94 protein-coding genes, 2 tRNA genes and 3 pseudogenes are annotated in these 105,020 nt (G+C 70.5%); 58 read left to right on the top strand and 41 right to left on the bottom strand.

What is annotated here, in order from left to right:
* Positions 1–2,497, bottom strand: a 2,497-nt coding sequence (locus tag ABD366_RS41150) for a DEAD/DEAH box helicase (protein ID WP_344443503.1), incomplete at its 3' end; no start/stop codon positions are given.
* 82 nt (positions 2,498–2,579) lie between these two features.
* On the opposite strand from ABD366_RS41150, the gene bldG reads away from it, so the two are divergent.
* The 6 genes from bldG to ABD366_RS41120 all read left to right on the top strand — a co-directional run bounded on the left by bldG (position 2,580) and on the right by ABD366_RS41120 (position 9,144).
* Positions 2,580–2,921, top strand: a complete 342-nt coding sequence (gene bldG, locus ABD366_RS41145; RefSeq protein WP_003975386.1) for an anti-sigma factor antagonist BldG — start codon at positions 2,580–2,582, stop codon at positions 2,919–2,921.
* 101 nt (positions 2,922–3,022) lie between these two features.
* On the top strand, positions 3,023–3,454 hold the full coding sequence (locus ABD366_RS41140) for an ATP-binding protein (RefSeq protein ID WP_324775368.1): 432 nt from the start codon (positions 3,023–3,025) through the stop codon (positions 3,452–3,454).
* Positions 3,455–3,829: 375 nt separating this feature from the next.
* A complete protein-coding gene (locus ABD366_RS41135) occupies positions 3,830–6,229 on the top strand; it encodes a sodium-translocating pyrophosphatase (RefSeq protein ID WP_324775366.1) in 2,400 nt (799 codons plus the stop codon).
* Positions 6,230–6,527: 298 nt separating this feature from the next.
* Positions 6,528–7,109 (top strand): small secreted protein, encoded by a 582-nt coding sequence (locus ABD366_RS41130; protein ID WP_324775364.1) that lies wholly within the window; start codon positions 6,528–6,530, stop codon positions 7,107–7,109.
* A gap of 151 nt (positions 7,110–7,260) precedes the next feature.
* A complete protein-coding gene (locus tag ABD366_RS41125; RefSeq protein WP_324775362.1) occupies positions 7,261–8,790 on the top strand; it encodes a DUF7059 domain-containing protein in 1,530 nt (509 codons plus the stop codon).
* 156 nt (positions 8,791–8,946) lie between these two features.
* Positions 8,947–9,144 carry a hypothetical protein gene (locus tag ABD366_RS41120; protein WP_324775360.1) on the top strand — a complete coding sequence of 66 codons (198 nt, stop codon included), beginning with the start codon at positions 8,947–8,949 and terminating at the stop codon, positions 9,142–9,144.
* A gap of 161 nt (positions 9,145–9,305) precedes the next feature.
* Here the strand turns inward: ABD366_RS41120 and ABD366_RS41115 are convergent, their stop codons facing one another.
* The 3 genes from ABD366_RS41115 to ABD366_RS41105 all read right to left on the bottom strand — a co-directional run bounded on the left by ABD366_RS41115 (position 9,306) and on the right by ABD366_RS41105 (position 10,677).
* Positions 9,306–9,590, bottom strand: coding sequence for a TM2 domain-containing protein (locus tag ABD366_RS41115; RefSeq protein WP_324775358.1), 285 nt, complete (start codon positions 9,588–9,590; stop codon positions 9,306–9,308).
* 197 nt (positions 9,591–9,787) lie between these two features.
* Positions 9,788–10,135: a DUF2752 domain-containing protein gene (locus tag ABD366_RS41110; protein WP_324775382.1), complete on the bottom strand. Its 348-nt coding sequence runs from the start codon at positions 10,133–10,135 to the stop codon at positions 9,788–9,790.
* Positions 10,136–10,185: 50 nt separating this feature from the next.
* Positions 10,186–10,677 carry a TM2 domain-containing protein gene (locus ABD366_RS41105; RefSeq protein WP_324775356.1) on the bottom strand — a complete coding sequence of 164 codons (492 nt, stop codon included), beginning with the start codon at positions 10,675–10,677 and terminating at the stop codon, positions 10,186–10,188.
* 428 nt (positions 10,678–11,105) lie between these two features.
* On the opposite strand from ABD366_RS41105, the gene topA reads away from it, so the two are divergent.
* Both topA and tmk read left to right on the top strand, forming a co-directional pair.
* Positions 11,106–13,919 (top strand): type I DNA topoisomerase, encoded by a 2,814-nt coding sequence (gene topA / locus ABD366_RS41100; RefSeq protein ID WP_324775354.1) that lies wholly within the window; start codon positions 11,106–11,108, stop codon positions 13,917–13,919.
* Positions 13,920–14,073: 154 nt separating this feature from the next.
* Positions 14,074–17,433, top strand: a complete 3,360-nt coding sequence (gene tmk / locus ABD366_RS41095; protein ID WP_324775352.1) for a dTMP kinase — start codon at positions 14,074–14,076, stop codon at positions 17,431–17,433.
* 54 nt (positions 17,434–17,487) lie between these two features.
* On the opposite strand, the gene ABD366_RS41090 is transcribed toward tmk, so the two are convergent.
* Positions 17,488–17,952: a GNAT family N-acetyltransferase gene (locus ABD366_RS41090; protein WP_324775350.1), complete on the bottom strand. Its 465-nt coding sequence runs from the start codon at positions 17,950–17,952 to the stop codon at positions 17,488–17,490.
* Positions 17,953–18,033: 81 nt separating this feature from the next.
* Here ABD366_RS41090 and ABD366_RS41085 point away from each other — a divergent pair, with 81 nt between their 5' ends.
* The 3 genes from ABD366_RS41085 (at position 18,034) to ABD366_RS41075 (ending at position 21,130) form a co-directional block, all read left to right on the top strand.
* On the top strand, positions 18,034–19,239 hold the full coding sequence (locus ABD366_RS41085) for a DNA polymerase III subunit delta' (protein ID WP_324775348.1): 1,206 nt from the start codon (positions 18,034–18,036) through the stop codon (positions 19,237–19,239).
* A gap of 80 nt (positions 19,240–19,319) precedes the next feature.
* Positions 19,320–20,951, top strand: coding sequence for an alpha/beta hydrolase (locus ABD366_RS41080; protein ID WP_324775346.1), 1,632 nt, complete (start codon positions 19,320–19,322; stop codon positions 20,949–20,951).
* A 105-nt stretch (positions 20,952–21,056) separates the two neighbouring features.
* Positions 21,057–21,130, top strand: a tRNA-Thr gene (locus ABD366_RS41075).
* A gap of 94 nt (positions 21,131–21,224) precedes the next feature.
* Here ABD366_RS41075 and ABD366_RS41070 read toward each other — a convergent pair.
* Together ABD366_RS41070 and ABD366_RS41065 are read right to left on the bottom strand one after the other, a co-directional pair.
* Entirely contained in the window at positions 21,225–22,427 is a 1,203-nt protein-coding gene (locus ABD366_RS41070) for a tyrosine-type recombinase/integrase (RefSeq protein WP_324775343.1), read from the bottom strand.
* Positions 22,408–22,899 (bottom strand): helix-turn-helix domain-containing protein, encoded by a 492-nt coding sequence (locus tag ABD366_RS41065; protein WP_324775341.1) that lies wholly within the window; start codon positions 22,897–22,899, stop codon positions 22,408–22,410. Before ABD366_RS41065 ends, ABD366_RS41070 begins: the two co-directional genes overlap by 20 nt.
* Positions 22,900–23,043: 144 nt before the next feature.
* On the opposite strand from ABD366_RS41065, the gene ABD366_RS41060 reads away from it, so the two are divergent.
* The 5 genes from ABD366_RS41060 to ABD366_RS41040 all read left to right on the top strand — a co-directional run bounded on the left by ABD366_RS41060 (position 23,044) and on the right by ABD366_RS41040 (position 26,999).
* Entirely contained in the window at positions 23,044–23,250 is a 207-nt protein-coding gene (locus ABD366_RS41060; RefSeq protein ID WP_324775339.1) for a helix-turn-helix transcriptional regulator, read from the top strand.
* A complete protein-coding gene (locus ABD366_RS41055; protein ID WP_324775337.1) occupies positions 23,247–24,182 on the top strand; it encodes a bifunctional DNA primase/polymerase in 936 nt (311 codons plus the stop codon). Before ABD366_RS41060 ends, ABD366_RS41055 begins: the two co-directional genes overlap by 4 nt.
* Entirely contained in the window at positions 24,179–25,849 is a 1,671-nt protein-coding gene (locus ABD366_RS41050; RefSeq protein ID WP_324775335.1) for a DNA primase family protein, read from the top strand. Before ABD366_RS41055 ends, ABD366_RS41050 begins: the two co-directional genes overlap by 4 nt.
* 209 nt (positions 25,850–26,058) lie before the next feature.
* Positions 26,059–26,334, top strand: a complete 276-nt coding sequence (locus ABD366_RS41045; RefSeq protein ID WP_324775333.1) for a hypothetical protein — start codon at positions 26,059–26,061, stop codon at positions 26,332–26,334.
* A 2-nt stretch (positions 26,335–26,336) separates the two neighbouring features.
* On the top strand, positions 26,337–26,999 hold the full coding sequence (locus tag ABD366_RS41040) for a hypothetical protein (protein ID WP_324775331.1): 663 nt from the start codon (positions 26,337–26,339) through the stop codon (positions 26,997–26,999).
* Positions 27,000–27,138: 139 nt separating this feature from the next.
* On the opposite strand, the gene ABD366_RS41035 is transcribed toward ABD366_RS41040, so the two are convergent.
* From ABD366_RS41035 to ABD366_RS41010, 6 genes are all read right to left on the bottom strand, one after another.
* Positions 27,139–27,897 carry a helix-turn-helix domain-containing protein gene (locus ABD366_RS41035; RefSeq protein WP_324775329.1) on the bottom strand — a complete coding sequence of 253 codons (759 nt, stop codon included), beginning with the start codon at positions 27,895–27,897 and terminating at the stop codon, positions 27,139–27,141.
* Positions 27,898–28,791: 894 nt separating this feature from the next.
* Complete coding sequence (locus ABD366_RS41030) at positions 28,792–29,214, bottom strand: hypothetical protein (protein WP_324775327.1); 423 nt, start codon at positions 29,212–29,214, stop codon at positions 28,792–28,794.
* On the bottom strand, positions 29,211–29,723 hold the full coding sequence (locus ABD366_RS41025; RefSeq protein ID WP_324775325.1) for a hypothetical protein: 513 nt from the start codon (positions 29,721–29,723) through the stop codon (positions 29,211–29,213). The genes ABD366_RS41030 and ABD366_RS41025 overlap by 4 nt, the downstream gene beginning before the upstream one ends.
* An 8-nt stretch (positions 29,724–29,731) precedes the next feature.
* Positions 29,732–29,878, bottom strand: a complete 147-nt coding sequence (locus tag ABD366_RS41020; RefSeq protein ID WP_324775323.1) for a hypothetical protein — start codon at positions 29,876–29,878, stop codon at positions 29,732–29,734.
* On the bottom strand, positions 29,875–30,195 hold the full coding sequence (locus tag ABD366_RS41015; protein WP_324775321.1) for a DeoR family transcriptional regulator: 321 nt from the start codon (positions 30,193–30,195) through the stop codon (positions 29,875–29,877). The genes ABD366_RS41020 and ABD366_RS41015 overlap by 4 nt, the downstream gene beginning before the upstream one ends.
* A gap of 26 nt (positions 30,196–30,221) precedes the next feature.
* On the bottom strand, positions 30,222–30,794 hold the full coding sequence (locus tag ABD366_RS41010; RefSeq protein WP_324775319.1) for a DUF6907 domain-containing protein: 573 nt from the start codon (positions 30,792–30,794) through the stop codon (positions 30,222–30,224).
* A 170-nt stretch (positions 30,795–30,964) separates the two neighbouring features.
* Here ABD366_RS41010 and ABD366_RS41005 point away from each other — a divergent pair.
* A tRNA-OTHER gene (locus ABD366_RS41005) sits at positions 30,965–31,043 on the top strand.
* Between the two features lie 73 nt (positions 31,044–31,116).
* On the opposite strand, the pseudogene ABD366_RS43720 reads toward ABD366_RS41005, so the two are convergent.
* Together ABD366_RS43720 and ABD366_RS40995 are read right to left on the bottom strand one after the other, a co-directional pair.
* A pseudogene (locus ABD366_RS43720) lies at positions 31,117–31,250 on the bottom strand (tyrosine-type recombinase/integrase); the annotation flags it as partial.
* Between the two features lie 83 nt (positions 31,251–31,333).
* Positions 31,334–32,992, bottom strand: coding sequence for a hypothetical protein (locus ABD366_RS40995; protein ID WP_324775317.1), 1,659 nt, complete (start codon positions 32,990–32,992; stop codon positions 31,334–31,336).
* Positions 32,993–33,261: 269 nt separating this feature from the next.
* Between ABD366_RS40995 and ABD366_RS40990 the strand changes: the two genes are divergently transcribed.
* The 3 genes from ABD366_RS40990 (at position 33,262) to ABD366_RS40980 (ending at position 35,746) form a co-directional block, all read left to right on the top strand.
* On the top strand, positions 33,262–33,654 hold the full coding sequence (locus tag ABD366_RS40990) for a hypothetical protein (RefSeq protein WP_324775315.1): 393 nt from the start codon (positions 33,262–33,264) through the stop codon (positions 33,652–33,654).
* Between the two features lie 150 nt (positions 33,655–33,804).
* Positions 33,805–34,317 (top strand): SigE family RNA polymerase sigma factor, encoded by a 513-nt coding sequence (locus ABD366_RS40985; RefSeq protein WP_324775313.1) that lies wholly within the window; start codon positions 33,805–33,807, stop codon positions 34,315–34,317.
* A gap of 139 nt (positions 34,318–34,456) precedes the next feature.
* The gene (locus tag ABD366_RS40980) at positions 34,457–35,746 is read left to right on the top strand and encodes a hypothetical protein (protein ID WP_324775311.1); all 1,290 of its coding nucleotides are present in this window, start codon (positions 34,457–34,459) and stop codon (positions 35,744–35,746) included.
* Positions 35,747–35,777: 31 nt separating this feature from the next.
* Here the strand turns inward: ABD366_RS40980 and ABD366_RS40975 are convergent, their stop codons facing one another.
* Positions 35,778–37,478, bottom strand: coding sequence for a bifunctional 3'-5' exonuclease/DNA polymerase (locus tag ABD366_RS40975; protein ID WP_324775309.1), 1,701 nt, complete (start codon positions 37,476–37,478; stop codon positions 35,778–35,780).
* A 204-nt stretch (positions 37,479–37,682) separates the two neighbouring features.
* On the opposite strand from ABD366_RS40975, the gene bla reads away from it, so the two are divergent.
* From bla to ABD366_RS40960, 3 genes are all read left to right on the top strand, one after another.
* Entirely contained in the window at positions 37,683–38,606 is a 924-nt protein-coding gene (gene bla / locus ABD366_RS40970) for a class A beta-lactamase (protein WP_324775307.1), read from the top strand.
* Between the two features lie 202 nt (positions 38,607–38,808).
* Positions 38,809–39,915, top strand: coding sequence for a DUF2786 domain-containing protein (locus ABD366_RS40965; protein WP_324775306.1), 1,107 nt, complete (start codon positions 38,809–38,811; stop codon positions 39,913–39,915).
* Between the two features lie 449 nt (positions 39,916–40,364).
* A complete protein-coding gene (locus tag ABD366_RS40960) occupies positions 40,365–42,896 on the top strand; it encodes an FUSC family protein (RefSeq protein ID WP_324770700.1) in 2,532 nt (843 codons plus the stop codon).
* A gap of 41 nt (positions 42,897–42,937) precedes the next feature.
* Here the strand turns inward: ABD366_RS40960 and ABD366_RS40955 are convergent, their stop codons facing one another.
* Positions 42,938–43,468 carry a hypothetical protein gene (locus tag ABD366_RS40955; protein WP_324770701.1) on the bottom strand — a complete coding sequence of 177 codons (531 nt, stop codon included), beginning with the start codon at positions 43,466–43,468 and terminating at the stop codon, positions 42,938–42,940.
* 133 nt (positions 43,469–43,601) lie between these two features.
* Between ABD366_RS40955 and rpmG the strand changes: the two genes are divergently transcribed.
* Positions 43,602–43,766: a 50S ribosomal protein L33 gene (gene rpmG, locus ABD366_RS40950; protein WP_324770702.1), complete on the top strand. Its 165-nt coding sequence runs from the start codon at positions 43,602–43,604 to the stop codon at positions 43,764–43,766.
* A 2-nt stretch (positions 43,767–43,768) separates the two neighbouring features.
* Positions 43,769–44,017: a type B 50S ribosomal protein L31 gene (locus ABD366_RS40945; RefSeq protein WP_324770703.1), complete on the top strand. Its 249-nt coding sequence runs from the start codon at positions 43,769–43,771 to the stop codon at positions 44,015–44,017.
* 17 nt (positions 44,018–44,034) lie between these two features.
* On the opposite strand, the gene ABD366_RS40940 is transcribed toward ABD366_RS40945, so the two are convergent.
* On the bottom strand, positions 44,035–45,555 hold the full coding sequence (locus ABD366_RS40940; protein WP_324770704.1) for an aldehyde dehydrogenase family protein: 1,521 nt from the start codon (positions 45,553–45,555) through the stop codon (positions 44,035–44,037).
* A gap of 87 nt (positions 45,556–45,642) precedes the next feature.
* Entirely contained in the window at positions 45,643–46,521 is an 879-nt protein-coding gene (locus ABD366_RS40935; protein ID WP_324770705.1) for a helix-turn-helix domain-containing protein, read from the bottom strand.
* A gap of 255 nt (positions 46,522–46,776) precedes the next feature.
* On the opposite strand from ABD366_RS40935, the gene ABD366_RS40930 reads away from it, so the two are divergent.
* On the top strand, positions 46,777–47,268 hold the full coding sequence (locus ABD366_RS40930; protein ID WP_324770706.1) for an ATP-binding protein: 492 nt from the start codon (positions 46,777–46,779) through the stop codon (positions 47,266–47,268).
* A 108-nt stretch (positions 47,269–47,376) separates the two neighbouring features.
* On the opposite strand, the gene ABD366_RS40925 is transcribed toward ABD366_RS40930, so the two are convergent.
* Entirely contained in the window at positions 47,377–47,619 is a 243-nt protein-coding gene (locus ABD366_RS40925; protein ID WP_324770707.1) for a DUF397 domain-containing protein, read from the bottom strand.
* Between the two features lie 343 nt (positions 47,620–47,962).
* Between ABD366_RS40925 and ABD366_RS40920 the strand changes: the two genes are divergently transcribed.
* Positions 47,963–48,499 carry a DinB family protein gene (locus tag ABD366_RS40920; RefSeq protein WP_324770708.1) on the top strand — a complete coding sequence of 179 codons (537 nt, stop codon included), beginning with the start codon at positions 47,963–47,965 and terminating at the stop codon, positions 48,497–48,499.
* A gap of 41 nt (positions 48,500–48,540) precedes the next feature.
* Positions 48,541–49,128 carry a PadR family transcriptional regulator gene (locus ABD366_RS40915; RefSeq protein WP_324770709.1) on the top strand — a complete coding sequence of 196 codons (588 nt, stop codon included), beginning with the start codon at positions 48,541–48,543 and terminating at the stop codon, positions 49,126–49,128.
* Positions 49,129–49,159: 31 nt separating this feature from the next.
* Here the strand turns inward: ABD366_RS40915 and ABD366_RS40910 are convergent, their stop codons facing one another.
* The 4 genes and pseudogenes from ABD366_RS40910 to ABD366_RS40895 all read right to left on the bottom strand — a co-directional run bounded on the left by ABD366_RS40910 (position 49,160) and on the right by ABD366_RS40895 (position 54,281).
* Positions 49,160–50,812 (bottom strand): transposase, encoded by a 1,653-nt coding sequence (locus tag ABD366_RS40910; RefSeq protein WP_324770710.1) that lies wholly within the window; start codon positions 50,810–50,812, stop codon positions 49,160–49,162.
* Positions 50,805–51,409, bottom strand: a pseudogene (locus tag ABD366_RS40905) (IS607 family transposase). The gene ABD366_RS40910 and the pseudogene ABD366_RS40905 overlap by 8 nt, the downstream one beginning before the upstream one ends.
* A 104-nt stretch (positions 51,410–51,513) precedes the next feature.
* Positions 51,514–52,932, bottom strand: a complete 1,419-nt coding sequence (gene gad / locus ABD366_RS40900) for a glutamate decarboxylase (protein ID WP_324770711.1) — start codon at positions 52,930–52,932, stop codon at positions 51,514–51,516.
* Between the two features lie 50 nt (positions 52,933–52,982).
* Complete coding sequence (locus ABD366_RS40895) at positions 52,983–54,281, bottom strand: ion channel protein (protein WP_324770713.1); 1,299 nt, start codon at positions 54,279–54,281, stop codon at positions 52,983–52,985.
* A gap of 139 nt (positions 54,282–54,420) precedes the next feature.
* Between ABD366_RS40895 and ABD366_RS40890 the strand changes: the two genes are divergently transcribed.
* Both ABD366_RS40890 and ABD366_RS40885 read left to right on the top strand, forming a co-directional pair.
* On the top strand, positions 54,421–55,182 hold the full coding sequence (locus ABD366_RS40890) for a MerR family transcriptional regulator (protein ID WP_324770714.1): 762 nt from the start codon (positions 54,421–54,423) through the stop codon (positions 55,180–55,182).
* Positions 55,183–55,359: 177 nt separating this feature from the next.
* Positions 55,360–56,064 (top strand): DedA family protein, encoded by a 705-nt coding sequence (locus ABD366_RS40885; RefSeq protein ID WP_324770715.1) that lies wholly within the window; start codon positions 55,360–55,362, stop codon positions 56,062–56,064.
* Between the two features lie 14 nt (positions 56,065–56,078).
* On the opposite strand, the gene ABD366_RS40880 is transcribed toward ABD366_RS40885, so the two are convergent.
* Together ABD366_RS40880 and ABD366_RS40875 are read right to left on the bottom strand one after the other, a co-directional pair.
* Positions 56,079–57,743 (bottom strand): threonine/serine exporter family protein, encoded by a 1,665-nt coding sequence (locus ABD366_RS40880; RefSeq protein WP_324770716.1) that lies wholly within the window; start codon positions 57,741–57,743, stop codon positions 56,079–56,081.
* A 163-nt stretch (positions 57,744–57,906) separates the two neighbouring features.
* Complete coding sequence (locus ABD366_RS40875) at positions 57,907–58,398, bottom strand: inorganic diphosphatase (protein ID WP_164303342.1); 492 nt, start codon at positions 58,396–58,398, stop codon at positions 57,907–57,909.
* Between the two features lie 86 nt (positions 58,399–58,484).
* On the opposite strand from ABD366_RS40875, the gene dacB reads away from it, so the two are divergent.
* The 6 genes from dacB (at position 58,485) to folE (ending at position 65,991) form a co-directional block, all read left to right on the top strand.
* Complete coding sequence (gene dacB / locus ABD366_RS40870; protein ID WP_324770717.1) at positions 58,485–59,987, top strand: D-alanyl-D-alanine carboxypeptidase/D-alanyl-D-alanine endopeptidase; 1,503 nt, start codon at positions 58,485–58,487, stop codon at positions 59,985–59,987.
* Between the two features lie 108 nt (positions 59,988–60,095).
* Positions 60,096–61,241: a zinc-dependent metalloprotease gene (locus ABD366_RS40865; RefSeq protein ID WP_324770718.1), complete on the top strand. Its 1,146-nt coding sequence runs from the start codon at positions 60,096–60,098 to the stop codon at positions 61,239–61,241.
* Between the two features lie 200 nt (positions 61,242–61,441).
* Entirely contained in the window at positions 61,442–62,449 is a 1,008-nt protein-coding gene (gene tilS, locus ABD366_RS40860) for a tRNA lysidine(34) synthetase TilS (protein ID WP_324770719.1), read from the top strand.
* A 54-nt stretch (positions 62,450–62,503) separates the two neighbouring features.
* Positions 62,504–63,064 (top strand): hypoxanthine phosphoribosyltransferase, encoded by a 561-nt coding sequence (gene hpt, locus ABD366_RS40855; RefSeq protein WP_324770785.1) that lies wholly within the window; start codon positions 62,504–62,506, stop codon positions 63,062–63,064.
* A gap of 194 nt (positions 63,065–63,258) precedes the next feature.
* The gene (gene ftsH, locus ABD366_RS40850) at positions 63,259–65,274 is read left to right on the top strand and encodes an ATP-dependent zinc metalloprotease FtsH (RefSeq protein WP_324770721.1); all 2,016 of its coding nucleotides are present in this window, start codon (positions 63,259–63,261) and stop codon (positions 65,272–65,274) included.
* A gap of 111 nt (positions 65,275–65,385) precedes the next feature.
* Positions 65,386–65,991 carry a GTP cyclohydrolase I FolE gene (folE, locus tag ABD366_RS40845; RefSeq protein WP_324770722.1) on the top strand — a complete coding sequence of 202 codons (606 nt, stop codon included), beginning with the start codon at positions 65,386–65,388 and terminating at the stop codon, positions 65,989–65,991.
* A gap of 158 nt (positions 65,992–66,149) precedes the next feature.
* On the opposite strand, the gene ABD366_RS40840 is transcribed toward folE, so the two are convergent.
* The 7 genes and pseudogenes from ABD366_RS40840 to ABD366_RS40810 form a co-directional block, all read right to left on the bottom strand.
* Entirely contained in the window at positions 66,150–66,635 is a 486-nt protein-coding gene (locus ABD366_RS40840) for a DUF3180 domain-containing protein (RefSeq protein WP_324770724.1), read from the bottom strand.
* Between the two features lie 52 nt (positions 66,636–66,687).
* Entirely contained in the window at positions 66,688–67,287 is a 600-nt protein-coding gene (folK, locus tag ABD366_RS40835; protein ID WP_324770726.1) for a 2-amino-4-hydroxy-6-hydroxymethyldihydropteridine diphosphokinase, read from the bottom strand.
* On the bottom strand, positions 67,284–67,643 hold the full coding sequence (gene folB, locus ABD366_RS40830) for a dihydroneopterin aldolase (RefSeq protein ID WP_324770727.1): 360 nt from the start codon (positions 67,641–67,643) through the stop codon (positions 67,284–67,286). Before folB ends, folK begins: the two co-directional genes overlap by 4 nt.
* 213 nt (positions 67,644–67,856) lie before the next feature.
* Positions 67,857–68,348 carry a nuclear transport factor 2 family protein gene (locus tag ABD366_RS40825; RefSeq protein WP_411293756.1) on the bottom strand — a complete coding sequence of 164 codons (492 nt, stop codon included), beginning with the start codon at positions 68,346–68,348 and terminating at the stop codon, positions 67,857–67,859.
* A gap of 53 nt (positions 68,349–68,401) precedes the next feature.
* Positions 68,402–69,265, bottom strand: a complete 864-nt coding sequence (gene folP / locus ABD366_RS40820) for a dihydropteroate synthase (protein ID WP_324770729.1) — start codon at positions 69,263–69,265, stop codon at positions 68,402–68,404.
* 315 nt (positions 69,266–69,580) lie between these two features.
* Positions 69,581–70,616 (bottom strand): annotated as a pseudogene (locus ABD366_RS40815) (phosphatidylglycerol lysyltransferase domain-containing protein); the annotation flags it as partial.
* A 181-nt stretch (positions 70,617–70,797) separates the two neighbouring features.
* Positions 70,798–71,973 (bottom strand): ABC transporter ATP-binding protein, encoded by a 1,176-nt coding sequence (locus tag ABD366_RS40810; protein ID WP_324770731.1) that lies wholly within the window; start codon positions 71,971–71,973, stop codon positions 70,798–70,800.
* 196 nt (positions 71,974–72,169) lie between these two features.
* On the opposite strand from ABD366_RS40810, the gene ABD366_RS40805 reads away from it, so the two are divergent.
* The 4 genes from ABD366_RS40805 to ABD366_RS40790 all read left to right on the top strand — a co-directional run bounded on the left by ABD366_RS40805 (position 72,170) and on the right by ABD366_RS40790 (position 75,786).
* Positions 72,170–72,907, top strand: a complete 738-nt coding sequence (locus ABD366_RS40805) for an ABC transporter permease (protein WP_324770732.1) — start codon at positions 72,170–72,172, stop codon at positions 72,905–72,907.
* Positions 72,904–73,572, top strand: a complete 669-nt coding sequence (locus ABD366_RS40800) for an ABC transporter permease (protein ID WP_324770734.1) — start codon at positions 72,904–72,906, stop codon at positions 73,570–73,572. Before ABD366_RS40805 ends, ABD366_RS40800 begins: the two co-directional genes overlap by 4 nt.
* 66 nt (positions 73,573–73,638) lie before the next feature.
* On the top strand, positions 73,639–74,607 hold the full coding sequence (locus ABD366_RS40795) for an ABC transporter substrate-binding protein (protein WP_324770735.1): 969 nt from the start codon (positions 73,639–73,641) through the stop codon (positions 74,605–74,607).
* A gap of 159 nt (positions 74,608–74,766) precedes the next feature.
* Complete coding sequence (locus ABD366_RS40790; RefSeq protein WP_324770736.1) at positions 74,767–75,786, top strand: hypothetical protein; 1,020 nt, start codon at positions 74,767–74,769, stop codon at positions 75,784–75,786.
* A 133-nt stretch (positions 75,787–75,919) separates the two neighbouring features.
* On the opposite strand, the gene ABD366_RS40785 is transcribed toward ABD366_RS40790, so the two are convergent.
* Both ABD366_RS40785 and ABD366_RS40780 read right to left on the bottom strand, forming a co-directional pair.
* Positions 75,920–77,293: a PH domain-containing protein gene (locus tag ABD366_RS40785; protein WP_324770737.1), complete on the bottom strand. Its 1,374-nt coding sequence runs from the start codon at positions 77,291–77,293 to the stop codon at positions 75,920–75,922.
* Positions 77,290–77,814, bottom strand: a complete 525-nt coding sequence (locus ABD366_RS40780) for a PH domain-containing protein (RefSeq protein WP_324770738.1) — start codon at positions 77,812–77,814, stop codon at positions 77,290–77,292. Before ABD366_RS40780 ends, ABD366_RS40785 begins: the two co-directional genes overlap by 4 nt.
* Before the next feature lie 31 nt (positions 77,815–77,845).
* Here ABD366_RS40780 and ABD366_RS40775 point away from each other — a divergent pair, with 31 nt between their 5' ends.
* Positions 77,846–78,997, top strand: a complete 1,152-nt coding sequence (locus ABD366_RS40775; RefSeq protein WP_324770739.1) for an NADH-quinone oxidoreductase subunit D — start codon at positions 77,846–77,848, stop codon at positions 78,995–78,997.
* Here the strand turns inward: ABD366_RS40775 and ABD366_RS40770 are convergent.
* A complete protein-coding gene (locus tag ABD366_RS40770; protein ID WP_324770740.1) occupies positions 78,962–79,987 on the bottom strand; it encodes an SAM-dependent methyltransferase in 1,026 nt (341 codons plus the stop codon). The two genes, ABD366_RS40775 and ABD366_RS40770, sit on opposite strands and share 36 nt — an antisense overlap.
* 118 nt (positions 79,988–80,105) lie before the next feature.
* Between ABD366_RS40770 and ABD366_RS40765 the strand changes: the two genes are divergently transcribed.
* Both ABD366_RS40765 and ABD366_RS40760 read left to right on the top strand, forming a co-directional pair.
* Positions 80,106–81,308: a sensor histidine kinase gene (locus ABD366_RS40765; protein ID WP_324770741.1), complete on the top strand. Its 1,203-nt coding sequence runs from the start codon at positions 80,106–80,108 to the stop codon at positions 81,306–81,308.
* 55 nt (positions 81,309–81,363) lie between these two features.
* Positions 81,364–82,035 carry a response regulator transcription factor gene (locus ABD366_RS40760; protein WP_324770742.1) on the top strand — a complete coding sequence of 224 codons (672 nt, stop codon included), beginning with the start codon at positions 81,364–81,366 and terminating at the stop codon, positions 82,033–82,035.
* 15 nt (positions 82,036–82,050) lie between these two features.
* Here the strand turns inward: ABD366_RS40760 and ABD366_RS40755 are convergent, their stop codons facing one another.
* Positions 82,051–83,157 (bottom strand): DUF5937 family protein, encoded by a 1,107-nt coding sequence (locus ABD366_RS40755; RefSeq protein WP_324770743.1) that lies wholly within the window; start codon positions 83,155–83,157, stop codon positions 82,051–82,053.
* Positions 83,158–83,354: 197 nt separating this feature from the next.
* On the opposite strand from ABD366_RS40755, the gene ABD366_RS40750 reads away from it, so the two are divergent.
* The gene (locus ABD366_RS40750) at positions 83,355–83,576 is read left to right on the top strand and encodes a hypothetical protein (protein ID WP_324770745.1); all 222 of its coding nucleotides are present in this window, start codon (positions 83,355–83,357) and stop codon (positions 83,574–83,576) included.
* A gap of 102 nt (positions 83,577–83,678) precedes the next feature.
* Here the strand turns inward: ABD366_RS40750 and ABD366_RS40745 are convergent, their stop codons facing one another.
* The gene (locus ABD366_RS40745; protein WP_324770746.1) at positions 83,679–84,839 is read right to left on the bottom strand and encodes a threonine aldolase family protein; all 1,161 of its coding nucleotides are present in this window, start codon (positions 84,837–84,839) and stop codon (positions 83,679–83,681) included.
* Positions 84,840–84,973: 134 nt separating this feature from the next.
* On the opposite strand from ABD366_RS40745, the gene ABD366_RS40740 reads away from it, so the two are divergent.
* From ABD366_RS40740 to ABD366_RS40690, 11 genes are all read left to right on the top strand, one after another.
* Positions 84,974–85,909 (top strand): Rossmann-like and DUF2520 domain-containing protein, encoded by a 936-nt coding sequence (locus ABD366_RS40740; protein WP_324770748.1) that lies wholly within the window; start codon positions 84,974–84,976, stop codon positions 85,907–85,909.
* On the top strand, positions 85,906–86,892 hold the full coding sequence (panC, locus tag ABD366_RS40735) for a pantoate--beta-alanine ligase (protein WP_324770749.1): 987 nt from the start codon (positions 85,906–85,908) through the stop codon (positions 86,890–86,892). Before ABD366_RS40740 ends, panC begins: the two co-directional genes overlap by 4 nt.
* Complete coding sequence (locus tag ABD366_RS40730) at positions 86,889–88,607, top strand: L-aspartate oxidase (protein ID WP_324770750.1); 1,719 nt, start codon at positions 86,889–86,891, stop codon at positions 88,605–88,607. Before panC ends, ABD366_RS40730 begins: the two co-directional genes overlap by 4 nt.
* Positions 88,604–89,608 (top strand): carboxylating nicotinate-nucleotide diphosphorylase, encoded by a 1,005-nt coding sequence (gene nadC, locus ABD366_RS40725; RefSeq protein WP_324770751.1) that lies wholly within the window; start codon positions 88,604–88,606, stop codon positions 89,606–89,608. The genes ABD366_RS40730 and nadC overlap by 4 nt, the downstream gene beginning before the upstream one ends.
* Positions 89,608–90,405, top strand: a complete 798-nt coding sequence (locus ABD366_RS40720; RefSeq protein WP_324770752.1) for a type III pantothenate kinase — start codon at positions 89,608–89,610, stop codon at positions 90,403–90,405. Before nadC ends, ABD366_RS40720 begins: the two co-directional genes overlap by 1 nt.
* A gap of 95 nt (positions 90,406–90,500) precedes the next feature.
* Positions 90,501–92,141, top strand: a complete 1,641-nt coding sequence (locus ABD366_RS40715; protein WP_324770754.1) for a COG1361 family protein — start codon at positions 90,501–90,503, stop codon at positions 92,139–92,141.
* A gap of 89 nt (positions 92,142–92,230) precedes the next feature.
* Positions 92,231–92,827, top strand: coding sequence for a hypothetical protein (locus ABD366_RS40710; RefSeq protein ID WP_324770755.1), 597 nt, complete (start codon positions 92,231–92,233; stop codon positions 92,825–92,827).
* A 13-nt stretch (positions 92,828–92,840) separates the two neighbouring features.
* On the top strand, positions 92,841–93,029 hold the full coding sequence (locus ABD366_RS40705) for a hypothetical protein (RefSeq protein WP_324770756.1): 189 nt from the start codon (positions 92,841–92,843) through the stop codon (positions 93,027–93,029).
* 127 nt (positions 93,030–93,156) lie between these two features.
* Entirely contained in the window at positions 93,157–93,621 is a 465-nt protein-coding gene (locus ABD366_RS40700; protein WP_324770786.1) for a BlaI/MecI/CopY family transcriptional regulator, read from the top strand.
* A gap of 9 nt (positions 93,622–93,630) precedes the next feature.
* Complete coding sequence (locus ABD366_RS40695) at positions 93,631–94,191, top strand: amino-acid N-acetyltransferase (RefSeq protein ID WP_324770757.1); 561 nt, start codon at positions 93,631–93,633, stop codon at positions 94,189–94,191.
* Between the two features lie 248 nt (positions 94,192–94,439).
* Positions 94,440–94,775 (top strand): histone-like nucleoid-structuring protein Lsr2, encoded by a 336-nt coding sequence (locus tag ABD366_RS40690; RefSeq protein ID WP_324770758.1) that lies wholly within the window; start codon positions 94,440–94,442, stop codon positions 94,773–94,775.
* On the opposite strand, the gene ABD366_RS40685 is transcribed toward ABD366_RS40690, so the two are convergent.
* Entirely contained in the window at positions 94,754–95,383 is a 630-nt protein-coding gene (locus tag ABD366_RS40685) for an SCO3374 family protein (RefSeq protein ID WP_324770760.1), read from the bottom strand. The two genes, ABD366_RS40690 and ABD366_RS40685, sit on opposite strands and share 22 nt — an antisense overlap.
* A 441-nt stretch (positions 95,384–95,824) precedes the next feature.
* On the opposite strand from ABD366_RS40685, the gene ABD366_RS40680 reads away from it, so the two are divergent.
* The gene (locus tag ABD366_RS40680; protein ID WP_324770761.1) at positions 95,825–98,359 is read left to right on the top strand and encodes an ATP-dependent Clp protease ATP-binding subunit; all 2,535 of its coding nucleotides are present in this window, start codon (positions 95,825–95,827) and stop codon (positions 98,357–98,359) included.
* 99 nt (positions 98,360–98,458) lie between these two features.
* Here ABD366_RS40680 and ABD366_RS40675 read toward each other — a convergent pair whose 3' ends face one another.
* A complete protein-coding gene (locus ABD366_RS40675) occupies positions 98,459–101,479 on the bottom strand; it encodes an NACHT domain-containing protein (RefSeq protein ID WP_324770763.1) in 3,021 nt (1,006 codons plus the stop codon).
* 484 nt (positions 101,480–101,963) lie between these two features.
* On the opposite strand from ABD366_RS40675, the gene ABD366_RS40670 reads away from it, so the two are divergent.
* On the top strand, positions 101,964–102,638 hold the full coding sequence (locus tag ABD366_RS40670; protein WP_324770764.1) for a M23 family metallopeptidase: 675 nt from the start codon (positions 101,964–101,966) through the stop codon (positions 102,636–102,638).
* A 12-nt stretch (positions 102,639–102,650) separates the two neighbouring features.
* Here ABD366_RS40670 and ABD366_RS40665 read toward each other — a convergent pair whose 3' ends face one another.
* Entirely contained in the window at positions 102,651–103,235 is a 585-nt protein-coding gene (locus ABD366_RS40665; protein WP_324770766.1) for a TetR/AcrR family transcriptional regulator, read from the bottom strand.
* Between the two features lie 150 nt (positions 103,236–103,385).
* Here ABD366_RS40665 and ABD366_RS40660 point away from each other — a divergent pair, with 150 nt between their 5' ends.
* Positions 103,386–104,978 (top strand): MDR family MFS transporter, encoded by a 1,593-nt coding sequence (locus ABD366_RS40660; protein WP_324770768.1) that lies wholly within the window; start codon positions 103,386–103,388, stop codon positions 104,976–104,978.
* The last annotated feature ends 42 nt before the right edge of the window (positions 104,979–105,020 follow it).

Here is a 105,020-nt window from a genome sequence, read left to right as displayed (position 1 = left end):
CCGCTCCCGCGGCCTCCGCCGCGTCGGGACCCGCTCCCGCCGCCTCCGCCGCCTCCGCCCCCTTGAGCAGGACCGAAAGCAGCCGGACCGCACCTCGTTTGTGCAGGGGGTCGTTGCCGTTGCCGCACTTGGGGGACTGGATGCAGGAGGGGCAGCCGGCTTCGCATTCGCAGGAGGCGATGGCAGCGCGGGTGGCGGTCAGCCACTCCTGGGCGGTGTGGAAGGCGCGTTCGGCGAAGCCCGCCCCGCCGGGGTGGCCGTCGTAGACGAAGACCGTGGGGAGCAGCGTGTCCGGGTGGAGGGGGATCGAGACGCCGCCGATGTCCCAGCGGTCGCACGTGGCGAAGAGGGGGAGCATGCCGATGGAGGCGTGTTCGGCGGCGTGCAGGGCGCCGCCGAGGATCTCGGGGTTGATGCGGGCGGCGTCGAGCTGGTCCTCGGTGACCGTCCACCACACGGCGCGGGTGCGCAGCGTACGAGGAGGGAGGTCGAGCTTGGTCTCGCCGAGGACCTCGCCGGTGATGAGGCGGCGGCGGAGGTAGCCGACGACCTGGTTGGTGACCTCGACCGAGCCGTAGCACAACCGGCCCTCGCCCCAGGGGACTTCGACGTCCGTCTCCAGGATGGAGATGGCCGTGGTGTCGCGGGCGGTGGTGGAGTAGGTGGGGTTGCCGGGTTCGACGAGGGCGACGTCGTCGTCGAGGTCGAGGTGGGTCACCACGTACGTGCGGCCCTGGTGGAGGTGGACCGCGCCGTCGTGGACGGTCGTGTGGGCGGAGGCGGCGTCGACCGTGCCGAGGAGCCGGCCCGTGGCTGCCTCGACGATCTGGACGGGGTTGCCGCCCTCGCCGCGGATGTCGGCCAGGTCGGCGGCGGACTCGCGACGCGTCCAGTGCCAGGCCTTCACCCGGCGGCGGAGCAGTTTCGCCGCTTCGAGCTGCGGGAGGAGTTCCGTCGTCGTCGGACCGAACAGCTCCACGTCGGGCTCGGTCAGCGGGAGTTCGGCCGCGGCGGCGCACAGGTGCGGGGCGAGGACGTACGGGTTGTCGGGGTCCAGGACCGTCGACTCGACCGGCTGGTCGAAGAGGGCTTCGGGGTGGTGGACCAGGTAGGTGTCCAGGGGGTCGTCGCGGGCCACGAGGACGGCGAGAGCGCCCTGGCCCGAGCGCCCGGCGCGGCCCGCCTGCTGCCACAGGGAGGCGCGGGTGCCCGGGTAGCCGGCGATGACGACGGCGTCCAGGCCGGAGACGTCGATGCCGAGTTCGAGGGCGGTGGTGGCGGCGAGGCCGAGGAGCTCGCCGGAGTGCAGGGCGGCTTCGAGGGCGCGGCGTTCCTCCGACAGGTAGCCGCCACGGTAGGCGGCCACGCGGCGGACCAGGGAGCGGTCGATCTCGGCGAGGCGCTCCTGGGCGATGACCGAGATCAGTTCGGCGCCGCGGCGGGACCGTACGAACGCGACCGAGCGGACGCCCTGCACGGTCAGGTCGGTGAGCAGGTCCGCGGTCTCGGCGGTGGCGGTGCGGCGGACCGGGGCGCCCTTCTCGCCCTGCATCTCGGTGAGAGGAGGCTCCCAGAGGGCGAAGACGAGCTCGCCGCGGGGCGAGGCGTCGTCGGCGACCTCGACGACCGGCAGACCCGTCAGACGGCCCGCTGCGACCGCCGGCTCGGCCGCCGTGGCCGAGGCGAGGAGGAAGACCGGGGAGGAGCCGTAGCGGGCACACAGGCGGCGCAGGCGGCGCAGCACCTGGGCGACGTGCGATCCGAAGACGCCGCGGTATGTGTGGCACTCGTCGATGACGACGTACTTCAGGGCTTTCAGGAAGGAGGACCAGCGCGGGTGCGAGGGCAATATGCCGCGGTGCAGCATGTCGGGGTTGGTGAGGACGTAGTTGGCGTACTGCCGTACCCACTCGCGTTCTTCGAACGGGGTGTCGCCGTCGTAGACCGCGGGACGGATCGACGTGCCGAGCGGTTGTGAAAGTTCCTTCACCGATCGGCACTGGTCCGCGGCGAGCGCCTTGGTCGGGGAGAGGTACAGGGCGGTCGCGCCGCGCCCGTTCGGCGCCTCGGATCCTTCGAGGAGCTTCGAGAGGACCGGGACCAGGTAGGCGAGGGACTTGCCGGAGGCCGTGCCGGTGGCGACGATCACCGACTCGCCGTCCAGGGCGTGCTCCGCCGCACGGGCCTGGTGTGCCCACGGGTGTTCGATTCCCGCTTCCTGTACGGCCGCGATGACCTCGGATCTAATCCGATCCGGCCAGACTGCATGACGACCGGGGCGAGGGGGCAAGTGCTCCGTATGAGTGATGCGCGCAGCCCTGTTCGGACCCGAGGCGAGCCGCTCCAGAACCGCCCCGGGAGAGGGGCGGGAGGCAGCGGACGACAGGGGTCGATCGGGTCGGTGTTTCTTGGCCATCGGCACCGAGTGTGTCACTGGCGTGACGGACAATGCCTCCAAGGCGTCGTGCACGCCTGCCGGTAAGTGATTGAATGCCATCGCGGCTGGCGAACCGTCCCGGGGGATCAAGCCGAGGTATCCCCGAGGGGCGACCGCTCGATAGCAAGGTGCTGGAGGATCCGTGGACCTGTCCCTGTCGACCCGTACCGTCGGCGATCGTACGGTCGTCGAGGTCGGTGGCGAAATCGATGTATATACCGCGCCCAAGCTGCGCGAGCAGCTGGTCGAGCTGGTGAACGACGGCAGTTTCCACCTTGTCGTCGACATGGAGGGCGTGGACTTCCTCGACTCCACCGGGCTCGGCGTGCTGGTCGGCGGCCTGAAGCGGGTGCGTGCCCATGAGGGCTCGCTGCGCCTGGTCTGCAACCAGGAGCGCATTCTCAAGATCTTCAGGATCACGGGCCTGACCAAGGTGTTCCCCATTCACACCTCGGTCGAGGAAGCCGTCGCGGCGACCGACTGATCGACTTCGATCAGGCCGATCCGGTAGATCGCTTGATGGCGGGGATCGGGCCTTGGCCGGCCCGGTCCCCGAGAGCACGCCCGTACGTCCGAGGGGGATGCATGGCCACCGTCGAACTCCGCTTCAGCCCTCTGCCCGAGCACGTCAGGACGGCCCGCCTCGTGGCGGCCGCGGTGGCGCGCAGGGCGGGCGTGGACGAGGCGGTCCTCGACGAGGTCAGGCTCGCCGTCGGCGAGGCGTGCACCCGCGCCGTGGGGCTGCACCAGAGCAGTGACATCGCGGCGCCGGTCCGGGTGGCGCTGATCGAGGAGGAGAAGCAGTTCTCCATCGAGGTCGGTGACGAGGCTCCCCGTACGGTGGCCGATCCCGGTGCACCCGGCTCCGGTGGCGGCGAGGAGCTCGAGGCGGAGGGCGAGGACGAGATGGGTCTCGCCGTCATCAGTGGCCTCGTGGACGACGTAGAGGTCACCGCCGACGAGTCCGGAGGTCTCATTCGGATGACTTGGCCGACCACGCCGTTGACGCTCCCGTAGTTTCCCCCAGCGCTTCGCGCTGATCTTCGTAGAGGTGCCGGTCACGTTGCCGTAGAGGTTCCGTACCCGCCCTCGCAGAGGTCCCCTTCACGTCTTCGTAGAGGTCCGTTCGTCCCCGTGGCGAACCGGGCCTCTTCTGTTTTTCCGGAATTTTCCCCTCGCTAATTCCTAGATCAGGGATCTTCGATAATGCCTTGAGGGCGTTATCAAATTTCCCCCTGACGTGGCCTGACCGGTGTCCGTCGATCATTTGACGGGTAGCAGACCGGGTGGCAGAAGAAGAACATCAACGTTTGCCGCGCACTGTTTTGATCAGGTTCCGCTCCCTACAATCCGTCCACATCTTGAGCTCAGCCCAAGCGTCAAGGAGGACGAATGGCGGAGCCCTCTACCTTCGCAGCCGCAGTCCTGACGGACGACAACCGTCTGATCGTGATCATCATCGCCGTCGTCGCGCTCGCGGCGCTCGCCGTGGCCGGAGTCCTGGTGCGCCAGGTGCTCGCGGCCGGTGAGGGAACGGATTCCATGAAGAAGATCGCGGCCGCGGTCCAGCAAGGCGCAAAAGCCTATCTGGGCCGACAGTTGCGCACCCTCGGCATTTTCGCCGTCGTGGTGTTCTTCCTGCTCATGCTGCTTCCGGCGGACGACTGGAATCAGCGCGCGGGGCGTTCGATCTTCTTCTTGATCGGCGCCGGATTCTCGGCGACCACCGGCTATATCGGAATGTGGCTCGCGGTGCGCAGCAATGTGCGTGTCGCCGCCGCGGCCCGGGAAGCAACGCCGGCGGAAGGCGAGCCGGAAAAGGATCTCACCGCCGTCTCGCACAAAGCCATGAAGATCGCTTTCCGCACGGGCGGCGTCGTCGGCATGTTCACGGTGGGGCTCGGTCTGCTCGGCGCCTCGTGTGTCGTGCTCGTCTACGCGGCCGACGCGCCCAAGGTCCTCGAGGGATTCGGGCTCGGCGCCGCGCTGATCGCGATGTTCATGAGGGTCGGCGGCGGCATCTTCACCAAGGCCGCCGACGTCGGAGCCGACCTGGTCGGCAAGGTCGAACAGGGCATTCCGGAGGACGACCCGCGCAACGCCGCGACGATCGCCGACAACGTGGGCGACAACGTCGGGGACTGCGCGGGCATGGCCGCCGACCTCTTCGAGTCCTACGCCGTCACGCTGGTCGCCGCGCTGATCCTCGGCAAGGCGGCCTTCGGCGACGCCGGACTCGCGTTCCCGCTGATCGTGCCCGCGATCGGCGTCATCACGGCGATGATCGGCATCTTCGCCGTCGCGCCCCGCCGCGCCGACCGCAGCGGGATGAGCGCCATCAACCGCGGATTCTTCATCTCCGCGCTGATCTCGCTCGCCCTGGTGGCCGTGGCCGTCTTCGTGTACCTCCCGGGGAAGTACGCCGACCTGGACGGCGTCACCGACGCGGCGATCCGCGTCAAGGACGGCGACCCGCGGATCCTCGCGGTCGTCGCCGTGGCCATCGGCATCGTGCTCGCCGCACTGATCCAGCAGCTCACCGGCTACTTCACCGAGACGACCCGGCGCCCGGTCAAGGACATCGGCAAGACGTCACTGACCGGACCCGCGACCGTCGTGCTCGCGGGAATCTCCCTCGGCCTCGAATCGGCGGTCTACACGGCGGTGTTGATCGGGCTCGGCGTGTACGGGGCGTTCCTGCTCGGCGGTACGTCGATCATGCTCGCGCTGTTCGCGGTCGCGCTGGCCGGCACCGGGCTGCTCACCACCGTCGGCGTCATCGTGGCGATGGACACCTTCGGGCCGGTCTCCGACAACGCACAGGGCATCGCCGAGATGTCCGGCGACGTACAGGGGGCGGGCGCGCAGGTGCTCACCGACCTGGACGCCGTCGGCAACACGACGAAGGCCATCACCAAGGGCATCGCCATCGCCACGGCTGTGCTCGCGGCCGCAGCGCTGTTCGGCTCGTACCGTGACGCGATCCTCACCGCGGCCAGGGACGTGGGGGAGAAAGTCGGCGACGGCGGGCCGATGAACCTCGTGATGGACATCTCCCAGCCGAACAACCTGGTGGGCCTCATCGCCGGAGCCGCGGTGGTGTTCCTCTTCTCCGGGCTCGCCATCAACGCCGTATCGAGGTCGGCGGGTTCGGTGGTCTACGAGGTGCGGCGGCAGTTCCGCGAGCACCCCGGGATCATGGACTACACGGAGGAGCCGGAGTACGGGCGCGTCGTCGACATCTGCACCAAGGACGCGCTCAGGGAGCTCGCCACGCCCGGGCTGCTCGCCGTCATGGCGCCGATCGCGATCGGCTTCACGCTCGGCGTCGGCGCGCTGGGCGCCTACCTCGCCGGCGCCATCGGCACCGGCACGCTGATGGCCGTCTTCCTCGCCAACTCGGGCGGTGCCTGGGACAACGCGAAGAAACTCGTCGAGGACGGGCACCACGGCGGCAAGGGCAGCGAGGCCCATGAGGCCACGGTGATCGGTGACACGATCGGGGACCCGTTCAAGGACACCGCGGGGCCCGCGATCAACCCGCTGCTGAAGGTGATGAACCTCGTCGCGCTGCTCATCGCGCCCGCGGTCGTCAAGTTCAGCTACGGGGACGACGCGAGCGTGCCCGTACGGGTCGCGGTCGCCGTCGTCTCGCTCGGCGTCATCATCGGCGCGGTGTACGTCTCCAAGCGGCGCGGCATCGCGGTCGCCGACGACAACGGGAACGGCGACAACGGTTCGGGGCGGGTGCCGAAGCCGGCGGATCCGGCCGTGGCACCGTCCCGTACGTAGCGGCGTATCGAGCGATCGTTTCAGCAGTTGGCCTCAACAGTTGGTCTCAACGGCTGGTCTCAACGGCTGGTCTCAACAGATGGGCGGGCAGCGGCGCTTGACGGGCTGTCCGCCCATTGTTGTGTCCGCTCCCGCGCCACCTGCGCCTTCTGAACTCGTCCGCGATCCGTGCGTACTTCTTCCGTGAGCCTTCTCTCCCTTGGTGCAAATGGCTGCTAAAGGTCAACAAAGCGGTCTTATGGGGCGCCCGAGGTGCGATTGTCGTGTGCCCGGCGTGTAAGTTCCGGGGCCGAGAGCCATGGAAGGGACCGATCCGGTGAACAAGAAGCTTGCCGCCGCACTGTCCGGCGGTGCGGTACTGGTACTGGCCTTGTCGGGCTGCGGTGACGACGGCAACGAGAAGCTGGACTCCTGGGCCAAGCAGGTCTGCGACAAGGTCCAGCCGCAGGCGAAGAAGATCGAGTCTGCCAACGCCGCGATCCAGAAGGAGACGTCCGACAACAGCGCGCCGGCCGTCGTCCAGAAGACGGACTCGAAGGCGTTCCAGGACATGTCCGACGCGTACAAGGCGATCGGTGACGCCGTCGACAAGGCGGGCGCTCCGAATGTCGACGGCGGTGAGAAGAAGCAGCAGGACGCCGTCAAGGAGCTGGACAAGATCTCGACGTCCTACGCCGATCTGCGCAAGCAGGTCGACAAGCTGGACACCGGTGACCAGGCGAAGTTCGCCGAGGGCCTCAAGAACATCGCGGGCGAGCTCGCCAAGCTGAGCCAGTCCGGGAGCGACGCCCTGAAGAACCTGGAGGAGGGCGACGTGGGCAAGGCGATGGCCAAGCAGGAGAGCTGCAAGAGCGCGTCCGCCACGCCGTCGGGCTCCTAGTCCGGACCGGTCCGGTCCTGCCTGAGCAGGCCTCTTTTCCGACGCCCCCCGGCGTTGCGGTTCTGCCGCAGCACCGGGGGCGTCGTCGTTTCCCGTGCCTCGGGCGGGTGCACTACGCCCGCGCGCGGCCGGTCGGCGTCACAATGGAGGCGTGAGTTCTTCCGTTTCCGCCACGCTGCCCGCCGCTGACCGTCACGACGTCGCCGCCTCGCTGCGCGCCGCCCTGCTCGCCGCCGAGTTCACCGCCGACGGGCTGCTCGAACTGCTCGGGGCGCCCGCCTACGCGGCGCTCGCGCGCAGCGAGACCGTGCCCGCCCTGCGCGCCACCCGGGGGGACTCGCCCCTGGAGACGCTCGTGCGGCTCTTCCTGCTGCAACAGCCCGTGCCGCGCGAACGCGTCGCCGGGGTACTGCCCCTCGACGCGTGCCGGGAGAGCGGCTGGCTGCGCGAGATCGGTGACGAGGTGAGCGCGACCGTCGACGTACGCCCGTACGGCGGACCCGACGGCGAGGACTGGTTCATCGTGTCCGACCTGGGCTGTGCGGTCGGCGGCGCCGGCGGCATCGGCAGCCACGACGAGGGCGTCGTGCTCGGCGTCGGCGGGGCGTCCACCACGCTCGCCGGCATCACCGTGCGCACGCCCGTCGCCGCCGCCCTCGACCTCGGCACCGGCTCCGGGATCCAGGCGCTGCACGCGGCGCGGCACGCCACGCAGGTCACCGCGACCGACCTCAACTCCCGCGCCCTGCACATCACCGCGCTCACGCTCGCCCTGTCCGGGGTGCCCGCCGCCGAGCTGCGCGAGGGCTCGCTGTACGAACCCGTGGGCGACGCGACGTACGACCTGATCGTGTCCAATCCGCCCTTCGTCATCTCGCCCGGAGCGCGGCTCACGTACCGCGACGGCGGGATGGGCGGGGACGATCTGTGCCGCTCGCTCGTTCAAGGGGCGGGGGAGCATCTGAACGAGGGGGGATACGCCCAGTTCCTCGCCAACTGGCAGCACGTGGAGGGGGAGGAGTGGACCGAGCGGCTGCGCTCGTGGGTGCCGCGCGGCTGCGACGCCTGGATCGTGCAGCGCGAGGTGCAGGACATCACGCAGTACGCCGAGCTGTGGCTGCGCGACGCCGGTGATCACCGCACGGACCCGGCCGAGTACGCGGCCCGGTACGACGCGTGGCTCGACGAGTTCGAGGCTCGTAAGGTGACGGCCGTCGGCTTCGGGTGGATCACGCTCAGGAAGAGCGCCTCCGCGGCCGAGGAGCCCTCGATCGTCGTCGAGGAGTGGCCGCACCCCGTCGAGCAGCCGCTCGGCTCCACGGTCCGGGCGCACTTCGAGCGGGTCGACTGGCTCCGCACGCACGACGACGCGGCGCTGCTCGAGGCCTCCTTCCTGCTCGCCGGAGAGGTCGTGCAGGAGCAGGTCGGGCTGCCGGGCGCCGAGGACCCCGAGCACGTCGTGCTGCGGCAGGGGCGCGGGATGCGCCGGGCGACGAAGGTGGACACGGTCGGCGCCGGGTTCGCGGGCGTGTGCGACGGGACGCTGAGCGCCGGGCGGATCCTGGACGCCATCGCGCAACTGGTGGGCGAGGAGCAGGTATTGCTCCGCGACCGGACTCCGGCCCAGATCCGTACGCTGATCGAGCAGGGTTTCCTGAAGCCCGCCGGACGCGCCGGATAGGTCTCTTCGCGTCACACCGATCCGCGCCTTGTACCGACCCTCGCCTTGTACCGGCCTTCGCCTGGTGCTGCCCGGGAGTTCACCCGGGGTTCCCCCGCCCGTGTCAGCGTCCGGCCTGGGCGGCGCGAGCCGTCCCGGAGTCGGGGAGGCAAGGCGATGGAGAGTGCACCTGCGGTCTTCGCGGGCACGGTGTTCGCGTTGTTCGGCGTAGGACTTGTGGTGTGGACGGGCGCGCGGACGGTGCACCGGGAGCCGGTGGTGTACGGCGCGCGCCCCGTGGCGTCGGCGGTGGTCGCCGGAGCGGTCGGCCTCGGCTGCCTGGCGCTCGCGGCGTGGTGTTTCGGCCAGACCTGACGTGCACCGGGCTTGACGCTGCCTCACCCGCAGCAGGACATACGGCGACGCCCGCCTCCGGAGTGATCCGGGGCGGGCGTCGGCGCGTACAGAAACGTACGAGCACGTACAGAAACGTACGACTCCGTACGGGAACGTACGTGAACGTTCGGCGCAGGGCGTCAGCGCAGGACGCGGCCCTGGGCGTCCGTACGGTCGTTGCTCGTGAGGAACAGGATGCCGTCGATGAAGCCCCACAGGCCACCGGCGCCACAGGTCAGGACGGAGACGACGAGCTGCCAGACGCCGATCTTGGTGTCGCCCACGTAGAAGCGCCCGATGCCGAACGAGCCGAGGAAGATGCCGAGCAGACCGGCGACCATCTTCTGCTTGTCGGAGTACGGGCGGCCCTGCGGGTCGACGCCGAACGGGGCCTCGGGCGTGGCGCCGGGGAAGGGCTGGGACATGGGAGTTGCTCCTAGGGACGGAAAAACCGGCGCGACGACGCGAGCCGGTGAGCGGAAGAATCCGAGGGCGACGCACCGGTGGGGACACGGCGTGGCCTCGGGACAACGAAGCGTAGAGGGGGATACCCGGGTGGCATGGTCCTGGGGCACCGATCGTGGCAAGTTCGTGACCTTGCGCGCAGGATGGTGACGTCGCGTCAGATCACGTTGCGCAGCACGGACCACACCACGGCGACGCCGAGCAGGCCGAGTTGGACGCGGGTGTTCGGGACGGGCCGCCACCGGCGCCCCCGCAGCCCTTCGTACAGCCAACACCCCAGCAGATAAAGGACGAACGGGGTAGCGGCCAGCAGCAGCGCGTTGTCGTGCCAGGCGGTGACGAGGTCGCCGTGCAGCACGTCGTACGCCATGCGGGTGCCGCCGCAGCCGGGGCAGAGCAGCCCGGTGAGCGCGCGGAACGGGCAGCCCGGCAGCCAGTGTCCGGGCTCGTGCGGGTCGGTGCCGTAGAGGTACGCGGCCCCGGCGGCCCCGGCGGCGAGCACCATGAGAGGTGCCGCGGCCGGGGCGCGGGGTGCGGTACGCGAAGAGGCCGCCACTATGAACGGAGGATGCGGCCCTGCGCGTCGGTCGTGTTGCTGCCGGCGAGCATGACGATGCCGTCGATGAAGCCCCACATACCGCCGATGCCGCAGGTCAGCACGCCGACGAGGAGCTGGCCGACGGCCAGTCCCGTGTGGCCGGTGTAGAAGCGGCCGACGCCGAACGTGCCCAGGAAGATGCCGAGCAGACCGGCCGTCATCTTGGACTTGTCCGAGTACGGGCGGCCGTAGGGGTCGTAGCCGTACGGCGCCATCGGGTCGTAGGCGACGGGCATGCCCGGCTGGGGCTGGGGCGGGTAGCCGCCGCCGGCCGGCGCGGAGCCCGGGTAGGGGTAGCCGTAGTTGGGCTGACCGCCCTGCGGCGGCTGGCCGGGCTGGCCCGGAGCGGCGCCGTATCCGGGCTGCGCGCCCTGCTGCGGGTAGCCGTACGGGTTCGCGCCCGGCTGCTCCTGCGGGGGCTGCTGGCCGTAGGGATTGCTGTCGGACATGGGGATGCTCCTGGGTCGGGATGCCGGTGGGGACGGACCGGGGCTTCCCTCGGGCTCCCCCAGCCTCCCGTCATCTTGTCAGGGCCAGATAAGGGAGTGGAGTGAGGGAGCACGGATAGAAGCGCAATGGAAACGCTCGTGACAGGAACGTGCCAGTCCGTGGTACGCACAGTGATCCCGTGACTACCCGGAGGCGATGCCTCCGCTCGTCGGAGGTGAGGCGTCCGCTCCCTGGAGGTGAGGCGTCCGCTCCCCGGTCCGGGGGCAGGATCACGAGGAGTCGGGTTACCGTTCCGAGTGGCTGCTGCGTGCTTTTCCCGTTTGACACACCGGCGGGAGGTACCGTCACACTCCGCAGCAGTGCTGTTGCTACCGACGGGACACCGTCACAAAACGGCCCCAACCGCCGACCGGAGAGAAGAGCGAAGTTGTCCCCGACCAGCGAGACCGCACAGGGCGGCCGCCGACTCGTCATCGTCGAGTCGCCCGCCAAGGCGAAGACGATCAAGGGCTATCTCGGCCCTGGGTACGTCGTCGAAGCGAGCGTCGGGCACATCCGCGACCTCCCCAGCGGCGCGGCCGAAGTTCCCGAGAAGTACACCGGTGAGGTACGCCGCCTCGGAGTGGACGTCGAACACGACTTCCAGCCGATCTACGTCGTCAACGCCGACAAGAAGGCGCAGGTCAAGAAGCTCAAGGACCTGCTGAAGGATTCCACCGAACTCTTCCTCGCCACCGATGAGGACCGCGAGGGCGAGGCCATCGCGTGGCACCTCCTTGAGGTCCTGAAGCCCAAGGTTCCCGTCCACCGGATGGTTTTCCACGAGATCACCAAGGACGCGATCCGCAGCGCCGTCGCCAACCCGCGCGAGCTCAACAAGCGCATGGTCGACGCCCAGGAGACCCGCCGCATCCTCGACCGTCTCTACGGCTACGAGGTCTCGCCGGTCCTGTGGAAGAAGGTCATGCCGAAGCTGTCGGCGGGCCGCGTCCAGTCCGTGGCCACCCGCCTCGTCGTCGAGCGGGAGCGCGAGCGCATCGCCTTCCGCTCCGCCGAGTACTGGGACCTGACCGGCACCTTCGCGACCGGCAGGGCCGGGGACCTCTCCGACCCGTCGTCGCTCGTCGCGCGCCTCAGCGCGGTCGACGGCAAGCGCATCGCGCAGGGCCGCGACTTCGACTCGCTCGGCCAGATCAAGGGCGGGAACTCGGCGAACACGCTGCACCTGGACGAGGCCAATGCCCGCGCGCTGGCCGCCGCCCTGGCGGACACGCGGTTCGCCGTGCGCTCCGTCGAGTCCAAGCCGTACCGCCGCTCGCCGTACGCCCCCTTCCGTACGACGACGATGCAGCAGGAGGCCTCGCGCAAGCTCGGCTTCGGTGCGAAGGCGACCATGCAGGTGGCGCAGAAGCTGTACGAGAACGGCTTCATCACCTATATGCGTACGGACTCCACCACCCTGTCGGACACGGCCGTCTCGGCGGCTCGTGCGCAGGTCACGCAGTTGTACGGCGCCGACTACCTCCCCGACAAGCCGCGCACGTACGCCGGCAAGGTGAAGAACGCGCAGGAGGCGCACGAGGCGATCCGCCCCTCCGGCGACCGCTTCCGTACGCCTGCCGAGACCGGTCTGAGCGGCGACCAGTTCAAGCTGTACGAGCTGATCTGGAAGCGCACCGTCGCCTCCCAGATGAAGGACGCCGTCGGCAACTCGGTCACCGTGAAGATCGCCGGCCGGTCCTCCGACGGCCGCGACGCCGAGTTCAGCGCGTCCGGCAAGACGATCACCTTCCACGGCTTCCTCAAGGCCTACGTCGAGGGCGCGGACGACCCGAACGCGGAGCTGGACGACCGCGAGCGCCGTCTTCCGCAGGTCTCCGAGGGCGACCCGCTGACCGCCGAGGAGCTCTCGGTCGACGGCCACGCGACCAAGCCCCCGGCCCGGTACACCGAGGCCTCGCTGGTCAAGGAGCTGGAGGATCGCGAGATCGGCCGTCCGTCGACGTACGCGTCGATCCTCGGCACGATCCTCGACCGGGGCTACGTCTTCAAGAAGGGGACCGCGCTGGTCCCCTCCTTCTTGTCGTTCGCCGTCGTGAACCTGCTGGAGAAGCACTTCGGCCGGCTCGTCGACTACGACTTCACCGCGAAGATGGAGGACGACCTCGACCGCATCGCGCGGGGCGAGGCGCAGTCCGTGCCGTGGCTGCGGCGCTTCTACTTCGGCGGTGAGGGCTCGGGCGACGCCAGCGCGGCCGACGCGGGCAACGGGGACGGCGACCACCTCGGCGGCCTCAAGGAGCTCGTGACGGACCTGGGCGCGATCGACGCCCGCGAGGTCTCGTCCTTCCCGGTCGGCAACGACATCGTGCTCCGTGTCGGGCGTTACGGCCCCTACATCGAGCGCGGCGAGCGCGACTCCGAGAACCACCAGCGCGCCGACGTCCCCGAGGACATCGCCCCCGACGAGCTGTCGGTGGAGTACGCGGAGGAACTGCTCGCCAAGCCGAGCGGCGACTTCGAGCTGGGCACGGACCCGGCCAGCGGCCACCAGATCATCGCCAAGGACGGGCGCTACGGTCCGTATGTCACCGAGGTGCTCCCCGAGGGCACCCCGAAGACCGGCAAGAACGCGGTGAAGCCGCGGACCGCCTCGCTCTTCAAGACCATGTCGCTCGACACGGTGACGCTGGAAGACGCCCTGAAGCTGATGTCGCTGCCGCGCGTGGTGGGGGCCGACGCCGAGGGCGTCGAGATCACCGCGCAGAACGGGCGGTACGGGCCGTACCTGAAGAAGGGCACGGACTCGCGGTCCCTGCAGACCGAGGACCAGCTCTTCTCCATCACGCTCGAAGAGGCGCTGGAGATCTACTCCCAGCCCAAGCAGCGTGGGCGCGCGGCCGCCAAGCCGCCGCTGAAGGAGCTCGGCGAGGACCCGGTCAGCAAGAAGCCGGTCGTCGTGAAGGACGGCCGCTTCGGGGCGTACGTCACCGATGGCGAGACGAACGCCACGTTGCGCTCCGGCGACTCCGTGGAGGAGCTCACACCCGAGCGCGGCTTCGAGCTGCTCGCGGAGAAGCGGGCCAAGGGGCCTGCCAAGAAGGCTGCCGCCAAGAAGGCCCCGGCGAAGAAGGCACCCGCCAAGAAGGCCGCTGCCAAGAAGACCGCGGCCAAGACGACCACTACTAAGAAGGCCGTCGCCAAGAAGGCGCCCGCGAAGAAGGCGACTTCGGCCGAGTAGGCGGAGCAGGCCGCGTAGGTCGAGTCGGCCGGGTTCGGCCCGGCGAGCAGTACGCGGCTTATGTGGAGGAGACGCCTCCGGGTTCGGTGCCCGGAGGCGTCCGTTTGTTCGGGTGGGCGCCCGGACTGTCGGTCCGTCCCGATAGGCTGGACGAATGACCCGTGCCGAGCAGCCAACGGCCCCCCACACGGCCCCAGACGACGCCCTGGTAGCGGACTCCAGGGAGCGCGCCGTGCGCGCACTCCTGCGTGAACCTCAGTTGAAGCGACTGTGGTCCGCACAGCTCGTAGGCGGGGTCGGTGATGTACTCGGGCTGCTTGTGCTCGTGGTGCTCGCGCTACAGGCGGCCATCGCACAGGGCTCGTTCGGCGGCGGGTACCGGGGCGTGGCCTTCGCCGTCGCCGCGGTGTTCGGGGCGCGCATCCTCTCGACGCTGCTGTTCGGCGCCGTCCTGCTCGGACCGCTGACCTCGCTGACGACCCCGGGCGGCCCCCTCGACCGGCGCTGGACCATGGTCGGCGCCGACGGACTGCGGGCCGCGCTGCTGATCGTCGCGCCGCTGTGGATCGACTGGACCCCGGACAACGCACCGGCGCTGCTCCTCGTCACCGCCTTCGTCGTCGGTGTCGCCGAGCGGTTCTGGACCGTCGCCAAGGAGAGCGCCGCGCCGGCCCTGCTGCCCGCGCCGCCCCTGGAGGGCGCGGCCGTGCGACCGTTGCCGGACCACATGGACGCACTGCGCCGGCTCTCCCTGCGGACCGGCTTCGTGGCGATCCCGCTGGCCGCCGCCGTACTCGTACTCGTCACGCTGATCCAGAACCTGATCGGCGCGGGCGTCGACTGGTTCGCACAGCACCAGGTCGCGCTGTCGTCGTACGTGAGCGCCGGGCTGTTCGCCGCCTCGCTGTCCGTCGTCTTCTTCCTCGAACTTCCCGGCGCGCAGACCCCGCGCGCGCGGTCGCCGCTCGAAGGACTGCGCCGCCCGAAGACCGGCAGCGGTGTCGACAAGGGCCGTACGGGCGCGATCCCGCTGCTCGTCGTCGCCTGCGCCGCCGTCGCCGCGGCGATCGCGGCCGCCGTCGCCGTGTCCGTGCTGCACGCCAAGGACCTGGGCGGTGGCCCGGTCACGTTCGGGCTGCTCGTCCTCGGTCTGACCGGCGGCACCGTCGTCGGCATCCGCACCGCGCCGACCGTGCTGCCGGCGCTCTCCCGGCGCCGCCTTCTCGCGCTCGTCATCGCGCTCACCGGTATCGCGCTGCTCGCCGCCGGGCTCGTCCCCGACGTGACGACCGTGATCCTCGTCTCCACCCTCGCCGGTGTCACCGCGGGCATCGCCGCGAACACCGGGCACACGCTGCTCGACCAGGAGAGCGAGGAGTACCGGCGGGCCCGCGTCACCGAGCACCTTCAGGCCGTCGTGCGCGTCAGCGTCGCCCTCGGCGCCGTGATCGCGCCGGTCCTCGCCGCGCTCATCGGGCCGCACCGCCTGGAGAACGGCAAGTTCGTGTTCGCGCACGGCGGCGCCGCGTTCACGCTGATGCTCATCGGCGCGTTGCTGCTGCCCGTCGCCGCGCTGGTCCTCGCCAAGGCCGACGACCGCAGCGGCGTACCCCTGCGGCACGACCTGAGGGACGCGCTGCTCGGCGGGAACGACCCGGCCCAGGCCCCGGCCACCACCGGCTTCTTCATCGCCCTGGAGGGCGGCGACGGCGCCGGCAAGTCGACGCAGGCCGAGGCCCTCGCCGAGTGGATCCGCGGCAAGGGCCACGAGGTCGTGCTCACGCGCGAGCCCGGCGCCACACCCGTCGGCAAGCGGCTCCGGTCGATCCTGCTGGACGTCTCGTCGGCCGGCCTCTCGCACCGCGCCGAGGCCCTTCTGTACGCGGCCGACCGCGCCGAGCACGTCGACACCGTCGTACGGCCCGCCCTGGAGCGCGGCGCCATCGTCATCTCCGACCGCTACATCGACTCGTCCGTCGCCTACCAGGGCGCGGGCCGCGATCTGTCGCCGACCGAGGTCGCCCGCATCAACCGGTGGGCCACCGGTGGGCTCGTCCCGCATCTGACGGTCCTGCTCGACGTCGACCCGGAGGCCGCGCGCGAGCGGTTCACCGAGGCGCCGGACCGCCTCGAGTCGGAGCCGGTGGAGTTCCACGCGCGCGTGCGCTCCGGTTTCCTGACGCTGGCCGCCAGCGACCCGGGCCGCTACCTCGTGGTCGACGCGGGCCAGGAGCCGGAGGCCGTGACGACCGTCGTACGCCACCGTCTCGACCTGCTCCTGCCGCTCTCCGAGGCGGAGATCAAGGCGCAGGAGGAGGCCCGCAAGGCCGCCGAGGAAGAGGCGCGGCGCAAGGCGGAGGAAGAGGCCGCGCGCAAGGCCGAGGAGGAGCGGGTCGAGCGCGAGCGTCAGGAGCAGCTCGCCAAGCTCCGCGCCGAGGAGGAGGAGCGCAAGCGCCGCGAGCTGGAGGAGGCGCAGCGCATCGAGGCCGAGCGCCAGGCGGAGGAGGCCAGACAGCGCGCCGAGGAGGCCCGCAAGAAGGCCGAGGCCGAGCAGGCCCGTCTCCTCGCCGAGGAGCAGGCCCGCGCCGTCGAGGAGGAGCGCCGCCGCAAGCAGGCCGAGGAGGAGGCGCGGCTCCGTGCCGAGGCCGAGGAGCGGCGCCTGGAGAAGCAGCGCAAGGCCGAGGAGGCGTTGCTGCGCGCGGAGGAGGCGCGACGGCTCGCGGCCCAGGCCGCGCAGGCGGCGCAGGCCGCCCAGGCGAGCACGTCCGCGACCAGGTCCGCGTCCACCGGGACGGCGAACCTTCGTAAGCCGGAGACGCCTGCGAAGCCCGCCGCGCCTGCTGAGCCGGCGAAGCGTGCCACCCCTGCGACGCCCGCTGAGCCTGCCAAGCGTGCCGCGCAGCCCGTGCCGGACAACGAGACGACGGTGCCGACGCCGATCGTGCGGCCCCAGACGCCGTCCGCGGCCGAGGAGACGGCGGTGCTGCCGCCGGTCCGGGACGCGGGCCGGGACGCGGGACCGGACTCCGGTCAGGCCGTGACTTGGGGCGTGGGCCGGGACTCGGGCAAGGGTCAGGACTCCGGCCGGGACTCAGGCCGGGCCGGTCGGGGCGCGGTTCGGGATGCCGAGGAGACCGCGGTGCTGCCGCCCGTCCGGGACGCGGAGGAGACGGCTCAGCTGCCGAGGCCGCCGGCCGGTGCCGCCGACGAGACCGCGGTGCTTCCGCAGGTCTCCGACGGGGGCGGGGCGGAGGACCGCGTGCCGCCGGGTTACTTCCGTGACGAGCGGACCGCGTCGTCGCCCGCGCAGTCGCAGGACAGCGGCGCCGACCGTACGGCGGAGCTGCCGCAGGTCGACGAGGAGGGCCGGCCGCGCCGTCGCCCCCGCCCCGACTGGGCGGAGGAGACCCCGCTGGACGACCTGCCGACGCTGGCGGACGAACTGCTGGGCGGCCGGGACGAGGACGACGACGACACGGCGGGCGGAGGCCGGAACCGGCGTCGCCGCCGGTGACCCGAGGTCGTCGGGTGGAGGTCGGGCGAAGGGTGGGCGGAGGCCGGGTGCGGTTCAGGCCAGCCTCAGTTCCACCCAGTCGACCGTGTCACCGTCGAGCCGGTACCGGTCGACCTCCACGGTGAACCCGGCCCGCTCCGCGAAGCGCAGCCCCGCCGTGTTCGATGCCAGTACGACGGTCTCGATGTACTCGGCGCCCAGAGCGCGGGCCTTGCCGAGCCCCCGCTCGTACAGGGCCCTGCCGAACCCGCGCCCCCGGTGCTCCGGCAGCACCCGTGAGATGACCGTGGCCACCCCGTCCCGCGGGGCGCGCACGGTGGAGCAGCCGACGAGGACGTCCCCGGCATAGGCGACCTCCAGGACGTTGCGCCCGGCCCGTTCGCGTACGTCGTCGAGGGAGAGGTACGCCGAGTCGACCGGCACGATCGTGTTGTGCACGTGCTGCCAGTCGACGATCAGGGCGTCGTCGGACCGGGTCCCTCTGCGCAGGGTCAGGGTCTCGATACGGAGATCAGTCACCCGCGTAGCCAACCGGGTGCGGGCCGTGTTGTCAGTGGCGCCCGGCACAATGGCGGGAGCTGGAGAAAGGGCGGTATCCCCATGGCCGTATGGGACGACCTGGTCGGTCAGGAGCGCGTGGTCGCGGAGCTGGACGCGGCGGCGCGGGACGCGGACGCCCTGGTGACCGCCGCCGGGGCCGGGACACCGCCGCCCGCCGCGTCGAAGATGACGCACGCCTGGCTGTTCACCGGGCCGCCGGGCGCGGGCCGGGTCACCGCGGCGCGGGCGTTCGCGGCGGCGCTCCAGTGCGTGTCGCCGGACAGAGCGCTCGGCGGAGCCCCGGGTTGCGGGTTCTGCGACGGCTGCCACACCGCCCTGCTCGGCACGCACGCGGACGTCTCCACCATCGCCGCGGTCGGCGCCCAGATCCTCGTCGACGACATGCGTGACACCGTCCGCAAGTCGTACACGTCTCCGGCGACCGGCCGCTGGCAGGTGATCCTCGTCGAGGACGCCGAGCGGCTGAACGAGAAATCGGCGAACGCCGTACTGAAGGCCGTGGAGGAGCCCGCCCCGCGCACGGTGTGGCTGCTGTGCGCGCCCTCGGTCGAGGACGTGCTGCCCACGATCCGCTCCCGCTGCCGGCTGCTGACGCTGAGCACGCCCGCCGTGGACGCCGTCGCCGACATGCTCGTACGGCGCGACGGCATCGAGCCGGCCGTCGCCGCGACCGCCGCCCGCGCCACCCAGGGCCACATCGACCGGGCCCGGCGTCTGGCGACCGACCCCCGCGCGCGGGAGCGCAGAGCCGCGGTGCTGAAGATGCCGCTGCGCGTCGAGGACGTCGGCGGCTGCCTCAAGGCGGCGCAGGAGCTGGTCGACGCGGCGGCGGAGGACTCCAAGCAGCTCGCCGAGGAGGTCGACACCAAGGAGACCGACGAGCTGAAGGCCGCGCTCGGCGCGCAGAGCGGCGGGCGGATGCCGCGCGGCACGGCCGGGGTCATGAAGGACTTGGAGGACAAGCAGAAGCGGCGCCGGACGCGTTCGCAGCGCGACTCCCTCGATCTGGCGCTCACCGAGCTGACGGGCGTCTACCGGGACGTGCTGGCGCTTCAGCTCGGATCCCGGGTGGCGCTCGCCAACACCGACATCCAGGACACGCTGGAGCGGCTGGCGCGGAGCTCGTCGCCGGAGTCGACGCTCAGACGGATCGAGGCGATCGGGGCGTGCCGGGTCGCCCTGGACCGCAATGTCGCCCCGCTGCTGGCGGTCGAGGCGATGACCATGGCGCTGCGGGCGGGATAGAGCACGCCCGCGCCGCCGTTCCAGGCTTCGCCGGAACTACTCAAAGTGACCTGGTCCGCGCGGAGCGTTACTCTCGCCCGATGGACTTCAGGCTCCACCCCTCCACCGCGCGTCGCTCCTCCACCGCACGTCGCTCCTCCACCGCACGTCGCCCCTCGACCGCCGGCCGCCGCACCGCCCTGCTCGCCGCGGCCACCGGGCTGCTGCTGACCGGCATCGCGGCCTGCTCGCCGGCGCGTTCGGACACCGCGGACGTCTCACTCGCCGCGCTGCCCAGCTCCGACGAAACCCGGCTGAGCGCGTACTACGACCAGACCCCGAAGTGGCGCAAGTGCGGTGCGCCCGGGTTCGAGTGCGCCACGCTCAAGGCGCCGCTCGACTACGACAAGCCGTCCGCCGGCGACATCGACCTCGCCGTCTCCCGGAAGAAGGCCACGGGCCCGGGCAAGCACCTCGGCTCGCTCCTGGTCAACCCGGGCGGCCCCGGCGGCTCCGCGATCGGCTACCTCCAGGCGTACGCGGGCATCGGCTACCCGAAGAAGGTCCGCGCCGGCTACGACATGGTCGCCGTCGACCCGCGCGGCGTCGCCCGCAGCGCGCCCGTCACCTGCCTCGAGGGCAAGCAGATGGACACGTACACGCAGACCGACGTGACACCCGACGACGAGCGCGAGCAGAAGCAGCTCTCCGCCGCCTTCGACAGGTTCGCGTCCGGCTGCCAGACGGCCGACCGGGTCTCCCGGCGGGTCCTGCCGCATGTCTCCACCGTGGAGGCGGCCCGCGACATGGACCTGGTGCGCGCCGCCGTCGGCGACGAGAAGCTGAACTACGTCGGGGCGTCCTACGGCACGTTCCTCGGCGCGACGTACGCGGGCCTGTACCCGGAGCGGGTCGGGCGGCTCGTGCTCGACGGGGCGATGGACCCCTCCCTGCCGTCCCGCGAACTGAACCGGCAGCAGACCGCCGGTTTCGAGACCGCGTTCCAGTCGTTCGCGAAGGACTGCGTGGCCCGCTCCGGATGCCCGCTGGGCACCGGCACCCCGAAGCAGGCGGGCCGGCGGCTGAAGTCCTTCTTCAACGAGCTGGACCGCGCCCCCATCGGCGCCGGCGACGCCGACGGCCGCAAACTCGGCGAAGCCCTCGCCACGACCGGCGTGATCGCCGCCATGTACGACGAGGGGGCCTGGCCGCAACTGCGGGAGGCGCTCACGGCGGCCATGACCAAGAAGGACGGCGCGGGCCTGCTCGCCCTCGCCGACAGCTACTACGAGCGCGACGCCGACGGCACGTACACCAACCTGATGGCCGCCAACGCCGCCGTGAACTGCCTCGACCAGCAGCCGTCCTTCACCTCCGCGAAGGAGGTCGAGGACGCGCTGCCCTCCTTCGAGAAGGCGTCCCCGGTCTTCGGCGCGGGCCTGGCCTGGGCCGCGCTGAACTGCGCCTCCTGGCCGGTGAAGCCCACCGGTGAGGCGCACCGCATCACCGCCGACGGCGCCGCCCCCATCGTGGTGGTCGGCACCCTCCGCGACCCGGCCACCCCCTACCCCTGGGCCAAGGCCCTCGCCGGCCAACTCTCCTCTGGCCACCTCCTCACCTACGACGGCGACGGCCACACCGCGTACGGCCGAGGCAGCGACTGCATCGACGCGGCGATCGACACCTACCTGCTCACCGGCACCCCTCCGAAGGACGGAAAGCGCTGCTCGTGACGGGTGGGCCGGGGTGAGCTCAGCCCATAAAAGGGTGGGCGGAGCACCCCGGGGGAGCGTGTAGGATTGGCGACGTTGCTGACGCACTCCGGTGCGCGCGGCGGCGCCGCCTTAGCTCAGATGGCCAGAGCAACGCACTCGTAATGCGTAGGTCTCGGGTTCGAATCCCGAAGGCGGCTCAGCGATGAAACGGCAGGTCACAGGCCGTTCACTCACTGCCCGCCTGGGGAGGTCCCCGAGCGGGCAGTACGCATTTTGTACGCATGATTTCTCCTAGGCCGCTTCCGTGAGGGACGCACGGAGCTTGTCCAGTGCGACGGCACGTCCGGCGTCGAGCCGGTCGGCCACTTCGTCCAGGCGGTCGGGGAACAGGTGGCCGTAGATGTTGAGCGTCATGGCCGCGTCCTTGTGCCCGAGCATCGTCTGTACGACCTTCACGTCGGCGCCGGCCGCGATGGCGAGCGAGGCTGCAGTGTGCCGCAGCTTGTGCGGCGTGATGCCCATGCCCTCGAGGCCCGCCGCCTTCACCGCAGGGTCGAACGTCCTCGAGCGGAAGTTGGCGTAGCGGAGTGGGCCGCCCTCGGGAGCGGTGAAGAGCAGCGCGTCAGCCTTCCGGCCAGAGCCCAGTCCGCCGAGCTCCTCGGCGAACGAGCGGGGGACCGGCACCGAGCGCTTTTCGTGGTTCTTCACCGGCCCCAGGGCGAGGACGCCCGACACGTCGGTGTAGTTCTGCACGATGCGGATGCGGCGCTGGACGACGGCCAGGCGGCCGACCTTCACCGCGGACGCCTCGGCCCAGCGGATGCCGCAGTACCCGAGAGTGAGGATCAGCAGCCGGTACTCGCCCGCGGCATCGGCCAGCTGCTCCAGCTGCTCGAAGGTGAGGTAGACGTGTTCGTCCTCGTCGTCCGGGCGCGGTAGTTCGTGGTCGTGGCAGGGGCTCACAGACACGCGCTTGGAGAACACCGCGTGCTTCATGACCATGGCCATCACTCGGTACGCCTTGATGATGCGGGCCGCGCCGAGGGGCCGGCCAGACTTCCCCGGCTCGTTCTCCAGCCGCGTCACCCACGCGTCTACGTCCTCCCACTGGACGGCCGCGACCTGCCAGTCACCCCAGTACGGGATGACGTAGTTGTCGAGTAGGTCTCGGTAGTCGCGCTTCGTGGTCCGGCCGATCTTTCGCTTGGACGCGAACCACTCCTCGGCCACGACCTTCACGGCTGCCTTACCCGACTTCGGGTCTCGGTAGGAACCCTTGTCGAGCCGGGCCGCAATGGCGTCGCGCTCGGCCTCGGCCTGGGGGAGCTTCCCGAAGGTCTTCGCCTTGCCCTTGCCGTCCGGGCCATACCACCGGACCCGCCAGCGGCCAGGGGTGCGCCGCTTGGAGCCCTCACGCTTTGCCGCCTGCCAGTTCTCCAAGGCCACCCGATAGTCGGCGTGCTCCGCGCGGTCCTCAATCCAGACTCGGGCCATCGTCGCCTGCCTCCAACCTCTGCCGACTCTGCTTCGTGATCCCGACGGGACTGGAGGCGAGGTGGAAGGCCATAAGGCCCCGCTCCCTCTCCTCCTGGTCCTGAACCGTCGAATGTCGCAGGGGCGACATGCTCCGGCCCCACGACCATGCGTCCCGGCCGTCGACTTCCCCAGCGCCGGTGATCTCGGCTACGCCACGAGCGTCATGGGGCAGCAGCAGTGCCAGCGGGCTCACGTCCAGTGCCACGGCGAGCGCCACCAGGTCGTCAACGTCAACACGACGGACGCCGCGTGCCTGGTTGCCGTCGCCGTTCTCAATTTTGTTCAGAGCGTCCGCGCTCAGCGGCCGGCCGTTGTCCTTCAGCGCTGCAGACAGTGCCCGCAGCGTGAGGCCTCGGCCCTCTCGTAGCCGCTTCACGTTCGCGGCGACAGTGCGTCCTGTCGGTCCCACTTCAATGCGTCCTGTCGTCATGATCCGGACGTTATCAGTCGTCATTATCACGACGGAAAACCGGATCTTGCGGGGCGGGATCATCCCGGGTACTCTCCGCATCATTCCCGATTGTCCCGGGAAGATGCAAGCTCTAGTCCTGAAAATCTCGACAGGAGTCGGACCGTGGCAGAGCAATTGATGACGCCGAGGCAGGTGCAGGCCGAATACGGCATCGCACCGCAGACCCTCGCCAACTACCGCTGGCAGGGGCTCGGTCCTGCCTACGTGAAGACCACGCCCGGAAAGAGCGGTCGCATCAAGTACCGGCGCAGTGCGGTTGAGTCGTGGCTCGACGCGCAGACAGTGCAGGCCGGAGGCAAGGCCGCATGAGCGCAAAGAAGAACGCCCCGGCGGCAACCGGGGCGCTCGGTGACCAGCTGGACGGCAAGTCAACCGACAGACTAGCGCGCCGGCCGGACGAACTGGTGCCGCTCGACGGCGCCCTGTGGCTGGTCCGGCACGGGTTCCCCGTCTTCCCCTGCGACCACCCCCGCACGCCGCGCTGCACCGGCCTGCACAAGAGATGCGACGGCTCTCGAGGGAAGCACCCAACCGTTGCATTCACGCGAGCTTGGACGCTCGACGAGCGCAAGGTCCACGAGACGTTCAGCCGCGGATTCCGGAACCCGGCCGTGGCCGTAGGCGCCTGCTCGGGACCGGAGGGCTCACGACTGCTCGTCGTCGACAGCGACCGGCACGGGGCCATCGAGGACGTAGCAAGCGCCCGCGGTGAGCAGTGGCCGGCCACCATGCGCGTCTGGACGGCCAAGGGACACCACGATTACCTGTGGGCTCCGGCCGCGCTCAGTCTCGGCAACGGGCTCGGCCAGTTGCAGAGGCAGTTCGACGGCGACGTCCGCGCCGGGAACGCCTACGTCATCGGCCCCGGTGCCAGGCACGCCTCCGGCTTTCGGTACCGGCTGGAGGACCCCGAGCGGCCACCCGCCGTGGCCCCCGCCTGGCTGCTGGACGCGCTCATCACCAAGCCGACGTTCGCAGCGCGCAGGACGCACTGGCGGGACGTCTCCCACCCGGCGCTCGGGGACGCTCGCGGCCTGGTCGCGTTCGTCCTCGAATCTCGACCGGGAAACCGCAACAACCGATTGTTCTGGGCTGCTTGCCGGGCCGCCGAAGCCGCGCGGGACGGACATGAGGACGCCCGGGTCGCGCTGCTCGAAGCGGCCGTTCACGCAGGGCTCACCGCGTCCGAGGCCGCCGCCACCATTCGATCCGCGTACAACCGCACGGGAGCCACCGCATGACCTTCCCGCCGCCCAGCAACCCCATGGCCGTGGCCCGCGTTCTGCTCCCCGCCTGGACCGACGAGGAGCGTCCCACGCTCCTGCACTGGCGCGGGCAGTGGATGCAGTGGGAGGGCATGCACTGGCGAGAGCTGGATGCGTCGGAGGTGCGTTCGGTGGCGTACAAGGAGCTGGAGCACGCCACGTTCGAGTTCGAGACGCCCAAGGGCGGCACCGAGGTCAAGGACTGGGCACCGACCAAGAAGAAGATCGCCGATCTCTTGGAAGCCATGTCGGCGATCCGGATTCTGTCGCCCGTCATGGACGCCCCGACCTGGACGGACGGCACACCGCAGCACGCACCCATCGTCGCGTGCACGAACGGACTCCTGAACGTCACCACGCAGGAACTGCGGCCGCTCACCCCGGAGTACTTCAACCTGGTTTCCGTGCCGTTCGACTACGTGCCCGAGGCGACGTGCCCGAACTGGCTCACGTTCCTGAGCAAGGTGTGGGGCGATGACCTCGAGTCCATCAGGGCGGTACAGGAGTGGTTCGGGTACGTCCTATCGGGCCGCACCGATCAGCAGAAGATCCTGCTCATTGTGGGACCGACCCGATCCGGCAAGGGCACCATCGCGCGCGTCCTCGGCATGCTCGTCGGCAAGGGCAACGTCGCCGGGCCCACGCTGGCCGGCCTCGCGACCAACTTCGGGCTCTCCCCGCTGCTGGGCAAACCGCTCGCGGTCATCTCCGATGCCCGGCTTGGCGGCCGGGACGGTCACCAGGTTGTCGAGCGGCTGCTAACCATTTCTGGGGAGGACACCATCGACGTGGACCGGAAGTACCGCGAGCCGTGGACGGGCAAGATCCCCGCACGGCTGATGATCCTCTCTAACCAGCTGCCCAACTTCGGTGACGCGTCCGGAGTGATCGCCCGCCGCTTCATCGTCCTGAACATGGCCGTGAGCTGGCTCGGCAAGGAAGACACCGCACTCACGGACAAGCTGGCCGCAGAGCTACCCGGCATCCTCAACTGGGCTCTGCTCGGTCTCGCGCGGCTGGAGCGCAACGGCCGGATCGCTCAGCCGTCCAGCGCGGCCGACTCCATCACCACCATGCAGGACACCGCGTCGCCCATGTCCGCCTTCGTCCGCGACCAGTGCGAGACAGGCCCGGCCTGCTCGACCCCAGTCGATGTGCTGTGGGAGATGTGGAAGGACTGGGCCGAAGGCCAAGGCGTGCGAGCCGGGACCAAGGCAGTGTTCGGCCGCGACCTGCTCTCTGTCGAGCCGCGCATCCGACGGACCAAGCCGCGGATCGGCGGCCGACAGGTACCCGTGTACGAGGGCATCGGAGTCAGAAGCTACGCCGACAATGGCGATTCACCCGGCTCACCCGGCTCACCCGGCAACGCCGCAGGTCAGGACGACGCAAACGAGCCGGGCACCCCGGCTCACCCCGGCTCACTATTCGACGGTGAGCCGGACGTGAGCCGGGATAGCGAAACTGTCCGGCTCAGTGAAACCACAGGTCAGGAAGCTGTGAGCCGGGGTGAGCCGGGTGAGCCGGGCGATTCCCCATTGTTGGCACAGCTTCGGCTCAAGACGCCGTGCGCGAACTGCCGTCGTGAGCAGTGGAACGCCGACGGATCCCCCCTGTGCGGCCCATGCCGCGACGCCGCCTAGGAGACGCTCATGCCTCGCCGTAAGCCGGTCATTTCCTACTGCCCCTCATGCCGTCGACTCCGGGGCGTCCGCATCGTCGGACACATCGAGATCAGCGGCACACGTCTCGCTCTCGCACGCTGCGCAGATCAGGCATGCGAACTCATCTGGGCCATCCGGCCCGACACCGTCACCCGCCGCCTCGCCGCGGCATGAGCAAGGAGAGTCACATGGGCACCGCCCCCCGCTTTCGCCGTACGCCCGCCGTGCAGCAGTACGGCACGGCCGACATCCGGCACATGACCCCCGAGGAGATCGCCGCGGCTCACACCGCCGGCAACCTCGTCGACCTCCAGGAGGGCCGCGACCCCGACGCCACCGTCGACCACAAGCCGTACTGCAAGGGCCCGGACGTCGGCCTTGACGACGAGGGACTCCGCAGCGTCCGGGCCGGTGACCCCGTCGCCTACATCTGCGCCAACTGCCACGCTCGCAAGGAGATCTGACCATGACTGACATGCCCGCACGCCTCCGCCGAGGCGACCACGAATGGGCCAGCTTCCCGGCGGACGAGCACATCCCCGCCCCTGCCATCCAGGCCGTCACCGACTTCATCAACCTTCGCGTCCGAGGTGAGGAAGCCGAAGAACAGCGCAGCCTCGCCACGCGCAAGCTGTCCGAGGCCACCGCCAAGGATCGGGCCGCCCTCGACGAGCACGTGCTCAACGGCGGCTCGGCCTCCACTTTCACCTACGAGAACACCGCTGCTGCCAAGAAGGCCATCGTCGATGCCGAGGCCGACGCCGACGCACTCAAGCGAGTCATCGGCCCCGCCTATCTCAAGGCCGCCGCCGCACTCCAGGACGTCATCCCCCAGGGCAAGGAGCAGGCCGCCCAGCTCATCGAGCAGGGCAGGCAGGCGTACACAGCAGCTATCGGCGCTCTGGCCGAGACGCGACGGGCCTACCTCGAAGGGGTCGGCCTCATGTACTTCTGGGAGTGCCTGCACAGCCGTGGAGAGTGCGTGGGCAACGCTGGATACGGAGATCAGATCAACATGGCCCGTGGCCCCATCACCCGCGTGGACGCCGAAATCTTCAAGGTCCTGCACTCCGACGCGCAGGCCCATACGCGGCTCCCCGGCCAGCAGCAGAACACCACGACCCTGTGACACCACGAGAGGGCACGTTGCGTGACGACGTGCCCTCTCGGGGGTGGGGGGTGACCCCCTCGGAGCAGGGGAGCCCGAACGCCGGGGAGGGCTCTCGGGGGGCCGTCAGGTTCAAAGGGTCGGCCCCGGCCACTCTCCGTTATTCCGGTGCACGGTTGTACCGATCGAGCACCGCCTTGGAGGTGCCGGCCTCCATAAGACGGAGTTCCCACGGACCCGTGTTCACGTCGAACTCCTTGCCGAACCCCACCCACTTGCCAGCCATCCGCCGCCCTGTGGGGTCCGCAAGCATCTGGAGCGCCCCGAAGTACCGGGCCCCCCGGTAGTAGCCGTCAGCGGCCGTCTGCTCCGTCCACGTTCCCGTCACCGTCGCCCCGTCGATCTGAAGATCGAGGTTCAGCGGACTGCCCGGGTTCAAGGTCGCGTTGGGCAGGCTCCGGCCGGTGAGCCGGTTGCCGTGCTGCAACAGCACGACGTAGTGCTTCCCGGTGAACACCTCGTTGTTCCGGCCGCTGGAGACGTACTCGTACGTCGACAGCCACACCCCGGAGTAGTTCCCGCGCGGCGCCGCGGCCTGCGGCGTGGTCGCGCCGGCGGGCACGGTGAACGTGGCGTCGTCCAGGTCGTGACCGCCTTGCCCGTCCTCGGACACCGCGACCGAGGGCGCCCCGAAGCCGAGGGCCTCTATCGGCATCCCGGTGACGCGCTCCAGGGCGCGCGCGTACAGCGGGCGGGGTGCGGCGGTGTCTCCGGATTCCCAGCGCTGTACGAGCCGCTTGGAGGCGTCGTTGGGCTGGCCGAGTTCCTGCCCGGCGTCACGGACGGCGCGGGCGAATTCGTCCTGTGACATGAGCAGGCCTTTGCGGACCGCTTGGAGTGTTCCGTTCGGTGTCGCCATGCGGCCGACGGTACGCGTCCACGCTGGGGAATGACACCGAAATGACGCCCCCTATGACGCCGGTATGACGTCGCAAGTGTCGTCGCGACCCGATGTGAAACGGGTGGAACGTGATCTGTGACGTAAAGCCCCGGCGACCGCGCGAACGGTCCCGGGGTATGGCCGACTGGTTGGAGTCGACGTGGCCGAGAGTACAGACCGCAGGAGCCTGGAGTCAGCAGCAGAGGCAGCGCGGGTTTTGGCCTATCGAGCGCTGCTGGCGCATGCGATGAAGTGCCGTCGCTGCCGGTTCAACTGGCAGGAGTGCCCGACTCGGAGGGCTCTGGCCACGACGCTTCGCGAGGTGCGGCTGTGACGGCCGGCCGCCGCCTGTGCTGGCGGTGTCAGGCTCCGATCACCGACGAGCAGACGGCCGTGCGGGACCACGTCCACGCTGGCTCGGGGCCCGGCCACGAAGTCGAGTTGCACGCAGTCTGCCCGGCGCGTCCGCCGCGGTCGCAGACGTCCCCCACCCGCCGGCAGCGGTGACCCTGCCGGGTTGAGAAGCTCCCGCCGCCGATCCCAGAGGGGCGGTGGGATGCGGCCGTCTGCCGAGCGGCCGCGCCCGGCTCGGTGCCTCGGGCAGTCACCGGGTCGGAAGGGGGCGGCCGCGTCTTGGCAAGGACGCGGTCGCCCTTCCGAACGCGGCCCGGTCTTGGTTCTGCTTCCCCCGGGCGGCCGAGGCCGGGCCGTGCGCGGCGTGTTCGCGCCGCAATGAGAGAGGCCCCCACCGCGATGGTGGGGGCCTCTCTCATGGGCGACACGGTCACTGTTGGTGAGGGCAGCCCTGCACCCACCAGCCGCACTTAGGGCAGAAATCGTACGTGGCGCCGAGGATCTTCAACAGGCTGCGGATCATCGCTTGTTCGCCCTCACTTCGGTCCGCCGGTTCTCTTTCGTGTAGACGACAACCAACCCCTCCCCCGGCCCCTTCTGGACGCGGTCCACTTCCTCGCTATGAGCTGCAACAATGTCGCCCGCAGGAGGGGGTGGGGGAGTGGCGGACCAATCGGACATCTGCCACGCGGTGGCGACCCACACGAACGGCACCGCGTAGATCACATACGGGGCCCGGAAGGCGAGTTGCCCCCAGAAGACAGCGGCCCCGGCGGTCATGGTGAGGCGGAGCGCGACACGTCCGAGCCAGGGCGCATCCGTGCGCAGAGTGTGACGGTCGGGCGCGTGCGACTCGGCCGACAGCCAGTAGCCGAACGCTTCGAGACTGAACGACGTGCCGAGGCACAACCGGCCGAATCCGGCCGTGAGTTGACCCTTCACAGCAGGCCCCCCACGGCGTCCCCCAGCGTGGACACGACGGGCGACAGGACGTACCCGGCGACCCCGGCGATACCGGAGGCAAGTCCGAGCGTCACCCCGGCGGCGACGCCGGAGAACAGGTCCCAGCGCCACCCACGGGTGCGGGTCCAGACGGCGAGCAGGACCACGGTTCCGATGACGACGACGGAGTGACCGCCCGGGGTGAGCGCGATGTTCGACGTGCGGGTGACAGCGGGCGAGGTTCCGCCGACGCCGTAGACGAGAACGGCGTCCCCGATGGCCGAGGCTCCCCACAGCGAGTAGTCCGCGGCAAGGCCGAGCAGACCGCCGGCGCAGAGGATGAGCAGCATGCCGTAGGCGAGGCACAGCAGGAACGGGGCGAGGTGCCGAAGGGCCTTGAGGTTCTTCTTCTTGTGTCCGGCCCACCAGCGGGTGAACTGCCAGGCGAACAGGCACAGGCCGATGGTGACCCCGCCGAGGCTGACGAGGTTGTGTGCAGGGATGTTCACGGGGTCCTCTATCGGAGGATGGCCGCGTAGAACGCGGCGAGGGTGAGGATGAGGGCACAGGTGCCGGTGACGGGCGGCACGGTGCGGATGTCGACCACGACCAGGCCGAGCAGACCGAGGAGCGCGGCGAGCACGAAGAACGCGGCGAGGATCACGACGCGGCGGGCTGCCGTTGCCAGTTCGCGCGGATCCGCTCGGCGTGCCAGTGGAGCAGCTCCTCGGCGACCGCTTCGGCCGGCCGCTTGTGCGCGACAGCGATGAGGCGCAGGTCTTGGCCGAGGGCCTGGCTCGCGGGCAGCGTGAGTCCTTCCGGGCCGTACGCCACAGCGGGCGCCTCAGGCGCGGGTGTCTCGGCCTCGGCCTGGTCGGGCCGGTTGAGGAGATCCCTGCGGACGGTTTCGCGGGATACGCCAAGCTCAGCGGCAATCTCGGCCGCGGGCATGTGGCGGTCGGTGAGGTGCGCGACGATCACGCGGCGAACCTCGACGGAGCGCACACTCATCGCGCACCGCCGCGAATCACGGCCAGATTCCGGGCCAGGCTGCGCAGTTGGTCGGCGTGCTCATCAAGGGCGTGCGCGAGTGTGGCCAACTGAGCGGGGTCGCACTCGAAGTCGCCGGTGCCGCCGACCACAACCTGGACCGATGCGACGGGGACGTGCTCGTTGCGCGCGAACGGTCTCTGCATGATCGCGCTGCCCATGATTTCAACGCTCGTGTTCGTGCCATCGTCGAATTCCGCCGAACGGAAGGCGCCGCAGTGCGTGAAGTCCTCGAGGAACGTCCCGCGCTCGACTTCGTCCTCGTGGTCGGACTCGCACCACGCAGGGCACGTCACGGTGAGCGTCGCGCCCGGGGCGTCCAGTACTCGGATGCGGTGGGTGCGGTTCTCAGCGCGGACTCGGCTGAGCGCCTCGTCGGCCTGGCTCACCTGAGGCGCCATAGGGCGCGCGCCAGCGGACGAGAGGAACGCGTCTACGATCGGAAACTGAGCTGCGACAGAGCGGCGGATGGCCTCCTGCTCAACGTCCTCTGCTCTGGCATGCGTGCTGAGCTGTACCTTGTCGTGCATGGTCGGACTCCTTGTTGCGAAGGGTCCGGCTCTAGGCCCCGCGGTCGGTGCTCGTAACACCGCCCGGGGCTGCTCCGTCCTCGTACACATTCCGTACACATGAGAACGGGATTAGCCGGGATTGCTTGGGATGTGGCGGGAAGCCAAATCCGCAGGTCACCGGCCTGTGAGGTGCTTTGCGCAGGTCGTCGCGAGACGCTCATAGACCTCGTAATGCGTAGGTCTCGGGTTCGAATCCCGAAGGCGGCTCTGTAGAAGCCCCAGAACTCACTCGCCGTGATCTGGGGCTTTTGCCTTTGGCGGACCCGGCGCCGACGTCGTGCGCGGGCCGCGGCAGGTGTGATCTGCCTTTTACGTAGCGGCGGGGCTGGCCGATCCGGGTGTGCCGGAGGATGTCCCTGCTCGTGGGCATGTCGACGCCCAGATCGTTGAGAATCGTGCGGCCGTGTGGCGGCTGCTGTAACGGCTCCATCGCGGTCTGGACGACGGCGGGGTGTCCCTCGGTCGTTGAGGGGCACCCCGGCTGCGTTCAGGGTGTGTCAGATCGTTTCGGCGTGGCGCTTGCGTCGGTGGACGATGGTGAACAGAGCGACGCCCGCGGCCAGGGTCACCGCCGCGGCGGCCGCGTACCAGGGCAGGGCGCCCGCGCCGGTCTCGGCGATGGAGCCCTGCGGGGAGCCGGCGGTCGGGGCCGAGGTGCCGGAGCCGGTCGTCGTGGAGCCGGCCGCGCCGCCCGAAGCGGAGCCGGAGCCCGGGTTGCCCGAGGGTGAGCCGGAGCCCCCGCCCGTCTTGCCGTCGACGGTCACCGTGATCGGCGCGGTGTTGTTCTTGGTGTTGTCGTCCTCCAAGGGGCGGGACACCGTGATCGAGCCGGGGGCGAGTGCGGCGGGGTCGTCGATGCGCAGTTCGAAGACGAAAGGCGTGAGCTGCCCTGCGTCGAAGTAGTAGTCGTCGAGGCCCTGTATGCAGCCGTAGCTCTTGGCGCCGGGCACCCCGTGGGGTCCTTCCGGCGTCGCGCACGCGCTCGGGACCTTCACCGCCGTCGTACCGGCCGGAATCTTCACCGAGATCCAGGAGGTCCCGGCCTCGCCGGGCTCACTGCCCATCCAGTTCTGGATGGTGGCCGGTCCGTTGTTGCGGATGCCCAGCTCTGCCTTGACCACCTGTCCGGCCTTGCCGTCGACGGTGGCTCCCACCGCTGCGTAGTCCATGTCGTTCGCCACGGTGAACCGGCCGCCCGCGCCCCCGTCGACGAGCTTGCCGGGGCCGGCGGCGCGCGGGACCAGCTTCAGCTCGCGGCCGGTGCCGCGGTGGACGTCGGTGAGGTTCAGGTACTCGGTGCCCTTTGCGGTCTCGTACACGTCCAGGTCCCACGATTCGTGCAGCGCGGTGGCGCCGACCTTCAGCGGGGACTGATCGAGGTCGTAGGCGTGTCCGGGCTCGATGGGGGTCTCGATGTAGCAACGTGCGCCCGGACCGTAGTCGCTCCAGACGCCGTACTCGCAGTTGCTGAACTCCTCGGTGTACGACAGCCCTTGAGACAAGGTCATGCCGATGTACACGCCCTTCAGAGGACGCTGGCTGTAGTGCGTGAAGCCGACCGGGGGACGCAAGGTTGCGCCGGGCTTCGTCTCGACGGGGGGACTCCCACGACCCCCACGGTCCACGACCAGACCGATGTCCTTCACCGCGGTCTTGAACGTCGTCTCCCCGAGCTGTGCGCCGCCCGCCTCGGCGAAGGCCCGGACCTCGCCGGTGAAGCCGGGCCGCGCCGTCGCCAGCGCCCTGAAGTACACCGTGGGGGCGGACATGTCGCCGCTCGCTTCGAGGGGTTTGCCGCCGTTCAGTTTTTTGCCGTCACAGGTGAAGAGCAACGGCTGCTTCTCGACGCAGGCGAGCTGATCCGGCCCCGCCATCGTCACCTCCATCTGGTTCCTGAGCGCCGTGGCGTCGACCGTCACCGTGAAGTCCTTCAGCTCCTGGGAGCCGGTGTTGCTCGCCTGCACGGTGGCTTTCCCGAGCAACTCGTCTCCGTACGGCTCCACCACGAGGGATTCGCCGTCCAGGTCGTTGGTGAGTTCCAGCGCGGGAGCGGCGTCGGCGGCCTGACCGGGGGCCGGCGCGGCGAGCGCCAGTAGCCCCGCCGCCGCGGCGGTGGTGACCGCCCGCAAAACGTTGCGGGAAAGACGTCGATGCACGCTGCTGCTCCTTGAGAGGTCCGGCGACTCGTCGTGATCAAGTCGCCGAGTCAGACCGGCAACGTCAGGTGAGGGTTGTACGGGGGAGCGGAGAGGTGTGGTGGGGCGTGGTGAGGTCCGGTCGAACACCGCCTCCGCCGCGTCTCCTGACGGGTTCGCAGAAGATCGAAAAGGCTTGCGTTTCGTGAATCCGGAACCCTACGATCACGCTGGTTCCGCAATTGCGGAGCCGAAGTTCGTACAGGGGAAGAGATTTGCGACTAGGACGTATGGCAGGTGTGGCCGCCGCGAGTGCTGTGCTCGTCGTGGGAGTGAGCAACTCCGCGATGGCCGCGGACCACACCATGCACACGGGGGACGCCTGGGGCGATGTGCCGGGTTACGACTGGAGCGGCACCGGTTTCTTCAACGAGAACGGTGACGTCGTCACGATCAAGGACAACGACGCCGACGGTGTCGCTGTCACGATGAACGTGTACATCGGCAGCCCGGAGGGCAACCCGCGCTACTCGTTCAGCGTCGGGGGCGAGGGCCGTACCGCGAGCAAGAAGGCCTCGCTGGGCGGCAAGTACAACCTGCCGGAGAACACCTACATCGGGTTCAAGTTCTGCCGTACCGGCGCCGGTGAGTGCAAGGACTACAAGTTCCTCAACGACCACTGACGTCGATGTGAGCCGTGAACGGCCCCGCTCCCTGACACAGGAGCGGGGCCGTTCCCGTGCCCGGCGAGATTCCGTGCGGGCCCGTGAAACATTTCCCCGGGGTCACCGCATCTATCAGGTGTAGGTGAGACGAAGGGGGAGGCGCCGGGCATGAGACGGTCGCTTGAGCGGGCGTTCCGCGAGTTCGCCGAGGCCCGCACGGGCCAGCTGTTCCGGTCCGGTTGCCTGCTGACCAGCGGCGACACACACCTCGCCGAGGATCTGGTGCAGGAGACGCTGGGCCGGATGTACGTCGTCTGGGGGCGCTCCGCGGTGCGGCTCGGCAACCCGGCGGCGTACGCGCAGACCGTGCTCGTCCGGACGTTCCTGGCGCATCAGCGCCGCCGCTCGGCGGGCGAACGCCCCTCGGACGACCTCCCGGAGGCGGTGGCGGCCGGGGCCGGCGATCCGTCCCTGCGGCTGACGCTGCTCGACGCGCTGCGCCAACTGCCGCCCAGGGACCGGGCCGTGATCGTCCTGCGCTACTGGGAGGACCGGTCCATCGAGGAGACCGCGGACGCGCTGCACCTCAGCTCGGCCGCCGTGCGCACCCGCAGCACCCGGGCCCTGGCCAAGCTGCGCGCGCAACTCGGCGGCAGCGTCACCGAGTTCGCCTCGATGTGACGGGCCTGATGACGGGCCTGATGACGTGTCTTACGACGGGCCTGATGACGTGTCGTAAGACGGGCCTGATGGCGCGTCTTACGACGGGCCCGATGACGAACCTACTGACCATACGTACAGGCCGAAGGGAGTGGTCGGGATGTCCGGAGCGGACGACGGCAGGGACGGTTTCGAGGACGACCTCTCGGTGGCGCTGCGGCGCACCGGGGAGGGATTCACCGCCGATGGGCGGACGCTGGTCGACAGCGGTGTGCAGGGCGGCCGCCGCCGGCTGCGGCGCAGGCGGGCCGGTGCGGTGACCGGAAGTGTGGCGGCGCTGGCCGTCGTCGGGCTCGGCTCGTCGTACGCCGCCGGGGCCTTCGACACCGCGACCGCCGACGCGCGGGGCGGTGTAGCGGCGCGGCCGAGCGGCGCGGCGACGGCCGCGCCGGAGCAGGGGAAGACCAAGGGCACGCGGGGCGACGGGACGCAGCTGAGCGGGGACGAGGTCCTCGGCATCCTCGAAGGGCTGCTTCCTGAGGGAAAGGTGAGCGCGCGGGAGGGACGGGGAACCGCCGATATGCCGTCCGCCCGCCTCGTGCACGACGACGGGCACGGCAAGAGCGCCATCGGCGTCAGCGTCGGCGCGGTCGACCCGGGCGGGGCCACGGCCGAGGAGCAGCTCACCTGCCCCGACAAGGTGTTCGTGCCGTACGACTCGTGCACGAGCGAGACCCTGTCCGACGGCTCCCGGCTGCTGCTGCTCCGCGGCTACGAGTATCCGGACAAGCGGGTCGACACCAAGCGGTGGCACGCCTTCCTCATGACGCGCGAGGGCTACACGGTCGACGCCAGTGAGTGGAACTCCGAGGAGGAGAAGGGGAAGCCCGTCTCCCGGCCCGAACCTCCGCTCAGCACAGGGCAGTTGAAGGCGCTCGTCACCTCGGCGAAGTGGCGGCCCGTGATGCGGGCGATCGGCGAGGCCGCGCCGGAGGTGACTCCGCAGCCGCCCGCGCAGGGCACCGACAGGACCTCGGCCCTGAAGAAGCTCAAGTCGCTGCTGCCGTCGCGGGTGCGGGTCACCGGTGAGGGCGGGGAGGACGGCGGATACGCGTACGTGGTCGTCGACGACGGCAAGGGCGCGTCCTTCGTGCAGATCAATGTGCAGCCCGGCATGAACGACGTGCGGGACGACCTGTTCGGCTCCGGTGCCGAGACGATGCCGGACGGCACGCTGGTGTCGACGAAGAAGGGGTCCGGTGACGACAAGGGCGGCGCCGGCATCGTGATGTGGACGGCCGACACGATGCGTCCTGACGGGTTCCGGGTCGTGGTGTCCGCGGTCAACTCCGGATCGCAGAGGGCCGACGCGACCCGCGGCGAACCGGCGCTGACCATGGCCGAGTTGAAGAAGATCGCCCTGTCGGAGAAGTGGCTGGCGAAGAAGTGACCGTCACTGGTGGGCCGCAGCTCATAGGTCCCTACTTGGCGTCGGCGTAGCACTCCACCACCGCCACCGTGAACGGGAACCGCACCGGCGTCTCGCCGAACGTCAGGCGCCCCGCCAGCTCCGAGGCCTCCCGGATCGCTTCGCCGACCCGGGGCGCCTCGTCCTCGGGGCAGTGCACGATCACCTCGTCGTGCTGGAAGAAGACCAGCTCGGCCGCCATCCCGGCGAGGGTCTGCCGCAGCGCTGCCAGCAACAGCAGGGCCCAGTCGGCGGCGCTGCCCTGCACCACGAAGTTACGGGTGAACCGGCCCCGGGCGCGCGAGTCCGACGACGCGTATCCGTACCCGTACCCCTGGGCCGGGCCGCTGCCGGTGCCCGTCCCGCCCGGTGCGTCCTGCGGCAGGCCCGCCTCCTCCGCCTCGGCCGCGCCCACCGCCGGCGGGCAGGTGCGGCCCAGCCAGGTCCGTACGAGCCGGCCCTCCTCGCCGGCCCGGGCGGCCTCGTCGACGTACGCGACCGCCTTCGGGAAGCGGCGGCGCAGCAGGGCGAGGTTCTTCAGGCCGTCGCCGGACGTCTGGCCGTACATGGCGCCGAGCACGGCGAGCTTGGCCTGGCCGCGGTCGCCGGAGAACGCGCGGTCCGAGACCGACTGGTACAGGTCCGTGCTCTGCCCCGCTACCTCCATGAACGCCGGGTCGCGGGAGATCGCGGCGAGCACCCGCGGCTCCATCTGCGCGGCGTCGGCGACGACGAGCCGCCAGCCCGGGTCGGCGACGACCGCGCGGCGGATGACCTTCGGGATCTGCAGCGCCCCGCCGCCGTTCGTCGTCCAGCGGCCCGAGACCGTGCCGCCCGGCAGGTACTCGGGTCTGAACCGGCCGTCCCGCACCCAGTCCTGGAGCCACGACCAGCCGTGCGCCGTGTAGATCCGGTACAGCTTCTTGTATTCGAGCAGCGGCTTCACGGCCGGGTGGTCGAGGGAGCTGATCTCCCAGCGCCGGGTCGACTTGACGGTGATACCGGCCCCGCCGAACGCCTTCACCACGTCCGCGGGCAGCTCGGGCCGCACGCGCCGGCCGAACGCCGCCGACACCTCGTCCGCCAGCTCCGCCAGACGGCGCGGCTCGCCACCGCCCGCGTACCGCTCGCCGAGCAGTTCGTGCAGCAGGTCCCGGTGCACGTCGGCCCGCCACGGCAGCCCGGCCGCGTGCATCTCGGCGGCCACCAGCATGCCCGCGGACTCCGACGCGGTGAGCAGCCGCATCCGGTCCGGCAGGCCCGTCGCGGCATGTCTGCGCTGCTGGTCCGCGTAGACCTCGACGAGATCGCCCAGCGGTACGTCCACGGGCGGGCGCGGCTCGAACAGGGACGACTGGGAACCGGGCTCGGCGACGCGGGGCGGCGGATCCGGCGGTACGGGCGTGGAGCGGAGCCTGGCCAGGGCCGCGGCGGCCGACCGGGGTTCACCGTGTCTGCCCTCGTGGGCGAGGAGCAGATTCTCGGCCGCCTCGATGTCGAAGCAGCGCTCGACCGCGACCCCGGCGGCGAGCAGCCGCGGGTACACCGCGTGCGTGTCCCGCCACACCCACCGGGCCACATCGGGGCGGCTCCGCACGGCCCGCACCAGGTCGGGCTCCCTGGTGACCGGGCCGGCGGGCAGCCCGTCCGGGCCCAGCGGCACGACGTCGGCACCGCCGTGCTCGGTGGGGGCCAGTGCCCAGCGATCGTTCACATGGCCGAGTGTCACACCCGCCACTGACATTTCCTTGCGGCCAACATTTCAGCCACGTCGGGGTGCCCCTTCCCGGCGCGGCACCGACGCTGTTTCACTCGGCGGGACAGAGATCAACAGCAGCCGGCAGCCAGCAGCCGGAAGCCAGCAGTCATCAGTCACAGCCAGCAGTACAGGTACCGCATCGAAAGAGGACGGATCGTCTTGCGCATCAGCCGCCGCACCCTGCTGACCACCGGCACCGCCCTGGGCGCGACCGCCCTCATCGGAACCGGCACCGCTCACGCGGTAACCGGATCCGGAAGCGGAACCGACACCGCTCACGCCGCCGACGGCGGCCTCGGTCGCCGCCTGGCCGCCCTGGAGCGCGAGCACGGCGCCCGCCTGGGCGTCTTCGCGCGGAACCTGCGCACCGGAGCCGTGCTCACCCACCGCGCCGACGAGCGCTTCCCGCTCTGCTCCACGTTCAAGACCCTCGCCGTCGCCGCGGTGCTGCGCGATCTCGACCACGACGGTACGTTCCTGGCCCGGCGTATCCACTACACGCAGGCCGACATCGACCGGGCCGGGGGCGCCCCCGTCACCGGCCGCGCCGAGAACCTCGCGCACGGCATGACCGTCGCCGGGCTGTGCGGCGCCGCCATCTCCTACAGCGACAACACCGCCGCCAACCTCCTCCTGGGGCACCTCGGCGGCCCCACCGCCGTCACCCGCTTCGCCCGCTCGGCCGGGGACCGCGTGACCCGGCTCGACCGCGTCGAGCCCGAGCTGAACTCGGCCGAGCCGGGGCGGGTCACGGACACCACCAGCCCGCGCGCCATCGGGACGACGTACGCCCGGCTCGTCCTCGGCAAGGTCCTGGACCCCGGCGACCGGGCCCGCCTCGCGGGGTGGCTGCTCGCCAACACCACCAGCACCAAGCGGTTCCGCGCCGGACTGCCCCGGGGCTGGGTCCTCGCCGACAAGACCGGCACGGGTTCGTACGGCACGGCGAACGACGTCGGCATCGCCTGGACCCCCTCCGGCGCCCCCGTCGTCCTGTCCGTACTCACCACGAAGCCCGCCGAGGACGCGACGCCCGACGACGAACTGGTGGCCAGGACCGCCGAGCTGATCGCCTCCATGTAAGCCACGGCCTTAGCTGTGCCCCCGGGCCCCCTCGCGCGCGGCGTCGGCGGTGCTGAGACCATCGTCGGGCGGTGGGCGCAGGCGCATGAGGAGGCACGTCGATGTCAGTGGGGCACACCGGGGTCACGGCCCCCGATGCGGTCGTCGAACCGGTCGTCGGACCAATCGTCGGACCGGTCGTCGGACCAATCGTCGGACCGGCATGAGCGCCGACTCCACCGTCGAGCGCGCCTTCGCCGCCGCGCTGTTCACCGCCGACAGCGACCTGGACACCGCCGCGTCCCTGCTCGCCGCCGACCCGTCCGCCGACCCCGAACTCGCTTCGCGCGGGCGGGAGTTCGTACGCCGGGCCTGGGAGCGCGGCTGGCAGCCGGCCGACGTGGTCCGGATGGTCGTACGGGAACTGTCCACGGAGCACGCGGGGCTCGCCGCCCGGCTGATCCGCGCGGAGACCGGCCGGTACGGGACGCTGCCGCCGCGCTGGCCCGAACAGCTCGCCGCCCTGCCGGCCGACGAACCCCGCCAGGACCGCTTCTCGGCCGCCACGACGACGCTCGAGCTGTACCGGCTGCTGCTGCGGCTGCCCGCGATCGAGGCCGTCGGGCCGGTGCCGGGGGAGTCCGTCACCGTGCCCGTCGCGGGCGAGCCGCGCGCTCTGGCCCGGATCCGCGCGCTGCTCGCGAAGGCGGAGGCGACCGGGTACCCGCCGGAGGCCGAGGCGCTGTCGGCCAAGGCACAGGAGCTGATGGCCCGGCACTCGGTCGACGAGGCGCTGCTCGCGTCCCGTACGCAGGCGAAGGACGCGCCCGGCGCGTGCCGGATCGGCGTCGACGCCCCGTACGAGACGGCGAAGGCGGTGCTGCTCGACGCGGTGGCCGGTGCGAACCGCTGCCGCGCCGTGTGGAACAGCGCGTTCGGTTTCTCCACGGTCGTCGGCTTCGAGCCGGACCTGGAGGCGGTCGAGGTGCTCTATACGTCGCTGCTGGTGCAGGCCTCCGCCGCCATGACGCGGGCCGAGGCGGAGCAGCGGGCCGCAGGCCGTAAGCGGACGAAGACGTTCCGGCAGTCGTTCCTGGCCGCGTACGCGCACCGGATCGGCGACCGGCTCGCGTCGGTCGCCGGGCAAGTGGTGGAGGACAAGGGGGAGTTGCTGCCCGTCCTTGCGGCTCGGGACGTCGCTGTCACCGGCCGTGCGGAGGAGATGTTCCCGGAGACGGTGACGACCCGGATGAGGGGGGTCACGGACGAGGCGGGCTGGACGCAGGGTGCTGCCGCGGCGGAGCGGGCGCGGGTGTCCCGGGGTTCTTAGGCGGGCCCCGGGCGCCGCGGCGGTTGCGGGCGGATCGGCGGGTGCGGGTGCGGGTGCGGGTGCGCGGGCGGTTGCGGGCGGTTCGGCGGGTGCGGGTGCGGGTGCGCGGGCGGTTGCGGGCGGTTCGGCGGGTGCGGGTGCGGGTGCGCGGGCGGTTGCGGGCGGTTCGGCGGGTGCGGCGCCGTCGTGGCTGGTCGCGCAGTTCCCCGCGCCCTGAGGCATGCGGCTTCGCCGCAGCCGGCCGAGGGGGCGCACGCGGTGCGCCCTGAAGGGGCGCGGGGAACTGCGCGAGCAAGGTGTGACGGCGCGCACCCGCCCACGGACCTCGGCCCGCCACGACGGCAAGGCGCGTGCACCCGCCCATGCACCCCGGCCCGCCATGGCGGCAAGGCGCTACCCGGGTGCCCCCAGATGGCCAATTTGACCAAAGATGACCGTATTCTGGCGGAGTGAGTTGGTTCCGGGCGCTGAAGGACACCACCCGCTCGGGCCTGACCGTCGAGCGGAAACGTCTGGAACCCCTGATCGCCCTGCGTGGCACGGTCGGCCTCGCGATCGTGATCGCCGTCAGCCTGGCCCTGTTCGGCCCGGTGGTCGCGGCGGGCTCGGCGTTCGGCGGGTTCCAGGCGGCCATCGCCACGTTCCAGCGCAGCTGGCGGCCCCGGCCGGAACTCGCGCTCGCCTCCGGCGCGAGCCTCGGTGTCTCCACCTTCCTCGGCTATCTCACCGGCTCCCACCTGTTCCTGTTCCTGCCGCTGCTCGCCCTCTGGACGTTCCTGGCGGGCCTGTCCTGGGCGGCGGGCCCGACCATCGGCATCATCGCGTCGTCGAACGTGGCGATGATGCTGGTCACCATCACCCTGCCGACGTCGGTCGGCGAGGCGGCGGGCCACGCGGCCACGATGGTCTTCGGCGGCCTGGTCCAGGCGGCCCTGGTGATCCTCCTCCCCGTACGCCGCTGGGGGCCGCACCGCGACGCTCTCGCCGACGCGCTGGCCGCCGAGGCCGACTACGCGCGGCGCCTGCGGCACGACCCGGTCGCCGAGTTCGACCCGGCCCCGCTGATGCTGGCCCGCAACGCGGCCTCGCTCACCCCGCGCCAGGCCCGCACCCGCCCCGCGCAGCTGCAGGGCACGCGGGGTGTGGCCGAGCGCATCCGCCCGGTACTCGCCTCCCTCGCGGACCCGGCGGTCGGTGTTCCCGCCGAGGGGCCGGAGCGCGACCGGGCCCGTGAGCTGCTGGCCGCCGCAGGGTCGATCCTGGACGCGGCGGCCCGCGCCATCCGCCACGGCATCCCCGTCTCCATCCCGCCGGACGCGATCGCCGCCTTCCGCACCCCTGACACGGGGACGATCCTGTCGGGCCCGGCGCAGCGCGCGGCCAACCGCCTGGGGCCGCTGCTGCGGGACGTGGTGGAGACGGCGGGCGGGGCCCCGCCGGAGGAACCGCCCGCGCGCGCCCCCGTCCCGGGCCTGCGCCACCGCCTGACCCCGCCCCGCCTGAAGACCCGGCACCGGCCGACGTCCGGCTCCCACCTGATCCGCCGCCGTCGCATCCACCCGGGTCCACCACCACCCAACCCCCTGACGGCCCCGCTCGCGGAGACGGACCCGGCCGCACAGGCGACGGCCCCACCCCAGACCGAGGACCCAGCACAAGGCACGGCACAAGGCACAGCACAAGGCACAGCACAAGGCACGGCACAAGGCACGGCACAAGGCACGGCACAAGGCACGGCACAAGACACAGTCCAGGACCCGGTCAGGGACCCCGGCCGCCCCCTGCGCCGCCCCACCCTCTTCCAGCTCGTCCCCGTCGCGGTACGGGCGATCCGGCGGGAGGCCCGGCCCGGTTCACCGGTCCTGCGGCACGCGACGCGGGTCTCCGGTGTCGCGCTGGCCGGGTACCTCATCGGGGACTTCCTGCCCCTCGGGCACGGCTACTGGGCCCCCATGTCCGCCGTCATGGTCATGCGGCCGGACTTCTCGCAGACGTACTCCCGCGCCGTCGCCCGCTTCGGCGGCACCCTCGTCGGGGTCGCGCTCGCCACCGCCGTCGTCCAGCTCGCCCACCCCGGCACGGAGGTGTCCGCCGCCCTCGCCGTCCTGTGCGCGGGCCTGATGTACCTGCTCATGCGCACGGGCCAGCTCGCCGCCCAGGCCTGCGTCGCCGCGTACGTCGTCTTCCTGCTCGGCATGGGCGGCCAGGCCTGGAACCAGACGGTCCCCGAACGCGTCGTGCTCACCCTCGCCGGCGGCCTGCTGGCGATGCTGTCCTACGCGCTCTACCCGGCCTGGGAGACCCCGCGGCTGCGCACCCGCCTGGCCGACTGGCTCGTCGCGCTCGGCGAGTACGCGGCCGTGGTCGTCGACCATTACGCCCACCCGGCGGGCAAGGCCTGCCCGGACGTGCGCTCGGCGCTGCTGAAGGCGCGGGACGCGCACATCGCCTGGCAGGAGGCGGCGGACCGGGCCAGGACGGAACCCGTGCGGCACCGGGGCCTGTCCAACGCCGCCGCCGACGACGCCGCGCACGCCCTGCACCATCTGGGCCGCGTCGCGATGCTGATGGAGGCCCACCTCCCGGAGCGCGGCGCCACGCCCGTCCCCACCGCGGCCGCCCTGGCCGACGCCCTGCGCACCGCGACCCGCGACGGGGCCCGCGCCATCCGCGAACGCCGCGTCCCGCACTGGAAACCGGTCCGCGAGGCACTCGACGCCTGGGACGGCGAGGGCGTCCCCGACCGCGTCGTACGGCGTGGCGCGGGCATGGTCGTAGACACGCTGGAGGCGCTCTCCGACGCCCTGGACACCGACGTACCACCGATGACCGTCAAGCCAACGGAAAAGACGGAGAAGGCGGAGACCCCGGAGAGGACGGAGACCCCGGAGAAGCCGGCGAACACAGAGAACGCGCAAAAGACAGAGACCACAGAGAAGCCGAGCAAGGCCGAAACGACGGACGGGCCGCGCGACCCCTGAAGTCGCGCGGCCCGTCGAAGCATCGATCGGCTGAAGCCGGCTCAGTTCGTCGGCAACCCGCTGGGCAGACCGGTCGGCAGGCCCGAGGGCAGCTTGCCGTCCGCCGACTTCGTGAACGTGTCGGCCGTCCCGGCGCCCCAGGACACCTTCATGGTCGTGCCGTCGTTGGACTCGATCGCCCCGGCGGTGCGGTCGGTGTTCCCGTCCGCGCACTTGAGGTCGAGCGCCGGCTTGCCCGAGCCGGTCACGGTGCCGGTGCACAGATGCCCGTCACCCGTGCTCAGCGAGGCCTGATCGCCGCCGACCACGAGGACGACGGCCTGTCCGCTGGTGGTGGCGCTCCAGATGCCCTCGGTGTCCTTCGCGGAGCCCGCCGAACCAGAGCCCGCCGAACCGGAGCCGTCCGAGCCGGACGAAGCCTCGCCACCAGGCGTCGCCGAAGCCGACGCCTTGCCCTCGCCGCCACCACTGCCGCCGCCATCACTGTCACCGTCACCGCTGCCACAGCCGGTCACGACCAGCGCCGCCACGACCACCGCGACACCCGCGACCACACGATTCCTGATGCGCACACCATCCCCCTATGCCTCTGCTGTCGCCGCAGAAGTTACCAGCCGTTACCCGCACCGACGGGGGTGACGCATCTCACCGCCCGCAGGGCTCTCCCCTTATTGAAAATGGGAGCCATTTTCATATACTGCCTACATGGCACGCAACGAACTCCGCCCAGTGATCAAGCTCAGGTCCACCGCGGGGACCGGCTACACGTACGTGACCCGCAAGAACCGCCGTAACGACCCCGACCGCGTGACCCTGCGCAAGTACGACCCCGTCGCCGGCCGCCACGTCGATTTCCGAGAGGAGCGCTGACCATGAACAACGCCATCCACCCCGCCTATGCCCCGGTCGTCTTCCGCGACCGCGCCGCGAACCACGCGTTCCTCACCCGCTCGACCATGACGAGCGAGAAGACGATCGAGTGGGAGGACGGGAACACGTACCCCGTGGTCGACGTCGAGATCTCGAACGTCAGCCACCCCTTCTACACCGGCAACCAGCGCGTCCTGGACACCGCGGGCCGCGTCGAGCGCTTCGAGCGCCGCTACGGAGCCACTTCGTAGAACAACCGCTCACGACGTCAGAACGGGAACCGGCTCCGCCCGTGCTGCACCGAGATCCACTTCTGCGTCGTGAAGGACTCCACGGTCGCCTCCCCGTTGAGGCGGCCGAGGCCCGAGCGCTTCTCCCCGCCGAAGGCGACGAGGGGCTCGTCGTGCACGGTGCCGTCGTTGACGTGGATCATGCCCGTGTCGATCTGGTGGGCGAACGCCACGCCCCGCTCGACGTCCCCGGTGTGCACGGCCCCGCTCAGCCCGTACGGGGTGTCGTTCGCGATCCGTACCGCCTCCTCGTCCCCGTCGAACGGGATGAGGAGCGCGACCGGCCCGAAGATCTCCTGCCGCAGTACGGGGGAGTCGGCGGGCAGCCCCGTCAGTACCACCGGCTCCACCAGATTGCCGTCCACGCCGCCGCGCAGCAGGACCGTCGCGCCCTCCGCCACCGCCTGCTCGACGGTGCCGGTGACCGCGTCCGCCTGCGCGGAGGTGATGAGCGGGCCGATGACGGTCTCCGGGTCGCGCGGGTCGCCGACCTTGAGCGTCGCGACCTTCGCCACGAACTTCTCCGTGAACTCCCGCTCGACCTTGCGGTCCACGAGGATCCGGTTCGCGGCCATGCAGACCTGGCCCTGATGGACGTAGCGGCTGAAGACCGCCGCGTCGACCGCGTAGTCGATGTCGGCGTCGTCGAGCACGGTCAGCGCGCTGTTGCCGCCGAGTTCGAGCACCGCCTGCTTGAACTGGGAGGCGCACACCGTCGCGACGTGCTGGCCGACCGCGTCCGAGCCGGTGAAGGAGATGACCTTCGGCACCGGGTGGGTCAGCAGGGCGTCGCCGATCTCGGCGATGTCGGTGATGACGACGTTCAGCAGCCCGGCGGGCAGCCCCGCGTCCTCGAAGAGCTTCGCGACCAGCGAGCCGCCGACGACCGGCGTGTTCTGGTGCGGCTTGAGCACGACCGCGTTGCCGAGCGCCAGGGCCGGGGCGACCGACTTGAGCGACAGCAGGAACGGGAAGTTGAACGGCGAGACCACGCCCACCACCCCCACCGGCACCCGGTAGACGCGGTTCTCCTTGCCGTCCACGGGGGAGGGGATGACCCGGCCCTGCGGGCGCAGCGCCAGCTGGATCGACTCCCGCAGGAACTCCTTGGCGAGGTGCAGCTCGAACCCGGCCTTGACGCGGGTGCCGCCGAGCTCGTCGATGATCGCCTCGGCTATCGCGTCCTCGCGCTCCTCGACGAGGCGCAGGGCCCGCTCGAAGACGAGGCGGCGCGTGTACGCGTTCGTCCTCGCCCAGTCCTTCTGCGCCCGCTCGGCCGCCCGGTACGCCTCGTCGATCTCCTCGACGGAGGCGACGGTGATGGAGGCGAGCTTGTCACCGCTGTACGGGTTGAAGTCGAGGATGTCCCACGAGCCGCGCCCCTGTCGCCACACGCCGTCGATGTACTGACGGTCGAGTTCCGTGAAGTAGTCCGGCGAGGGCTGCGACGGCCCCGACGACGTGGACGACTGAGACGGCTGGGACGGCTGTGACGTCATGGGGGGATCCCTTGCTGCGGCGCCGGACACCTGATGTGACGTCATCGTACGGTTGTTACCGGTCGGTCGCAGCGATTCTTCGGTCAACTACCGCACTGTTCGAGCAAATTCGGCGGCAATGCCGCGCAGCAGCTCCAGGCTCGCGTCCGGCGAGGGGCATTCCTGCTGCAGCTGCGCCATCGCCCGCTCGTACTGGGCCACGTCCTCGCGCTTGTCCAAGTACAGGGCGCTGGTGAGCTGTTCGAGGAAGACGAGGTCCGAGAGGTCGGACTCGGGGAAGGTCAGCAGGGTGAAGGTGCCGGACTCACCCGCGTGCCAGCCGTGGCTGAACGGCATGACCTGCAACGTCACATGGGGGAGCTGGGCCATCTCGACCAGGTGCTCCAGCTGGCCGCGCATCACCACGGGACCGCCGTGCACCCGCCGCAGCGCGGCCTCGTCCAGGACGAGGCGGACCTCCGGGGCCCGCTCCGAGACCAGTACCTTCTGCCGCTCCAGGCGCAGCGCGACCCGGCGGTCGACATCCTCCTTCGACGCGTCCCGCATGCCGCGCTCGACCACCGCGTGTGCGTACGCCTCGGTCTGGAAGAGGCCGTGCACGAACTGCGCCTCGTATCCGCGGATCAGTGACGCGGCGCCTTCGAGGCCGATGTACGTCTGGAACCAGCCGGGCAGCACATCGGAGTAACTGTGCCACCAGCCCGCGATGTTGGCCGCCTTCACGAGGGAGAGCAGCGCCCCGCGCTCGGCCTCGTCGGTCACCCCGTACAGGGTCAGCAGATCCTCGACGTCCCTCGCCTTGAAGCTCACCCGTCCCAACTCCAAGCGGCTGATCTTGGATTCGGAGGCGCGGATCGAGTAGCCGGCGGCCTCCCGGGTGATGCCGCGCGATTCCCTCAGACGTCTCAGTTGTGAGCCCAGCAGAATGCGCCGCACCACCGAGCCGCTCGGATCCCCAGCGGTCACTTCACTGCCTCCCCTTCGCTTCAAGGGCCGAAGTCTGCCACTAAAACGCACCACCCCGTACTCGTTCGGTTACAGAAACGGAAAGATCGCGAAAGACCTGCGCAAGAAGTCGTAGGAAGAAATGAGCAAGAAGTGGTATGGGACGGGCCAAGTCCGGCGCGTGCACGTGCATCTGCCCTTGCATCCGCTGTACGCATTCGGAACGATGTCCACACCACCGCTCGCTACGCACTGCGAATCTGGGGAGTGCCTCGCATGGGGACGAACGGATCGACCATGCTCGAGCCCTTCGACGCGTTACGGCAGGGCCTGCCGCCACTCGACCCCACGGCCGTCTCCGGCGCCGCCTCGTGCGCCCTGCCCGCGCGCTACGAAGCGGTGCGCAGCGCACGGCAGTTCACTCGCCGCACGATCGCCGACTGGGATGTCCCCGAGCACTTCGACGGCATCTGTCTGGTCGTCTCGGAGCTGGTCACGAACGCCCTGCGGCACGCGCTCCCCGCGGACACCCCCTACGGCCAGGACCCGCCCGTGCGGCTGCACCTGATGCGGTGGGCCTCGCGCGTGGTGTGCGCGGTGCGCGACCCCAGCAACGAGAGCCCGGTGGCCGGTGAGGCCGGTGACGACACCGTGGCGGAGTCCGGTCGCGGCCTGTTCCTCGTCGACTCGTTCAGCGACAGCTGGGGCTGGCACCCGCTGGCCGGCACGCTGAGCGGGAAAGTGGTCTGGGCCCTCTTCAGATTGTGAATCCGGGGTTCGGAGAGTGAATCCGGGGCCGTCTCACGGTACGGACAAGTAGGCCGAATCGGTCTTCATGTCTACGCGCGTCGAAGGTACTTGTCGCGGCGCCGCCGGTCAGGCGCCCGCTATCAGGTGGTCGAACTCGCCGTCCTTCACGCCGAGCAGCAGCGCCTCGATCTCGGCGGGTGTGTAGACGAGAGCCGGCCCGTCCGGGAAATTCGAGTTGCGCATGGCCACCTCGCCGCCGGGCAGCTTGGCGAACTCCACGCAGGATCCTTGCGAGTTGCTGTGCCGGCTCTTCTGCCAGACCACTCCGTACAGTTCCGTGGCCGCCATGCCGTTGTACACGTGAGACACGGTTCGCTCCCCGGTGGTGCTGTGGCTGTGGACTGCCCCAGAGGCAGGTGTGCAAGCAGTTCTGAAAGCACCTCTGAAGCAGTTCTGAAAGCGGGGAATCGACACTCCCGGCTGTTCAGGAGCATAGCTGCGTTCATATGCCAATGCATGAGCAGATGCACGTGCACACCGGGTGGTCCCGCGGTTACAGCCCACCCGACTGCCTGCCCCGACAGACGCCCACCATGCCTCCCCATAGCGGTCAGGATCTGACCTACATGGCTCATATCTTTCTCTGTGTCGGGAGCAAGTCGGCGAAGACGCGATGACGAGAAGACGCATCCGAAGACGAGAGGTGGCCCTCATGGTCATGCATGTGAACCCCGAAGCCCGTGGCGACGAGCGCGGAGCGCTGCTCGCCTTCGTCGCCGAACAGCGGGGCGGCGTGCGCCGGGCCCTGCTCGGCCTGACCGACGAGCAGGCCTCGTCCCGGCCGAGCGCCTCCGAGCTCTCGCTCGCCGGGCTCCTCAAGCACGTGGCCGAGGTCGAGCAGGGCTGGATCGCGCGGGCCCGGCAGATCGCCCCCGACATCGAGCGCACCGCCGAGACCTGGGGCGACAGCTTCCGCCTGGTCGGCGACGAGTCGGTCAAGCAGATCCTGGACTACTACGACGACGTCGCCCGCCGCACCGAGGAGTTCTTCCACGCGGCCCCCAGCCTGGACGACACCTTCCCGCTGCCGCCCGACCCGTGGTTCTTCGGCTGCCCCGCCGTCTCGGTGCGCTGGCTCGGCCTGCACCTGATCCGCGAGACGGCCCGGCACGCGGGGCACGCCGACATCATCCGCGAGTCGCTGGACGGGAAGACGGCCTTCGAGCTGGTCGCGCTCGCCCAGAACTGAGGCCCTGCACCCGCCCACGATCGAGGTCCTACGCTGGCCGTATGTCAGCGATCCGCCTCCTGGTCCTCGGGGCAGTGCGCCAGCACGGCCGCGCACACGGCTACCAAGTGCGCGGCGACCTGGAGTACTGGGGCGCCCACGAGTGGTCGAACGCCAAACCGGGCTCGATCTACCACGCCCTCAAACAGATGGCGAAGCAGGGACTGCTGGTCGCGCACGAGATCGCCCCGTCCACGGCCGGCGGTCCGCCGCGCACCGAGTACGAGATCACGGAGCAGGGCACCGAGACGTATCTCGCCCTGCTCCGTGAGGCGTTGACCGCGTACGACCAGCGGCCCGACCTCCTCACCGCCGCGCTCGGCTTCATGGTCGACCTGCCGCGCGCGGAGGCCGTCGCCCTCCTCGAGGAGCGGGTGCGCCGCATCGGGGAGTGGCGCGGCTCGGTCACCGACTACTACACGCCCGAGGACGGCCCCGGACAGCTCGGCCACATCGGCGAGATCATGAACTACTGGGTGCACTCGGCCGACACGGGCGCGGACTGGACCCGCGGCCTCATCGGCCGCATCGAGGCCGGCGCCTACACCTTCGCGGGCGAGGGCGAGCCGTTCGTAGGGGTGCTTCCGTAGGGGTGCTTCCGGAGGGGCAGAAGAACCGTTCCTAAACAGTGTCCAGGAGTGACATCTGATGTCGGCTCCCGGAACTGCGCGCATCCCGAACGGTGTTGGATGCGCTGGGTTCCCACGTTCTCTGTTCCCCTGTCCGGCGACGTGCATCGTGTGCACGCTCCGTGATGGGAGGGCGGGTTCCCTCACGCCCTCGGGCACCCGGTCCGGCCTGGGCGGTCCGATGCCCACGACGATCGCTCTGGTCGTCGTGGGGCGGTGCCGTCCGCCGCCGGATCGGGTGCCCGAGGACGCGTCGCCCGATCGCGACGCTCGCGGCGTCGTGTCGGGACATCTTGCGAGTCTTGCCGGCCAGGGGCTTACGCCAATGCTGGTCGCCCCACATCGACGTGTACGCCGGGTCGACCGCGACGATCGACAGGCCGTGCTCGGTGGCCATGGACACCAGACGGGCCTTGAGTTTGCCGGTGGGGATGCCGGAGATGAGCTGCCGGAACCGCTTCTTTTGGCCGTGCTTCTCGCGGGTCTTCTCGGCGGTGAAGTCCAGGTTCTCGATACCGATCGCCTTGACGCCACACCGGTTGGCCCAGTGCAGAAGCTGGCTGATGGCATGCCGGATCTGCGCGTCGCGATGGTCGGCGGTGCCGGACAGGTCGTAGAGGAACCGCTTCGGGTCGCCGACCGGGTTGCCGTTGCGGTCGAGCCGGTAGGCGGCGAAGTGATCGGCGTTCGTATCGACGCCGACCATGCCCTGGGCGCGGGCTGTCTCCAACGGGATTGTCTTCACCACGGGCTTCGTCCACGAGGCGGTGATGTACCAGCGCCCGCGCTCCACATCGAGGTGGATGCGGTAGGCGACAGCACGGCCTGCTTCGACACGGCTCCGCCACTCCGCGCCCCGGTGCTGGAACTGGACCTTGGAGGAGAGGACGTACCGGCCGAACGTGCCGTTGGCCAGATGGGCCAGTGGTGCGGGCAGCTTGATGGAGACCTCGCCATCGGGAGTGACACGGATCGTCTCGTTCCCGTACCGCTTGCCGGACTCGCCGTCAGCAGCGAGGAACCAGCGTTCGGCTTCCCAGCGCCGGCGCCACTCGACCGCGCTGAGCTGCGCATCCTGAAGGTCGTTGCGGTTGCCCAGCAGACGTCGACCGCCGCGCACGACGTGCACGACGTGCACGACACCAGCCTCACGCTCCACGCGGGCGACATCGAGGCGGTGTTCCAGGGTCGCCAGACGCCGGGATTTGTGGAACCACTCGCCCTTCGAGCGGTATCCGCCCGGCGCCCGCTTGGTGCCCTTCTCCCCGATCGGCTGCGCCAGTCGGTGCATCAGCATCCGCACACCGGCCTCAAGGGACTGGATATGCGCGAGCTGGCAGCGCCGGGACAGCGCCCACTGATCGTGATTGGCCTTCGTGATCGCCCCCGCCCAGCGGGACGACGAGGCGGCCGTCAGGCCCTGCTTACGGGCCGCCCACGCGTCGCTGTTGTGGTCCAGTCCGTCCGTGCAGCGGGCCTTGAGGTCCAGGGAAGCGAGGTGTCCGAGATGTTCGCCGACCAGGCGCATCACCTTGTCGTCCTCGGTAGTGAGGCGCTTGAGGCGGTCGCGTGTCGCCAGCCCGGACGGGCCGAGCGCGACGAACGGCTCCTCGATCGTGCGGAGCTTCTTCTTCGGCTCAGCCATCGGCAGCCGCCGCTTCAAGAGCCCTCTCGGCACGGTTCTTCGCCGAGCGCCGCCCGTACAGACGGGCACAGAACGAGGTCAGGACCTCGACCATGTCGCGCACCAGGCCGTCTTCGACCTCACCGTCATCCAGCACGACGAGCCGACGGCCGGTCGCGGACAGAGCAGCTTCGACCAGTTCGACGTTCTCCCCCAGCTACCGCTGGGAGGGGCCCCCAGGCCGAGCCGGTCCTTGTGCTCGACCACGACCGTGGTCACCTTCGGGTCGGCCAGAAGCCGCTTCGCCTTCGCACGGCAGCCGTTCATGCCCGAGGCAACCTCGGATTCAATCCGCACAACCTCATGCCCGGCCTTCGCGGCCCACACCGACAAGCGAGCCGTCTGCCGCTCCAGATCGGCCTCCTGATCGCGGGAGGAGACGCGGGCGTACAGGCCCACACCACCGGTCACCGAGGGTGAGGTGTGCGCGTCGATATTCACCAGGATCGTGCGCGGTCCCACCCGGCGCGCGGGCACCGGCAAGGTGCCCTCACGAAACCAACGATATGCCGTATGAGGGTTCACCCCCTGCGCCCGCGCCCACTCCGTCAGGTTCATATGCTGATAACGCCACCACTCCCTCATGGTTACGCACACTCAACAAGCTTTCGCTGCCAGCAGATGGCAACCCCTACGGGCGCCAGGGCCGACGTCTCGGAGTTCTAGTGGTGGAACCCGGTCGCCGCGCCCCGGTCCCGGGTGAACGGGTGCGGCTGGCGGCGCAGTTCCGGGAGCAGCCTGTTCAGGTCCTCGATCAGGAGTTGCGCCAGGTCCGCCGAGAACCCGTTGCGGCACACCACCCGGAGCACCGCCAGATCCTCCCGGTGCGCGGGGAAGGTGTAGGCCGGGACCAGCCAGCCCTTCTCCCGCAGCCGCCGCGACACGTCGAACACGTCGTACGCCGTCACGTCCGGCGCGGTCGTGAACGCGAAGACCGGCAGTTCGTCGCCGCGCGTGATGAGGCGGAAGTCGCCGAGTGCCTCGATGCGTTCGGCGAGGCCGCGGGCCACGTCACGGGTGGCCTGCTGGACCGCCCGGTAGCCCTCGCGGCCCAGGCGCAGGAACGAGTAGTACTGGGCGACCACCTGCGCGCCGGGGCGCGAGAAGTTGAGCGCGAACGTCGGCATGTCGCCGCCCAGGTAGTTGACCCGGAAGACGAGTTCCTCGGGGAGCGCGTCCGCCGTGCGCCACAGGGCCCAGCCGACGCCCGGATAGACGAGGCCGTACTTGTGGCCCGAGGTGTTGATGGACGCGACCCGCGGCAGCCGGAAGTCCCAGACGAGGTCGGGATCGAGGAACGGCGCCACCATCGCGCCCGACGCCCCGTCGACGTGCACCGGGATGTCGAGCCCGGACCGCTCCTGGAGGGCGTCGAGGGCCTGGCACAGCTCGGCGATCGGCTCGTAGGACCCGTCGAAGGTGGAGCCGAGGACCCCGACGACACCGATCGTGTTCTGGTCGCACAGCTCGGCCGCGGCCGCCGGATCGAGGTGGAACCGCTCGCCCTCCATGGGCACGAGCCGGGCCTCCACCTCCCAGAAATTGCAGAACTTCTCCCAGCAGACCTGCACGTTCACGCCCATGACCAGGTTGGGCCGGGCCTCGCGGGAGGGGTAGCGGTCCGCGTTCTTCTGCGTCCAGCGGCGCTTGAGCGCCATCCCGGCGAGCATGCACGCCTCGCTCGACCCGGTCGTCGAACAGCCCACGGTGGCGGTCGGATCGGGCGCGTTCCACAGGTCGGCGAGCATGGCCACGCAGCGCTTCTCCAGCTCGGCGGTGCGCGGGTACTCGTCCTTGTCGATCATGTTCTTGTCCCGGCACTCCGCCATCAGGACACCGGCCTGCGGCTCCATCCAGGTCGTGACGAAGGTGGCGAGATTCAGGCGCGAATTCCCGTCCAGCATCAGTTCGTCGTGGACGAGCTGGTACGCGGTCATGGGCGCGAGCGGCTTCTCCGGCAGGTGGTGCTTGGGCGGCGCGTCCGCCATCCCGGCCGTCGGGTTGGCCTCCCCGTAGAAGGGGTTGACGGCGAGGCGGTGCTCATCGCGCTTGCCGGAGGGGCTCTGATGCAGTGGCGACATGTCGGTGACTCCCTTGCGGACGAAGTGGACGTCGGGACCTGACGAGTGGCTCAGTGCAACGGCTTTCCGTCCTCCGACAGTTGCATCTGCGGCCGTCCCGTCACCAGGAGCCAAGCGGGCAGACTTGCGATGCACATCAGGGCGAGGATCGACGGCGAGGCGACGAGCACGGCGGCCGTGAAGAGGCTGACCCAGCCCTGCCGGGTGATGGCGAGCAGCATGCCGAGGACGCCCGCCGCGATGCCGACCGACACGTTCACACCTGGTACGAGGGCGTGCGCGCACAGCCCGAACGCGGCGCCGATGAACACCGCGGGGAAGATCCGCCCGCCCCGGAACCCGCACGCGGCGGCGGTCAGCAGCGCGGCCAGCTTCACCACGGTCATCACCGCGAACTGCCCCGCCGACCAGCCCTCCGGGTCGGCGGCCAGCTCACCCACCTCGTGCAGCCCCTTGAAGAGCGTCAGATGCCCGCCGAGCGCCCCCAGCAGGCCGAGCACGAGCCCGCCGAGCGGCAGCATCAGCATCGGGTGCCGCAGCCGCGCGAAAGCGCCGTGGACGTACGGGAAGGCGTGGACGGCGGCCATGCCGAGCGCCGCGGCCGTGCAGGACACGACGACCGCGGCCAGCAGATCGCCCCAGCCGGGCTGACCGAAGTGCGGCAGGCCGAGGTCGAAGGAGGGCGAGGCGATCAGTGTCGTCGTCAGGGCGCCCGCCGCGGCGGCGAGCAGCGGCGCGAAGAGGTTGTCCCAGAGCGACCCCCTGATCGGCATCGGCTTGCCGGCCAGTGCCTCGGAGACGACGAGCGCCGCGGCGACCGGGGTGCCGAACAGGGCGCCGAGCGTCGCCGCCGAGGCGAGCGACACCCACAGCGCGCCCGGCGCCTTCGGCACCACCTTGCGGCCGAGCCAGAACGCCAGCGCGACGTTGGTGGCGATGATCGGGTTCTCCGGGCCGAGGCTGGGTCCGCCCGCGAGCATCAGGGCCGTCGCGACGACCAGGCCGGGCAGTACGTACGGCGGCAGCGGCTCCTCGCCGCCGAGGCCGAGCGTCGCCGGATCGGGCCCGGCATGCCCGGGCGCCTTCCACACCACGAGCCCGACCAGCACACCCGTGGCCGTGAGCAGCACGATCATCCACAGCGAGCTGTACCGGCCGATGCCGAGCGCGTCGGGCAGGTCCGTCCAGAGCACGTCCTGGAGCTTCTCGGCGAGCCCGCTCACCACGAGGAACAGCAGACTGCTTCCGACACCCACCACGAGCGCGGGCGCGACGAGGGGCAGCAGGGTGCGAGCGGAGACGGCGGGCGGGGCGGCCGGGGGAGGCGCGGCGACGGCTTCATTGCTCACGGCGTCACTTTAGGCGGACATACAGGACATAACACCCCGAGAAGTCTGTTGCCCGGCCTCCTCCTTGCACCTCACGTCACGTGAGGGCCCACGCTGAACCACGTACGGCAGGCAACGCGACGATCAGGAGGCGCGGCGCATGAGCCACTCGGTGGGGCAGGTCGCCGGATTCGCCGGCGTCACGGTGCGCACGCTGCACCACTACGACGAGATCGGCCTGCTCGTGCCGAGCGAGCGCAACCACGCGGGCCACCGCCGCTACAGCGGGACCGACCTGGACCGGCTCCAGCAGATCCTCTTCTACCGGGAGCTCGGCTTCCCGCTGGACGAGGTCCAGACCCTGCTCGACGACCCGGCGACGGACCCGCGCGTCCACCTGCGGCGTCAGCACGACGTGCTGCTCGCCCGGATCGAGAGACTCCAGAAGATGGCCGAGGCCGTCGAACACGCCATGGAGGCACAGAAGATGGGAATCCAGCTCACCCCCGAAGAGCGGTTCGAGGTCTTCGGGGAGAAGGACCCCGAGCAGTACGCCGAGGAGGCCGAACAGCGCTGGGGCGGCACCGAGGAGTACGCCGAGTCGCAGCGGCGGGCCGCGGCCTACACGAAGGACGACTGGAAGCGGCTCCAGGCCGAGGTCGACGACTGGAGCGCCCGGTACGCGGCCCTCGTCGCGACCGGCGAGCCGGCGACGGGCGAGCCTGCCATGGACCTGGCCGAGGAGCACCGCCTGCACATCTCGCAGTGGTTCTACGAGTGCCCGTATGCGATGCACCTCTGCCTGGGCGACATGTATGTGGCCGACGAGCGCTTCAAGGCGTTCTACGACTCCATGGGCGAGGGCGTCGCCCAGCACCTGCGGGACGCGATCCACGCGAACGCCGCCCGGCATTCGGCTTGACGCGGGCGCCCTTGCGACCTCGCGCATACCGACAGGTTTGCCACAGTTGACGCACAGTGCATCCTGAGAGGGCTACTGGAACCTGGCAGGGGCGATCGGCGTTGATAACTTTGCATCGCCATTGCCTTTGCTGACCTTGTTCTGTTTCTCTTCTCAAGCCCTCAGGAGCCCGGACCCGTGATGACGCTTGCTCTCGGACCAAGCTGGCTGGACCCGGACTACCTGCTGAACACGTTCGGCATCTGGGGCCTGCTCCTCATCGTGTTCGCCGAGTCGGGCCTGCTGATCGGCTTCTTCCTGCCCGGCGACTCGCTGCTGTTCACCACGGGCCTGCTGATCACCGCCGGCACCCTGGACTTCCCGCTCTGGGGAGCGGTCGGACTGATCTGCCTCGCCGCGATCCTCGGTGACCAGGCGGGCTACGTCTTCGGCAAGAAGGTCGGCCCCTCGCTGTTCCGGCGCCCGGACTCCAAGCTCTTCAAGCAGGAGAACGTGCAGAAGGCGCACGAGTTCTTCGAGAAGCACGGCCCCAAGTCGCTGGTCCTGGCCCGCTTCGTGCCGATCGTCCGCACGTTCACGCCGATCATCGCCGGCGTCTCCGGCATGAAGTACCGCTCGTTCATCACGTTCAACGTGATCGGCGGTGTGCTGTGGGGCGCCGGCGTGACGCTGCTCGGCTCCTGGCTGGGCAACATCGCGTTCGTCCACAAGAACATCGAGGCGATCCTGATCCTGATCGTCCTGATCTCGGTGGTGCCGATCGCGATCGAGTTCCTGCGGGCGCGCGGCAAGTCCAAGAAGGCGGCGGCCCAGGCCGAGCCGGGCACCGCCCCGGACACGGCGGGGGCCCCGGCCCAGCGCGGCCGGCACGCCAAGCGGTAGAGAATCGCCGGATTCTAGAAGCCGCGCGTCCGCTTGGCCGCGCGGCGGTTCTCCGCCCCGGGCGAGCGGATGAACAGGCGGGAGATCTCGCCACCCAGGTTCACCCCGATAGCGATGGCCATCGCGAGGGCCGCCGCCTTGGACAGCGAGACGAGCCCCTGGTTGACGTCGTTGTGGGCGATCGCGAGCAGCCCGAAGTACGTCGCCGAACCGGGGAGCAGCGGCCCGATCGCGGCCGTGACGTAGGGCAGCGCGGAGGCGAACCGGTACCGGGAGAACAACTGCCCGAACAGGCCGACGAGGCCGGCCGCCGCCGCCGTGGAGGCGACCGGTGAGATGTCGCCCGCGTAGTGCATCGCCCCGTAGACGATCCACGCCACACCCCCGTTGAGGGTCACCGCGAGCACCGTCGACCGCTCCTGCTGCAACAGCACGGCGAACGCCAGTGACAGCGCCATCGACGCGGCGATCTGCCAGTAGGGTCGCGAGACGGGGTTCAGCGCCGCCTCGGCGTTCAGCGGCGCGTGCAGCTGCACGGCGACGTACAGCATGATCAGCACGCCGATGACGATGCCGACGAAGAAGTACATGACCTCCAGGAGTCGCGCCGAGGCCGTGATGTAGAAGCCGGTCAGCCCGTCCTGTACGCCCGCCACGAGCGCCCGCCCCGGCAGCAGCGCGAACAGTCCACCGGTGATCACCGCGGACGCCTTCACGTCCACATGGGCGAGCGTGAGCACCAGGCCGATCGCCGCGGGCGGCATCGCGGCCACCGTGAACTGGTAGAACTCCGGGAATCCGCGCCCCGCGCACAGCCACGCGAGCCGGTCGCCCAGCATCGCGCCGACCGCCGCGGCGACGAACACCAGCAGATCACCGCCGACGAGGATCGAGGCGGAACCGGCGAGCAGCCCGTTCGCCCCCGTGAGCGCCCATCCGGGGTACGGGTGCCGGTTTCGGCGGATCTCCGCGAGCCGCCGGTACGCCTCCTCCAGCGTGACGTCGACCTCGTCGTCCTCGTCACTGATGTCGTCGACGAGCCGGAACACCGCGGCGAGCCGGTTGTAGTCGGTGCCGCGCCGGCGCACCGTGCGCGACGCCGTCACCGGGTCGTCGACGAGCGACGGCTGGAAGGTGATCGACAGCAGCGTGAACGTCACCGTCGGTTCGCACCGGTCGAGCCCGTAGGAGCGGCACACGGCGAACATCGCCGCCTCCACGTCCTCGGCGCCCTCTCCACCGGCGAGCAGCAGCTCCCCGATACGCAGCGTCAGGTCGAGCACGCGCGGCACGGCGGGCCCGGCGTCGTCCTGCTTCTGCGCCGGTTCGGGCGCGGGCCGCTCGGCGACCGGCATCCGCAGCATCGTGCGCATCCGGTCCTGCCAGGGCGCCTCCTTGGTCAGCTTGACCATGGGGATGCCGTGCGCCGGGGTGAACGCGGCCGGTGACTGGCGCGAGCTGTAGGTCTTCGGCGGAGTGAACGCGGACCCTTCGGCGTCGGCCGCCTCGGGCGCCTGCACGTTCAGCCCGTCGGGCAGCGAGAACTCCGAGGTGACCGAGGACTCCTCCTCCATCACCGGAGCCGCCGCGACCACCCCGATGGGCTGCGTGAACTGACTGCGGGCCTCGTCGGACTGCGGCTTGCGCTCCTCCGGGGCCTCGGTCTCCCGCTCCGTCACCTGTGTGGCACCTCTGTGGTCCTCGCCCTCGCACGTCTACGTACGTCCACTACGCACGTCTACGTAAGCGTCTGCCTCCCGTACGCCTCAGTATGCGCACGAATACGCGAACGGGCCGCGCAACCCCGGCAGGGGTCGTGCGGCCCGTACGTGAACGAGAGGGTCAGTGACCACCCTGGTCCTGAGCGCGCTTGTACGAACGCTCGATCTCGGCCTCGGCCTCCGTGCGGCCCACCCAGTCGGCGCCCTCGACGGACTTGCCGGGCTCCAGGTCCTTGTAGACCTCGAAGAAGTGCTGGATCTCCAGGCGGTCGAACTCGGAGACGTGGTGGATGTCGCGCAGGTGCTCCATCCGCGGGTCCGTCGCCGGGACGCACAGCAGCTTGTCGTCGCCGCCGGCCTCGTCCGTCATACGGAACATGCCGATGGCGCGGCACTTGATGAGGCAACCGGGGAAGGTCGGCTCGTCCAGGATGACCAGGGCGTCCAGCGGGTCGCCGTCCTCGCCCAGCGTGTTCTCGACGAAGCCGTAGTCCGTCGGGTAGGCGGTCGAGGTGAACAGACGACGGTCCAGACGGATCCGACCGGACTCGTGGTCGACCTCGTACTTGTTCCGCGATCCCTTCGGAATCTCGATCGTGACGTCGAACTCCACCGGTGGCTCCTCCATGATCAACACATACGACTGGTGGTTAAGTGTCCCTCACGCAGGTGTGTGATCGCGAAAGGGGCTGGTCCGCGGTGCCGGAGCTGAAGGCTTCGCAGCTCTTGACGAGTGCGGCGAAGACCGCTGCCACGTGGGTTGCGAGGAGCAGGACCAAACACGTCACGGCGGGCGCGACGGCGGTGGGTCTTGTCCTCACGGCCGTCGTGGTGGCCACGACCGGTCCCTGGGACGCTTCGGGTCAGCGTAAGGCCGAGGCGCACCGAGCGGCCTCCCAGGAGGCCGCAGGTGGCGCAGATCACGATGGCGCTCCCGGTACGCGACCAGGGGCGCCCGCCGCCGCGCCGCGCGCCCCCGCAGTCCTGGCCGCGCCCGGCGCGACGGTGCCCGCGCCCACCCGCGAGGCCCTGGCCGACGTACTGGACCCGCTCCTGAAGGACCCCTCGCTGGGGACGCGCCGCACGGCCGCGGTCGTCGACGCGGTCACCGGAGAGCGGCTGTACGGGAAGTCCGCGGGGGACGCCCTCACCCCGGCGTCCACGATCAAACTGGCCACGGCTGTGGCTGCCCTGACGGCGGCGGGCCCCGACCACCGCATCGCGACCCGCACGCGCCTGGAGAAGGACGCAGGGAAGCTCGTCCTCGTCGGCGGCGGCGACCCCACCCTGACGGCACGTCAGAAGAATCCTTACGGCGCCGCCAGCCTGCGCACTCTCGCCGACGAAACGGCCGCCTCCCTCAAGAAGAGCGGCACCACCGAGATCACCCTCGCCTACGACACCTCGCTCTACTCCGGGCCGAAGACCCACCCCATCGGCCCCAACGAGAACCTCGCCCAGGTCACCGCCCTGATGGCCGACGAAGGCCGCACCGACGACTCCAACAGCGGCCCGGCCCCGCGCGCCGCCGACCCGGCGGCGTCCGCGGCCCGGAAATTCGCGGACCTCCTGCACGACCACGGCATCAGGACCAAGGGCGGCGACCCGCAAGCGGGCAAGGCGTCCGGCAAGGCCGAGGACATCGCCAAGGTCGAATCACCGCCGCTGTCCGCCCTCGTCGAGCGCATGCTGACGCACAGCGACAACGACATCGCCGAGGCCCTCGCCCGGCAGACCGCCGTCGCCGCCGGCGAGAGCCACGACTTCGACGGCGCGGGCAAGGCCGTCCACCAGCAGCTCGGCACACTCCGCCTCCCGCTGGCCGGCACCCGCTTCGCCGACGGCAGCGGCCTCGACCGCACCGACAAAATCTCCGCCGACCTGCTCACCGGCCTGCTCGCCAAAGCCGCCGAACCCGGCCGCCCCGAACTGCGCGCCGTCCTCACCGGCCTGCCCGTCGCCGGCTTCACCGGCACCCTCAGCAGCCGCTACAGCGACGAGGCCGACGCCTCCGGCACCGGCCTCGTCCGCGCCAAGACCGGCACCCTCACCGGGGTCAACACCCTCGCGGGCTCCGTCGTCGACGCCGACGGACGGCTCCTCGTCTTCGCCTTCATGACCCAGGGCGCCCCCGGCCCCCAGACGGCCCAGGCGAGCCTCGACCGACTCGCCTCCTCCGTCGCCAACTGCGGCTGCCGCTGAACTCCGGTCTCCCTTAGGGGAGACCGGAGGCGACACCAGGGCCGAACTGGGGGCCGCGCTCGGGTTCAACCCCCTCCGTGTACGGGAGGGGTCACGTACCGTTGACGCATGACGAGCATCGGCGGCGCTGCCTCTTCAGGGATGGTCGACTGGAATATCGCGGTGGCCACCGCGACCCGACTCGTACGACCCGGCCCAGAGGTCAGCCGCGACGAGGCACGCGCCATCGTCGCGGAGCTGCGCCGGCACGCCAAGGCGTCCGAGGAGCACGTGCGCGCGTACACGCGCATGGCCACGGAGGACGTCCACGACACCCCCGTCCTCGTCGTGGACCGGCCCGGCTGGGTGAAGGCCAACGTCGAGGGCTTCCGCGAGATCCTCAAGCCCCTCCTCGACAAGATGCAGGAACGCAGGTCGGGACCGGGCGGCGCCATGCTCGGCGCGGTCGGCGGCAAGGTCACCGGCGTCGAACTCGGCATGCTCCTGTCGTTCATGTCCTCCCGCGTCCTCGGCCAGTACGAGACCTTCGCCCCCGCCTCCCGCGACCTCCCGGCCGCACCGAACGGCGGCGGCCGCCTCCTCCTCGTAGCGCCCAACATCGTCCACGTCGAGCGCGAACTCGACGTCGACCCGCACGACTTCCGGCTCTGGGTCTGCCTGCACGAAGAGACGCACCGCACCCAGTTCACGGCCGTGCCCTGGCTGCGCGACCACCTGGAGGGCGAGATCCAGTCGTTCCTCGCCGAGACCGAGGTCGACCCCTCGACCTTCCTGGAACGGATCAGGGAAGCCGCCCAGTCACTCGCCGGCGGCCGCCCCGAAGGCGAGGAGGACGACGGCGGACGCTCCCTCGTCGAACTCGTCCAGTCCCCGGCCCAGCGCGAGATCCTGGCCCGCCTCACCGCCGTCATGTCCCTGCTCGAAGGCCACGCGGACTACGTGATGGACGGCGTCGGCCCCGCGGTCGTGCCCACCGTCGGCGAGATCCGCGAGAAGTTCCAGCAGCGCAGGCAGAAGGGCGCCTCCCGGCTCGACATGGCCCTGCGCAAGCTCCTCGGCCTCGACGCCAAGCTGCGCCAGTACCGCGACGGCGAGCGGTTCGTCCGCGCCGTCGTCGACGAGGTCGGCATGGACGGCTTCAACCGCGTCTGGACCTCGCCCAACACCCTCCCGACCAAGGCGGAGATCGCCAAACCGGCGGACTGGGTCGCACGGGTGCACAACAGGGCAGACGGCGCTCACGACACCCCGTAGACCACGCCGGAATGCGCTCAGGATCACCCATCCGAGGGACCGTAGGCCGTGGGTAGGCGTGCGATGCTCAGGGAATGGCTCGGCTCTGTCACCATCGACACACTCTGCGTGACCGAATGCACCGGATCACCGTTGAGCGTTCGAGCCGATTCAATATCTGGCGCCCACCCCCCTAGACAACGGAATGAAGGGAACCGGACATGGGTCCCCATCCTGCGGTCGCGGCGATACGCCTGGCGGTCCGCCGCGTCCTCCACGACATCCTCAGCGCACACACCCAGCCCCCCACCGGCGAGCAGCCCCTCGTGCTGGTCGCCTGCTCGGGCGGCGCCGACTCCATGGCGCTCGCCTCGGCCCTCGCCTTCGAAGCGCCCAAGCTCGGCATCCGCGCCGGTGGCATCACCGTCGACCACGGTCTGCAGCCCGGCTCCGACAGCCGCGCCGAGGATGTCGTCCTGCGCCTGACCGCCCTCGGCCTCCGCCCCGTCGAGTCCGTCGCCGTCCACGTCGGCCGCACCGGCGGCCCCGAAGCCGCCGCCCGCGACGCCCGCTACGCCGCCCTCGACGCCGCGGCCGAGCGCCACGGCGCCGCCGGCGTCCTGCTCGGCCACACCCGAGACGACCAGGCCGAAACCGTCCTGCTCGGCCTCGCCCGCGGCTCCGGCATCCGCTCCCTGTCCGGCATGGCCGCCGTCTCGGGCGCCGCGGGCCGCTACCGGCGCCCCTTCCTCCAGCTCGACCGGCAGACCGCGCGCAAGGCCTGCCTCGTGCAGCACCTGCCCGTCTGGGACGACCCGCACAACACCGATCCGGCCTACACGCGCTCCAGACTTCGCCACGAAGGACTGCCCGCCCTGGAGAAGGCGCTCGGCAAGGGCGTCGTCGAGGCCCTCGCCCGTACAGCCCAGCTCTCCCGGGACGACGCCGACGCCCTGGACACCTGGGCCCAGCAGGCCGCCGCCTCCGTACGGGACACGGCCGGGCTCCTCGAGTGCGCCAAGCTCTACGCGCTGCCGCCCGCCGTGCGCCGCCGCATCCTGCGCCGGGCCGCGATCGAGGCCGGCGCCCCGGCCGGTGCGCTCTTCGCCCGCCACATCGAAGAGGTCGACCGCCTGATCACCGGATGGCGGGGCCAGGGAGAGATCAACCTCCCGGGCAAAGTCGTCGCCCAGCGGCAGGGTGGCAGACTGGTCATCCGGCAAGGCTGATGAGAGGCCACGTTCTCGGTGGGCTCTGAGTGGCCGGTGGGACGACCGAAAGTGATGCGGGTGGACGCGAAAGACATGGGCACCGACCTTCAGTCGGTGCTCATCACCAAGGAAGAGATCGACGCGAAGCTGGCAGAGCTGGCCGCGAAGATCGACGCGGAGTACGCGGGCAAGGACCTGCTGATCGTCGGAGTGCTCAAGGGCGCCGTCATGGTCATGGCGGACCTGGCCCGCGCTCTGGCCACCCCCGTCACGATGGACTGGATGGCGGTGTCCTCGTACGGCGCGGGCACCCAGTCGTCCGGCGTCGTGCGGATCCTCAAGGACCTCGACACCGACATCAAGGGCCGGCACGTCCTGATCGTCGAGGACATCATCGACTCCGGTCTGACGCTGTCCTGGCTGCTCACGAACCTCGGTTCGCGCGAGCCCGCCTCCCTCGAGGTGTGCACGCTGCTGCGCAAGCCCGATGCGGCCAAGGTCTCCATCGACGTGAAATGGGTCGGCTTCGACATCCCGAACGAGTTCGTGGTCGGGTACGGCCTGGACTACGCGGAGAAGTACCGGAACCTGCCGTTCGTCGGCACTCTCGCCCCGCACGTCTACGGCGGCTGAGTACGCGCCGGGCGGCCGGGAACCCTCACGGGGTCCCCGCCGTTGGACAGGCGAAGGCTCGTTTGTCGGTCGTCCCCTGCGGCGTCGGGTGACAATGCTGGGGTACCGTCCGAAGAACAGTTCTTCAAACAGCTTTAAACAGCCTTATCAAACTCACTATGGCAGGAGGGACGGGGCGTCATCGCTCCGTATGGATGGACGTGAAGCGATACTTCCGTGGGCCGGTCATGTGGATCGTGCTGGCCGTCCTTGCCGTGGTCGTGTTGATGCAGGTCGTCGGTTCGTCCGGCGGCTACAAGACGGTGGACACCGGCCAGGTCATTCAGGCCATCAACGACAACAAGGTGGAGTCGGCCAAGCTGACCACCGGTGACGACAACACCATCAAGGCCGAGCTGAAGGACGGCCAGAAGGTCGACGGCTCGAGCAAGATCCAGGCCAGTTACATCGGCGACCAGGGCGTCGAGGTGGCCAAGGTCCTGCAGGCCAAGTTCGAGGACAAGCAGATCTCCGACGGGTACACCGTCTCCCCGTCGAAGCAGAACCCCTTCGTGGGCATCCTGCTGACGCTGCTGCCCTTCGTCCTCATCGTGGTCGTCTTCCTGTTCCTGATGAATCAGATGCAGGGCGGCGGCTCCCGCGTCATGCAGTTCGGGAAGTCCAAGGCCAAGCTCATCACCAAGGACACCCCGAAGACGACGTTCGCCGACGTGGCGGGCTCGGACGAGGCGGTCGAGGAACTCCACGAGATCAAGGAGTTCCTGCAGGAGCCGGCCAAGTTCCAGGCCGTCGGCGCCAAAATCCCCAAGGGCGTGCTGCTCTACGGCCCGCCCGGTACCGGTAAGACGCTCCTCGCGCGCGCCGTCGCCGGTGAGGCCGGGGTCCCGTTCTACTCGATCTCCGGTTCCGACTTCGTCGAGATGTTCGTCGGTGTCGGTGCCTCCCGTGTCCGCGACCTCTTCGAGCAGGCCAAGGCGAACGCTCCGGCGATCGTCTTCGTCGACGAGATCGACGCGGTCGGCCGCCACCGCGGCGCCGGCCTCGGCGGCGGTCACGACGAGCGCGAGCAGACGCTGAACCAGCTGCTCGTCGAGATGGACGGCTTCGACGTGAAGGGCGGCGTCATCCTGATCGCCGCCACGAACCGGCCGGACATCCTCGACCCGGCGCTGCTGCGTCCCGGCCGCTTCGACCGGCAGATCGCGGTCGACCGCCCGGACATGCAGGGCCGTCTGGAGATCCTCAAGGTTCACCAGAAGGGCAAGCCCGTCGCGCCCGACGTCGACCTGTCGGCCGTCGCGCGCCGCACCCCGGGCTTCACGGGCGCCGACCTGGCGAACGTGCTGAACGAGGCCGCGCTGCTCACGGCCCGCTCGGACAAGAAGCTGGTCGACAACCTGTCGCTCGACGAGGCGATCGACCGTGTGGTCGCGGGCCCGCAGAAGCGGACCCGGATCATGTCGGACAAGGAGAAGAAGATCACCGCGTACCACGAGGGCGGACACGCCCTGGTCGCGGCGGCCTCACCGAACTCCGACCCGGTCCACAAGATCACGATCCTCTCCCGGGGCCGTGCTCTCGGCTACACGATGGTGCTGCCGGACGAGGACAAGTACTCGACCACGCGCAACGAGATGCTCGACCAGCTCGCCTACATGCTGGGCGGCCGCGCGGCCGAGGAGCTCGTCTTCCACGACCCGACGACGGGTGCCGCGAACGACATCGAGAAGGCCACCGGTACGGCCCGCGCGATGGTCACGCAGTACGGCATGACCGAGCGGCTCGGCGCGATCAAGTTCGGCGGTGACAACAGCGAGCCCTTCCTGGGCCGTGAGATGGGTCACCAGCGCGACTACTCGGAAGAGGTCGCCGCGCTCGTCGACGAAGAGGTCAAGAAGCTCATCGAGACCGCGCACAACGAGGCCTGGGAGATCCTGGTCGAGAACCGCGACGTCCTCGACAACCTCGTCCTCGCGCTGCTCGAGAAGGAGACGCTGAACAAGGAGCAGATCGCCGAGATCTTCGCCCCGATCGTGAAGCGTCCGGCCCGCCCCGCGTGGACCGGCTCCACCCGCCGCACCCCCTCGACCCGCCCGCCGGTGCTCTCCCCCAGGGAGCTGTCACTGACGAACGGGGCGAACGGGTCGACGCCCGCCATCGAGACCACCACCCCGGTGGACACGGTGAAGGAAGAGCGCCCCGAGAGCTGACCGAAGCCTTCACAAGGCCCGGAATGCATGCCGCGTCCCCCACGCTTTACGGTGTGGGGGACGCGGCTCTTTGTGCTGCCGCGCCGGTACATACGAGGAAGAGGCACCACAATGACCGACCCGGTGACGCTGGACGGCGAGGGCTCGATCGGCGAGTTCGACGAGAAGCGGGCCGAGAACGCCGTGCGCGAGCTGCTCATCGCGGTCGGTGAGGACCCGGACCGCGAGGGCCTGCGGGAGACCCCGGGACGGGTCGCTCGGGCGTACAAGGAGATATTCGCGGGCCTGTGGCAGAAGCCCGAGGATGTCCTGACGACGACGTTCGATCTGGGCCATGACGAGATGGTCCTGGTGAAGGACATCGAGGTCCAGTCGAGCTGTGAGCACCATCTGGTCCCGTTCGTCGGCGTCGCGCACGTCGGCTATATTCCGTCGTCCGACGGCAAGATCACGGGGCTGTCGAAGCTGGCCCGGCTCGTCGATGTCTTCGCCCGTCGCCCGCAGGTCCAGGAGCGTCTGACTACGCAGATCGCGGACTCCCTGATGGAGATCCTGGAGCCGCGGGGCGTCATTGTGGTCGTGGAGTGCGAGCACATGTGTATGACGATGCGGGGCGTGCGTAAGCAAGGGGCCAAGACGATTACGTCGGCTGTGCGGGGGCAGTTGCGGGATCCGGCTACTCGGGCCGAGGCGATGAGCTTGATCATTGGGCGTTGACGCCGTCGGGGCCCCCGTCGGAGGGCGCTGAGGCGCGGGGGCGCTGGGGCTGAGGGCGCGGGGCTCTGCCCCGGACCCCGCTCCTCAATCGCCGGAGGGGCTTGGTTGGGTCAGATGGCCGGGGCTTGATTGGGTCGGGCGGCCGGGGCTTGAGGGGGTCAGGCGGCTGGGGCTGCTGTGCCCTCGGTGTCTTCGTCTTCCGGGAGTTTGCAGACGCGCTCCAGGAAGAGTGCGGCCGCTATCACCGCGATGCCGGCGAGGACCGAGAACCCGGCGTAGATCGCCTGATCGCGCCGGGCCGGGATGTCCAGGGACTCGAGCAGGAACGCACCGGTCCCGCCGTACATCCCGGAGACCAGCGCGGAGACCAGCGCACTGGCCTGCCCGAAGACGAGCGCTCTCGCGGCCATCATCGGGTCGACACCCTTGGCCCCGGGGCGGCGCTCGCGCTGGGCGCGGAGCCGGGAGCGGATGGACAGGGCCGTCGCGAGCAGCACCGCGGCGATCACCGCCAGCACGATCGGCGCGGCCGGTGGGACCCGCGGCAGCGTGCCGACCGAGTCCCACAGCCGGGCGCCGGCCCAGGACAGCACCCCGGCGGCCAGGAAGAGGCCGGCCAGAGTCCTGATGCGCAGTTGCTTCATCCCCGTTGGTCGCCCCTCATGTGTTTTCGCTCTGCCCGCTAGACCCTAACGATTACTCGGGCAGCCGAAGTTCCAGGTCGCCGCGGGGCGCCACTCCGTCGCGGGTCAGGGCGGTGAGCAGCTCGGCGACGGTACCGCGGCCGGTCAGCCGGGCGTCCGGCTCCACGTCGTGCCAGGGTGCCAGCACGAAGGCCCGCTCGTGGGCCCGCGGGTGGGGCAGCGTGAGCGTCGGGTCGTCCGAGACGACATCGGCGTACGCGACGATGTCGACGTCGAGGGTGCGCGGGCCCCAGCGCTCGTCCCGTACGCGGTGGAAGGCCTCCTCGACGGCGTGGGCCCGCTCCAGGAGCGAGGCGGGCGGGAGTGTCGTCTTCAGAAGCACCACCGCATTGAAGTACGAGGGCTGGCTGCCGGGCTCGACGCCCCAGGGCTCCGTCTCGTACACCGGGGAGACGGCTTTGACGCGGACACCGGGAGTGTCCTCCAGGGCGTCGATGGCGCCCTGGAGCGTCTCCAGGCGGTTGCCCAGGTTCGCGCCCAGGGAGAGCACGGCGCGGTGGGGGTTGGAGAGCGTGGTGTCGGCGGCATCCACCTGCTCCACCACGGAGGTCGGAACCGGCTGGACGGTCGGGTCGAACTGAGTCTGGTTCATACTCGGCTCCGGGTGATGGTGACGGTCACATCGTCGAAGGGCACGGTGATCGGCGCGTCCGGCTTGTGGACGCAGACCTCGACCTCCAGTACCCCCTCGTGCTTCAGGCAGGTCTGGGCGATGCGCTCGGAGAGCGTCTCGATGAGGTCGACCGGCTCGCCTTCGACGACGGCCACGACCTCCTCCGCCACGATGCCGTAGTGCACGGTCTTCGCCAGGTCGTCATCGGCCGCCGCCGCCCGGGTGTCCAGTCCGAGCACCAGGTCCACGATGAAGGTCTGGCCTTCCTCGCGCTCCTTGGGGAAGACGCCATGGTGCCCGCGGGCCTTGAGGCCGCGCAGCGCGACACGATCCACGCGAATCACTCCTGCAGTCGTCGGTAGGGGCCGCTCCCGTCGATGTGCGGTTCGACGCGACGGCCTCGATCGAATCTACCTGCGAGCACTGACAGCGCTCGCTCGCGGGGGCTGTGGACAGACCGGCCCCGGCTGGTAGCCGCCCATACCCAGGGCGCCGGGGACGCAACCCGACCGCTGGGACTTCCGGCCCCTTCCGGGGCGTTTACCCACTCAGGCGAGTGGCCCGTCGTCCTCGGTGTTGTCGGGGAGGTCGGCGATCCCGGCGTCGTCGGCGGTGTCGGACTCGTCGTCCGCGTCCGCGAGCACCGGCGAGGCGTGGTGCGACCACAGCTTCCAGCCCTCGCGAGTGCGCCGGAACACGTTCGTGGCGACGACGCGCTGGCCGACCAGGGGGCCGAGCTCGTCGCCGTCCTCCGGGGCGGGACCCCCGCTGAGGATGTTCTCGGTGCAGGTCACCAGGGCGGTGTCGGCGACGACGCTGATCCGCACATCGGTCAGGAAGAACTGGATGTACTCCGTGTTCGCCATGATCAGCGCGTACGAGCGCAGCACCTCGCCGCGGCCGGTCAGCGCCGGCCAGCCGGGGTGCACGCAGCTGATCGACGTGTCCTCGGCGTCGTCGGGATCCGCGTCCTCGGCATAGGCGACGTCCTCGGGAGCCAGCCACAGGGACGTCAGTTCCTCGAAGTCGCCGCGCTCCATGGCCTCGTAGTAGGCGCGGTTGGCGTCGTCGACGGCCTGGGTGTCGGTGCTGGTCACAGAGCTCCTTCGACGGCACGGGCCACGCGGACCGCGTCGGCGGTGGCCCGCACCTCGTGGACGCGCACCGCCCAGGCGCCGGCGTGCGCGGCGATCGCGGAGACGGCGGCGGTGGCGGCGTCACGCTCGCGCGCGGGCGGCGGGGCGCCCTCCTCGTCGGCCAGGACGTGGCCGAGGAACCGCTTGCGGGAGGCCGCGACCAGGAGGGGGTGGCCCAGCGCGCGGAGTTCCGGGAGGTGGGCGAGGAGGGCGAGGTCGTGCCCGGGCTCCTTGGAGAAGCCGAGGCCCGGGTCGACGACGATGTGGTCGGGGGCGACACCGCCCTCGATGATGGCCTCCACGCGCGCGTGCAGCTCACCGACGACTTCGGAGACGACGTCCTCGTACGAGCCCCGTACGGTGGCGCCCTCCAGGAAGCCGCGCCAGTGCATCACCACGAAGGGGGCGCCCGCGGCGGCGACGACCGGGACCATCGCCGGGTCCGCAAGGCCACCGCTGACGTCGTTGACCAGGGACGCTCCCGCCGCGAGGGACTGTTCGGCGACGCAGGCGCGCATGGTGTCGACCGAGACGGTGATGCCTTCGGCGGCGAGTCCGCGGACGACGGGGATGACGCGCTTGAGCTCCTCGTCCTCGTCGACGCGGGTGGCGCCCGGGCGGGTGGACTCACCGCCGACGTCCACGAGGTCGGCGCCCTGGGCGACCAGGTCCAGGCCGTGCTTGATCGCGGCGGTGGTGTCAAACCAGCGTCCCCCGTCGGAGAAGGAGTCGGGCGTCACATTGACGACACCCATGACCGCGCAGCGGTCCCAGACGGGGAGGCGGGCTACGTGGCCGCGGTGGACCTGCGACGTGCTCATGGCTTCCAGCCTAGAGCCGGTCCGGGGGTGCTTGGGCCGGTGCGGTCGGCGCCTGTACCGGTGCGGGCACTGCGCGGGACGGTGCGGGCACTGCTCGGGCCGGTGCTGGCATTGTTTGAGCCGGTGCTGGCATCGCCTGGGCCGGTGCGGGTGGTGCCTGTGCCGGTGCGGGTGGTGCCTGCTTTGTCGGGGCTGTCGAGCGGATCGTGCCGTGGGCGGCGCGTATCCGCCGTCCGGCCTCGGCACGCGCGCGTGCCGAGAGGAACACGGCGTAGCCGAGCGAGAGGCGGGTGATGCCGGGCTTCGGTGCGGCGTGGAGCGGGGCCAGTCCGGTCTCGCGGGTCCAGACCTCGCCGCCGGTCTCGGAGCAGCCCATGACGGCCGGCGTCCAGGAGTGGGCCCGCGCCTCGTCCATGAAGCGCTCGATGGCGCCGGGCCACGCCTCCACGTCGCCGACGGGGTCACCGCCGGCGAGCATCACCCCGGAGACGACGCGGTAGCAGACGGCCGCCTTGCCGCTGGGTGAGAAGACCACGCCCTTGTCCCGGCGCAAAGGGAAGGACCCCACGGAGTCGAGGGTGCCGTGCTTCTTCAGTAGGGCGCGCAGTTTCGTCTCGTCGTCCTCGGTGAGATGCGCGGCCGGGCGGTCGGGGCGGAACGCGAGAAAGACCGTGGTGAGGGTGGTGAGCACGCCGAGCGCGCCGAGCGAGAAGGAGACCGTGCCGGCCGCGCGTCCCGTGTAGTCGAGGGGCCCGGTGACGCCGAAGAGGCCGTACAGGACGTGCTCCAGACGCTCGGCGAGGCTGGGGTCACCGACGAGCCGGCCGGAGTGGGCGCTGACGACGGCGAGGCCGAGCAGGATCGAACCGGCGCCCATGAGCACGAAGTTGGCCGGGGCGCGCCTGAGGCCGCGCGGGTCGGAAAGGGCGTCGAACCGGTCGCGGTGCTTGGCGAGCAGCCACAGGAACAGCAGCGGGACGACGACCCCGACGACCGAGTGCCGGTACGTGAACTGTGCGGCGGCGCCGAGCGGCAGCAGCACCACGGCCGCGCGCCAGGACGGCCGCGTACGGTGCCGCAGGCCGTGCGCGAGCAGGAGCAGCAGGACGCCGCTGCCGAGCGTGAGAGCCGCGGCGACCGGCCCCAGCGTGCCCGGCAGCCTCTCGGTGACGGAGTGCATCCGGCTGTGCCTGAGCGGAGGCAGGACGCCGGCCGCGACGTCCAGGAGTCCGACCCAGACGCACGCCCGCGCGGCCAGGGCCGGCACGGACTCCGGGCGGGGGCCGCGCAGCATGCGCTTCACCCGGCGCGGAACACCCCACGAGCTTCCCGCATCCATCCTGACGAACATCGCATTCCCGTAGTTCCGCAAGAAACGTGAACGCGGGGCCAAATGCGGCATCCGCGACTTGCGCCCTCTAGGACGGGTCGAGGCGGAAGCGGGTTCATCCGGAGCAACGCCTACTTCTGAGCGTCTACTTCAGAGCGGCTGCTTCAGGCACCTACTTCACAGCGCCTACTTACGAAAGCGCCTACTTACGAAGGGGTGTCACCGTCTCCAGTTCGACCTCCGCGCGCGGGATGGCCCGGGCGTCCGCGGCCGTGGAGCGGCGTAGCGCCTCGTGCAGCCTGGCCGGGGTCAGGACGCCGAGGAAGCGGCCCTCCGAGCGTGCGTCGATGACGGCGATCCACCCCGCGTCGTGCTGGAGCATGGTCGCGAACGCCTGCTTGAGCGAGGCGCCGACTGGCAGCCAGGCCTCCATGCGGCGCGCGTGGTCCCGTACGGTGTCGCCCTTCGCGCCGCCTTCTGCCGCGGCCGCGCGCGTGTGCTCGGCGGAGATCCAGCCGTGCAGGTTGTTGTCGTGGTCCAGGACGACGGCCCAGCGGGCGTCGAGGTCCGTGGGCAGCGGGTCGTCCAGGTGGACGACGGGCGGCTGCTCCAGGTCGCCCTCCTCGATGGGCGTCACGGACAGCCGCTTGAGGCCCCGGTCGGCGCCGACGAAATCGGCGACGTACGGGGTGGCGGGAGCGCCCAGGACGGCCGAGGGGGTGTCGAACTGCTCGATGCTGCCCTGTCCGTACACGGCGATGCGGTCGCCGAGGCGGACGGCCTCCTCGATGTCGTGCGTGACGAACAGGACCGTCTTGCCGAGCGTCTGCTGAAGCCGCAGGAACTCCGTCTGGAGATGGTCGCGCACCACCGGGTCGACCGCGCCGAACGGCTCGTCCATCAGCAGCACCGGCGGATCGGCCGCCAAGGCCCGGGCGACGCCCACGCGTTGCCGCTGGCCGCCGGAGAGCTGGTCGGGATAGCGGTCGCCGAACGTGCCGGGGTCCAGGCCCACCAGATCGAGCAGTTCGGCGGCGCGCTCGCGGGCCTTGGCGCGCTTGACGCCGAGCAGGTGCGGCACGGTCGCGGTGTTGTCCAGCACCGTCTTGTGCGGGAAGAGGCCCACCTGCTGAATGACGTATCCGATCCGGCGCCGCAACTGGACCGGGTCGATGGCGGATATGTCGTCGCCGTCGAGGAATATCCGGCCTTCAGTGGGTTCGATGAGCCGGTTCACCATCTTCATCGTCGTGGTCTTGCCGCAGCCCGACGGGCCCACGAGCGTGACCAGCTCGCCCTCGTTCACCTCGAAGGACAGGTCGTCGACGGCAGTGGTGCCGTCCGCGTACCGCTTGCTGACGTGCTCGAACCGGATCATGAGACCTCATTCTGCCGGGCCGGGGCCGTGTGCGGCACGTCCCGGCAAGGCAGTCATGTGAAGGGAATGTTGCGGGGAGGGGGCGGGTCTCGGCCATTGTCAGTGGTGGCCGCTAGGGTCGTCGACAGTCAGAAAACGTGCGTGCGCAGGTGCGGACGACTGACATACGTTCGGGGGACCGGGGGAGGTGGGCGGGGTGAGCGAACAGAACTGCCTGGTGGCCAATGACTGGGTGTGCGGGGAGTATCTGCGCACCCGCAGCCAGGAATTGGTCGACGCGACCGTCCAGCACCTGGGAATCACCGTGGCGTCGGTGGTGATCGGCATCCTGATCGCCTTCCCGCTCGCGCTGCTCGCCCGGCACAAGCGTGCTTTCGCGGGGCCGGTGCTCGGTCTGACGACCGTCTTCTACTCGATTCCCTCGCTGGCGATGTTCTCGCTGCTGCTGCCCCTTTTCGGGCTTTCGATCTCGTTGGTGGTCACCGGGCTCGTCCTGTATTCGCTGACGATTCTCGTGCGCAACATATTGGCGGGACTGCAGTCCGTGCCCGAGGAGGCCAGAGAGGCCGCGCGCGGTATGGGGTACGGGCCGCTGCGGTTGCTGTGGGAGGTCGAACTGCCGCTGGCGCTGCCCGCGTTGCTGGCCGGCGTGCGGATCGCCACGGTCTCGACGGTGGCGCTGACGACGGTCGGCGCGATCGTCGACTACGGCGGCCTCGGCACGCTGATCCTCGACGGCCTCGACAGCGACTTCAAGGCCCAGGTGCTGACCGCCTCGGTGCTGTGTGTGGTGCTCGCGATCCTCGCGGACCTGCTGCTGCTCGGCGTACAGCGGTGGCTGACCCCGTGGACACGGGTGAGAGCCGGACGCTCTTCGCGCGGGTCACGAATACGTAGGAGCGCGGCCGCTGCGGAGCCGGAGAAGGTGGCATGAACGCGATATCGGGGGCCTACGACTGGCTGAGCACGGGCGCCAACTGGCAGGGCGAGAAGGGGGTGTGGCACCGCCTGGCCGAGCATCTGTACTTCAGTGGTGTCGCGCTCGGTGTCGCCTGTCTGATCGCGCTGCCGCTCGCCCTGTGGCTCGGGCACATCGGCAAGGGCGGCGCCCTCGCGATCAACGTGTCGAACGTGGGGCGCGCGGTGCCGACCCTGGCCGTCCTCGTCCTGCTGACCCTGACCCCGCTCGGCCGCCACGGTGACGTGCCGACGCTGATCGCGCTGGTGCTGTTCGCGGTGCCGCCGCTGCTGACGAACGCGTACGTCGGTATGCGAGAGGTCGACCGTTCGGTGGTGGAGGCCGCGCGCGGCATGGGTATGAGCGGCCGCCAGGTCTTCGCCCGGGTCGAGCTGCCGTTGGCGTATCCGCTGGTGATGACCGGTCTGCGGTCGGCGGCGGTGCAGGTGATCGCGACGGCGACGCTGGCCGCGATGGCGGGTGAGGGCGGGCTCGGGCGGATCATCACAGCCGGGTTCAACCTTCAGGACACGCCGCAGGTGGTCGCCGGGGCCGTGCTCGTGGCCGCGCTCGCGCTGCTGGTGGAGGGCGTGTTCGTCGGGGTGGGGCGGGTGCTCGACCCCATGCGGGGCCGGGCGTGACGGCGGTGTGCGGCGTGAGGTTCTGGCAGTGCGACCGACCAGTCGACCAGTGCAACTAGGAGAGCGATGAACAGCAGGATGCGGCGAGTGGCCTTGGCGGCTGTGGCGGTCGGAGCACTGACCGCGGGCGTCACCGCGTGCGGTGGCGACAGTCTCGAGGGCAAGGACGATGCGGGTGGTTCGGGCGACGGCGCCAAGAAGGGCAAGGTCGTCGTCGGCGCCGCCAGTTTCACCGAGGCCAAGGTGATGGGCGAGCTGTACCGGCAGATATTGGCCGACGCCGGGTACGACGCGTCGGTGAAGACGGTCGAGAACCGTGAGATCTATGAGCCGCAGCTCGTCAAGGGCGCCATCGACGTGGTGCCCGAATACGCGGCGACGCTCGCCGAATTCCTCAACCTGAAGAAGAACGGCGCCGATGCGAAGCCCGTCGCCTCCAGCGACGCCGACGCCACGGTGGCCGCTCTGCGCAAGCTCGCCGAGCCGGAGGGCCTGAAGGTTCTGGACGCCGGTGAGGCCGTCGACCAGAACGCGTTCGCGGTGAGCGAGAGCTTCGCGAAGAAGCACAAGCTCACGACGCTTTCCGATCTCGGCAGGTCGGGCCAGAAGGTGAAGATCGCGGCCGGTGACGAATGCGAGGAGCGGCCGTTCTGCGCGCCGGGCCTGAAGAAGACGTACGGGATCGATGTCACGGGTATCGATCCCAAGGGCGTCGGCACCACGCAGTCCAAGCAGGCCGTGAAGAACGGCACGGACCAGCTGGTCCTGACGACCACGACCGACGCGACGCTCAAGAACTTCGGTCTGGTGCTGCTCGAGGACGACAAGAAGCTGCAGAACGCGGACAACATCATTCCGGTCGTGAACGCGAAGGACGCGGGCGACAAGGGGATATCCGACGTTCTGGGGAAGCTGACGCAGACGCTCACCACGGACGATCTCATCGAGTTGAACCGCAAGGTCGATGCCGAGCGGCAGAAGGAAGCGGATGTCGCGAAGGACTATCTGGAGTCCAAGGGCCTCATCGGTAAATGATCTTGATGATGGGTCGGGGGTGACGAGGGAGTAGCAGGGGAGTGGGTGAGGGGTAAGCGGACGCCTTCCGGTGTGAGTTCGGTGGTTTCTGTGCCGCCTGTGCCCGAATTTTGACGGGCGGGGCTTCGCGATTCGCCTACGCGCGGTAAGTTTCTGGCCATGCCACGTGGACGCCACCGCCATTCCCCACCCTTGCACCGCCTGCTGCCCCCTTCGGTGATCGCCGGCGTACCGCTCGTCTGTGCGGGCGGCGTCTGGCTGTCCGGAGATCCGCTCGTGCTGCGGTGTATCACCGCGGCCGCCGCGGCGGCCGCCGTGGTCGGCGCCGTCGTGATGCGCCGTTGGGACCGGCTCGCGGGCAAGCAGGTCGCCGATCTGACGCGGGGTGCCGCGAGCGAGCGCTGGCGGCACGAGGAGGCCGTGGCGGAGCTGGAGGGCGACCTCGAGGAGTCGCGGGAGCTGCGCTCCAAGCTGGAGAGCAAGCTGCGCGCGAAGCGGTCCGAGCTGGCGGGGCTGCGCAACGAACACGCGGCGTTGCTGCGGCGGTACGCGAACGCGGAGACGGAGCGGGCCAGCGCCCTGGAGGGCCGGCGTCAGCTCGCCATAGAGGCCGCCGCCCCGGCCAGAGCGCTGCCGCCTGCCCCCGCCCCGGTTACCTCCTCCGCCTCGACCACCGCCCCCGCCGGGGCCTCGACTCCGGCCGGGACGTCGTCGGGCTCCGTGGCCGGTGCCCACGCGGCCCTGTATCTGCGGGCGAACGCGGCGCTCGACCGGCTCGCGCGGCGCTCCGAGCCGCAGCCGTCCGCCACCGCCGAGGAGACCGATTCGCGGGGGAAGTCCGGCGCGGCGTCCGGCCACTACACCGTGCCGGTCGCCGCGGCCGTGGTGCCGGCGGCGCCCGCGCGGAAGGTCCCCCAGGGCGGCTTCGACTTCTTCGGGACGAGCGGCTCCGACACGGAGCAGACGGACCCGGCCGAGCAGGCGGGCCAGGCCGAGGAGGCGGGCCAGGCCGAGCAGGCGGACCCGGCGGACCAGGTCGAACGGGCGGACCAGGACGAAGACCTGGCCGATGTCATAGGGGAAGAGGCCCTCGCCGAGCAGGAGGTCATCGACCTGACCGCCCACGACGAGACCGAGCAGATCGATGTGGGCGACCTGAGGTCGGCACTGCGGGCCTGAAGCCCGCCATCACTTGGTCCCGGCCGTCACTTGGTCCCGGCCGTCACCTGGTCCCAGCCATTACCTGGCCTCGCCGGACATACGTAAGGCGCCCTACTCGCCGTAGGGCGCCTTTTCGTTGAGCACGGCCTGCCTACGGCGAGTGGGGCGCCTTGCTCGGGGCCTTGCTCATCCAGCGGTCCGGGCGCGCTTCCCGACGCCCGGTGCGCGACCGGTCCGCCTGCGCCCGCAACAGCTCCGCCGCCTCCTGCGCGTCCCTCAGGCGGGCCGTCACCGTCTTGTTGGCGCCGGTGTCGAGGTGCAGCCCGGCGACCCGCCAGCAGCGCTCCCAGGGCCCCTGGGTGAGCCGCACGCTCTGCACCTTGGCGTGCGGGACCAGTGAGAGCCGGCGCTGGAGGAGCCCCTGGCGCGCGGCGAACGCCGTCTCCGTGACGGCGACCCCGTAGGCCCGCCACCAGAAGGGCACGCACCAGCGGCCCCGCCGGGGCGCCGGGGTGAACTCGGTCGGTTTGGGCACCTCGACGCCCGGCAGGATCCGCGCGATGACGTCCTCGGCGTGCTCGCGCGGGGCGACGGGGACCAGGACGGAGTTGGCGGACCCGGCGACGTGCAGTTCGACGCGGACCCAGCCGCGGCGCCGCCACAGCAGCGGCTCGACGATCCGTACGGTCTGCACGCGGCCCGGCGGCACCGTCTCGTGCACCTGGTCGAGCAGCCCGTGGTCGATGCGGAGCCCGTCCTCGGACTCGCCGACCGTCCAGTCGTACTCCTTGATGAACCGGCCCGCGCTGTTGGTGAACGCGCCGCCGGCCAGCGGGACGCCGACCCCGATCACTGTCCACAGGTTGTGGGTGGCGAACCACAGGAAGGTCGGTACGACGATCGCGGCCAGCAGCATCGCCCACGGCGTGCCCGTCAGGAGCAGTGCCACCGCGAGCGTGCGCGGGGGCGTGTGCAGGATCTGCCGCGCCGGGGCCTCGCCCACCTCGCGCGCCGACTCGGGAGCGAATCCGGCCGCTCGGGCCAGAAGTTCGGCACGTAGGTCGCGTGCCTGCTTCTCGCCCAGGTAGGAGAGCTCGTCCTTCTTGTCGGCGCCTACTACGTCGAGTTTCAGCTTGGCCACGCCTACGAGGCGGGCCACCAGCGGCTGCGTGATGTCGACGGCCTGGAGGCGGTCGAGCCGGATATGGGCGGTGCGGCGGAACAACAGGCCCGTACGGATGCGCAGTTCGGTGTCAGTCACCGCGAAGTGCGTGAACCACCAGGTGAGAAACCCGTACAGGGCGGCGGCCGGGACCAGGACGGCGAGGCCGATGGTCAGGGTGGTGCCGGTGAGGTGGGCCAGCTGGCGCTGCGCCTGGTCCATGTCGTGGACGGCCCAGCCGAGCAGGACGGCTATCGGCGCCCAGGCCCGGCGCAGCGGCGTGAAGGGGTGCAGCCGGTGTTCTCGTACGGCTTCGGCGGGCGCCGCGGCCGGGGTGTCCTCGGGGGCGCGGGAGTCCGTCACAGGCCCGCCGATCGGGCTTCGCCGAGTTCGGTGAGGCGATCGCGCAGCCGTTCGGCCTCGGCCGGGACGAGGCCCGGGATCGTCGCGTCGGTGGCGGCGGCCGCGGTGTGCAGTTGCAGGCTCGACAGGCCGAACTTCCGCTCCAGCGGGCCGGAGGTCACCTCGACGAGCTGCATCCGCCCGTACGGCACGATCGTTTCTTCACGCCACAGGACGCCGCGGCTGATGAGCAGGTCGTCGGCCCGCTCGGCGTAGCGCCACGAGCGCCAGTTGCGGCCCAGCATCGGCCAGCCCCACGCGAGCACGACCAGCGGCAGCAGGCCGAAGGCCGCCCAGACGGGCCCCGCGCAGAGGCCGAGCAGCACCCCGGCCGCCACAGCCGGTGGCACCAGCCACAGCACCAGCAGCAGCCGGCGCACCTTCAGCAGGCCGGGCTGCACTCCCGTCCAGACCGGACCGGCGCCCGACTGCGCCCCGACACCGTCCGCGGGCCCTGTGACCCCCGTAGTCCCCGTTTCCATACGACCACCCTACGTAGGAGAGACTGTCCGCATGACGCCCACGACTCAGGCCACGGTCGGCATCGGTGGTGCCGCGGAGAGCACCGACATGGTGCTCAACATCGGTCCGCAGCACCCTTCCACGCATGGAGTGCTGCGTCTGCGTCTCGTGCTCGACGGCGAGCGCATCCAGCAGGCGGAACCGGTCATCGGCTACATGCACCGCGGCGCGGAGAAGCTCTTCGAGGCACGCGACTACCGGCAGATCGTGATGCTCGCCAACCGCCACGACTGGCTGTCCGCCTTCTCGAACGAGCTGGGGGTCGTGCTCGCCGTCGAGCGGATGCTGGGCATGGAGGTCCCCGAGCGCGCCGTCTGGCTGCGGACCCTGCTCGCCGAGCTGAACCGGGTGCTGAACCATCTGATGTTCCTGGGTTCGTACCCGCTCGAACTGGGCGGAATCACCCCGGTCTTCCACGCCTTCCGTGAGCGCGAGGAACTCCAGAACGTCATGGAGGAGGTCTCCGGGGGGCGCATGCACTACATGTTCAACCGGGTCGGCGGCCTCAAGGAGGATCTGCCGCTCGGCTGGACGGGACGCGCGCGTGCCGCCGTGGCGGACGTGCGTTCCCGTATGGACGTCTACGACCGGCTCGTCCTCGGCAACGAGATCTTCCGGGCCCGTACGCGCGGCGTCGGCGTCCTGTCCGCGCAGGCCGCGCACGCCTACGGGGTCAGCGGCCCGATCGCCCGCGCCTCCGGCGTCGACTTCGACCTGCGGCGCGACGAGCCGTACCTCGCCTACGGGGAGCTTCAGGACACCCTGAAGGTCGTCACGCGCCAAGAAGGCGACTGCCTGGCGCGCTTCGAGTGCCTTCTGGAGCAGTCCCACGTCGCCCTCGACCTCGCCGACGCCTGCCTGGACCGGCTCGCCGAACTCCCGCCAGGGCCGGTCAACCAGCGCCTCCCCAAGGTCCTCAAAGCGCCCGAGGGCCACACGTACGCGTGGACGGAGAACCCGCTCGGCATCAACGGCTACTACCTCGTCAGCAAGGGCGAGAAGACGCCGTACCGGCTCAAGCTGCGCTCCGCCTCGTACAACAACATCCAGGCGCTGGCCGAGCTGCTTCCGGGGACGCTGGTCGCCGACATGGTGGCGATCCTCGGGTCACTGTTCTTCGTCGTCGGCGACATCGACAAGTAGGGCACCGCCGGGCAGGCCCACCGGCTCGACCAGCCAGCCGAAGTCGCCGAGCCCGCCGCGTGCCGTCAGCTCCGCGGCCTCTCCCGCCCGCGTGAGCGCCCGTACGTACGCCGCCGGGTCCTCGGACGCGAGCGCCAGCGGCGGGCGCCCCGCGGCCACCCCCAGGGCCCGCAGAGCGGCGCGCTGCGACACGATCCGGGCCTCCGGTGTCACCGCGCACGCGTCCAGGGCCACATGCGCCGTGAGGTCGCAGGAGCCGTCCGGCACCGGGGTCGTCTCGCGGCCGTCCCGGAAACCGGTGAGCGTGCCGAAGAGCGGCCGTGCCCCGCGCGTGTGGGCGTAGTCCACGGCGACCGCGAGCCCGCGCTCCAGCGTGCGGACGGCCGCCGCCCACGCCTCGTCGCGGGGCTGTCCGACCTCGGCGCGCAGGCCCGGTTCGGCGGGCAGCGGCCACCAGGCGTCCAGCCATCCGCGCAGCTCGTCGTCGAGGGGCGCCGCGTCGAGGCTCTCCGTGCCGTCCTCCCGTACGAGCACCAGCCGTGCCGTGCCGTCCGCGTCCGCTTCGACGACCTCCAGGGGCACGTTGTCGAGCCACTCGTTGGCGAAGAGGAGGCCGCCGACCCCGGCGGGCGGCTCGGTCCGCCACTCGATCCGGTGATCGAGACCTTCGGGACGGTCCGCCTTCTCGACCGCGTAGGCACGCACGCGTGCGGCCACTGTTTCCGGCAGTTCCTGTAGGACGCGGGAAACCAGTTCGCCGCGCCCCGCCGCCATGTCGACGAACGCCAGCTCCGCCGGCTCCCCGAGGGCCGCGTCGACCCGGCACAGCAGCGCGGCCACCGCACCCGCGAACAGCGCGGACGCGTGCACCGACGTACGGAAGTGCCCGGCGGGCCCTTCGGGCCTCCGGTAGAAGCCGTGCGGGCCGTACAACGCCTCTTCCGTGGCCTCGCGCCACCCGGTTCCCGGACCCTGTCGTACGTTCTCCACGACCGAAGGCTATGCGCAGAGGGCGGACGCGCCTCCACCTTGGGGAGTACGCGCGCCCGATGCGGATCGGTCCTCCGGTTGACCCCCGCACGCCGTGGGCCTGCCTACTCTGGGTGACGTGCAACGCCTCTACGACTTCCTCCGCAGGCACCCGACGTGGGTCGACGGCTTCTGGGCCGTGATCCTGCTCGGGATCTCGGTGGCGAGCGGCACCAGCATGAACGGATCGCCGCCGCGTGGGAACGAGGCGGTATCGATCATCTGCGCCGTCCTGATGTCCCTGGTCGTGGCGCTGCGCCGGCGCATGCCGGAGAAGATGCTCCTGCTCGCGATCGCCGCGGGCGTGGGCCAGCTGGTCTTCGACACGAATCCGAATCCGTCGGACTTCGCCATGCTGGTGATCATCTACACCGTCGCGGTGTCCGGGCCCCGGTGGGCGTCCCGGCTCGCCCTCGTCGGCGGCCTGTGCGCGGCGCCGCTCTCGGAGCTGCGCTGGCCCACGGTGATGTCCAGCGGCGCCGAGCACATCGCGGTCACCATCTTCCAGATGGTGCCGTTCGCCCTCGCCTGGGTCCTCGGCGACTCGCTGCGCACCCGCCGCGCCTACCTGGCACAGCTGGAGGAGCGCGCGAACCGCCTGGAGAAGGAGCGCGAGGCCCAGTCGAAGGTCGCGGTCGCGGCCGAACGGGCTCGCATCGCCCGCGAGTTGCACGACGTCGTCGCGCACAACGTGTCGGTGATGGTGGTCCAGGCAGACGGCGCCGCCTACGTCCTCGACCAAGCGCCCGACCAGGCGAAGAAGGCCCTGGAGACCATCTCCGGCACGGGCCGCCAGGCGCTCGCCGAGATGCGCCGGCTGCTCGGCGTGCTGCGCACCGGAGAGCACGAGGAGGGCGGCGAGTATGTGCCGCAGCCCGACGTCGAGCAGATCGAGGACCTCGTCGAGCAGGTGCGCACTTCGGGCCTGCCCGTCGACTTCAAGGTGGAGGGCACCCCGCGCCCGCTGCCCAGCGGTGTCGAACTGACCGCGTACCGCATCGTGCAGGAAGCGCTCACCAACACCCGCAAGCACGGCGGCCCGAACGCGGGCGCGAGCGTGCGGCTCGTCTACTTCGACGACGGCCTGGGCCTGTTGGTCGAGGACGACGGCAAGGGCGCCCCGCACGAGCTGTACGAGGACGGTGGCGCGGACGGCCGCGGCCACGGCCTGATCGGGATGCGGGAGCGCATCGGTATGGTCGGCGGCACGCTGGACGCGGGCCCGCGCCCCGGAGGTGGCTTCCGTATCAGCGCCCTGCTGCCTCTCAAGCCCGCCCATTGACACGTACCAGCAACCGAACCCGCACAAGTCGCCACGAGATGTGAGGACACCCCCGATGTCGATCAAGGTCATGCTCGTCGACGACCAGGTGCTGCTGCGCACCGGCTTCCGGATGGTGCTCGCAGCCCAGCCGGACATGGAGGTCGTCGCCGAAGCGGGCGACGGCGTCGAGGCGCTCGAAGTGCTGCGCGCGACAGCGGTGGACGTGGTCCTGATGGACGTACGCATGCCGAAGCTGGACGGCGTCGAGGCGACGCGGCGGATCTGCGCGGACCCGAACCCGCCGAAGGTGCTGATCCTGACCACGTTCGACCTCGACGAGTACGCGTTCTCCGGGCTGAAGGCGGGCGCCTCGGGCTTCATGCTCAAGGACGTGCCGCCCGGCGAGCTGCTCACCGCGATCCGCTCCGTGCACAGCGGCGACGCGGTCGTCGCGCCGTCGACCACGCGCCGCCTGCTCGACCGGTTCGCGCCGATGCTGCCCAGCGGCTCCAAGGAGCCGCAGCACAAGCAGCTGGAGCGGCTCACCGAGCGCGAGCGCGAGGTCATGATCCTGGTCGCGCAGGGCCTGTCGAACGGCGAGATCGCCGCCCATCTGGTGCTCTCCGAGGCCACGGTGAAGACACACGTCGGCCGCATCCTCACCAAGCTGGATCTGCGCGACCGCGTCCAGGTCGTCGTCCTCGCCTACGAGACGGGCCTCGTCCGCGCCGGCGGACACGGCTGAGGACCTGTGAGCGCCTCAGCGCAGCACGCCCTCGATGAAGTCACCGCCGAGACGCGAGACCACACTCAGATCCAACTGGTGCTGCACATACCGGCCCTGACGGCGCGTCGTGATCAGGCCCGCCTTCTTCAGCACCGACAGATGCCGGGATATCTCCGGCGCCGACATCCCGTGCGCGTCCGCCAGCTCGCCCGTCGTGTACGAACCGCGCGCCAGGTGACGGCAGAGCCGCATCCGCACCGGATGGGCCAGCGCGGACATGCGCAGCGTCAGCTGCTCGACGGACGGCGGCGCCGTGAGCCCCGGCGACGAGACCGGGTACGTGATCACCGGCTGCCAGCCCGCGCGGTGCAGCACCCACAGATGCGGCCAGCCCATGCTGGTCGGTATCAGGACGAGGTCGCCGTCCCCCGTCGCCGCGACCCCGTCGGTGATCTTGTCCACGGTGACGGTACGGCGCGCCTCGTCGAGTGAGACCGCGGCGGAGGTGGCCCGCAGCGCCTCCCCGAGGCCCTTGCGGCGCATCAGCTCCGTCTTGTGCCGCGCGTCCGCCGCCAGCTGGTGCTGGACCCGCGCCCACACGTCCGCGAAGAACGCCTCCTCGCACTCCCGCATCAGCTCGCGGAACCAGGACCTGATGGCGGGCGGGTCGTCCAGCAGGCGCTGCGTGAAACGCACCTGGTGCGCACCGCGCGCCGCCGCGAGATCGAGCGCGCGCTCACGGGTACGCGGGTCGTCGAGCCGGTTGACGGTCCGGCTCGCGTACATGGACTGGCAGGTGAACTCCAGGGCCGCGTCCACGAACTGCTCGTCGGACAGCTTGTCCAGCAGATCGAGCTCCTCCGTGAGCGTCGCCCCGGGGCGGGTGCGCCGCCCGGCGATCCCGGCCGACGGCGTGAACACGTCCGAGAACGTCGTCCGCCACAGGAAGTCCGCCTCGCACAGCCGGTCCGCGAGGCACGGGTCAAGGCGCGTCGACACGCTTGTCGTCCATCCCTGCAGCCCCGGGTGGTGTGCGGGCTCGGCCAGCGCGTGCAGCGCCATGCCCAGCTCGGCCAGGGGCGAGGGCACGACGCAGACGCGCTCGGGTGTCAGACCCGTGATGTCGATGCTCACGCTCATGACCCCATGGTGCCCGCCGCCACTGACAACCGGCAGGTCGATTGACGGCTCCCGTCAATCGACGTGACCGGCCCCGGGAGCCCGGAGCAGTCTCGTGGTCATCGGCCCCGAAGCGCGACAGAGCGGCTCCTACCGCCGCAACTCGCCGTATTACGGGGCGTAGAGCGACAATCACGATGATGAGCGAGGTGTTCGCCATGACCGTCAACCAGCAGTACGCCCTCGACGCCTACCGGGCCGCCCAGCGCGGCGAAACGCCGGGACCGGCGCCCGGTCTGCACGACTGGACCGCCCTGCGCGAGCTGCGCGACTACCGCCGCTTCGAGGCGGTCCTGGCCGGCCGCCCGGCCCGCGGCCGGATCCGCGCGGCACTGGCCCGCCGCTTCTCCGCCGGTCGCCGGCCCGCCGCGGGCTGCTGAACCGCGCCCGGGCTGGTGAACCGCGGCCGGGCTGGTGAACCGCCGCTGGGCCGCTGAAGCACGGCTGGGCTGCTGAAGCACGGCTGGGCTGCTGAAGCGCGGCTATGACGGGTCAGGCAGACGCCCTACGAAGTCCGCGACGGCCGCGCGGACCTCGGCGGCGCTCCACTCCAGGCCCGCAGCGGCGACCGTGACCTCGGTGACCGAAAGACCCGGCACCCTGTCCGTCGCCCACCAGCGCCCGAACAGCGCCACCTTCGTCTCCTCCGCCTGCGTCACCGCGGCCTCCGTGAGCACGTCGGGGTCGTACGGCAGCCACACCCGGAACTCGTGCGTGTGCGGCGGCTCCGGGTGGATCCGCACCCAGGGCATCCCGGCCTCCGCGAAGCCCTCCCGTATCGCCTTCGCGACCACGCGCGCGTGCGCCACGTACTCCGGCAGCCTCGGCAGCTCCCGGTCCAGACCGACCAGCGCCGCGATCACCTGCGGGAACTGCTGGAAGACCTGACCCCCGTAGCGGTGCCGCCAGGCCCTGGCCTCGTCGATGAACGGCTGAGGGCCCGCGAGCGCCGCGCCGCTGAGCCCGCCGAGCGTCTTGTAGAACGACACATAGACGCTGTCCGCGAGCTCCGCGATCTCGTCCAGAGGGCGCCCGAAATGGGCCGTGCACTCCCAAAGGCGCGCCCCGTCGAGATGCACGACGGCCTCACGCGCGCGTGCCGCCTCGCACACCTCCTCCAGCTCCTGCCAGGTGGGCAACACGAAACCGGCGTCCCTGAGCGGCAGTTCGAGCATCAGCGTCCCGAACGGCTCGTCCAGGGCGTACACCTCGTCGGCCGTCATCTGCCGCGGCTCACCCGTGGGATGCACCGTGCGCAGGCCCGTCACCGTGGTGAGCGCGTCGCGCTCATGGACCTCCGGGTGGCCAAGCGGGTGCAGGGCCACCGTCGAGTTACCGGTGCGCCCCGCCCAGCAGCGCAGCGCGACCTGCTGTGCCATCGTGCCGGTGGGGAAGAACGCGGCCGCCTCCTTGCCGAGCAGCGCCGCGACCTTCGCCTCCAGCTCCGCGACGACCCCGTCACCGTAGAAGTCGAGGCCGCCCGAGAGGTCGGTCACCGCGCCCGCGGCCCCCGTGAGCTGCGCGAGCCGCTCGCCCAGCGTCGCGTCGCCCGGCCGCCGTGCCAGGACGCGCTCCGCGCCCCGCCAGGCCGCGAGCCGCCGCGCCGCCTGCCGCTCTTCCTCGGTCTCGTCACTGTCGCTCATCCACCGATCATGTCCCAGCCGCGTGCCCTTGCCCACAGCCTGTGGACAACCGAGGCCCGCCCGCCCAGATAGCGTTAACATGACGAGAAATCGTCCGGTACCCCGAGCGGACTGGAACGGAAGGCCGTCGCCCCGTGTCACTTCCCCCTCCGAACCCCCGACCCGAGCCCCTCGACCCCAGGGACCGCCCGGCCCGCCTCACCGTGGGCGTCGTCGGCGCGGGCCGCGTGGGTCCCGCGCTCGCCGCGTCGCTCCAACTGGCCGGGCACCGCCCCGTCGCCGTCTCCGGAGTCTCCGACGCCTCCGTGCGCCGGGCCGCGGCCCTGCTGCCCGACGTGCCCCTGGTGGCGCCCGCCGAGGTCCTCGCGCGCGCCGACCTCGTGCTCCTCACCGTCCCCGACGACGCGCTGCCGGGCCTCGTCGAGGGCTTCGTCGAGACCGGCTCGATCCGCCCCGGCCAGCTCCTCGCGCACACCTCCGGGCGCTACGGGACCAAGGTCCTCGACCCGGCCCTGCGCGCGGGCGCCCTGCCCCTCGCGCTGCACCCCGCGATGACGTTCACCGGCACCGCCGTCGACGTCCAGCGACTGGCCGGCTGCTCGTTCGGCGTCACCGCCCCCGAGGAGCTGCGCCTGGCCGCCGAAGCCCTCGTCATCGAGATGGGCGGCGAGCCCGAGTGGATCGCCGAGGAGATGCGGCCGCTCTACCACGCGGCCCTCGCCCTCGGCGCGAACCACCTGGTCACCCTGGTCGCCGAAGCCATGGACCTGCTGCGCGACGCGGGCGTCAGCGCCCCCGACCGGATGCTCGGCCCGCTCTTGGGCGCCGCGCTCGACAACGCGCTCAGGTCCGGTGACGCGGCCCTCACCGGGCCCGTCGCGCGCGGCGACGCCGGCACGGTCGCCGCCCACGTCACAGAGCTGCGCAAGCACGCCCCCGGGACCGTCGCCGGCTACCTCGCGATGGCCCGCGCCACTGCCGACCGCGCCCTCGCGCACGGCCTGCTCAAGCCCGAACTCGCCGAGGACCTGCTCGGCGTCCTCGCGAACGGCGCGGAGGAGACCCGATGAGCACGAGAGTGCTGCACGAAGGCGAGGAGCTACGGGCACGCACGCGTGCCGGGCAGCGCGTCGTCGTCATGACCATGGGCGCTCTGCACGAGGGCCACGCCACCCTGATCCGCACCGCCCGCGACCGCGCGGGCGCCGACGGCGAAGTGGTCGTCACCGTCTTCGTCAATCCGCTCCAGTTCGGCGCGGGCGAAGACCTCGACCGCTACCCGCGCACCCTGGACGCCGACGTCAAGATCGCCGAACAGGCGGGCGCCGACGCCGTGTTCGCCCCCTCCGCCGACGAGGTCTACCCCGGCGGACAGCCGCAGGTCCGCATCGCCGCAGGACCCATGGGCGAGCGCCTCGAAGGAGCCTCGCGCCCCGGCCACTTCGACGGCATGCTCACCGTCGTCGCCAAACTGCTGCACCTCACGCGCGCGGACGTCGCCCTCTTCGGCCAGAAGGACGCCCAGCAACTGGCCCTGATCCGCCGCATGGTGCGCGACCTGAACTTCGACGTGGAGATCGTCGCCGTCCCCACCGTCCGCGAGGCCGACGGACTGGCCCTCTCCTCCCGCAACCGCTACCTGTCGCCGGACGAGCGCACCAGCGCGCTCGTCCTGTCCCGCGCCCTGTTCGCGGGCCGCGACCGCCACGCCGCACAACAGGCGCTGCGCGCGCGTGCCGCCGAGAACCCGACCACGCGCGCCCGCGCGCAAGCGCTCGGCGCCCTCGGCGAGGCCCGCGCCGCCGCCGACGCCCACGCCGTCGCCACCCCGGGCGGCCCCGCCGCCGTCCGCGCCGCCGCCCGCCAGATCCTGGACGAGGCCGCGCGCCTGCGCCCGCCGGTCGAACTGGACTACCTGGCCCTGGTCGACCCGGCCGACCTCAGCGACGTGGACGACGACTTCGAGGGCGAAGCCGTCCTCGCCGTCGCCGCGCGCGTGGGGACGACCCGGCTGATCGACAACCTGCCCCTGACGTTCGGAGCCCGCCCATGAGCGCCTCTGTAGGAACCGGCATACGACTGCACGCCCCCGCGCCGGGCTGGTCCATCGACGCCGACGTCGTGATCGTCGGCTCAGGCGTCGCGGGCCTGACCGCCGCCCTGCGCTGCGAGGCCGCGGGACTGACAACGGTCGTCGTCACCAAGGCCCGCCTCGACGACGGCTCCACCCGCTGGGCCCAGGGCGGCATCGCGGCCGCGCTCGGCGACGGCGACACCCCCGATCAGCACCTCGACGACACCCTGGTCGCGGGCGCGGGCCTGTGCGACGAGGAGGCGGTACGCACCCTCGTCACCGAGGGACCCGACGCCGTACGCCGCCTCATCGCGGCCGGCGCCCACTTCGACGCGGCCGACGACGGCGCGCTGGCCCTCACCCGGGAGGGCGGCCACCACCGCCGCCGCATCGCGCACGCCGGCGGTGACGCGACGGGCGCGGAGATCTCCCGCGCCCTCGTCGAGGCGGTACGCGCGCGTGGCATCCGCACCGTGGAGAACGCGCTGGTCCTGGACCTGCTGACGGACGCCGACGGCCGCACCGCCGGCGTCTCCCTGCACGTCATGGGGGAGGGCCAGCACGACGGCGTCGGCGCGGCCCTCGCCCCCGCCGTGGTCCTCGCGACCGGCGGCATGGGACAGGTCTTCTCCGCGACCACGAACCCGCACGTGTCCACCGGCGACGGCGTGGCCCTCGCCCTGCGCGCGGGCGCCGAGGTCAGCGACCTGGAATTCGTCCAGTTCCACCCGACGGTGCTCTTCCTGGGCGCGGACGCCGAGGGCCAGCAGCCGCTCGTCTCCGAAGCCGTACGCGGCGAAGGCGCCCACCTCGTCGACGCGGACGGCGTGCGCTTCATGGTGGGCCAGCACGAACTCGCCGAGCTCGCGCCCCGCGACATCGTCGCCAAGGGCATCACGCGCCGCATGCAGGAGCGCGGCACCGAGCACATGTACCTCGACGCCCGGCACTTCGGCGCCGACATGTGGGAGCACCGCTTCCCCACGATCCTCGCCGCCTGCCGCGCCCACGGCATCGACCCCGTCACCGAGCCGATCCCGGTCGCCCCCGCCGCGCACTACGCCTCCGGCGGCGTCCGCACCGACCCCAAGGGCCGCACCACCGTCCCCGGCCTCTACGCGTGCGGCGAGGTCGCCTGCACGGGCGTTCACGGCGCCAACCGCCTCGCCTCGAACTCCCTCCTCGAAGGCCTGGTCTACGCCGAACGCATCGCGGACGACATCCAGAAGCAGCACGCGGAGAAGCACCTCCACGCGCGCGTGCCGGCACCCGTCCCGCACCCGCAGACCCCGACCCACCCCCTGCTGCCCCCGGAGGCCCGCTTCGCGATCCAGCGGGTCATGTCCGCGGGCGCCGGTGTGCTCCGCTCCGCGGACTCCCTCGCCGAGGCCGCCGCCCGCCTCGGCCGCATCCACGCCGAGGCCGTCAACTCCCTGGCCGAGGACGGCAAGACGGCCGAGCCGGGCGTCGACACCTGGGAGGCCACGAACCTGCTGTGCGTGGCCCGCGTCCTGGTCGCCGCCGCCCGCCGCCGCGAGGAGACCCGCGGCTGCCACTGGCGCGAGGACTTCGCCGACCGTGACGACACGAACTGGCGCCGCCACATCGTCGTAGGACTCAATCCGGACCGCACTCTGGCCACGCGCACCACACAGACCGCAGACTTCCCGGCAACGACCCTTCAGGAGCAGTGACCGACGTGAGCGCCACCCCCGACCTCCCCCTCGCGGACGCCGACAGCGACAGCGGCGGCTGCGGTGACAACTGCGGCTGTTCGCAGGCGTCCTCCGAGGACGCCATGGAGTGCGGCCTCGACCCGTCGCTCGCCCAGCTGCTGCTCGACGCGGGCCTGCACCCGGTCGAGATCGAGGACATCGCCCACATGGCGATCGCCGAGGACCTCGACGGCGGCGTCGACGTGACGACGGTCGCGACGATCCCCGAAGAGGCCGTCGCCACCGCCGACTTCACCGCCCGGGAGAACGGCGTCGTGGCGGGCCTGCGCGTCGCCGAGGCGATCATCTCCGTAGTGGCCACCGACGAGTTCGAGGTCGAGCGGCACGCCGAGGACGGCGACCTCGTGACGGCCGGCCAGAAGCTCCTGTCCGTCACCACCCGCACCCGCGACCTGCTCACCGCCGAGCGCAGCGCGCTCAACCTCCTGTGCCGCCTCTCCGGCATCGCCACCGCCACGCGCGCGTGGGCCGACGCCCTGGACGGCACTAAGACCAAGGTCCGCGACACCCGCAAGACCACCCCGGGCCTGCGCTCCCTGGAGAAGTACGCGGTCCGCGCGGGCGGCGGCGTCAACCACCGCATGTCCCTCTCCGACGCGGCCCTGGTCAAGGACAACCACGTCGTCGCGGCCGGGGGCGTGGCCGAGGCCTTCCAGGCCGTACGCGACCGCTTCCCCGGCCTGCCCGTCGAGGTCGAGGTCGACACGCTGCACCAGCTCCGCGAAGTCCTGGACGCCGGCGCCGACCTGATCCTCCTCGACAACTTCACGCCCGGCGAGACCGAGGAGGCCGTCGCGCTCACGGACGGCCGCGCGCTCCTGGAGTCCTCGGGCCGCCTCACGCTGGAGAACGCGGCCACGTACGCGAAGACCGGCGTCGACTTCCTCGCCGTCGGCGCCCTCACCCACTCCTCGCCGATCCTGGACATCGGCCTCGACCTCCGAGAGGCCGACGCCTGATGCTGCTGACCATCGACGTAGGCAACACCCACACCGTCCTCGGCCTGTTCGACGGCGAGGAGATCGTCGAGCACTGGCGCATCTCCACCGACGCGCGCAGAACCGCCGACGAACTCGCCGTCCTCCTCCAAGGCCTGATGGGCATGCACCCGCTGCTCGGCGACGAACTCGGCGACGGCATCGACGGCATCGCCATCTGCTCGACCGTCCCCTCGGTCCTGCACGAACTGCGCGAGGTCACCCGCCGCTACTACGGCGACGTCCCCGCCGTCCTGGTCGAACCCGGCATCAAGACCGGCGTCCCGATCCTCATGGACAACCCCAAGGAGGTCGGCGCCGACCGCATCATCAACGCGGTCGCGGCCGTCGAGCTCTACGGCGGCCCGGCGATCGTCGTCGACTTCGGCACGGCGACGACGTTCGACGCGGTCTCCGCGCGCGGCGAGTACGCGGGCGGCGTCATCGCCCCCGGCATCGAGATCTCCGTGGAGGCGCTCGGCGTGCGCGGCGCGCAGCTCCGCAAGATCGAACTAGCCCGGCCGCGCAGCGTCATCGGCAAGAACACGGTCGAAGCCATGCAGTCCGGCATCGTCTACGGGTTCGCCGGCCAGGTCGACGGGGTCGTCAACCGCATGGCCAAGGAGCTGGCCGCCGACCCGGACGACGTCACCGTCATCGCGACCGGCGGGCTCGCGCCGATCATCCTCGGCGAGGCCTCGGTCATCGACGAGCACGAGCCGTGGCTGACGCTGATCGGATTGCGGCTCGTCTACGAGCGCAACGTCTCGCGCGCATAGGTAGTTTGTCCGGCGTTCATACAACCTTCATCCGGCGCCGCCGGTCAGAGTCGCCGATCGGAACACTTTCGATCATCGACCTATGAAGGAGCCCCATGCCGTCAAGACCCCAGCCCCGCTACGCACTGCGCGCCGGTGCCACCGCCCTCACGGCGGGGCTGCTGGCGCTCGGCACGGCTTCTCCCGGGCAGGCGGCCGACGGCGACGCGCCACTGGAGTTCAGCTTCGTCGGGGGCAGTGACGCGGTGGAGGTCCAGCCGTTCTACATCGACAGCGATGACAAGATCACCGTCGAGGGGCGCAACACCGGCGCGCAGGAGCTGAAGAACGTCGAGGTGACGATCGACGCGAGCGCGCTCAAGGGCCAGGTGCGATGGGACCTGCCGTACGACTGCGAGAAGAAGCAGCAAGAGATCGCCGTCTGCCGGACGGGGAAGTCGGTCAAGCCGGGAGCGTCCTTCGGGACGACCTGGGCTTGGGCCGCCCTGACGGGAGCCGAGCCCGGTCGCACCGGCGAGGTCCGGATCTCCGCCGAGGCGGGGGGCGTCGCCGTCGGCGAGACGACGATGAAGGCGACCGTGGCGGACATCGGCCTGCTCGTCGCCAACGAGAACGCATACGCGGTGCCGAAGCCCGGCGAAACGGTCGAACCCGTGACGGCCATCAGGAACTTCAGCACTCGCCCCGTGCAGGACGTCTATGTCTCGCTCTACCTCTCCCAGGGCCTGTCCTTCGTCGAGGAGTTCAGCAACTGCGTGTACGGCTCCGTGTCCGAGTACCGCTCCGAGGACACGGTGATGAAGTGCCGCGTCAAGGGGCCCGTCGAGCCGGGCGCCACCTATGGCCTGGACATGTCCGCACTGAAGGTCGGCGCCACCGCAGGGTACGAGAAGTGGACGGGCGGGGTCGACGAGCGTGACACCGCTGAGGATCCCGTCTCCCCGCACCACGGAACCGGACGGGAGATGAAGCTCGTGAAGCGTGCTGCCGACCCCGGCATGCTGCAGAAGGGTGTGTACGGCACCGCCCGTGTGGCATCTTCCGCGGACCTCGAAGCGGTGGGGGCCACCGTCGACGGCAAGGCCGGACAGGTGGTGAAGGCCGAGCTGGGCGTCCGCAACAACGGGCCCGCCACGATCGAGAACTGGGGCAGCGAACCGGGCGACTCCCCCTCGTCCGAAGTCTTCGTGACGATTCCGCCGGGCACGACGGCGGTCAAGGCCCCGGCAGATTGCCGTCCGACTGAATTCCCCGTCCCCGAGGGGGCCGACTCCAGGGAGTACTTCTGCCATCAGGACCTCGGGGACTACTACTTCAACGCCGGCCAACTCGCGCCGTTCGTCTTCGACCTGCGCATCGACAAGCCTGCCGCGCTCGCCCCGGGCTCGATCAAGCTGACGCACCAGGGGGACAGCAAGCCCAAGAACAACACCGCACCCATCTACGTGACCGTCGACGGCAAGCTGGGCGACGGCACCACCCCGTCCACGGGCGGTACGGGCGGTACGGGTTCGACGTCGGGCGGCTCCACGGCCACCCCGGGCACCGGTGACGCCACGGCCACGCCGGGCACCGGCGGTTCCGCCGCCTCGGCGTCCGGCGGCACCGGGAGCGGTCCCATGGCCGACACCGGCGCGGGCGCCCTGCCCTGGTACGCGGCCGCCGCCGCCACGGCGCTGGCCGCGGGAGGCGTGCTGTTCACGGTCGCCCGCCGCCGCCGGGCCGGCCGCGCATAAGTCCTCGCACGTGATCCCCGGGCGCCAGGGCGCGCCCGGGAATTGCCGGTTAAGCCGATTTTGTCGGTAATAGTGCGTATCGTCAGTTCATGCCCACGCCTTACGGAAACCGCGGCGGCCTGGCGTTCGGTGCAGAAGAGCTGCGTGTGCTCCGACGCGCCCTCGCCCTCGCCCTCCATCCCAGCCCTGCCTCGGACAAGGACATCCGGGACTGCCTCCGGCTCGCGGAATCGGTCGACGACACCGTGCGGGAGGGCGCCCGTATGCGGGCCTTCCTGCTCGCCGACCTCGACCGGTACCGGGCCGCCCTGCCCGGCTCCGTCACCGGCTATCTGAGCCTCCTGGAGGACGCCCTGGCGGCGGGCCACCAGCCCGGCCCCGACGACCTCGCGGGGCTGCGCGCCCTGCGCGGCAACCCCAGGGCGGCGGCCCTGCTCGGCCGCTGCCAGGTCCTGGCCGAACAGCACGTACGGGCCCGCCTCGAAGCGCGCCAACGGCCGCGCGTCCCGGCCTCCCGTTCGCATCTGCTCGCGCTGCCCGGCGGCCTGGCGGGCGCCGACCCGGGGCCCGCGAAGCCCAGGCCCGGCAACCCGCCCAAGCCGATGCCCACCCCGGCCGAGGTCTTCCCGCCCAAGCGCCGACCCGCGCAGCCTCCGGCCCCGCCGCAGCAGTGGGCCGCGGGCTAGCTACTCTGGGGGCATGGAATACGTCTCCGCGCTCGTGCCCCCCGTAGTGATGGCCGTGTTCTTCATCGGTCTGATCGTGACGATCGTGAAGTCGCAGGGCGGCGACAAGAAGGCCAAGGAGGACGCGGCCGTCGATGCCGCCCTCGCCCGTGCCGAGGCCACCCGCCAGAGCGGCGGCGTGCAGCACGAGGCCGGCGCCTGACCGCACTCCGGCCCGGCGGCCGCAGTCATACAGAGGGGCGCCCGACGGGCGCCCCTTTTGACAATGATTCAAGCCGTTCGCCACGTCCGGCGTTGAATTACCGTCTTCTCCCACTATCGTGCTGTTCGTGCCCCGCCCCTTGGGAGAACTCGAAGACGCAGTGATGACACGGGTGTGGAAGTGGAACCGCCCGGTGACGGTGAGGGAAGTCCTGGAGGATCTCCAGCAGGAACGGTCGATCGCGTACACGACGGTCATGACCGTATTGGACAATCTCCATCAGAAGGGCTGGGTACGCCGCGAGGCGGAAGGCCGCGCCTATCGATATGAGGCTGTCTCCACCCGCGCCGCCTACTCGGCCGCACTGATGAACGAGGCCTGGGCCCGGAGCGACAACCCGGCAGCCGCCCTCGTCGCCTTCTTCGGCATGATGTCGTCCCAGCAGCGCGAAGCACTCCGGGATGCCATGCGCATCGTTCAGCCCGAAGTGCCCGCTGAAGTACCGGCTGAAGTACCGGCTGAAGTGGCGTCCGAAGTACCGACCGAAGTCCCGTCAGGACCCGAGGAAGCGGACGAGCCGCCCGGGCGATAGCGTCCGCTCATGCCAGCACAGCCCCCTGAAGTCTTCACGAGCTCCGATTCGACCGCTAAAGCAGTCACCGTCCGCAGGGCCAGGACCGCCGATGTACCCGCGGTGCGACGACTGCTCGACGCGTACAGCCGCCAGGGGATCCTGCTCGACAAAGCGACCGTGACGCTTTACGAGGACATCCAGGAGTTCTGGGTCGCGGAACGGGACGACAACGCGGAGGTCGTCGGCTGCGGCGCGCTGCACGTCATGTGGGAAGACCTCGCAGAAGTCCGCACCCTTGCGGTCGACCCGCAGGTCAAGGGCGGGGGTGTAGGACATCAGGTACTGGACAAGCTGTTGCAGACGGCCCGCTGGCTCGGTGTTCGGCGGGTTTTCTGTCTCACCTTCGAAGTCGAGTTCTTCGTCAAGCACGGCTTCGTGGAGATCGGCGAGACGCCCGTCGATACGGTCGACACCGATGTCTACAGTGAGCTGCTGCGTTCCTATGACGAGGGCGTAGCGGAGTTCCTCGGTCTCGAACGAGTGAAACCGAACACCTTGGGCAACAGCCGGATGCTTCTGCATCTGTGATCGTCCCGGACGGTATTCCGGCAACGGCCGACGAGCGGTTCCCTATGTCCGAAACGCGCATGTTTTCTGCCCGGCCGGGCAGCGTGCAACTCCGGGATCTCTCCTGATCTCAGCCAGGGGTTTGTGTTTTCCCCGCAAAAGCGGTTTGCTTTCCGACGTACTGCAGTACTGCATATAACAAGGGGACGGCGAAACAGCGGCCACGGCCGCAGGGGGCCGGCCTTCAGATATCGATGAAAGGAAATCCGGTGGCACAGAAGGTTCAGGTCCTTCTTGTCGATGACCTCGACGGCGGCGAGGCGGACGAGACCGTGACGTTCGCGCTCGACGGCAAGACTTACGAGATCGACCTCACCACCGCCAATGCGGACAAGCTGCGCGGTCTCCTCGACGCGTACGTGAAGGGCGGCCGTCGCACCGGTGGCCGTGCCGCGAGCGGCCGGGGCAAGGCGCGCGCCGCCTCCGGTGGCAACCAGGACACCGCGCAGATCCGCGCCTGGGCCAAGGAGAACGGCCACGACGTGAACGACCGCGGCCGTGTCCCCCAGGCGATCCGCGAGGCCTACGAGAAGGCCAACGGCTGAGAACCCTGCGCTGCCGATGCGCGGCGCAGTCGGGCCCGGTGGCAGTACGTCGCCGCCGTGTCCACGAGTCGTACGAGATCGGGGGCGCCCCCACCGCCCCCCACGACCGACCAGGTCGAGACGGCCGTCAGGCTCGTCAGGGCCGGCAGCACCGGTTCCATTTCGCTCCCGGGCTCGGGGGGCCGCACCCACGTAGCGGCCTCCTGCGGGCCGGCCCATCCCGGGGGCGTCGGGGCGTGGATGAACCCGTCCGCCCCGACAGCGACGAGGTCCAGGGGCAGCGCCCCCCACTCCAGCCAGTCGAGCAGGCCGGGCAGCTCGTCCGCGCTGCCCGCCGCGACCAGCAGCTGCATCGTTTCGCCCCGCACGGCCACCGGCGAGCGGGGATCGCACCTGTGCAGCATCGCGAAGCCCGCGTCGGCCGGCAGCTCCAGAACGTCGAACCGCAGGCCCGTACGCAGCCGCGTACCGCCGGGGCCGCTCGTCCCGGCCCAGCCGAGCGCGTCCTCGTACCACTGCCGGACCGGGTCGGGATCGGAGCCGGCCGCGTCGAGCGGACGCCGGGGCGTCGGGACGGCGGTGCCGGGAACGGACGAAGAGGCGACCATGCCAGAAGCAACCTCCGAAAACGCCCGATGGTTACGTGCGGTGCCGGTTCGGACGCGCAGAGTGCCTGCCCGGAGGGCGCGTAGACGCGTTGAGCGGCGCAATGGTGTTCGCCCGTAGCGGAGGGAACCGGCGCGCGCTGCATGGAGTGTCAGTCAGTGCGGGTAAGACATCCCTAGTGGGAGGGGCGACACGCGTGCGCCGGGCATCTCGCGTTCGCCATCGGCGTAGTGATGGTGGGGGTATCTGCCTGGCCTGCGGGAACATCGTCTCGCACCATCGGGTTGAGGCAGGTGTCGGCGTTCGGGGGCAGGAGACTGTCGGAGAAGAGGTCCGGGTGTCGGCAGATGGAATGAGCGGTCCCCGCTTGCGGGACTAAGCTGCGGAAGGACAGGGAGGGGACAGCCCCCTTACTGCCTGACCGCTCTGAGGAGCGATTAACGATGTTCGAGAGGTTCACCGACCGCGCGCGGCGGGTTGTCGTCCTGGCTCAGGAAGAAGCCCGGATGCTCAACCACAACTACATCGGCACCGAGCACATCCTCCTGGGCTTGATCCATGAGGGCGAGGGTGTCGCCGCTAAGGCCCTGGAGAGCCTCGGGATTTCGCTCGAGGCGGTCCGCCAGCAGGTGGAGGAGATCATCGGCCAGGGCCAGCAGGCCCCGTCCGGGCACATCCCCTTCACCCCCCGTGCCAAGAAGGTCCTGGAGCTGTCGCTCCGCGAGGCCCTTCAGCTGGGCCACAACTACATCGGCACGGAGCACATCCTGCTCGGCCTGATCCGCGAGGGCGAGGGCGTCGCCGCCCAGGTCCTCGTCAAGCTGGGCGCAGACCTCAACCGGGTGCGGCAGCAGGTCATCCAGCTGCTCTCCGGTTACCAGGGCAAGGAGACCGCCGGCGCCAGTGGTGGTCCTGCGGAGGGCACGCCCTCCACGTCCCTGGTGCTCGACCAGTTCGGCCGCAACCTGACGCAGGCCGCTCGTGAGTCCAAGCTCGACCCGGTCATCGGGCGCGAGAAGGAGATCGAGCGCGTCATGCAGGTCCTGTCGCGCCGTACCAAGAACAACCCGGTCCTGATCGGTGAGCCCGGCGTCGGCAAGACCGCCGTCGTCGAGGGCCTCGCCCAGGCCATCGTCAAGGGCGAGGTGCCCGAGACCCTCAAGGACAAGCACCTCTACACCCTCGACCTCGGTGCGCTGGTCGCCGGTTCCCGCTACCGCGGTGACTTCGAGGAGCGCCTGAAGAAGGTGCTCAAGGAGATCCGCACCCGCGGCGACATCATCCTGTTCATCGACGAGCTGCACACGCTCGTGGGTGCGGGTGCCGCCGAGGGCGCCATCGACGCCGCTTCGATCCTGAAGCCGATGCTGGCCCGCGGTGAGCTCCAGACCATCGGTGCCACCACGCTCGACGAGTACCGCAAGCACCTGGAGAAGGACGCCGCCCTCGAGCGCCGCTTCCAGCCCATCCAGGTCGCGGAGCCGTCGCTGCCGCACACCATCGAGATCCTCAAGGGTCTGCGCGACCGCTACGAGGCCCACCACCGTGTCTCGATCACGGACGAGGCCCTCGTGCAGGCGGCCACGCTGGCCGACCGGTACATCTCGGACCGCTTCCTGCCGGACAAGGCGATCGACCTGATCGACGAGGCCGGTTCCCGGATGCGCATCCGCCGGATGACCGCGCCGCCGGACCTCCGCGAGTTCGACGAGAAGATCGCGGGCGTGCGTCGCGACAAGGAGTCGGCCATCGACTCCCAGGACTTCGAGAAGGCGGCTTCTCTCCGCGACAAGGAGAAGCAGCTGCTCGCCGCGAAGGCCAAGCGCGAGAAGGAGTGGAAGGCCGGCGACATGGACGTCGTCGCCGAGGTGGACGGCGAGCTGATCGCCGAGGTCCTCGCGACCGCCACCGGCATTCCCGTCTTCAAGCTGACCGAGGAGGAGTCCTCGCGTCTGCTGCGCATGGAGGACGAGCTCCACAAGCGGGTCATCGGCCAGAAGGACGCCGTCAAGGCGCTCTCGAAGGCGATCCGTCGTACGCGTGCGGGCCTCAAGGACCCGAAGCGTCCGGGTGGTTCGTTCATCTTCGCGGGCCCGTCCGGTGTCGGTAAGACGGAGCTGTCCAAGGCGCTCGCCGAGTTCCTCTTCGGTGACGAGGACGCGCTGATCTCCCTCGACATGTCGGAGTTCAGCGAGAAGCACACGGTCTCGCGTCTCTTCGGTTCGCCCCCCGGCTACGTGGGCTACGAAGAGGGCGGCCAGCTGACCGAGAAGGTCCGTCGCAAGCCGTTCTCCGTCGTCCTCTTCGACGAGGTGGAGAAGGCCCACCCGGACATCTTCAACTCGCTGCTGCAGATCCTGGAGGACGGTCGCCTGACCGACTCCCAGGGCCGCGTCGTGGACTTCAAGAACACGGTCATCATCATGACGACCAACCTTGGAACCCGTGACATCAGCAAGGGCTTCAACCTGGGCTTCGCCGCCACGGGTGACACGAAGTCCAACTACGAGCGCATGAAGAACAAGGTGTCGGACGAGCTCAAGCAGCACTTCCGCCCCGAGTTCCTCAACCGTGTCGACGACGTCGTCGTCTTCCCGCAGCTCACGCAGGACGACATCCTGAAGATCGTCGACCTGATGGTCGGCAAGGTGGACGAGCGCCTCAAGGACCGCGACATGGGCATCGAGCTCTCGCAGTCCGCGAAGGAGCTCCTCTCCAAGAAGGGTTACGACCCGGTGCTGGGCGCGCGTCCGCTGCGTCGCACGATCCAGCGCGAGGTCGAGGACACGCTCTCGGAGAAGATCCTCTTCGGCGAGCTGCGTCCGGGCCACATCGTGGTCGTCGACACGGAGGGCGAGGGCGAGACCAAGACCTTCACCTTCCGGGGCGAGGAGAAGTCGGCACTGCCCGACGTCCCGCCGATCGAGGACGCGGCCGCGGGTGGTTCCGCGGGGCCGAATCTGAGCAAGGAGGCGTAACCCCTCCGGGGTGAGCCCGATACGGGTGGGCCCGGACCGTTCCTTCTGGACGGTCCGGGCCCACCCGTTCGTCATGCCCGGCCGTTCGAGGACGGGCGCTCAGCGGGGCCGGACCGTGATCTCCGCGTCCGGGAAGAGCGCGGCGTACGCGGCCGGGCCCTGGTCCGTCGAGGGGCCCGGGAAGATCTCGACGGCGCGGACCGAGGGGAAGAGCGGCGCGTAGGCGGCGAACTGCGCGGGCCCGCCGGGCAGATGCAGGCCGAGCCGGGTCACGCTCGGGAGTTCCGGCAGCGGCGTCGGCGGGAGGATCTCAGCGGCGAGGAAGATGCCGGTGAGCCTGCCGTGGAGGGCCAGCTCCTCCCAGTCGTCGGCGGAGAGGGGGCCCAGGGCGCTGCTCAGGCTGAGGTAGCCGAGGCCGGACAGGATGGCCAGGGCGCGCAGCCCGGTGTGGGTCACCGCGCCCCGGGTCAGGAAGAGGGAGCGCAGCCGGTCCGAGAAGGGCAGCTCGTCCATGAGCGCCGCTCCGGGCAGGGGGTAGCCGAGGGTGAGGGAGGACAGCCGCTTCAGCGTGGACAGGCCACGGGTGCCCGGTACGTCGATGACGCCGAGGTGCTCCAGACCGGTGCCGGCGAGCGGCGCGAGGTCGAGGGTGTGCGGGCTGCGTCGCAGGGTGAGGGTCCGCAGCGCGGGCAGCTCCCGCAGCGGCCGCAGATCGTCCACCGCGGGGTTGTCCGCCAGCGCGAGGCCTTCGAGCCGCTCCAGGTCCGTGGCGGCGAAGATCTCCTCCCACGTGTACGAACCCGTCAGGTCGAGCCGCCGCCACGGCGCCATGGTCCGCGCCGCCTCCCACTGCTCGCGGTCCCGTACGGTCAGATCGAGCTTGTCGCGCTCCACGTGGGCCAGGACCTCATCGGCGTACTCCCGCGCGGGGAACCGGTGCCACGTCCCCACCAGCTGCCGTCGCACCTCGAGCGACGAGTGCTCCCGGTACTTCTTCAGGACCGGCAGCGAGCCCTCCTCGCCGAGCAGTGAGGCCGCCACGACCACCGCGTGCGCCTCGTCGTCCGTGAGTCCCTCGGGTCCGGGCAGGAGTTCGAGGACGAGGCGGCCCGCCTGGGCCACCCGCTCCGCCTCGGACGTCGAGCGCGGCGGGATCAGGGCCGCGGCCCGCTGCCGTACCTCCTCCGCGACCTCGGGGTCGACCGACGTCGCGTCCTGGAGGCAGGCCAGGGCGAGCAGGGTCATGCGCGGGGCGTCCGCGGCGAGCAGGCCGCGCAGCAGCCGCCCGCGTTCACGGGTGCGGGCGTGGGCGACGGCCATGCGCAGGACGTCCTCCCACTGGGTGTCGTCGGCCCGGCCGAGCAGCACGTCGAAGTGGCCCTCCTCGACGGCGTACCGGGCGGCCAGGTGGTCGAGGAAGGTGCGGTGCGCGAAGTCGACGACCCCGGGTGCCGGGCTGCGCAGCACGCCGCTGCGTAGCAGGAGGTGGCGCAGGATCGCGGGGGCGTCGCCCTGTGCTGCGGCCGCGGGGACGGAGGACATGGCGCGTTCGAGGAGGGAGAGGGCCGTCTCCTCGTCCATCTCGCTGCGGCCCGCGAGGACGAGGGCGTAGGCGAGGCGCTGGAGGAGTTCGATCTGGTCCTCGGTCTCCAGGTCGATGCCGTCGAGGCCGCCCATGCCGCGCTGGCGGTCCCGTTCGGTGAGGATCATCTGCAGCGCGGCGTCGTACAGCGCCTTGCGGCGGGGCGGGAGGTAGCCGCGCCGGGCCCGGTGCAGGGCGCAGATCAGGCCGCACATCAGGGGGTTGGCGGCGAGCCGGGTGAGGTCGGGTTTGGCGCGCAGGGCGTCGAGGAGGGGCTCCTCGTGCTCGGGCGCCCCGGCGGCGGTGTGCCAGCGCCGGACGAACTCGGTGACGCGGGGGGCGTCCATGGGGGCGAGGGCGAGTTCGGTGAAGCCGTCGTCGGCCAGCCACTGCGGGCGGACCGCGGTGGGCCGGGCGGTGAGCAGCCACCGGTTGCCGGGGTAGCCGCGTACGAGGGCGAGCAGCCAGTCGCGTACGCGGGTGCGGTCGGCGGCGGGCACCTCGTCGAGGCCGTCGACCATGACCAGGGCGCGGCCATCGGTCAGGACGCGCTCGGCCCAGCCGTCGGGGGGAGTGTGCGGGCAGTCCGTGCCGGCCAGGAAGTCGGCCGGGGACGGCAGCCGGACGGCACGGACGAGGGTGCGCAGGGGCAGGACGTACGGGACGCGGTCCTGGGTCGTGGTCGCCAGCCACTGGATGAGGGTGGTCTTCCCGGACCCGGCGCCGCCGCGCAGCAGGACGCGGTCGTGGGCGGCGAAGGCATCGGCGGCCGGCAGGCGCACGGTGACCGCCGCGGGTTCGGGTGAGCCGGGGCCGGGCGGGCCCTCGTCGGCGGCCGTCGCTTCGAGGCCGAGGTAGGCGACGTCGAGCGGCCAGGTGTCGGCGGAGTCGCGGGCATCGAGGCCGAAGATCGTCAGCCGGTTGTGGCGTGCGGCCAGATAGCGCCGGTAGCGGTCCTCGAAAGCGAGGTCCGCGGTACTAGCGGTGCCCGGGATCCGGGCGAGCAGGGCGTCCAGCCTGGCGATGGTCTCGGCCTGCCCCCTGCTCTGCTCCACCAGCGTGCGGGCGACAAAGGTCGACCGCTGCGTGAAGAAGTGCAGGATGTGCAGGCTCGCCCACTCGGTGAGGGAGTCGAGGAAGTAGGCCGCGTCCGAGGACAGGTCCGGGGCGGGGGCCGCGGTGCGCAGGGCGCGGGCCAGTTCGCGGTGGCCGAGCCGGACGGCCTGTACGTCGTCCATGCCGAGGTCGCCCAGGGAGCGCAGGGTGCGGGCGAGCGCGAGAGCTACGGCTTCGCCCTCGTCGTACGCGAACGGGGGCTCGCCGGGCCCGTCGAGCGCGGCCGTGACTAGTTTCCTGGCCAGCCGTTCGACGTCCTGGTCGGTCAGGGTGCGCTTCTCGCCCCGGAAGGAGACGAGGCCCGAGATGCGCACGGGCCGGTCGGTGAGACCCGCGCCGGGGCCCTCCTGGACGAGCAGTTTCCTGAGCGCCGGAACGATCAGGCTCGATGCCATACGGGTGCCGAGGACAGCGGGATCCATGGTCCGGGAGCGTAGCCCCGATCACACTCGACGGAGGTTGGATCTTGAGCACCGGTGACAAGCCGCACAGGCGATTTGTCCGGTACTAACGGAAATAGTGGGACGTTGCTCTCGTGGGGCGGTTGTTACGCGACCGATGGACGCCGGTGAATTGTCCGTTTCCGGAACAAAGAGGTGGGCGGGGCCCGCAGGGCTGGGGACCAGCCGCGCCAAGTGGTGCTAAACCATGGATCAGCGGATAAATCCGGCACTTCGGGTCAGGTTCGTCAGGGGTGTCAAGAGACCGCCGTCACCCACCAGGGGTACGAAGTTTCGTAGTAGATGAGGCTTTTGAGTCGAGGCCGGGGCCGGGGTTACCAAGGGATGGCCGACCCGGCGACACGAGGACGTGAGCCGGGTCCCTTCCCGCCCCGCCGGAGTCCGCTTCAGGTTTTCGGAGGGCGACCGGACCCGAATGTCCCCGAAGCTCGAAGAGGTCTCCCGCATGTCGAAGCGCACCATGTCCCACCGCCCCGCCACGTCGATCCTCCGCAAGCGCGCCGCCGTCGTGGCCGCCGGATTCGGAATGTCGGCCGCGCTGGGCACCGGGGTCGCGCTCGCCGCCGACTCCGCTCAGGGCGCGCTGCCGAACGTGTCCGCCGCGTCCGTCCAGGCCCAGGCCGCCGCCCAGGCCAAGGCCGCCACCTCCGCCAAGGAGGCCGCCGCGAAGGCCAAGGAGGCCGCCGCGAAGAAGGCCGCCTCCTGGATCGACCCGGTCAAGGACTACAAGCTCTCCGCGGGCTACGCCCAGGGCGGCGGCATGTGGGCCTCCGGCAAGCACTCCGGCCAGGACTACGCCGTGCCGATCGGCACGAACGTCATGGCCGTGCACGGCGGCACCGTCGTCAAGACCGGCGGCAACGGCGCCGGCGACGGCCCCGCCTACGGCAACGCCGTCGTCATCAAGCACGGCAACGGCACGTACTCGCAGTACGCGCACCTGTCCCGGGTCGACGTCAAGGTCGGCCAGACCGTGTCCACGGGCCAGCACATCGCGAAGTCCGGCAACACCGGCAACTCCAGCGGCCCGCACGTGCACTTCGAGATCCGTACGACCCCGAACTACGGCTCCGCGGTGAACCCCGTCTCCTTCATGCACTCCAAGGGCGTGAAGGTCTGACCGACCGGGAGCTCAGCTCCGGTGGGCCTGGGTGACCAGGTCCGTGGCGACCTCGAGGACGGCCATGCGCTTCTCCTCCAGGTCGCCTTCGACGTCCTTGAGGACGAACATCCCCGCGTGCATGGAGAACAGGGCGCTGAAGCACCGCACCCGGTTCGTCATGGTGACGTCCTCGGGCAGCAGATGATCGAGAAGGCCCGTCATCCGCTGCTTGAAGTCCTCGCCGATGCTCAGCTCGCGCATCGTCGCCTGGTTCTCCTGCATGAAGCGGAAGAGCGGGGCCGCGTTGGCCAGCGCGACGCCGTAGCGGGTGAGGATCTCGCGCTTGGTCTCCAGGGTCGACGGCTGCTCCTTCGCCCAGGAGATCAGCTCGTCGATCGGTGTCATCAGGTCGTCGAAGAGGCTGACGACGATGTCTTCCTTGGTCTTGAAGTGGTAGTAGAGCGCGGCCTTGGTGACGCCGAGGCGCTCCGCGATCTCCCGGAGCGAGGTCTTCTCGTACCCCTGCTCGGCGATGAGTTCGAGGGCCACGTCCTGGATGCGCTGGCGCGTGTCCCCGCGCCGTTGCTGCGGCTTGTTGCTGCTGCCCGTGACCATCGCGTGCCTCTCGTGCTCCTTGAGATTCTCTTGGGAGAAACTTACTTGACGCCCGACTAGTTGCCGCTCTACCTTCACCATCGTAGGCAACTAGCCGGGCGTCAAGTAAGTCCCGGCCACTCATCCGTTTTACTGGGGGAGCCGGGGAACATGGCGCAAACAGCAGCGATACAGGACAAAGAGCAGGGGAAGCAGCCGCGCAGCGTACGCGTCGTGCTGATGGCGCTGATGATCGCCATGCTGCTCGCCATGCTCGACAACATGATCGTCGGCACCGCGATGCCGACGATCGTCGGTGAACTCGGCGGCCTCGACCACCTGTCCTGGGTGGTCACCGCCTACACGCTCGCCACCGCCGCCTCGACCCCCATCTGGGGCAAGATCGGCGACATGTACGGCAGGAAGGGCGCCTTCCTCACCTCCATCGTGATCTTCCTGATCGGCTCCGTGCTCAGCGGCATGGCCCAGGACATGGGCCAGCTGATCGGCTTCCGGGCCGTCCAGGGCCTCGGCGCCGGCGGTCTGATGGTCGGCGTCATGGCGATCATCGGCGACCTGATCCCGCCCCGGGAGCGCGGCAAGTACCAGGGCATGATGGCCGGCGTCATGGCACTCGCCATGATCGGCGGACCGCTGGTCGGCGGCACCATCACCGACCACCTGGGCTGGCGCTGGGCCTTCTACATCAACCTGCCGATCGGCGCCGTCGCGCTCATCATGATCACCGCGGTGCTGCACCTGCCGAAGAAGCGCAGCAAGGGCAAGATCGACTACCTCGGCGCGGCCCTGCTCACCATCGGCATCACCTCGATCGTGCTCGTCACCACCTGGGGCGGAACCGAGTACGCCTGGACCTCCGCCGTGATCATGGAGCTCGCCGGCATCGGCGTCGCGGCCCTGGTCGGCTTCGTCTTCTCCCAGACAAGGGCCGCCGAACCGATCGTGCCGCTGCACATCTTCCGCAGCCTGAACTTCACGCTGATGTCCGTGATCGGCTTCATCACCGGCTTCGTGATGTTCGGCGCGGTGCTCTTCCTGCCGCTCTACCAGCAGGCCGTCCAGGGCGCGTCCGCGACCAACTCCGGGCTGCTGCTCCTGCCGATGCTGCTCTCGATGATGGTCGTCTCGCTGGTCGCGGGCCGGGTCACCACGAACACCGGCAAGTACAAGGTCTTCCCGATCGTCGGCAGCGTGCTGATGGTGGCCGGACTGTTCCTGCTGGCGCAGATGGACACCGACACCTCGCGCTTCACCTCGGGCCTCTACATGGCCGTGCTCGGCGCCGGTATGGGCTGCCTGATGCAGATCACGATGCTGGTCGCGCAGAACAGCGTAGAGATGAAGGACATGGGCGTCGCGTCCTCGTCCACCACCCTGTTCCGCACCCTCGGCTCGTCGTTCGGCGTCGCCATCATGGGCGCCCTGTTCAACAACAAGGTGCAGGACATCATGGCCCAGAAGGCCGGGGCGCTCGGCGGAAAGATGACCGAGCAGTCGGCGCAGCTGGACGCGGCGAGCCTGGCGAAGCTGCCGGCTCCGGCCCGCGAGGCCTACCAGTTCGCGGTCTCCTCCGGCACGCACTCGGCGTTCCTGCTCGGCGCCGTCGTGGCGATCGGCGCACTGATCGCGGCATGGTTCGTGAAGGAGGTCGCGCTGCGGGGCGCGGGCCCCGAGAAGCCGGCCGGGGGTGACGCGGCAGGGGACGCCGCGCGGGGCGGAAGGACAGTGACAGAGTCCGTCTGAGCGGACCGCCCCATATCCACCCCCGGCTGCATCGGCCCCGGC

It is taken from the genome of Streptomyces kunmingensis (assembly GCF_039533535.1).
GTDB lineage: Bacteria > Actinomycetota > Actinomycetes > Streptomycetales > Streptomycetaceae > Streptomyces > Streptomyces kunmingensis.
The sequence above is the reverse complement of the archived record's forward strand: the minus strand, read 5'-3'. Positions and strand labels throughout refer to the sequence as shown.

What these genes read in the sequence shown, in the direction of transcription:
- ABD366_RS41140 (WP_324775368.1), top strand. Translation starts at nt 3,023, where the DNA reads ATGGCCACCGTCGAACTCCGCTTCAGCCCTCTGCCCGAGCACGTCAGG.
- ABD366_RS41135 (WP_324775366.1), top strand. Translation starts at nt 3,830, where the DNA reads ATGGCGGAGCCCTCTACCTTCGCAGCCGCAGTCCTGACGGACGACAAC.
- ABD366_RS41130 (WP_324775364.1), top strand. Translation starts at nt 6,528, where the DNA reads ATGGAAGGGACCGATCCGGTGAACAAGAAGCTTGCCGCCGCACTGTCC.
- ABD366_RS41120 (WP_324775360.1), top strand. Translation starts at nt 8,947, where the DNA reads ATGGAGAGTGCACCTGCGGTCTTCGCGGGCACGGTGTTCGCGTTGTTC.
- ABD366_RS41115 (WP_324775358.1), bottom strand. Translation starts at nt 9,590, where the DNA reads ATGTCCCAGCCCTTCCCCGGCGCCACGCCCGAGGCCCCGTTCGGCGTC.
- ABD366_RS41110 (WP_324775382.1), bottom strand. Translation starts at nt 10,135, where the DNA reads ATGGTGCTCGCCGCCGGGGCCGCCGGGGCCGCGTACCTCTACGGCACC.
- ABD366_RS41105 (WP_324775356.1), bottom strand. Translation starts at nt 10,677, where the DNA reads ATGTCCGACAGCAATCCCTACGGCCAGCAGCCCCCGCAGGAGCAGCCG.
- tmk (WP_324775352.1), top strand. Translation starts at nt 14,074, where the DNA reads ATGACCCGTGCCGAGCAGCCAACGGCCCCCCACACGGCCCCAGACGAC.
- ABD366_RS41085 (WP_324775348.1), top strand. Translation starts at nt 18,034, where the DNA reads ATGGCCGTATGGGACGACCTGGTCGGTCAGGAGCGCGTGGTCGCGGAG.
- ABD366_RS41080 (WP_324775346.1), top strand. Translation starts at nt 19,320, where the DNA reads ATGGACTTCAGGCTCCACCCCTCCACCGCGCGTCGCTCCTCCACCGCA.
- ABD366_RS41070 (WP_324775343.1), bottom strand. Translation starts at nt 22,427, where the DNA reads ATGGCCCGAGTCTGGATTGAGGACCGCGCGGAGCACGCCGACTATCGG.
- ABD366_RS41065 (WP_324775341.1), bottom strand. Translation starts at nt 22,899, where the DNA reads ATGACGACAGGACGCATTGAAGTGGGACCGACAGGACGCACTGTCGCC.
- ABD366_RS41055 (WP_324775337.1), top strand. Translation starts at nt 23,247, where the DNA reads ATGAGCGCAAAGAAGAACGCCCCGGCGGCAACCGGGGCGCTCGGTGAC.
- ABD366_RS41050 (WP_324775335.1), top strand. Translation starts at nt 24,179, where the DNA reads ATGACCTTCCCGCCGCCCAGCAACCCCATGGCCGTGGCCCGCGTTCTG.
- ABD366_RS41045 (WP_324775333.1), top strand. Translation starts at nt 26,059, where the DNA reads ATGGGCACCGCCCCCCGCTTTCGCCGTACGCCCGCCGTGCAGCAGTAC.
- ABD366_RS41040 (WP_324775331.1), top strand. Translation starts at nt 26,337, where the DNA reads ATGACTGACATGCCCGCACGCCTCCGCCGAGGCGACCACGAATGGGCC.
- ABD366_RS41035 (WP_324775329.1), bottom strand. Translation starts at nt 27,897, where the DNA reads ATGGCGACACCGAACGGAACACTCCAAGCGGTCCGCAAAGGCCTGCTC.
- ABD366_RS41010 (WP_324775319.1), bottom strand. Translation starts at nt 30,794, where the DNA reads ATGCACGACAAGGTACAGCTCAGCACGCATGCCAGAGCAGAGGACGTT.
- ABD366_RS40990 (WP_324775315.1), top strand. Translation starts at nt 33,262, where the DNA reads ATGGCAGGTGTGGCCGCCGCGAGTGCTGTGCTCGTCGTGGGAGTGAGC.
- ABD366_RS40985 (WP_324775313.1), top strand. Translation starts at nt 33,805, where the DNA reads ATGAGACGGTCGCTTGAGCGGGCGTTCCGCGAGTTCGCCGAGGCCCGC.
- ABD366_RS40980 (WP_324775311.1), top strand. Translation starts at nt 34,457, where the DNA reads ATGTCCGGAGCGGACGACGGCAGGGACGGTTTCGAGGACGACCTCTCG.
- ABD366_RS40965 (WP_324775306.1), top strand. Translation starts at nt 38,809, where the DNA reads ATGAGCGCCGACTCCACCGTCGAGCGCGCCTTCGCCGCCGCGCTGTTC.
- rpmG (WP_324770702.1), top strand. Translation starts at nt 43,602, where the DNA reads ATGGCACGCAACGAACTCCGCCCAGTGATCAAGCTCAGGTCCACCGCG.
- ABD366_RS40945 (WP_324770703.1), top strand. Translation starts at nt 43,769, where the DNA reads ATGAACAACGCCATCCACCCCGCCTATGCCCCGGTCGTCTTCCGCGAC.
- ABD366_RS40940 (WP_324770704.1), bottom strand. Translation starts at nt 45,555, where the DNA reads ATGACGTCACAGCCGTCCCAGCCGTCTCAGTCGTCCACGTCGTCGGGG.
- ABD366_RS40930 (WP_324770706.1), top strand. Translation starts at nt 46,777, where the DNA reads ATGGGGACGAACGGATCGACCATGCTCGAGCCCTTCGACGCGTTACGG.
- ABD366_RS40920 (WP_324770708.1), top strand. Translation starts at nt 47,963, where the DNA reads ATGGTCATGCATGTGAACCCCGAAGCCCGTGGCGACGAGCGCGGAGCG.
- ABD366_RS40915 (WP_324770709.1), top strand. Translation starts at nt 48,541, where the DNA reads ATGTCAGCGATCCGCCTCCTGGTCCTCGGGGCAGTGCGCCAGCACGGC.
- ABD366_RS40910 (WP_324770710.1), bottom strand. Translation starts at nt 50,812, where the DNA reads ATGGCTGAGCCGAAGAAGAAGCTCCGCACGATCGAGGAGCCGTTCGTC.
- gad (WP_324770711.1), bottom strand. Translation starts at nt 52,932, where the DNA reads ATGTCGCCACTGCATCAGAGCCCCTCCGGCAAGCGCGATGAGCACCGC.
- ABD366_RS40890 (WP_324770714.1), top strand. Translation starts at nt 54,421, where the DNA reads ATGAGCCACTCGGTGGGGCAGGTCGCCGGATTCGCCGGCGTCACGGTG.
- ABD366_RS40865 (WP_324770718.1), top strand. Translation starts at nt 60,096, where the DNA reads ATGACGAGCATCGGCGGCGCTGCCTCTTCAGGGATGGTCGACTGGAAT.
- tilS (WP_324770719.1), top strand. Translation starts at nt 61,442, where the DNA reads ATGGGTCCCCATCCTGCGGTCGCGGCGATACGCCTGGCGGTCCGCCGC.
- hpt (WP_324770785.1), top strand. Translation starts at nt 62,504, where the DNA reads ATGCGGGTGGACGCGAAAGACATGGGCACCGACCTTCAGTCGGTGCTC.
- ftsH (WP_324770721.1), top strand. Translation starts at nt 63,259, where the DNA reads ATGGACGTGAAGCGATACTTCCGTGGGCCGGTCATGTGGATCGTGCTG.
- folE (WP_324770722.1), top strand. Translation starts at nt 65,386, where the DNA reads ATGACCGACCCGGTGACGCTGGACGGCGAGGGCTCGATCGGCGAGTTC.
- ABD366_RS40840 (WP_324770724.1), bottom strand. Translation starts at nt 66,635, where the DNA reads ATGAAGCAACTGCGCATCAGGACTCTGGCCGGCCTCTTCCTGGCCGCC.
- folK (WP_324770726.1), bottom strand. Translation starts at nt 67,287, where the DNA reads ATGAACCAGACTCAGTTCGACCCGACCGTCCAGCCGGTTCCGACCTCC.
- ABD366_RS40825 (WP_411293756.1), bottom strand. Translation starts at nt 68,348, where the DNA reads ATGGAGCGCGGCGACTTCGAGGAACTGACGTCCCTGTGGCTGGCTCCC.
- folP (WP_324770729.1), bottom strand. Translation starts at nt 69,265, where the DNA reads ATGAGCACGTCGCAGGTCCACCGCGGCCACGTAGCCCGCCTCCCCGTC.
- ABD366_RS40810 (WP_324770731.1), bottom strand. Translation starts at nt 71,973, where the DNA reads ATGATCCGGTTCGAGCACGTCAGCAAGCGGTACGCGGACGGCACCACT.
- ABD366_RS40800 (WP_324770734.1), top strand. Translation starts at nt 72,904, where the DNA reads ATGAACGCGATATCGGGGGCCTACGACTGGCTGAGCACGGGCGCCAAC.
- ABD366_RS40795 (WP_324770735.1), top strand. Translation starts at nt 73,639, where the DNA reads ATGAACAGCAGGATGCGGCGAGTGGCCTTGGCGGCTGTGGCGGTCGGA.
- ABD366_RS40790 (WP_324770736.1), top strand. Translation starts at nt 74,767, where the DNA reads ATGCCACGTGGACGCCACCGCCATTCCCCACCCTTGCACCGCCTGCTG.
- ABD366_RS40780 (WP_324770738.1), bottom strand. Translation starts at nt 77,814, where the DNA reads ATGGAAACGGGGACTACGGGGGTCACAGGGCCCGCGGACGGTGTCGGG.
- ABD366_RS40775 (WP_324770739.1), top strand. Translation starts at nt 77,846, where the DNA reads ATGACGCCCACGACTCAGGCCACGGTCGGCATCGGTGGTGCCGCGGAG.
- ABD366_RS40760 (WP_324770742.1), top strand. Translation starts at nt 81,364, where the DNA reads ATGTCGATCAAGGTCATGCTCGTCGACGACCAGGTGCTGCTGCGCACC.
- ABD366_RS40755 (WP_324770743.1), bottom strand. Translation starts at nt 83,157, where the DNA reads ATGAGCGTGAGCATCGACATCACGGGTCTGACACCCGAGCGCGTCTGC.
- ABD366_RS40750 (WP_324770745.1), top strand. Translation starts at nt 83,355, where the DNA reads ATGACCGTCAACCAGCAGTACGCCCTCGACGCCTACCGGGCCGCCCAG.
- ABD366_RS40745 (WP_324770746.1), bottom strand. Translation starts at nt 84,839, where the DNA reads ATGAGCGACAGTGACGAGACCGAGGAAGAGCGGCAGGCGGCGCGGCGG.
- panC (WP_324770749.1), top strand. Translation starts at nt 85,906, where the DNA reads ATGAGCACGAGAGTGCTGCACGAAGGCGAGGAGCTACGGGCACGCACG.
- ABD366_RS40730 (WP_324770750.1), top strand. Translation starts at nt 86,889, where the DNA reads ATGAGCGCCTCTGTAGGAACCGGCATACGACTGCACGCCCCCGCGCCG.
- ABD366_RS40720 (WP_324770752.1), top strand. Translation starts at nt 89,608, where the DNA reads ATGCTGCTGACCATCGACGTAGGCAACACCCACACCGTCCTCGGCCTG.
- ABD366_RS40715 (WP_324770754.1), top strand. Translation starts at nt 90,501, where the DNA reads ATGCCGTCAAGACCCCAGCCCCGCTACGCACTGCGCGCCGGTGCCACC.
- ABD366_RS40710 (WP_324770755.1), top strand. Translation starts at nt 92,231, where the DNA reads ATGCCCACGCCTTACGGAAACCGCGGCGGCCTGGCGTTCGGTGCAGAA.
- ABD366_RS40705 (WP_324770756.1), top strand. Translation starts at nt 92,841, where the DNA reads ATGGAATACGTCTCCGCGCTCGTGCCCCCCGTAGTGATGGCCGTGTTC.
- ABD366_RS40695 (WP_324770757.1), top strand. Translation starts at nt 93,631, where the DNA reads ATGCCAGCACAGCCCCCTGAAGTCTTCACGAGCTCCGATTCGACCGCT.
- ABD366_RS40685 (WP_324770760.1), bottom strand. Translation starts at nt 95,383, where the DNA reads ATGGTCGCCTCTTCGTCCGTTCCCGGCACCGCCGTCCCGACGCCCCGG.
- ABD366_RS40680 (WP_324770761.1), top strand. Translation starts at nt 95,825, where the DNA reads ATGTTCGAGAGGTTCACCGACCGCGCGCGGCGGGTTGTCGTCCTGGCT.
- ABD366_RS40675 (WP_324770763.1), bottom strand. Translation starts at nt 101,479, where the DNA reads ATGGATCCCGCTGTCCTCGGCACCCGTATGGCATCGAGCCTGATCGTT.
- ABD366_RS40670 (WP_324770764.1), top strand. Translation starts at nt 101,964, where the DNA reads ATGTCGAAGCGCACCATGTCCCACCGCCCCGCCACGTCGATCCTCCGC.
- ABD366_RS40665 (WP_324770766.1), bottom strand. Translation starts at nt 103,235, where the DNA reads ATGGTCACGGGCAGCAGCAACAAGCCGCAGCAACGGCGCGGGGACACG.
- ABD366_RS40660 (WP_324770768.1), top strand. Translation starts at nt 103,386, where the DNA reads ATGGCGCAAACAGCAGCGATACAGGACAAAGAGCAGGGGAAGCAGCCG.